The sequence below is a fragment of the Subsaximicrobium wynnwilliamsii genome (assembly GCF_007997225.1).
Lineage (GTDB): Bacteria > Bacteroidota > Bacteroidia > Flavobacteriales > Flavobacteriaceae > Psychroserpens > Psychroserpens wynnwilliamsii.
Genome location: NZ_VORM01000008.1, coordinates 57,672 through 172,266 on the forward strand (window position 1 = coordinate 57,672; position 114,595 = coordinate 172,266).

The following is a 114,595-nucleotide window of genomic DNA, read 5'->3' on the forward strand; positions in this document are numbered from 1 at the left end:
AAATAGTTCAACAAGGATTCTTCATTATCGTAAATGCTCGATTGGCACCCACAATGCATCGCCAGTATGGCAATTACCATTATTAAAAAAAAGGCTTTATTTACCATCAAACTCTGTGTTTAAACCCTCTAAAACCTTTTCCGTTAAATCTGCTTTCTCGCTTGCATACATAATGCTCCCGCTACCACTGGCTCCAAAAATGATGTCATAATCGTTCCTCTTACCATACTCCTTAACATAGTCATTGATGTCATTGATAACGGTCTGTGTAGATTTTTTATCCGATTCATCTATCTGTTTTTGAATCGCCTGTTGGTAATTGTTAATCTGTTGTTGCTTATTACCTAAGAGCTCCTGTTTTAGTTCCAATTCTTTATCAGACATTTTGGAACGTTCCTTCTCGTAGAGTTTTAATTCAGTTTGCCAATTGGTCATCAAACTGTCTACATTGGCATTAAGCGTTTTTGCTGTAGCATCAAAATCAGCTCTTACCACTTTGGTTCTCTTATAGCCCTCCAACAACTTGTTGACATCTACATAGACCTGATTTGAATGGGAATTGAAATAAAAAAAAGATGAAATGCTCGTTATCAGCGCAAGGAGCGCTAAGGTTAAAGATATTTTATTCATAGACAATAGATAGGCGTTGATTAATTCAGTTCTGAGCCAAATCTATTTATAAAAGTTAAATATTTGCCAAAAAAGCACCTTACAGTTTGTAAGGCTTCACCTTAAAATATTAAAGGTCAAAAATTTGATTTTATGTCAATGATCAAATATATTTGATGAACTCAATCATTTTGTTAAAATATTAACATGAACTTTTAAACAAAATAGGCCATGTGCACTAAATTCTATTACAATAAACTCATGTAAACAGTCAATTATGTGATGCAGGGTTAACCCAAAAGCAATTATACGGTAAGGCTACGATTAATTTCATAAAATGTAAAACCGCATTAAATACCGTATAATAGCTAAGTTTTTCATGTTTTGGAAACTCGTGATCACAACACTACTAAAAATCAATATGCCCTCAAACAATACTAACCCCAAACTACTTGCCCAATGAAACTAACGCGTGTTTTACTTGTAGACGACCATCCTATTATTGTTGAAAGTTATCGCAACTCTATTAAAGCCTATGAGTTCCAAAATAAAGGCCACGAATTTACTGTAGATTCGGCGCTTGGCTGTGAATCTGCATTGGTATTAATTAATAAAAAAGAGTATGATATCGCTTTTTTGGACATTAGATTACCAGCCTCAAAAGATGGCAAATATAAATGTGGCGAAGATCTCGCCAAGTTAATTAAATCAAAACATGAAGCCACCAAGATCATTATTATTACAGGGCATTATGATGCCTTACTCTTAGGTAAATTGCTCCAAAACTTGAATCCTGATGGATTGCTATTTAAGGGCGATGTAGGTTCTCAGATGGTTTCTAACGCACTTACAAGTGTGTTGACCAACTACCCCTTTTACAGTCCCACGGTTTTAAATCTTTTGAGAAAAAAGATGTCAAGTGACATCGTGCTCAATAAAAATGATAAACTTTTACTCTATGAATTAGCGAAAGGTACCAAAACAAAAGATCTCATTAAATGCCTACCCCTATCAATAGGAGGTGTAGAAAGTCGAAAACGTTACTTAAAAGGCTTGTTCGAAACCAAAGGCAAGGACGATTCAGAGTTAATAATAGCAGCTAAAAAAAAGGGATTCATATAGCCCTTATATCAAAAACATTACAAATTGCAAGGTAACACCTTATGTTTTTTAAGGCTGAAATTTTAAAATTGATCTATAAAGATTGTTTATTTGAATAATTATGAAAAAACTACCCGCATATAACCTTCAAGAGATCTTAGTGGTTCTCGTCATCATTGGTATTCTATTGCTGTTGGCACTCCCCAACTTAATGCCTTTAATTAGCAAGGCCAAAAGTACAGAGGCACAATTGCAATTGAGCCATATTTATAATTCTCAAACCACCTACAGGTATATGTATTCAAAATACTCGATGGATTTAAGTGATATCGACTTTGAGGCGCCTAAGACGGTCAATAATAATGGAAGATCAAATTATGCCTATGAGATTTTGAGCGCTACAAATAACAGCTTCAAAGCAAGAGCGACAGCAATTACCGATTTTGATGGTGATGGCATTTTTAATGTTTGGGAAATTGATGAGAATGGCGCTCCCAAACAAATCGTAAAGGATTGACTTTGGCATTATTTATTAAAATAGTCTTGATTGCTAGTTTTACACTGGTTTTTTATCAAGACCTAAAAGAACGCAAAGTATTTTGGTTCTTATTTCCAATTATTGCGGTTTCCTCTGCATTTTTAATGTACTCTAACATGTTTGAAACGCTATTCCTTACAACTATAATCCTCAATGTTTCACTCATTATCTTGCTATTATTGACCGTATTTATTTACGCTAAGCTTAAACTTAAAACGGCACTGTCCAAAACTTTTGGATTAGGCGATGGGTTACTTTTTTTCGCATTGGCATTTACCTTTTCGAGTATTTCCTTTTTTATTTTATTTGTTTTTGGTCTTATATTTTCTTTGCTGCTACACTTGTTTTTCAAGTCAAGTTCTAAATTCGAGACCGTGCCTTTAGCGGGCTATTTAAGCTTTTTTTTTGCCTTAAGCTATTTGGCCAGTTGGTCAGGAATCCTAACAAATCTTTATACCGTTTAATATGACTGAGGATTTCCAAATACCGACAAATTTATTGCAACTTTTAAGCAGTGAACAGGCACATCACTATAGAATTGTACCCATAGAATCACACAACGGAACCATTGCGTTTAAATCTGATAAGGTTTCAGAAGGATTGCAGCAAGAGTTACGTGTTGTTTTAAATACGGACATCGAATTGATTGAGGACACATCAGAAAATATTCAAAATTATTTAAGTGTCAACTTCAGAAAAAGTAAAAATATTCAGTCTGAAAATTTACATTACTCGAGTGATTTTCTTGACAAATTATTAATGACCGCTAAAGATATTGGTAGTAGTGACATTCACTTTGAACCCTACGAGCACAAATGCCGCGTTCGATTTCGCATGGATGGTAAGCTAAAGGAGCAGTTCATAATTGCGCTCCATGAATATCCTGTCATCGTCAACAAACTCAAAATTCAGGCTGGACTCGATATTTCAGAAAAACGTCTTCCTCAGGACGGACGGATTACCGTAAAGACTGTAAAAAACGAATTTGACATCCGGGTCTCTTCCCTACCCACCCTGCATGGAGAAAAAATGGTATTGCGTATCTTGAGCAAGGATGCTACCCACATTGACCTAGATGCATTGGGTTTTACAGAATCGGAGCTTAGAACATATAAAGAAACCGTTAGAAAACCCAACGGCATCATTTTAATTTCTGGACCAACAGGTTCAGGAAAAACAACCACCTTATATGCCACTTTAAAACTACTGAATAACGACGACACTAATATCTTAACCATTGAAGATCCAATTGAATATACTTTGGAAGGCGTCAATCAAGTTCAGCTTAAGGAAAATATTGGATTGGATTTCTCAAGTACACTCAGAACATTCTTGCGGCAAGACCCAGACATCATTATGGTTGGAGAGATACGTGATGCCAAGACAGCAAACATGGCCATTCGTGCAGCTTTGACAGGCCATTTGGTGTTATCCACTATACACACAAATTCAGCTTGGGCAACCATTTCCAGATTGATTGATATGGGCATCCCTTCATTTTTAATTGCCAGCACCTTGAATGTTAGTGTGGCGCAACGTTTGGTTCGTAAACTATGCGTTCATTGCAAGCAGAAAAGTACCATTACCAAAGAACTTTTTCCGTCAAATTTTGAAATCCCAAAGCATTTAAAGTCACACTTTTTGGCCACTGGCTGCAATGCTTGCCACCATACGGGATATCAGGGACGAAAAGCAATTTATGAAATCATTCCAATTACCAAGATATTAGTTCAACATATAAAAGAAAATGACCTTGAGGTAGATTCGTATTTGGAAGAACATAATGTTTCAACTTTAAGGAGCAACGCCGTGAGTATGATTGAAGAAGGCATTACTTCCATCGATGAAGTTTATGCTCTATTGAGCGATTGATAACCAATGAGACAAAAAAACTGCTTTAGCAGCAATTGATGAAAAACATACTATACCTTTTATTTTTACTGAGTTTTAGCTTATTGTTTGGCCAAACAGGCCAATTCCCAAATGAGCAACAACGCATTGAAACCATAAAAAATCAACTGACTATTTTATCTACCGAAACATTGGGCTTGACCGAAAATGTCAAGACTGAAATAAGCGTGAATAATATAAGCTTGGCCAATTTTCTACTAGCTTTGTCTGACATTCATAAAGTGAATATCAACGTCGCTCCAGAATTGAGCCAGGTTACCATTGCCAATAATTTTTCAAATGTGACTGTGGCAGATCTTCTCATTTTTTTATGTAAGGAATATGATTTGACCATAGACTTTACCGGTAACATTCTTTCCATAAAAAAGTATGAACCAACCCCACCAAAGATTGAACAACGCATCATCCCCATTGCCTATGACCCTTCGAATAACACGATATCACTCGATGCAAAAGAAGACAAACTTTATGACGTATTTAAAAAAATCATGGATGAATCAGCGAAAAATATTGTGTTTTCCCCTGGTTTAGAAAATAGATTAATCACCGTCTATATAAATGATACTCCCTTTGAAACCGCAATGGACAACCTCGCTTTTGCGAACAACCTATATATGGAAAAATCAAAGGACGGTTTTTTTGTGTTTGAGGACAACACACCTACAGCGATATCATCAACAAACAACCCAAATACAGAGCTCACAAGCCAAAGACCAACGCGACGCAGAAACTCAAATTTCTTTTTTAAGATAAAAGTGCCTGAACAACAGCTTCTGGAAGTTGATTTTGTGAACACGCCTATCGCAGATATTATCAACGATATCGGTAATGAACTTAATATCGACATATTTACTGCCACGCCTTTGGATGAAGCAGGCACCGCAACATTCACGGCGAAATCCATTACGTTTGATGAACTTTTATCTCATCTATTTGAAGTGCAGTCCCAAACGATTTCAAACACTAATACCCAAAGCAATGAAAACCTAAACAACCTAAATCAAGCAAATTTTTCAAAACGTTTTACATTTAAAAAAGAAAACAATATTTATTTCTTCGGGACAGAGAATCAATTGAGCGTTCGTAAGGTGGCCATCATACATCTTCAACATCGTTCTGTGGAATTGTTGTCTGATCCAGCAGGCGGGGGCTCAAGTAGCAGGAGCGCAGGAAGAAACTTTAACTCGAATAATAACTTCAATAATTTTAACGGTATAAGCAATACCCCAATTGGTTCTTATTCCCAAAATCGGAATAGGGAACCAGTTAACACCAACAGTAATCAAAACTTCAATAATTTCAGTAATAAGGTAGAAGCCTTGATAAACATTCTTCCGAATGAAATCAAACAGGATTTGGATATTACAGTCGATTATGAGCTCAATAGTTTTTATGTGACTGGCCCAAGTACTAATGTCGAAAGATTTAAGGATTTTATCAATAGAATTGACAAACCTGTTCCCGTTATATTAATTGAAGTCATGTTGATTGAGGTCAACAACACCACTCTTGTTGAAGCAGGCGTTAGTTGGGGAATTGGAGCTGGACCTACGACTACTCAAGGTGGTATTTTCCCTGAAACTAATTTAACTTTAGGCGCTAAGACCATCAATAAAGTTATTGGAGGGTTTGACGGTTTTGGATCTTTCAACCTGGGGAAGGTCGTTCCCAACTTTTTCGCCACCATCAAGGCTATGGAAAGTAACGGAAATCTAAAAATCAGGTCAACCCCCAAACTTTCAACTTTAAATGGGCATAGGGCTACATTTTCCAACGGACAAACATCTTATTATGCTGTGACCCAGCAAGCTATTATTGGTTCAGATAATCCAGTGACTCAAACCGCCGTGAACTATGTGCCAATAGATGCTGAATTGGGTTTGACCATCAAGCCTTTGGTTTCTGGAGATGGTCAGGTTACTTTAGACATTTTTGTTGTGCAGTCTACATTTGGCGCTCGAATCTCACAAGATGCTCCGCCAGACATTAGTTCTCGTGAGTTCAGTTCGATTATAAGGGTAAAAGATCAGGATATTGTCGTGCTCGGCGGCCTTGAAGAGCAGATGAAGAACAATTCTGGGTCTGGAGTACCTTTTTTAGCGAGAATTCCAATTATCAAATGGCTATTCAGTAAACGAAAGCGAGAAGCAAAAAAAGCCAAATTGACCGTCTTGATTAAACCTACTATCATAAATTAATGCTTCAAAACATCTGGACATATCTCAAGTATGGAAATCGCTTCTGTGGCATGGAGCACACCTCCACTAATGGCAAAGACCAAATAAACTGCATCGTCTTAAAAAGGACTAAAAAGGAACTAGTTGTGGCTGACTTATGTCAAACTGATTCCTTTGAGGAAGTATCTAAAAAACTTTCCAGAAATCAACATGCCGTGCTAACAGTTAACAATGATCAGGTCTTATTTAAATCTATCAATAGCAATGAAAGCGAAGCCTCAAAATTAGTCTATAAGGCATTTCCCAATATTCAGATGGAAGCTTTTTATTATGAGGTCATTTCTGAGGGGTCGCAGCATTTTGTGTCTATTTGTCGAAAGACATTTTTGGATTCCTTAATTGACATCTACGCCAGGAACCATGTTTATGTTATCGATATCTCTATAGGAAACGCCATGATTTCCAACATAAAATCGTTTCTAAAAGTTGATACCGTTAGAACCTCAAACGCTATTATCGCAATTGAGAACAATGTGATAAAAAGCATCGAGAAGTCAGATACGGAAAATGAATTATATAATGTGAATGGTTTAGAAGTTTCAAATAAAGAGATCCTGTCATTGGCAGGCGCACTAAAACCTATATTAAATAGTGACACCAGTATCTCAAATTTCAATGATAAACGAAAGGCAATCTTGGCAGATTTTGGTCAAGTTCGATTTTTTAACCAGTTTTTTAAATTTTCAGGCCTGTTCCTACTTTCCATACTTTTGATTAACTTTTTTATTTTCAACCATTATTTCAATAAAGTAAATGAGCTAAAACAGATCTCCCAGATCAATCAATCAACCAAAGAACAAATTCTTGGACTTAATGAGACCGTTACCAAGAAACAAAAGACTGTCGATGACCTACTAAACGGAAACGCCTCACAGACATCATTTTACACTAATGTAGTTATGCAGAGTTTGCCAAATTCAATTCTGCTGTCTGAATTTAATTACCAGCCATTAAAAAAAAGAATAAAAGCAGATAAGGATATAGAGTTAGAGTATCATATTGTTCAACTCTCTGGCACTTCTACAAATAGCGATGTATTCTCTAAATGGATTGGAGAGATGGAGCAATTGGATTGGATAACCAGTATTGAAATACTAGAGTATGGTCTCAAAAATTCCACAAGCTCTAATTTTAAAATTAAAGCATTCATTGCACATGACTAAAAAGCAAAAAAATATGGCGTTGATTGCTGGTTTTATATTGGCGTTGATTCTGTGTTATCAATTGGCCATAAATAAAACCTTCGATCAAAAAAGAGAATTTACGAGTCTAAACAATGAAGCCGCTTTGCTTAAGAACGCTCCAAAGCAATTGTCATTGTTGAAATTAAAGCAACGGTATTATGACTCCATTTTGAATAAATATCAATTAGATGGCTCTTCCATTCAGAACAATTTATTATCATCAATCAATGACTTTTCCAATAGTAATGATCTCAAAGTAATCCATTTTTTAGAACCTCATATAATCAATAAAAATGATTTAGCAATTAAAACTTATGATTTCACTATTGAAGGTCCTTTCGATGCCATAAACCGACTCATTTATAAACTTGAACAGGAAACCAAGTTTGGCGAGGTTGTAAGTATACATTATGAAAAGAAAAAAAACTTTAGGAGTGGGAAATCTTATTTACAAGTTAGGGTCTTATTGAAAAGTTTTGGGTAAAAATTTCACATATTCCAATCGATTTATGGATCAAGATTCAGCAATCCTAAACAATGAATTAAATTACAGAACAGTAAAAGTCAAATCCTTTTTTAAAACAAGAAAAAATCGTAAAGGGTTATTGCTTTTGCTATCAAATACAAAAGACATAAGTTGAAACATAAACCAAGCCAAAAGCTTATGCCTATGTTGTACGCAAACCATAAAAAAGGCTTTCGATTTCTTCAAAGCCTTGTCTTTGCTATCGGGAACTGGTCTTGAACCAGTGACCCTCGGATTATGAGCCCAATAAATGGTTTGAAGTATATTATCCTGCAAAATAAGTACAAACCCTAATTCATTCCCTTTTCAGTTCATCCTTAGCATTCAAGGTTTTTTGTAAATCAATCATATCCTTACTCAGCTTCTCTTCCAATACACGTGCATAAATTTGAGTCGTCGCTACTTTTGTATGTCCTAATAATTTTGAGACTGTTTCAATGGGAACACCGTTGCTCAATGTTACAGTTGTCGCAAAAGTATGTCGAGCCATATGAAAAGTGAGGTTCTTTCTAATTCCCACAGCGCTTGCAATTTCTTTGAGATACAGATTTGTCTTTTCATTACTTAAAATTGGAAATAAGGTTTCTGAAATGAGTGCCATAGGATGATTCTCATATTTCTCCAATAGTAATTTGGCCTTGTCCAGTAAAGGCACTTTCACTTTTGTTTTGGTTTTTTGCCGATGGGTAATAATCCAATTATTGCCGTCCATGCCTTCTAAGATGTGTTTTGGTTTGAGGTTTTTAACATCCACATAGCTAATACCCGTATAGCAGCTGAAAAGAAATAAATCACGTACTCTTTCCAGACGCTCGATTGGAAAGTCGTAAGTTTCGAGATTGGAAAGCTCATTGGTTGTTAAGAAATCTCGTTCCTTTTTTTCAAAGGTCATTTTCCAGCGTATAAATGGATCTTTGTCCAACCATTCCAAATGATAAGCAAGGGTAACCATTTTGCGAAGCCTTTGGATGTGTTTCATTACCGTGTTATGGGTCATCTCCCTCTTATGTCCTTTTGGATAGTAAGCGTGGAGAAAACGTTCAAAATCACAGATGAACTTATAGTCCATTTGCTTCAGGAAGACGTCTGAAGTCTTCCTATCCGCTAACATGAATTTTTTGATATAGCCCTCAGTAACCACAAAATTTCTAATGGATCCTGCAGCGTGTGTGTTTTCTATTTTATTGCCGTGGTAATTAATTAGTTCAATCAAGGTTTTCGAACTTTCGTTATCGCCACAATAAGCAGATTTAATTTTCTGCGCTGTAATTAATTCGTTCTTGAACTTCAAGTCTTGGTAGATTTGAAAAAGACGAGTTCGAACTTCTTGAAAATACTGATTAATTTCTTTTGCCTCACTGGAGTTTCCTCGAAGTCTTTGACTTTTTGCATCCCATAAATCAAGAGGCAATCGTCTTTTTAGACTTAAACTAAGTCGTTTTTGGTTTACTGTGAGCCTTGCATAAACTAAAGCAATGTTGTTGTTTGCATTTTGAGCATCTGCCCAAAATCGAATTGAAAATGTTTTTGTAGTCCGCATAATAATCGTCTTTAAATGAAACAATGTTTTAAGACGAAAGTCAATCAATGCAAATGTAAGTTACATCATAAATGGTAGTTGAGCTACCATTTATAAAAATAGCTACCGTTTAGCTACCATATCAATGCAAAACATATCAAATTAAATGAACCCATAAAAACCTAAAAACCAAGCAAATCCTAAAATTTGCTTGGTTTTGATACCATCTGTAGATGGTAAAAGTGACCGCGAAGGGATTCAAACCCCCAACCCTCAGAGCCGAAATCTGATGCGCTATTCAGTTGCGCCACGCGGCCTTAATTAATGTTCAATGTTCAATGTTCAATGTTCAATGTTCAATGTTCAATGTTCAATGTTCAATGTTCAATGTTCAATGTTCAAAAATATTCTTTTTAGATTCAATTTCCCTGTGTCGATGAAAAACTTATAAATTATTCTTGACAATTTGAGAATCCAATTCCAATTATGATAATTTGCTTTTTACGATCGTACTTATGGTCTTGCCATCTGCTTTTCCAGCCAATTCCTGGCTTACCATGCCCATGACCTTGCCCATATCTTTCATACCAGATGCACCCACTTTGGCTATGGTGGCTTCAACAACGTTCTCAATTTCTGCTTCACTCAATTGTGCCGGCAAAAACTGACTGATGATTTCGGCTTGTGCCAATTCTGGGGCTGCTAAATCATTTCGGTTTTGATCGCTGTAAATTGTGGCGCTGTCTTTACGCTGCTTTACCAATTTAGATAAGATCTTGATCTCTTGCTCCTCGGTAATCTCTTCTTTTGTGCCTGTTTCGGTTTGGGCCAAAAGCAATTCCGACTTGACAGCTCGCAAAGCTGCCAATGCGGTTTGATCTTTTGCTTTCATCGCTGCCTTAATCGCAGTCATCACGTCTTCCTGTAAACCCATGGTCTTTTAATTTTGAACTGCGAAGGTAGTAAAAATTGTTTCCTTTTTTAAGTTCGATTTTCGTCAATTTCAAAGAAAAACCCGAAACCTTGAAATCAAAGTTTCGGGACCTTCCAATGGATTAGATTTGCTATTAATCTACATTGTCGTGAAGAAAAGAGTTATTGCTCCTCAATTGCACGTCGTCATTATCATCGGTACCTATTGATGTTCTTGAGGCAGATGTTTCTGAAGATGGACGCGAATTCTCAATGTTCACACCTTTTCTCTTATAAGCTGGCTCGCGCTCAATCTCATCGATCTTGGCATTGCTGAATTTGTAATTAAACTCCTTCATATTGCGTCTTCGCTCATCGGCGCGTTCTTTCAACAAGTCTGAAATAGGACTGGTCATGGGATCCACTTCTGGCGTTTGCTCTGTCGCTAAAGCTTCTGGTTGTATGGTTTTTTTCTCAAAAACAACATCTTCCTCTACCTCTGGCTTCTCCTTTGTTTTACTTGCATTTTTACTTGCATTGATGGACGACTCATAGGTCGTGAAATCATCGAGAGCATAACGCTTCTCACCAGTTTCATTCGCTTCAGTCACTGGAATAATCTCAACATGCTCGTTAACCTTGATGTCATTTACGTCATCTTCAAGACCATAAACTTTAGGTTTTTCAGTTTCTGAAGCCTTAGGTTCCTCGACTTTATTTCTTTTATCTGGCAAAGGCATATCGAACATTAAGGTAACCTGCTCTTCTTCCTTGGTGTCTACAATTTTAGTGGGCTCTATCTTTGCCGGTGTAATCACAAAATCCTCTTCTTTAAATTTGTGGTCCAGTACTTCGTCATGAACCACACTGATATTTTTAATGATATCGGTGGTCTTAACAAATTGGGGGTCTGCGGATCTATTCGATTTAGGCGAATCTGGAACCACATCGTCGATAAGTTTGTGCACAACCACATCTGGCTTTTTAGGCGCTTCTTCTGAAACTGTATTGGCTGGATTAATGTTTCTTTTTTGTCTCAAAAAAGGAGTTTCCTCTTTTTCATCTTCAAGCGCATGCACCACTTTAACGGCTTCGGTATTTGAGATCTCATTTTGCTGATCAATATCAAAACCTGTAGCAATTATGGTTACCGAAATAGATTCCTGCAAAGACTCATCTTCCCCTACACCCATAATAATGTTGGCGCCATGGCCTGCCTGGTTTTGAATGTGATCGTTGATCTCCCCAATTTCATCAATGGTAATTTCCTGCGCGCCAGACACGATGAGCAACAATACGTTTTTAGCGCCAGTAATCTTATTATCATTTAAAAGTGGTGAATCCAATGCCTTCATGATGGCTTCTTGCGCTCTGGTTTTACCAGAAGCTGTTGCAGATCCCATAATCGCAGTCCCGCTATTGCTTAACACCGTTTTAGCATCGCGTAAATCAATGTTTTGCGTGTAGTGATGGGTAATCACTTCGGCAATACCTCTGGAAGCAGTTGCCAAAACCTCATCTGCTTTTGAGAATCCTGCCTTAAAACCAAGGTTACCATAAACCTCACGTAGCTTATTGTTGTTGATAACAACCAAAGAATCCACATGAGAACGTAACGTCTCTATCCCCTTCTGGGCTTGTTCATTTCTTGTTTTGCCTTCAAACTGAAAAGGCATGGTTACAATCCCAACCGTCAAAATATCCAATTCCTTGGCTAATTTTGCAATTACTGGAGCAGCACCTGTACCAGTGCCACCACCCATACCCGCAGTGATAAACACCATTTTGGTGTTGGTATCCATCATGCGCTTCAAGTCTTCCAAACTCTCTATGGCAGCCTGTTCGCCTACTTCTGGATTGGCACCTGCGCCCAATCCCTCCGTTAGATTAACCCCCAATTGGATTTTGTTTGGCACACCACTACTGTGCAAAGCTTGCGAATCTGTATTACAGATCACAAAATCAACGCCTTTAATGCCTTGTAAAAACATGTGGTTGATGGCGTTGCTTCCGCCGCCTCCTACGCCAATAACCTTGATGACGTTGGATTGGTTCTTGGGTAAATCGAATGCTATATTCCCGATATCATTGTTATTGCTCATAGATATTGAATTTAATATTTATATTTTTTTTGAATTGCGAATCGCAATCCAAAATTTCTGATTTTAATATTTTATTTTTTATGCAATTTTCAAATTGCGCGCCGTACGGACAAGTCGCGACTTGTCCGTACTACGCAATGATTCGCAATGATTGCGCATCCATGCGCATCATCCAGCATCATTCTGCATCATCCCGCATCATTCCGCATTATCCAAAAAATCCTTGACCCGCTCGGTGAGCTTATCCAAAAAGGATTTCCGCTCTCTTTTTTGCACTGGTGCCACATCTTCTTCCAGTTCCAACGGCACTTCATCTTTTAACTCTTCTTCAGAAGCCGCATCTATTTCCTCTTGCTTCTCTATACGCTTGCGCTCTTGACGCTTTAGGCCATCCATGACCAAGCCTACTGCTGTGGCATACAAGGGGCTCGCAATTTCATCGTCACTATCACCTGCCATGTGCTCATTGGGGAAACCGATTCTGGTATCCATACCTGTAATGTATTCTACCAATTGCTTTAGGTGTTTGAGTTGGCTTCCGCCACCTGTAAGCACGATCCCAGCTATTAGTTTCTTCTTTTGTTCCTCGTGGCCATAATTCTTTATTTCAACATAGACCTGCTCAATAATCTCCACGACCCGCGCGTGGATGATTTTAGACAAATTCTTCAGCGTGATCTCTTTAGGCTCACGACCTCGCAAACCAGGAATGGAAACAATTTCATTGTCCTTATTTTCGCCTGGCCAAGCCGAGCCAAACTTGATCTTCAATAATTCTGCCTGTTTTTCAATGATGGAACAGCCTTCCTTGATGTCTTCAGTAACCACATTTCCGCCGAAAGGAATCACCGCGGTATGACGAATGATCCCGTCTTTAAAAACTGCCAAATCGGTAGTGCCACCACCAATATCTATCAAGGCCACACCAGCTTCTTTTTCTTCTTGACTCAATACGGCATTGGCCGATGCTAAAGGTTCTAGTGTGATATTTTCCAATTCCAAACCAGAACTTTTGACGCAACGCCCCACATTTCTTATGGACGACACTTGCCCAACGACCACATGGAAATTAGCTTCCAAACGACCGCCGTACATCCCAATGGGTTCCTTGATTTCTGCCTGCCCGTCAATTTTGAACTCTTGTGGCAAGACATGAATGATCTCCTCGCCGGGAAGCATGACCAACTTATGAACTTGATTGATCAACCTATCAATATCGGCCTCATCAATTACGGTTTCTGGGTTTGGTCTTGTTATATAATCACTATGCTGCAAACTGCGAATGTGCTGGCCTGCGATACCCACTGTGATTCTTTCAATTTTTATACCTGCTTCGGCCTCTGCTTCTTGCGCTGCTTGCTGGATGGACTGAATGGTTTGCGTAATGTTATTGACCACACCCCTGTGCACACCCAGACTTTTGGCTTTACCAATCCCTAAAATTTCGGCTTTGCCATACTCATTCTTCCTCCCAATCATCACAACTATTTTTGTGGTGCCGAGATCCAGTCCAACTGAAATTTTATTATCCTCCATTGCTTACTTTTTGGTGCAAATCACTTGCTTGTCAAATTTTAAGTTTATCAGACTGTATGCGTCCAACATGCTATCTTTCATCGCTTTTTTATAAAACGCTTTAAGATTATTTATCTTTTTGTCCATAAGGTTGGTTCGCCCTAAATGAATCGTAAAATCATGCCCCCTAAACTTCAAGTCTATGGTGCCATTTTGGTTTTGATGGATTTCCACGACATTCCTGGTCAAAAATGCATCTGACTGCACTTTCATGGCAACCTCATAAACAGCGGACAATTTATTTTTCTCAATAAAACCCGTCACCAATGGCACGCGAGCTGTATAGTTTGAAGATAAAGGCATATAATTGCCTTCATCATCGATGTAGTAGGAAGCATTTGTACTGATACGAGCAATAGGTTTTTTTTGCTCTATCTCAGCGGTAATCAAGCCATCAACATTCATAAACACTTGTGCATTCTTGATCATCTCGTTAGAATTTAGGGCAACTTCTAACAAGTTCAAATCTATAATTTCTTTGGGCGTATTTGCCACACTGGCGTTATTTACTATTAACAATTTACTAACAGTGGTATGCGTCACAAAAAGATTATCATCTCCAATAAATTTTATTTCTGGGTCACTCACTTTCCTAGCCGAATTGCGTTCATAAGAGAAAGCGCACAGAAACACCACCAAAAGCAATAATGCCCCAACCTTTATGTAGTTATAATTAATGCGCATGGCTCAAAGCTGTTTTAATGGATTTCACTTCCTCGCCAATATCTCCTGCGCCAAGGGTTAGAATAACGCTTGCTTCGGAAGACTTTACGACCTCAATCAACTGGGATTTCTCAATCAATGATTTGTTTTCATTATCAATTTTATCCAACAGGTATTGTGAATTCACGCCTTCTATTGGCAATTCTCTGGCTGGGTAGATTTCTAAAAGCGCGATGTCATCAAATTGGGATAGGCTTTTCGCAAACTCATCGGCAAAATCACGGGTTCTACTGTATAAATGCGGTTGAAAAATGACCAACACCTTTTGCCCTGGATACATTTCCCTTACCGCTTGATGTACGGCATTGATTTCTTCAGGATGATGTGCATAATCGTCGATATAAACCAAGGTATCGGTCTTGATTTGGTATGAAAATCGACGTTTAACCCCTTTGTAAGACAATAAAGCCCCGGCGAGCTGCTGGTGAGGGATGCCATATTCTATAGACATCGCCAGGGCAATTAATGCATTAGACAAGTTATGTCTTCCAGGTAGGTTAAATTTGAAATCTTTAAGCAGCGCATTTGGTGTTTTCACATCAAATAGATAGCTACCATTTTCTATTTTTATATTTTTTACTGAATAATCTGAATCGTCCTCAATCCCATAAGTGATGCCCTGTATTGGCAACCCGTTCTTTATAAAGAGTTTCCCATTAGGCTTGACTTTTTCTGAAAATGCCACAAACGATTTTTGTAATTCTGAAGCATCGCCATAAATATCCAGGTGATCGGCATCCATGGAAGTGATGCAGGCAAAATCTGGGGAAAGCGTTAAAAAGGAGCGATCAAATTCATCGGCTTCCACAACACTTACTTTGGTGCCACTGCTAATAAAGTTTGAATTGTAATTTTCACTGATGCCGCCTAAAAAGGCAGTGACTTCCACCCCACATTGGTAGAGTAAATGCCCCAAGATACTGGTGGTGGTGGTTTTTCCGTGGGTGCCTGCCACCGCAAGACAGAAGCTTTGCTTGGTGATTTCGCCCAATACCACAGAACGCTTCATCAAGTGAAAGCCTTCGTCTTTGAAATAATTGAATTGCTTATGATGCTTCGGAATGGCGGGCGTATACACCACCAAGGTGTTCTCTTCATTCAAAAAGCTCGTGTCAACACTAGATATGTCATCCTCGAAATTCACGGAAACACCCAAGTCCACCAGTGCTGTAATAACATCGCTATTGGTCTTGTCATAACCCGCAACTTTTAAATCTTTTGCCACAAAATAGCGCGCCAGAGCAGACATACCTATGCCACCGATGCCGATGAAATAGATATGGGAAGCCCATCCCTCCCCAAGGGGAAGGACTTGCTTATTGTTGTCTATTTTGTTTTCGCTATTCTTCATAATCTATTAGTTTCTTCCGTTTGGGAAGACGGCAGATGGTTCCCTAATAATTTTTCGACCACATCTGCAATATCATTTGTGGCATTTGCCAAAGCCAATTTTTTTATATTTTTTGATAAGTGTTGTCTTCTTTCCGAAGAAGCAATCACTTCAGAAAACTGGGCTTTAAAATTGGCATCTAGCTCAGATTCCTTAATCATGATGGCTGCATCTTTACTGGCAATTGCCATCGCGTTCTTGCTTTGGTGGTCTTCGGCTACATTTGGCGACGGGATAAAAATCACGGGTTTCCCAACAACACACAACTCTGAAACCGAACTTGCGCCAGCTCTCGAAATAATCACATCGGCCGCGGCATAAGCCAAATCCATTCTGTTTAGAAAAGGAAAAACCTCCACGTGCTCCAAGGCATTGTGCTTTTTATACTCCTCGTAATAGAGCTTGCCGCATTGCCAGATCATTTGGATATTGTTGGTCTCTAAAAAGACCAGTTCGTTTTCAATCAATTGGTTGATGCGCCTTGATCCCAAGCTTCCGCCCAAAACCAATAGAATCTGTTTGTTGGGCTTTAGCGTAAAAGCATCCTTGGCATCGGCTGTTTTTTCAGCTAAATCCAAAAGGTCCTTACGTATCGGATTTCCCGTAAGCACTAGCTTTTCCTTCGGAAAAAATCGCTCAAGACCTTCATAAGCGACACATATTTTATCTACTTTTTTACCCAATAGTTTATTGGTAATGCCCGGAAACGAATTTTGTTCCTGTATCAAACTCGGCACCTTTTTGGCTGTCGCCATTTGCAATAAGGGTCCGCTAGCGAAACCGCCAGTACCAATGGCAACATCTGGTTTAAATGCTTTAATAATCTGTCTCGAACGCCATAAGCTCGAAATCAATTTGAATGGAAACGCAAGGTTTCTCAACGTCAGTTTTCGCTGAATCCCCGATATCCACAGGCCTTCAATCTCATAGCCTGCCTGCGGTACTTTCTCCATTTCCATACGGTCTTTCGCGCCCACAAACAGAAACTTCGCATTGGGAAAACGCGATTTCAGCTCATCGGCAATAGCGATGGCAGGATAGATATGACCTCCTGTGCCGCCTCCGGAGAGGATGATTCTATATGGATGTTGCTTACTGATAATTTTAGATTTTAGATTTTAGATTACGCATTGTTTTTATTGATGCCACTACAATAGATAGCAACTCATTTGCTTCAGCCCATAGCCCCTTTTGTCCTACGGACATTTCCCCAAAGGGGAAAATATTTTCTATTTTAAAACTTCCAATATATAATATCAAACTTTTTACTTTCACAAAGCTTCACTCAAAACAGCCAATGGGTTATCGTCAAAGCTTTCCGCCTCCTTATCTTTATCTGCTTCACGTTTGGCACTCACACTTAAAACAATGCCAATGGCGAGGCAGGTCATCCAAATGGAGGTACCACCACTACTTATCAATGGCAGGGTTTGGCCAGTCACTGGAAACAATTCTACCGCAACAGCCATATTGATCAAGGCCTGAAATACAATGGGTAAACCAACGCCCAAAACCAATAACTTTCCAAAAACGGTATCCGATTTTTGGGACACAATCACAATCCTAAAGAGCAGCCAACAATACATAGCCAATAAGATGAGACCGCCAACGAGCCCATACTCCTCAATGATAATTGCGAAAATGAAATCGGAAGACGATTGTGGCAAAAAGTTCTTTTGCTGACTCTTGCCTGGCCCGCGCCCAAAGATATCTCCTGAGGCAATCGCAATTTTGGCTTTCTCAATTTGGTAGTCGGCTTCCGTATCCACACCATTTGAGAAATTCTCAATTCGGCTCATCCAAGTATCAATACGGTTATCAATAGCCCCCGGAAACGCCTTCGCCACCAAGACAAACAAAGCCAAACTCAAAATGCCAATACCAATGATCACTGCTAAATACCGTAAGGGATACCCCCCTATAAAGGCTAAAATCATGACCATCAAAAACATGATTGCCGTTGTTGAAAAATTTGCCGGCAAAATCAAGATTAACGTAAAGAACACAGGCGCCCATAAAGGCAACAAGGTTTCAGTAAAGGTCACTTCCCGGTCTTGGATTTTAGACAAATAACGCGCTACATACACCATGAGCACCACCGCTGCCAAGGTGGAGGTTTGAAAAGACATCCCTACGAAAGGGATTTGAATCCATCTACTGGCATTGGCACCGTCAATTGTAGTGCCTTGAAGCATTGTCACCACTAAAAGCACCAACACAATGGGCACCATAATCATAGACAAGCCCCTGAAATAGCGATATGGCACTTTATGCACACCATAGATGATTGCGAACCCCAAGAACAAATGCATAAAATGCTTGACAAAAAAAGTAAAGGTATTATCTGAGCCACCCACGTAGGCCAAATTACTGGCGGCACTGTACACAGGTAGAAACGAGAAGATCGCCAGCAATGCTGCAATCGCCCAAATCAATCGATCTCCTTTTATATTTCTGAATATTTGCCCCATTGTCCTACGCACATTTAATTCTAAATGTCCATTTAATTTATTGGTTTATTGAATACTTCGTTTTGTTCTAATTTGTTAGCGTATGCTCCTTCCCTTTGGGAGTCACGATAGCTATAGGGAGGTATGGGCTCTTTACAAATTCCTTACCGCATCCTTAAATTGACGCCCTCTATCTTCATAATTCTCAAACAGGTCGAAGCTTGCACAGGCTGGCGATAACAATACGCTGTCTCCGCTTTCAGCAATTTTGTAGGCTATTTTTACCGCTTCGCTCATGAATTGCGTTTCCACAATGGTATCTACCATATTGCCGAAATTCTCCATGAGTTTCTGGTTGTCTACGCCCAAACAAATGATCGCTTTTACCTTTTCATTCACAAACTGAAACAACTCTTGGTAATTATTGCCTTTATCTTGCCCACCAACGATCCATACGGTTGGGCCATCCATACTATCAAGAGCGTAATACGTTGCATTGACGTTTGTTGCCTTAGAGTCGTTGATATACTGTACTTTATTGATTTTAAGCACGTTTTCCAAACGATGTTCAACACCCTGAAAATTCTCAAGGCTCTCTCTAATGGTTTGCTTTCTTATTTTGAGCAAATGCGCCACCGTTGACGCAGCCATTGCATTTTTAATATTGTGTTTCCCTTCTAAGGCTAAATTTGCTGCTGACATAGTTATTTGATTATTATCTACTGTTATAATTATAGTGTTATTGTTATCTAAAAACGCTCCGTTCTCAATGGTCTTCTTCAATGAAAACGGGATCAATGTGGACTGAACCGGATGTGCTTCCAACCATGTTGTGATGACCTCATCATCGGCATCATAAATAAGATAGTCCTCTGCGGTTTGGTTCTCTGCAATCCTGAATTTTGAGGCGATATAATTTTCAAATTGATAGTCATATCGATCCAAATGATCTGGGGTAATATTGAGCAAAACGGCTATGTGTGGCTTAAATGACTCTATATCGTCCAACTGAAAACTGCTAATCTCCAACACGTAATTTGGATAATCCTTATCCAAAATCTGTTTGGCAAAACTCTCCCCAATATTACCCGCCAAACCCACTTCCAACTCTTGTTTTAAGAGGTGGTGTGTGAGACTTGCGGTTGTTGTTTTTCCGTTACTACCCGTTATGCCCACCAAAATTGCATTGGTGAATCGTGAGGCAAATTCAATTTCTGAAATGACCGGAATACCTTTGGCTCTGATTTGTTTCACCAAATCGGCCTTATCTGGAATCCCAGGGCTTTTCATGATCAAATTGGCATTCAGAATTTTTTCTTCGGAATGTTTGCCTTCCTCAAATTCAATCTCATGTTGTATAAGAACTTGCTTATATTTTTCTTTGATGCTGCCTTTATCTGAAACAAAAACTTCGTAACCATTGGCCTTGGCTAAAAGCGCGGTGCCGATACCGCTTTCTCCTGCGCCTAGAATCCCTAAATAAAAGCCCATTCCTAAATCCTTCCCCAAGGGGGACGGACTTTTCACTCTGCCGGGATTTATTGAGCTGCTCATGTTTTCAATACTGTTCGATGACATTAAAATGCCAGTTTTACTTTAGTTTCTATTTTCTTTCAGACCTACAAGGTCTTTGAGACCTTGCAGGTCGCGTTCAATTTCAATTTTAGCTTACCTTAGTTTGAGCGTCACTATGGAAATGATGGCGAGAAAAATGCCAACAATCCAAAATCGTGTGACGATCTTACTTTCGTGATATCCCGATTTCTGATAATGGTGGTGCAAAGGCGACATTTTGAAAATGCGCCTGCCTTCGCCATATTTTCTTCGGGTATATTTAAACCAGCTCACTTGGAAAATTACCGAGAGCGATTCTGCGAAAAATATTCCGCAGAGCACTGGGATCAATAATTCCTTCCGCACCGCGATGGCAATGACCGCAATAATCCCACCTATGGTCAAGCTCCCAGTGTCACCCATAAAAACTTGGGCTGGATACGTGTTATACCATAAAAAGCCAATTAGCGCGCCTACAAACGCCGCGATGAAAACCACGAGTTCGCCTAGCCTAGGTATGAACATGACATTGAGATAATCAGACAGCATGATGTTACCCGATACAAAGGCAAAAATTGCCAGTGCAAACACAATAATTGCGCTGCTTCCCGCTGCCAAACCATCAATCCCATCGGTTAAATTGGCACCGTTGGATACTGCGGTTACAATAAATATCACAATTGGTATAAAAATCAACCAGGCGTAATCCTCATAATCATCACCCAGCCAAATCAATAATTTGGCATAATCAAATTCGTTATCCTTGACGAAAGGAATGGTGGTTTTCATAGACCCCGATTCTTCACCGTAAAACTCTTGGGATGAATCTTGGCCAATCGCTTCAATAGAATTTTCAGTATTTACTTTCTCATATTTTACGGTAACTCCTGGATGAAAATACATGACCGCTCCAACAAAAATACCCAAACCCACTTGGCCCAGTACTTTGAATTTTCCGCTTAAGCCCTCTTTATCTTTCTTAAACACTTTGATGTAATCGTCAATAAAGCCAATCATTCCCATCCAAATAGTGGTCACGATAAGCATAATGACATAAATATTATCCAAACGTGAAAGCAATAAAACTGGCACTAAGGTTCCCAAAATAATGATGATCCCACCCATAGTTGGGGTACCTGCTTTTTCTACCTGGCCTGCCAAACCTAAGTCTCTAACCGTTTCGCCCACTTGTTGTTTTTGCAAGTAGTTGATGATTTTCTTTCCGAAGATTGTAGAAAACAACAAAGAGAATAAAATAGCCAGAGCAGCACGAAAAGTGGTGTATTGAAACACTCCTGTGCCAGGCAAATCAAATTGTTGATCTAAATATTCGAATAAGTAATACAGCATATTTTAGATGTTGTTTGTTCCCTAAATCCCCTAAGGGGACTTTTATTTAGGTGTTCTTTATTGCTTATTTAAAAACTATTTCTTTTCATTTTATATGGATTAAAACTGCGACTGAAACTGTAAACTTTCATTTCTCCATTTGTTTTAAAAATTCGGTCACAAGTTTATAATCATCAAAATCAAAGCGTTCACCTTTAATTTCCTGATAGGTCTCATGGCCTTTGCCCGCAATCAATATGATGTCTTTGGAATTCGCCATTTGGCAAGCGGTTTTTATGGCTTGTTTGCGATCTGTAATGGAAATTATTTTTTTAAAATTTTGAGGCTCCACGCCTTTTTCAATCGCTTCGATTATGGTTTCTGGCACTTCATTTCTGGGATTGTCACTTGTAAAAATCACTTTGGTACTCAAAGCGGAAGCGATCTGCCCCATTGTAGGACGTTTGGTCTTATCCCGATTACCACCACAACCTACCACCGTTATCAATTCCTCATTTTTGGTGCGGATACTATTGATGGTTTCCAACACGTTCTTAAGCGCATCTGGCGTATGGGCATAATCTACAATGGCAGTGATTCTTCCTTCAGAAATAACATATTGAAAACGCCCACTAACCGATTCCAACTCACTAATCAATCTCAGGATTTCTACTTTTTCCAGTCCCAATAGGTCCGCCACACCGTAAATTGCTGTGATATTATAAGCGTTAAAGCTTCCTATGAGTTTAGACCACAATTCGTTGTCGTTCAGTTTAAGCAATAAGCCGCTAAATTCATTTTCCAACACTTGCGCTTTATAATCGGCATAAGTTTTTAAGGCATAAGTATAGGTTTTGGCCTGGGTGTTTTGCAGCATGACCAATCCGTTTTTATCGTCGATATTAACTAAGGCAAAAGCCTGTTTTGGTAAATGGTCAAAGAAGGATTTCTTGACATCACGATACTCAGCAAAACTGCTGTGATAATCCAAATGATCGTGCGACAGATTGGTAAATACGCCACCTTCAAATTGCAAACCGAAGGTCCTGTTTTGATGGATGCCGTGTGAACTGACTTCCATAAAACAAAACTCAACGCCCTCATCATTCATCAATTTGAGATACTTATTGATGGTCAAGGAATCTGGCGTGGTATGCGTGGCCTTGTACTCCTTATTGTCGACCATGACCCGAACCGTAGACAAAAGCCCAACCTTAAAGCCTGCTTTTTTGAATAAATCGTAAAGTAAAGTCGTAACTGTTGTTTTTCCGTTGGTACCGGTGACACCTATCAATTTTAAGTTTTCCGAAGGATTTCCATAAAAATTAGCTGCCATAAACGCCAAGGCCTTGCTTGTACTTTCCACCTCAATGTAAGTGATGCCATCTGCCAATTCTAAGGGAAGCGTTTCGCAAACCACGGCTTTCGCCCCATTTTTGATGGCCACCTCCACAAAATCATGACCATCTACAGTAGTGCCTTTGATAGCCACAAATACATCGTTGTCTTTGATGTTGCGCGAATCAAAATCGATATTATTGACGTCAATACTAGTGCTGCCAGTAACCGCATTGATGGTGACCTTGTACAATATGTCTTTGAGTTGTGCCATTAACTATTGAGTATGATGATTTGATTACGTTCTACTTTCACGCCCTTATTTATAGATTGGGATTTGACTTTGCCAACCCCCTGCATCTTCACTTTCAAGCCCATGTTCTCTAACAAAGCCAGCGCATCCATGGTTGGTAACCCAACTACATTTGGCATGATGGTTTTATAGGTTTGGGCTGTGGTGTAATAGGATTGGAATTCTTTTTCGACGTCTGAATTAGCGATTTCCAAAGTTTCTAGATCATATATCAAAGGCGTGTCTGTGAATATTTTTTGGGCGATGCGTTTAAATACAGGTCCGGAAACATCGGCGCCATAAAATCCTTTTTTGATGCTCGGTCTATGAATAACCACGATGCAGGAATACTTTGGGTTTTCCGCAGGAAAATAACCTGCAAAAGAAGACACGTATCGCTTGTTATCTTTCCAATCTTTCATCCAATATTCAGTCTGGGCGGTTCCTGTTTTTCCTGCCATTGAAAAGTTTTCAGAATACAATTTAGACCCTGTCCCCCTTTCAACCGTGTTTTTTAAAATCTCACGAATCACATTTAAGGTATTGTCAGAACAAATCTTAGGATTGATAACTTCCTTTTCGAATACCTTTATGTATTTATCAAATTCCTTAACCGATTTAATAAACCTCGGTTTCACCAATTCCCCATCGTTGGCAATCGCATTGTAAAAAGCGAGTACCTGCAAAGGTGTCATCCTCAAATTGTAACCATAGGCCATGGAAGGCAAAGCGTTTTTACTCCATAGTTTGTCTCCTGGTTCTGGAATTACCGGCTTGCCTTCGCCAATAATGGCCACTCCTAATTTTTTATCGAGATGCCATTCCTTAAAACGGTCGATCAATTTATTTGGGTCTTTGGAGTAATTATCATCAATGATTGTCGCCAAGCCAATATTAGAAGACACCTCCAAGGCACGTGCTGCGGAAATCTTTCCGTAGCCACCATGATGGGAGTCGTAGATATTTCTTTTGTAGAAGCGTTTGACGCCATTTTTGGTATCTACAATGGTTGAAGAATCAATAACCTTATCTTCAAGCGCCGCCATTAAAGCCATTACCTTAAAGGTTGAGCCAGGCTCATGGCTTTCTCCCACCGCATAATTAAGACGTTCATAGTAGTTTCCGTTTTCATTACGCCCCAGATTTGAAATGGCTTTGATCTCGCCAGTCTTTACATCCATGACGATGGCACAGCCATGTTCTGCTTCGTAATATTCCAATTGCCCCAAAAGTGAGTGGTGCGCGATATCCTGAATGTTGACGTCAATGGTTGTATACACATCGTAACCATCTTTAGGTTCGACTTGGTCATAATCTACGATGGGTTTCCATTGGCCATTGCCAATTTTTTGGCTGAGCCGTTTGCCATTGACACCGCTTAAATATTTTACGCCGAAAGCACCATCAATTCCAGGTCGGGTCACGTTGCCATCTTCATCGGTACGTTCGTAACCAATGGTGCGCTCTGCAACGCCACCCATGGGATGTTCCCGTCTGGTGGTTTGCTCAACGATAAGCCCTCCTTTAATGGCTCCCAATTCTAACATCGGAAAATTGCGCAGCCTTATATAATTGGAGTAGCTTATGTTTCGTGCCAATAAGAAATAGCGGTTTTTATTGTTCCGTGCTTTTTTGATGCTATTTTGGTGGTAACTGGAACTTCTTCCTGTATATTTTGCCAACGAATCGCCCAGAGGTTTTATCAAGGCGTTAAAGGTTTTCTGACTGGGCTGAATGGCATCCAACCGAATGTCATATTTAGGGATCGACGTTGCCAAGAGGCTACCGTCGGCCGAATACACATTGCCTCTATTTGCCGGAATTTCAATGTTCTTAACGATACGACCCTCTGCCAGCTCCCGATATTTATCGCCGTGCACAAATTGAATCGTACAAAGTTTAAACACCACAGCAAGCGCAAAGACAAAGAGGATGCCTGCGACAAAATACAATCGGTTTAATATGTTCTTTTCGGTTATAGCCACTTCTTTAATCGGGTATACTTGATTTAACTTTTATTTTTCTAGGCGGAATTTCGGAAATCACAATCCCATCTTCGGCCACTTTCTCAATGATTGAAGATTCCATTTTTAATCGCATCAATTTGGAACGACCATCCACAAATGCGGAACGCAACTCCTTAACCTCATTTTTCATCTTCGCAATCTCATATACTTTTTGATCGGCGCTGTGCGAACTCGCAATCATGACTATCGCCAACACAGAAATAAAGATGATGACGCGCCAGTTTTTAAAGGCGTCGTCGCTTACCAAAAATTTACCTCTCAATATGCTGTATATGTTATTTCTCATGTTGTTTACTGCGAAAGCAGGAATCTTTTGTTATTTGTAACACATTTGTCTTTGCCACGAACTTGCCTGCCGACTGGTAGGCACAGGTATTTGTGTTTAATCCTGTACTGCTAATTTGAAAACCCCAACTCCTATAGTTTCTTTGCGATGCGTAATTTGGCGCTTCGGGCCCTGCTGTTTGCTGCTATTTCGGCTTTGCTTGGGACTATCAAGCCGCCTACTTTTTTAAGCGGAACTTCAAAATTGCCGAAGACATCCCGTTCTGGCTCGCCTTCAAACAAACCGTTTCTTATAAAGCGCTTTACCAAGCGGTCTTCCAAAGAGTGGTATGAAATCATGCTCAATCGTCCGCCTTTGACCAGTATGTCTGGTGTTTGTTGTAAAAATTCCTTGAGCGCCTCAATTTCCTGGTTAACCTCAATGCGAATGGCTTGATAGATTTGCGCCAAGACCTTATTTTCTTTTTGATGATTCAAAAAACTGCTCAAAGCCGCTTTGAACTGCTCGCTGGTTTTGAGTTCCCCATTTTTTCGTTCAGCTACAATGGCACTGGCCATTGCTGGCGCCTGCCTGAGCTCTCCATATTGGGCCAGCACGTCTTTCAAACGTTCTTCACTATAATGATTGACCACGTTAAAGGCCGAAATTTTATCAGCTTGATTCATGCGCATGTCCAAATCGGCTTCAAAGCGGGTTGAGAATCCGCGTGCTGCGACATCAAATTGGTGTGAGGACACTCCAAAATCTGCCAAAACCCCATGAACTTCCTTGACGCCATAAAAGCGCAAAAAGCGCTTGACAAACCGAAAATTCTCATTGATCAATGTGAAACGCTCATCATCGATTGTATTTGAAAGCGCATCTTTATCTTGATCAAAGGCATAGAGTTTGCCCTTAGAGCCCAATCGTTTTAAAATTTCCTTACTATGCCCACCGCCTCCAAAAGTGACATCAACATAGACTCCGTCGGGCTTAATAGTTAAGCCATCCACAGTTTCCTCAAGTAATACGGGGTTATGATAATTCATCGTCATCGTCTTGTCCCATCACTTCTTCCGCTAAATCAGCAAAATCGCCGGTAGCGTCATCGATGGCTTGTTCATATTTATCCTTGTCCCAAATCTCTATGATATTTATGGCAGAGGAAATCACGATTTCCTTGGAGATGCCAGAGAATGCCACCAAATCTTTAGGAATAAGCAAACGTCCTGCAGCATCTATCTCCACCATCTTCAGCCCAGCAGTAAATCTTCGGATGAAATCGTTGTTTTTTTTCTTGAAACGATTCAGCTTATTCATTTTCTGCATTAGCACATCCCATTCGCTCATTGGGTACAACTCCAAACAGGATTGAAAGACGGCACGTTTCAACACAAAACCATTTTGCAAGGCAGGCAGCAACTGCTTTTTGATGGCAGCAGGCAGCATGAGCCTTCCTTTGGCATCCACTTTGCACTCGTATGTTCCTATTAATGGGTTCAAACTGATGGTTTTACTATTAGTAACGATTGAGTTTCAAATATATTGAAAATTTTACCACTATTTACCACTCTCCTCCACATTTGTTAACAAATTACCCTTTTCCTGACTTAATTTGAGCCATTTTTTCAGAAGTCATTTTCACAAAAACCTAAAAATCAAGCTTCTAAAAAAAATTAAAAGCCGCCCATTTTGATTGTTAACATCTTGGTTATACTATTTAGTTGCTTTAGAACTTTTATAGCAGATTTTTAATGGAAATACCTATATTTGTTTTCGACGAAAATCATCAACAATTAATGGCACACCGTTTAAAAAAGGAACGAGATTACAGTTACATTGAAGTGGGAGAAGGTAAGCCAATCGTTGTGCTTCACGGACTTATGGGAGGTTTGAGCAACTTTGATGCTGTGACCAATTATTTTAGCAGTAGGGGTTATAAAGTGCTCATCCCAGAACTTCCTATCTACGGCATGTCACTTTTAAAAACCAATGTGAAAAGTTTCGCCAAATACTTGCGTGACTTTATCGAACACAAAGGCTTGGAAGACGTGATTTTACTTGGTAATTCCCTTGGAGGCCATATTGGCCTTTACCATACTAAACTCTACCCAGAAAAGGTTAAAGCACTCATCATTACTGGAAGTTCAGGACTATATGAAAGTGCCATGGGTGGCGGTTATACCAAACGTGGCGATTATGAAGTCATTAAGAAAAAAGCCCAAGATGTGTTTTACGATCCAAAAGTGGCCACCAAAGCCATTGTGGACGAGGTTTATGAAACCGTAAACGACCGCAACAAACTTATCAAGACTTTGGCCATTGCCAAGAGTGCGATTCGCCACAACATGGCAAAGGACTTACCAAATATGGACTTACCCGTTTGTATTATTTGGGGTAGAAATGACACGGTCACACCTCCTGAGGTTGCGGTTGAGTTTGATGAACTTTTGCCGGATTCTGAACTGTATTGGATCGATAAATGCGGTCACGCTGCGATGATGGAACATCCAGACGAATTCAATACCATTTTGAGTGGATGGTTTGAGAAACGGAAACTCTAAAAGTAGAACTAAGACCGCTTCGCTTCTAGAATTAAGAATCAAGACGTTCTCATAAATCATAATTTTAGGAACAAAAAGTAATGACTATTTTAGTTGCTGTCAAAACATTAGTTTAAAACCGGAGTTCGATATCTGAAGACATCCCAATTGAAATGCACTGCATTTATTAGAATATGATTTTTTTCTGAAACGCTTTTCCAACGAAAAAAAAAAAATAGTCCAATCAGATTTCCACTTGCGTGGCAGCTATTATGGTTACAGACATTGCAGAATTTTAAATTTTTTCGTACTATTTACTAAGAGATTCGTAAATTGATAATTTAGTATCTTGCGGGCAAGATCTGTGCTATTGGAAATAATACAGACAATAATAAGGCCCGCCAAAAATATCTATATAATCGCTGGATGTAACGGGGCAGGAAAAACAACTGCTTCTTACACTATTTTACCGGAAATAATTAATTGTAAGGAGTTTGTAAATGCTGATGAAATAGCTAAAGGTCTCTCGCCGTTTCAACCCGAAACTTTTGCTTTTGAAACGACACTATCGACAAAAAGCTACAAGAATAAAATTTTGAAGGCTAAACAACAAGGTTACATGGTCACGCTGCTTTTCTTTTGGCTTAATAATATAGATTTAGCCAAAGAGCGAGTAAAAACTAGGGTTTTTGAGGGTGGCCACAATATTCCTGAAAAGATTATTGAACGTCGTTATTTAAGAGGTATTCACAATCTCTTCGATATTTACCTACCATTAATGCATGCTGCATTGGTTTTTGACAACTCCTTTGGAAAGCATGAGTTAATTGCGCATAAAATGACGGAAGATGATCTCATTATTTATGACCAAGATAAGTTTCAACAGCTAAAACGAATCCATGACAACAAAAGATAAACAAATAGAATTTAAAGATAAGATTTTGAAAGGCCTGGATAAGGTTTATGATAGACTTATCGAATTCAAAAAAGAAAAAAATAGCGAGCTTGTTTTAATGAGAGGAACTAAAATTGTAAAAATAAAACCGAAATAATTGGCAAGTTGAGCCAATAGCGAAAAAAATGATCGAAAATAGATTTTCGCTTTGAAAGGTATGTTGAAATGATTAAATAATCGCAAAAGCATTCTTTGACGCGTTTCCTCCATTACAATCACTTAAAACTTCTTTCTCGAAGAAATTAAAACTTACCGCTTTTGCGGAATTTGACAATGATTATAAAAACTGCTGAATTTTTAATGAGTAACTCTGATGTGGATAAATGTCCGAAAAATCAGATTCCTGAATACGCCTTTATTGGCCGAAGCAACGTGGGCAAATCTTCGCTCATCAACATGATTACCAATCATAAAAATTTGGCAAAGACCTCTGGCAGACCAGGAAAAACACAGTTGATCAATCATTTCTTGATCAACAAGGAATGGTTTTTAGTGGATTTACCAGGTTACGGTTACGCTCGGGTTTCGAAAACGGCTAAGCAGAAGTTTCAGAGCTTCATAACCGATTATTTTGAGAAACGACAACAGCTCATTTCCGCGTTTGTCTTGATTGATATTCGCCACACGCCGCAGCCAATCGATTTGGAATTCATGGAATATATGGGGGTTAGCGGGATCCCGTTCTCCATCATTTTTACCAAAGCCGATAAATTGAAACCCATGGCCATAGAGCGCAATGTAAACGCTTACACAGAGGAATTGCTAAAAACCTGGGAAGAAACACCAAATTATTTCGTGACCTCCTCTTCAAAAAACATAGGGCGTGACGCTGTTTTGGAGTTTATTGCTGCAACAAATACCGAAATTGAATCCATGCGTTGAAGTTTCCAGTTCACGGTTTAAAATCTAGTTGGTTCAATGAAATTTTCGTTTACCATCTTTTGATCTTGAGAAATCAGTACACTCGGGGCAAGCCCACAAGGTATGGTTTGAAAGATGTTCTTTGTTTTTCGAGGCACGCCTTGGGGAATAAAACCCTCTGGAGGGGTTCCCGAATTCAATGTCTGTTTTTTTTAATCAAAAACGCTCGACATGACCAACATTCTGGCTACCCCTTCACATCCAAAGCATCTCTAAGCGCATTGCCAATCAACATAAAGGCCATGACCAAAAGCATGATGCAAAAACCGGGGATCAAAGCCAAATAGGGCTTGCCCAGAATAATATAATTATAATGATCCTTGATCATCGCGCCCCAACTGGCCATAGGTGGCTGTGCGCCAATGCCCAAAAAACTAAGTCCGCTTTCTATCAAGATAGCGGCTGCAAAATTGGCTGCCGAAATCACAATGATAGGCGCCATGATATTGGGTAAGATGTGTTTGGTAATGATTCTATAATTATCATAGCCCAAGGCCCGAGCTGCAGTCACGTATTGCATCTCTTTGGCACTAATGATCTGCCCTCTTACCACACGTGCGACCTCAACCCACATGGTCAAACCCACCGCAATGAACACTTGCCAAAAGCCCTTGCCCAAAGCCAAGGTAATGGCTATGACCAATAATAAGGTTGGGATGGACCAGGTCACATTGATGATCCACATGATGATGGCGTCTATTTTTCCACCGAAATAACCTGCGAGACTGCCCATAAATATCCCAATGACCAAGGATATAAAAACCGCCACAAAACCAATAAAAAAGGAGATGCGCGACCCAATCAAAACCCTACTCAGCAAATCTCTTCCGTATTTATCAGTACCAAAAAGAAAGGTTTTTTCTGAAATATACTTTTCGTAATCTTGCTTCGGAAAAACCTGCAAATCCAACGATTTCTCACTGCCTTGGAGTCCGTCGGCCGCATATTCCGTGTAAACCAATTGATTTTCTTGAATGCTGTATTTTGAAATGGGCACTTCGGTATCCGCAGTTTTTATTCCGAAAAATACTTTTGAGAACCAATCTTGATTGGCATTCATTTCCGAAGGAATCTTCAGCATTGTCACTTTAAACCCCGGGCGTTCAGAATGAATAGCTAAATGCATTTGATTGGCAAATTGCGAATCGTCTGGCGCCAACACATAAGCAAAGATGGAAATACCGCCAATAGCCACGATCAACCAAAAACTTAAAACGCCCCAAAAATTCTTTTTGAATTTTTGGAGCGCTAATTGTGATAATGAGCTACTGGTATTGGCCATTCTAGTTTTTTACCGCGTTCGCCACATTATTCTTGATTTTGTAATTGCTATTGATATCGTTTAGCACATTGATAGCTTCTTCCATATAAACATCACTACTTAAACTGCTGTGCCAGCGATCACGCTTTTCCTTAAGAATTGAATCTTGAATCATCAATTCATTTTCATAGGGTAAGGATTTAAAGGTAAGATTTGTATTATAGTCTGAAATTTGCTCAAATCGCTTAGACTCCTCTTCATTTACGTCCATTTCTGAGCTGTAGGTGTAATAATTCAAGGAGTAGATTTCCCGATCTCGAATTTTCTTGACCCATTGCGCATTGGCATCAATAAGTTTGAGCTGTTCGTTATTTTTCATGCGCTCTTTACTCTTGGCTATGGTGCTATCATAATCGTAATAATTTTCCCATGGCTGAAAAGTAACTGCATCTATTTTATCCCATGGCAAGGGATTTTCCTGATCTTTCTCGCCTATGTTGATGTAGCTGTAACGGTCTGGAACAACGACATCACTTTTAACGCCTTCCAATTGGGTTGAACCGCCATTGATACGGTAGAATTTTTGGGTTGTGAATTTCAATGCTCCCATATCGCCATTGTCATTTTGTTTTACCATTCGGTTTAAATCCAGTACGTTTTGCACGGTTCCTTTTCCGTAGGTTTGCTTGCTACCAATAATAATGGCACGTTTATAATCTTGCATGGCAGCTGCTAAAATCTCTGAAGCAGAGGCCGACAGCTCATTAACCAAAATTACCAGTGGCCCTTCCCAAACAATGGATTTATCCTTGTCATTCAAAACCTCTTTGGGCTCTCCTGCCGTTTTTACCTGCACTATTGGCCCTTCCTCGATAAACAAGCCACCCATATCCACAACGGTTTGCAAAGAACCGCCGCCATTATTTCTCAAATCGAGCACTATGCCTTCAACACCAGCCTGTTTCAATCTTTCAATTTCCTGTTTGATATCTGACGCTGCATTTCGCTTCTTGTAATCATCGAAATCAACATAAAATTTAGGCAAGTTGATCACACCAAAGGTTCTATTATCTTTATCAACAGTGGATGACTTGGCATAGGTTTCTTCAAGCTCCACTACATCTCGGGTAATGGTAATGTCTTCAATAGTGCCGTCCACACGTTTTAAGGTAAGCATTACAACGGTACCTTTTGGGCCCTTTATAAATTTAATGGCATCTTCCAAACGCATGCCAACAATGTTTACCGATTCGGCTTCATTCTCTTGTTTAACCTTCATGATTTGATCACCCACTTCAAGCTCATTGTCTCTCCAAGCAGGGCCACCACTAATGATTTCGGTTACCGTGATGGCATCCATTTTTTTCTGAAGTCTGGCACCAATGCCTTCAAAGTTTCCAGACATGGCGACGTCAAAACGGTCTTTATCCTCTGGTGCGAAATAATAGGTATGTGGATCAAATTCTTCAACGATGGCATTGATGTATACGCCAAACCAATCTTTTCGTTGACGATCATCAATAAAATCGTAGAGCTCATCCAAAGAGCGCTCGGTGGTTTCCCTAGCTTCCTTTTCATACTCTGCATCTGATTTTCTCTCTTCGGAAGACGTCTCAGCAAGCGTATTGTCCATAGATTCTTCTATAGCGCCATTGAGGTCATTCTGGGTTTGCTGATTTTGTTTTTTAGTCGCAGCGTTTTTGCCTTGGGACAACAAGTCGTCATAATTGGCAATGGTAGAAAACTTGAGCTGCTGCCTCCATCGATTAGTCATTTCCTTTTTAGAACTCACATAGCTCAACTTCTCATAGTCTGTAGAAAAGTCCTCATCCATTGAAAAATCAAACGGGCGCGATAATACGTCTTTGTAAATCGCCTTTGATTCTTCGATACGCTTCAATAAACGCTCATGGGTTATATTGAAAAAGGATACATCGTAATCATTGATCTGGTCGTCGATTTTATCTTTATACGCATCAAATTCCTTGATGTCTGAAGCATAGAAATACCTCTTAAAGGGGTCTAATTGCTTCAAATAATCATTGTACACGTTTTTGGAAAAATCGTCGTTGATATCTTGCGGACTGAAATGCCCCTGTTCTAAGACATACTTTATAAGCTGGATCAATAGCTTATCCTTATTGGGATCCTGAAACTTTTTAGTTGTGAAACTGCATGAAGCAAATGCCAATAACAGTCCCACGAGCAAAAGCTTATAATTCCTCTTCATCATATTTTTCATAGTTTTCAAAGATAACGTTGTTTTGGCTCAAAATGGAGATAGCACAAAAAACGTTTGGGGTTTAATTTCTACTAAAGTAAAAGAAAAAACCATGCCAATAAAATCGCGCGCCTATAAATTTTTGTTAAACCCTTATTTATAGGAAATCCGAAGCTGTTTACCTACTTTTGTAAGCACTAAAATATTGATTTATGTCCAAGAAACCGCTTATACTTGTCATTAATGATGACGGCATTACCGCCCCAGGAATACGAACTTTAATCAAGGTCATGAACAGTATTGGCGACGTTGTTGTTGTGGCGCCCGATGGCCCTCAAAGCGGCATGGGCCATGCGATTACTGTCAACTCCACCCTATTCATTGAAAAAATCACTGTAGATGATGGCCCTCAACAAGAATACAGTTGTTCTGGTACTCCAGCCGATTGCGTGAAATTGGCCATTCGTGAGATATTGGACCGTAAACCAGATATATGCGTGTCTGGCATCAATCACGGCTCCAATGCCTCGATCAATGTGATTTACTCAGGCACCATGAGTGCTGCTTTAGAAGCTGGTATTGAAGGGATTCCCGCCATTGGCTTTTCACTTTGCAACTACAATTGGAACGCTAATTTTGAAGCCTGCAAGGCCGCAGTAAAAACCATTACCGAACAGGTGCTCAAAAATGGTTTGAATGAAGGTGTTGTGCTCAATGTAAACATCCCTAATCTCGAAGAAAAAGACCTGAAAGGCATTAAAGTGTGCAGACAAGCCCGCGCCAATTGGGAAGAGGAATTTGACAAACGCCAGACCCCTTTTGGCAAGGATTATTACTGGCTTACGGGCAAATTTGTAAATCTTGATAAAGGCGAAGATACCGATCAGTGGGCTTTGGATCATGGCTATGTTTCCGTTGTTCCTGTTCAATTTGATTTGACTGCGCACTCGAGTATTCAGCAGCTGAATTCTTGGGAATTGAATGGGAAATGAGGTTGAAGTTGAAGTTGAATTTGAAGTTGAATTTGAATTTGAACTTGAACTTGAACTTGAAAAAAGAATATAGAGGCTAGAGACTAGAATCTAGATGCTTTTGGATTTATAAGAACGTTTTTCAACTCGAATATGAAGTCTGTGGAAGTGTTTATTCTGAAGGATTAGTTCTTGACATCATGATTGATTTTGAATTTAAAAAAAAGAACATAGAGACTAGAGACTAGAGTATAGATGCTTATGGATCAATAAAAGCCTTTTTTCTTTTAACTGAAAAATAAAGACTCTTAAAGTATTTATTCTGAAGGATTCGCACTTGACAACATTATTGAATTTGAACTTGAAAAAAGAATATAGAGGCTAGAGACTAGAATCTAGATGCTTTTGGATTTATAAGAACGTTTTTCAACTCGAATATGAAGTCTGTGGAAGTGTTTATTCTGAAGGATTAGTTCTTGACATCATGATTGAATTTGAATTTGAAAAAAGAATATAGAGACTAGAGGCTAGAGGCTAGAGGCTAGAATATAGATGCTTATGGATCAATAAAAGCCTTTTTTCTCTTAACTGAAAAATAAAGACTATTGAAGTATTTATTCTGAAGGATTCGCACTTAACATCATTATTGAATTTGAACTTGAAAAAAGAATATAGAGACTAGAGGCTAGAATCTAGATGCTTTTGGATTTATAAGAACGTTTTTTCAACTCGAATATGAAGTCTGTGGAAGTGTTTATTCTGAAGGATTAGTTCTTGACATCATGATTGAATTTGAATTTGAAAAAAGAATATAGAGGCTAGGGACTAGAAGCTAGAGGCTAGAGGCTAGAGGCTAGAATATAGAATATAGATGCTTATGGATCAATAAAAGCCTTTTTCTTTTAATTGAAAAATAAAGACTCTTAAAGTATTTATTCTGAAGGATTCGCACTTAACATCATTATTGAATTTGAACTTGAAAAAAGAATATAGAGACTAGAGGCTAGAATCTAGATGCTTTTGGATTTATAAGAACGTTTTTCAACTCGAATATGAAGTCTGTGGAAGTGTTTATTCTGAAGGATTAGTTCTTGACATCATGATTGATTTTGAATTTGAATTTGAATTTGAAAAAAAATATAGAGGCTAGAGACTAGAATCTAGATGCTTTTGGATTTATAAGAACGTTTTTCAACTCGAATATGAAGTCTGTGGAATTGCTTATTCTGAAGGATTAGTTCTTAACATCATGATTGAACTTGAATTTGAAAAAAGAACATAGAGAGGCTAGAGACTAGAACATAGAGGCTTTTGCATTAATAAGAACGTCTTAGTATCAATTGAAATATGAAGTCTTTGGAAGTGTTTTATTCTAAAGCGAAAATAGGGACTATCACCGGTTGACCGCTTAGTAGTGACCTAAGACAACGAAAATGAAACCACAACTCGAATCCTGAACCTTGAATTTTGAACCTTGAACTTCAAACCTTGAATAACAACAACAACAACAACGACGCATGAAATACTACCTTATCGCTGGCGAGGCCTCTGGAGATTTACATGGATCCAATTTAATGAAGGCATTACAACAAGAAGATGTGAATGCCGAATTTAGATTTTGGGGTGGTGATTTGATGGCATCGGTTGGCGGTACATTGGTGACGCACTATAAGGAACGCTCATTCATGGGTTTTGCCGAAGTGCTGTTCAACCTGCGTGCGATTTTGGGTTTTATCAAATTCTGCAAACAGGATATCCAAAACTATCATCCAGATGTGATTGTGTTTATAGATAATTCCGGATTCAACCTGCGCATTGCCAAGTGGGCAAAACAGCGGCATTACAGAACCCATTACTACATTTCGCCACAAGTTTGGGCATCTCGCGCCAGCAGGGTTACAGCCATCAAACGTGACATTGATGCCATGCATGTGATTCTTCCGTTTGAGAAGGCGTTCTATGAAAAATATGATTATGAGGTCAATTTTGTTGGTCATCCGCTCATCGATGCCATTGCCAACAGAACCCAAATTGGCGAACATGCCTTCAGAAAAAAATATGGTCTCAACGACAAACCCATCATCGCTTTATTGCCAGGAAGCAGAAAACAGGAAATCACCAAGATGCTGGGTGTGATGTTGAGCGTGGTCAATGATTTTAGGGATTACCAATTCGTGATTGCTGGTGCGCCAAGTCAGGATTATGAATTTTACAAACCCTTTATCAAGGAAAACAAGGTCTCCTATATCCCCAATAAAACCTATGATTTATTGAGCGTATCATTTGCAGCCTTGGTAACCTCGGGCACCGCAACTTTAGAGACTGCCTTGTTTAAAGTGCCTCAAGTGGTTTGCTACAAAGCCAATGCCATATCCTATCAAATAGCCAAACGCATCATTACCTTAAAATACATCTCATTGGTCAACTTGATCATGGATCGTGAAGTGGTTACCGAATTGATACAAAGCGATCTCAACAGCGAAGGTCTTAAGAAGGAACTACGTAAAATTTTAGACGATGAAGAGCGTGATCGCTTATTCCTGGAGTATTATGAATTGGAGAAAAAACTCGGCGGAAAAGGTGCCAGTGCAAAAGCAGCAAAATTTATATTTGACGATGCTAAATCTTCTACCTAAATGTAGCAGATTGGTGGTGTTGCCAGCTTTTTTGGCAAGCAATTTATACCAAACTGTTGAAAACCCTGTTAATTAAAATAAGACATACTGCGCAATGCGTTAATGAAACCTGTATTTTTAGAAAAAATTTCCCCCCGAATGAGATTATTTGCCTTTATACTATTACTCTGTTTTTGTTTGAGCAGCTGTAAATCCAAAAGCAACGTGGTGACAAAGAAACACCGCAGCACAAAAACGGTAGCCAATAACCGCACTTCGCCATCTGCCGATACACCAAAAAACATCGCAAACATCATCGATTACGCCAAGACTTTTGAGGGCACCCGCTATAAATATGGCGGCACCACCAAAAGAGGCATGGATTGCTCGGGTTTGATCTATACCACATTTCAAAAGGAAAACATCTACATGCCACGAACAACGGACGGTCTCTCCAAAGAAGGCGATTGGGTAGATGTCAATGATGTCAAAGAAGGAGACCTCTTATTTTTTGCGACCAGCAAAAACAGCAGAAGCGTAAACCATGTAGGCATTGTTACGGCAACACGACCCGGTTTTGTTGAATTCATCCATTCTTCTAGCAGCAGAGGCGTTATGAGATCAACACTGTCTGAACGCTATTGGTATTTGGCTTATGTGCAGGCGAGACGGGTTCTATGACGCTTAGAACCTAACCACTACGCTACCAGGAATTAGAACCAAGATTTGAGTGTGACTTAAAGACAGGCTTTGGTCTTTTTCTATTTTTATTCCAGATTGGATATTCCCTTTAGCATTGAGCAAGCGTTCAAATCCTAACTATAAGATGGACGCTTAGAAAAGCGCAATTTATTCAAGAACCAAAATTTCTCAGGGACAAACAGATTTCTACGTTTTGAACCTTTATTTTCAGTACTTTAGACTTATGAAGTTACTGAATTTTACCATCATAAAACTCACAGTTTGCCTAGTCTTGGGCATTTTGTTGGCGGAATTCTTAAAAATTTCCGTTGCCACTTCACTGTATCTTGCAGCAAGTTTGATGCTTGGTGTTGGCATTTTATATGTTTTAGGAAGGTTTCAGAATCGTTCTAAGGTCTGGTTTGGAGCACTCGTATTACTGGCAACGATTAGTTTGGGTATATTGAGCTACAATCTTCATAACCAATCAAATTTCGAGGCGCATTATGGTCGGTTTATTTCCGAAGACCCTTCAGCAGAACACGCCTTGCAACTGAAGATTAGGCAACGTTTAAAACCCAGTGTTTATCACGACAAATATGTGGCAACTGTTCTAAAAGTAGGCCGCAATGACACCAAGGGAAAAATCTTGGTGAATATTGAGAAAGATACGCTTAGCCTGAGACTCAAGGTTGACGACGTGTTGCTAGTGTCTTCAGGGTTTACACCCTTGACCAGCCCATTGAATCCCAACCAATTTGATTACAAAGATTTTCTTCGGAAGCAATACATCGACCATCAACTTTTTACGGAAGCCGCTCATATCCTACCCATTTCCTCAAAACGAAACACAATTTACGGCTATGCTGCTGCCATTAGATTGCACATCAACCAAAGCCTGAAAACTTATGATTTCTCGCCAGAGGTGCTCGCCATCATCAATGCACTCATCCTTGGGCAGCGACAAGACATGAGTAAGGCTATTTATGACAGTTATACCAATGCAGGAGCCATACACATTTTGGCAGTTTCTGGCTTGCATGTGGGTTTGATCTTACTGTTGCTTAGCATCGCGTTGAAGCCCTTGGAGCACCTAAAACATGGAAGGCTCATCAAAGCCATCTTCATCGTGATGCTATTGTGGAGCTTTGCAGTTATCGCAGGACTTTCGGCTTCGGTAACCAGAGCAGTAACCATGTTTAGTATCGTGGCGATTGCGATGCATTGGAAACGGCCTACCAACATCTACAATACCCTGGCAATCTCCATGTTTTTATTGTTGCTGTTTAAGCCCACGTTTCTGTTCGATGTTGGTTTCCAGCTTAGCTATACTGCAGTTTTCGCAATCGTTAGCATTCAGCCTTTAGTGTACAGGCTTTGGCGTCCTAAATGGAAAGTGCTGGATTATCCGTGGCAAATCTTTACAGTAACACTTGCCGCCCAACTTGGGGTGGCACCTTTGAGTATGTATTATTTCCATCAATTTCCCAGTTTGTTCTTTATTTCGAACTTGGCCATCATTCCGTTTTTGGGATTTATACTCGGGTTTGGAATACTAGTGATTATTCTGGCAAGCTTAAAATTCCTTCCGCAGTTTTTAGCCGAATTTTATGGGGGAGTTATTGACCTGATGAATTTCATCGTGGCTTGGGTATCTAAACAAGAAGCCTTTCTGTTTAAAAACGTTCCATTTGATGGGTTGCAAGTAGTCGCCTGTTACGCACTGCTCATCTGTTTGGTCATTTGGTATAGAGCCCCAAAATTCAAGACCTTGTCTTTTGCATTGGTTGCCATAGTGGTGCTTCAAATGTCTTGGCTTTATACCAAATACCATCATTCAGAAAATAGCTTGATCGTTTTTCACAAAAGCAGACATACCCTATTGGGTATAAAAACAGGGTCCCAATTTTCCATAGCACAGGAGTTTGATTCTACAACACTCGCAAAAGATCACATCATCGAAAATTTCAAAGTTGGCAATTTCATCAAGTCCAGTACTCGGGATTCGGTTAAAAATGTGTATGCCTTCCGAAGTCGGCATCTTTTAGTTGTAGATAGTACGGGCATTTATGGGGTCCAGAGATTTAAGCCCGATTATGTCCTGTTGCGCAATTCGCCGCGTATCAATCTAAACCGTCTTATAGATTCTATACAGCCAAAAATGATCATTGCCGATGGCAGCAACTATAAATCCTATGTGGCCAGATGGAAAGCGACCTGCACCCAACAGAAACTTCCCATCCACATAACCAGTGAACAGGGTGCATTTGTGTTGAAGTGATGTTTTGGAAGGTGTCTAGGAATTAATACTTAAGACTAGAAAATAGAGCCTAGAGCCTAGACTGATTTTCTAAAATCATAAGTCACGTAGCTAAAGCCTCATTTCAAGTTTGAATAGAAAAGCAGTCTTGGGAATTCATATTGTAAACAAGCAACCCATTAACCACTCCTCAAACTAGTAAGAAAAAGGAGTTCTAGAAACCAAAGCGTATATCAGTTCGTGAATTCTGGTGTAAATGCTTTATAGTAGGTATTAAAATCTTCTTGGGTGGTCAAATTCTTATGAGCATCACTACTGAACATTTTGAGATAAAGCTCAATCTGTTGCGGTTTTTGATACCCCTTGATAGGTGCGATCACTTCTCCTTTTTCGTCCATATACACAATGGTTGGATAGGCCGACACTTTAAAATGACGCGCTAATTTATGAACGCTATTTCGCCTGTTCTTCAGTTCTTCCTTATAGTTGGCATTATCAAAAGTTTGGCCTTTGTAAGTCACCACATCGTTGCCTTCTGCATTGAACTTTACCGCGTAGAAATTCTCGTTGACATACTTCGCAACATCCTTGTTTTGAAAAGTGTTTTTATCAAGCATTTTACATGGGCCACACCAGTTGGTATAGACATCCATCATGATTTTTTTGGGCTTCTTTTTTTGAGCTTCCAGCGCCTCTTCAAAGCTCATCCAATTGATTTCCTGTGCGACTGCAGTGATTGAGGTCATCAATGCCACTGCTATAAATAATATCCGTTTGTTCATGTGTTGATTCATTTCAAAAGTCGTTCCGAAACTACAAAAAATGCACCTAAATTGGCGCATTTTGAACTATTTTAACGGTTTTATAAGATTAACGCACGCCGTGCATTAGTTTTTTGAGCAGTGGATTCAATAACATAGAGATGATGCCTACTCCAATAGGAATCAAGGTGAATATTAAAAAGAAGATACCTAGAGAATACTCTGCAGATATTTTGTCAATCATTCCACCCATGGTATTCGCTGCTTTTTGACCAACGGCAATTGCCAGGTACCAAACGCCAAACATAAAACCAATCATTCTCGCTGGAACCAGTTTACTAAGATATGACAGTCCTAAAGGAGACAAACACAATTCGCCCATCGTATGGAGCAGATAAGCGAGAATCAAGAATATCATACTTACAGAGGCAGTCTTCGCACCTGGAGGTATATCGGCCGCCCCGAAGGACAAAATACCAAAACCAAGCCCCAACAATACCAAACCAATCCCATATTTCATGGCTGCACTTGGATTGTATTTACTTTCCCACCACCTTGAAAATATAGGTGCTAAGGTGATTATAAAGAACGAATTTAGAATTCCAAACCAAGTCGCATCCACAATCATTTCTGTTTGACTAAACTTGTCATATAAGCGGAAGATCACCAATCCCCATACCCCCAAAAATGCAATTGCCAACACAATATTTGAAGCACCAATTTTCGTGAATGTTTTTTTAAATATTAGAGTTATCACATAAGTTATGATGATCAAAGGGATCGTCGTTAACAATGCATCAATTATTTTAAATATGATTGCTGAATTCCCCTCTAGACTCCTGTCTGTATAATCATTGGCGAACAAGGTCATAGATCCTAAGGATTGCTCAAAGAAGGCGAAGAAAAAAACCGTAAAAAGCGCAAATATGGTTACTGCAATAAGTCGATCACGAACGATGGGGAGATAGCGCGCAATACGCGTTATCAATAAAACAAGGAACAGCGCTAACGCGGCAAGCACTACGATATTTGTGCCGCTCATTCCCCACAATTCAAAGGGCATTAACGATTTGGCATATATGGTCTCTAAAGGATCGTTAAAAAGATAGAGCAGGCCACCTACTGAAGAAAGTATGATCAAAACATAATCAAACAGTGTAAAGGGATTAAGCTTTATCTCGGTCTCTAATTCTTCTTCCACGTTTTCTGAATCGGCATCGCTCGTATTTACAGCTATAACCACATCTTTCTTCCTAGCTGGTTTATCGCCTATTTTTCCGAAGATTTTATGGGCCAGCATAAATTGGAGCATTCCCAATAACATAAAAATGCCAGCTAAGCCGAAGCCCCAATGCCAACCATAGTTTTCGGCTAGATAACCACAGAGCATCATTCCGAAGAACGCACCTGCATTAACACCCATATAAAAAATAGTGTAAGCACCATCTTTTTTGGATTCTCGGGTCTTATACATTTCAGAAATGATAGATGTTATATTGGGTTTAAAGAAACCTGTTCCAATCACCAATAAAGCAAGACCTATATAAAAGGTAAGCGTGGTATCAAATGCCATTGCCGCGTGGCCCAAGGTCATTATCAAACACCCAATGATCACCGCAATACGGTACCCTGTAATTTTATCGGCAATCCAACCACCAACAATTGGAGTTAGATATAACAGGGAGGCATAAGTACCTATCAATGAGAGTGCATGTTCACGAGGCCAATCCCATCCAGGATTATCGCTTAATAAAGGGGCGGTTAGAAATAGAATTAAGAGGATTCGCATTCCATAAAAGGAAAATCGCTCCCACATCTCGGTAAAAAAAAGGATAAAAAGTCCAACGGGATGTCCTAAAACTGTGTCTTTAAATAAATTTTCAATATCCGTTTTCATAAATACTCAAAATTACTTGTTCAAATCAGGGTTTCCCAGTTCATAAGGCTCTTGCTCCATGATCTCATGTTCATTGTCTTCAGCGCCGTGGGTTAATTTCTTGAGCTTTTTAAGAAACAGGAGAACTAGTAATCCGAAGGCAACCGTAAAAACCGTCAACCACATAAAGGTGGCGAATTCCTGTTCGCTCTGTTCTTCCTCTAAAACAAACGACACTCCATAATCCTTACCATCACCTTTATTCTCTAAAATCTGTGCCTTATCTCCATCTTTCTCAAATATTAATCTCGCGTGGTATGGCTCTGAAGCTGTCACATTATTCTCTCTGAGCGTTGCCAATAATTCTGAAGTACTGCTTTCTTCTCCCTGTTCGAGCTCAAAGAGCTCATTTAAGGTTTCACCGTTACCCACGCGTTTGTACATCACTTTGCCATTCTCTGGATATACAGTCGCCCTAATCTCAAAATTCTTGTCTTGATTAATCGGGAAATCATTTATTTCAACAACTTTATTTTGCTCATTCTTAATTTCAATATCGGTTTTAGATAAGTATGGCATTACCTCCTCCTTGCTAACAACCATAGTTCCTGAAAAAGATTCCAATTGTGCCGATTCGCCTATTTTTCCGGCCAAGAGGTTACCAAATCCAGTTGCTGCGAAATAAACGCCCATCATAATGGAGGCATATTTCAAAGGCGCTAACTTAGTAATAAATGACAATGCTACCGGAGAGGTGCATAATTCACCAATGGTATGAAATAGGTATGCTAAGAAAATCCAGTACATTGCTGCTTTACCAAAAACTTCGGCACTGGCTTCTTGAGATGCGAACATCATAAATACATAGCCCAGACCCATGATAATGGTACCCACTGCCATTTTAAAAAGTGAGGAAGATTCTCTCCCACTCTTTTTCCACCAGATCCAAAAACCACCTACAATGGTACCAAAGATGATGATATACCCTGCGTTCAAGGACTGAAATACCGCTGCTGGAATCTCTTCCATCCAGCTCAAACCGGTGGTACGATCTACCTTGGCATCGGTATAAAGGTTCATCAAACCACCAGCTTGCTCAAAGGCACCCCAAAAAACGACAACGATTAAAAAGGAAATCAACAAAACAATGACCCGATCTTTTTCTACTTTGTTCAACGGTCGTTTTGATGCAGCCTTTTCAGCTTCGGAAGCGGATTCGCCACCAGTATATTCTCCAATACCTTTTAGAAATTTCTGTCCCCAAATAAAAACGATTTGACCAAAGAGCATTCCTATACCTGCAAGACCAAATCCGTAATGCCATCCATAATAATATGCTACCAGACCAACGCTTATACTAGCCAAAAATGCACCTACGTTAATACCAATATAAAATATAGTAAACCCGCTATCCCTTCTAATATCACCATCCTGATATAGTCCACCAACCATTGTAGAAATATTCGGCTTTAAACCACCAACCCCTAAGATAATCAAGATCAAACCTGTAAAAAAGGCCCAGTCTTGGGGAATCGCTAAAATGCCGTGACCACAGCATAATAATAGACCGCCGAGCATTACCGTTTTTTTCTGGCCCAAAAACTTATCTGCAATCCATCCGCCAGGAATCGACGCCACATAGACCAACATGGTATACCAACCATAAAGCCAAAGTGCATCTTTATTGGACCATCCCAAGCCTGGATCTATAGCAGTTGCCGATGCAACTATGTAAAGCACCAAGATCCCCCGCATTCCGTAGTAGGAAAATCGCTCCCACATTTCAGTAAAAAATAGTATGAATAAGCCTACGGGATGTCCAAATAACTCCTTGCGCTGAATTGGTTTTACTGCAGTTGACATGTGTATAAAATTAGTTTAGTGTTAAATATCGTTGTGAATAACGCGTGCGTTTACTGTTCTTTATAGGCTTCTGGTCTTGCCTCTCCTAGTGTTTTGTCAATAAAATTGGTCATTTTTTTGTACAAGTGCAATCTTGTATTGCCACCATAAATCCCATGGTTGCGATCTGGATAGAGCATCCATTCAAAATCTTTATTGGCCTGAATCAAGGCTTCTACCAATCGCATGGTGTTTTGAACATGTACATTGTCATCGCCAGTGCCATGCACCAGCAAAAAGTCGCCTTCAAGACCATCTACAAAGTTAATTGGTGAGTTATCGTCATATCCACTTGCATTTTCTTGAGGCGTGGTCATGTAGCGTTCGGTATAAATGGTATCGTAAAACCTCCAACTGGTCACCGGCGCTACCGCAATGGCCATGCTAAATGTATCGTTCCCTTTAAATAAGGCGGCACTGCTCAAATAGCCGCCAAAGCTCCAGCCCCAAATGCCCATATGGTCTGCATCGATAAACTCAAGTTGACCCAATTTCTTAGCTGCTGCAATTTGATCTTCCAATTCATATTTACCCAATTCATTTTGGGTTACTTTTTTGAAATCGGCACCTTTAAATCCAGTCCCACGACCATCTATACAGGCCACGATGTAACCTTTTTGAGCCAAAAGCTCATACCAATAATCATTGGCACTGTTCCAACTGTTTGAGACTTCTTGAGATCCAGGTCCAGAATATTGATACATAAATAAAGGATAGGTCTTAGTTTCGTCAAAATCGCTAGGCTTGATCATCCACATGTTCAAATCATTACCGTTAATGGAGATCGTGCTAAACTCTTTAGAGGAGATATTGAAACCCTTCAACTTCTGCTGTAAAGCCTCATTATTTTTGATTGGTTTAATAACCTTGCCTGTCTTGGCATTATTCAAGGTATATTCTGGCGCTACGGTGGCGCTGGAATAACTATTGATGAAATAGGAGAAATCGGCACTGAAATCGGCCGAATTGGTACCCGTCTTTTCACTCAGTTTTTGCTTATTCTTGCCATTCAATCCAATGGCATACACGGCTCTATTGATGCTACCATCTTCGGTGGATTGGTAAAAAATGCGTTTGGATTTTTCGTCATACCCATAATAATCAGTCACTTCCCAATTGCCTGAAGTGACTTGGTTGATGAGCGTTCCAGTTTTATCGTAGTGGTAAATGTGGTTGTAACCGTCCTTTTCGCTGGTCCAAATAAAGCTATTATCCTTTAAAAAGGTTAGATTGAAGGTGACGTCTATGTAAGCCTTATCGGTTTCCGCTAGCACCAAATCGCCTTTTAAGGTTTCCGCATCAATAAACCAGACATCCAATTCATTTTGATGGCGGTTGGTGTATTGGGCGCTCAAAACATTGGGTTCATTGGTCCACTTGATTCTTGGGATGTAAAAATCGGAATAGGTTTTATCTAAACTGACTTCTTTGGTACTTGCCGATTCCAAATCGTAAATATGCAGCGAAACTAAGCTGTTTGCTTCGCCTGCCTTGGGATATTTGAATACCTGCTGCGTTTGGTAGAGCTCCTGCCCATAAACATCCATGGAAAATTCTGGGACATCAGTTTCATCAAAACGGATGAACGCAATTTTGTTGCTGGCAGCATTCCACTCAAAGGCTCTTACAAAGGAAAATTCTTCCTCATAAACCCAATCGGTAACGCCATTGATGATTTCATTCTTTTTGCCGTCTTTGGTGATCTGGTTGGTCTGCCCAGTGGTCAAATCCTTGACATAAATATCATTATTGAGACCGTATGCCAGTTTTGTCCCATCTGGAGAAAAAGTGGGTTCTTGTATTTTTTCTTCGGAAACTAAAGTTGTTTGGTTGGTTTTACTATTGAAAATATAGTATTTTCCTAAGGTGGAACGTCTGTAGATGGATTCCACATCGGTTGCCAAAAGCACCATGCTTTCATCCTCACTAAAGGTGTAGCTCGAAAAATAGCCAATCGAATCAATGTTGGCAGAGTTAACCAATGTTTTTTGCTTGGTCAAAGTTTTGTAATCGTAAATGTCAATTTGTGAGGTGCCATTTGAAAAGTCGAGCACCGAATATTGCTGGCCATCATTCATAGAGTGCAGTCCCCCCATGCGTTCGGTTCTAAAGCTACCAGTCCAAATATCTTCTAGTGTAATTTCCTTTTTTTGTGCTGAGGCTAAAGTGCTTACCAATAAAAAAAGGACGGTGCAGGATTTCAATAATTTCATAAAGATAATTTTTCGCTAAAATATTGTCAAGTTTACTAAAAATAAAGCAAAAAACCCTAAATAATGGCAGTTAAATCCGCTTTAAAATGCGCACACCTCTTTAATATTACAGAGAATAGTATCTTTGCTTTTTTAACAATGAAGAGCGATTAAGACCTAAGACACTACCTGTTTGACAGGTAGGCATTATTAGCTTGACAAGATCGCAAAAGCTGAACTGGATTTCTATAAAACAAACAGATTGGATTTTTGCATCGAAACCATTTATTAAATAACAGCGCATGAGCAAAACCATTAGTGGATTTTCAAAATTATCGAAAACCGAAAAGATCGATTGGCTTACGTCCACCTATTTTTCCAACCCTGAACAAGCAAAGTATGTATTAGAGCAATATGCCAATAACGATCAAAAGCTACAGCAATTGCACGATGAGTTCATTGAGAATACCATTTCCAATTATTATTTGCCTTTTGGCGTTGCGCCAAATTTTGACATCAATGGTAAAACCTACGCCATCCCTATGGCAATAGAAGAAAGCTCGGTGGTTGCCGCGGCCAGTAAGGCTGCCAAGTTTTGGCAATCGCGTGGCGGATTCAAAGCCACAGTACTTTCCACCGAAAAAATTGGACAGGTCCATTTTATGTTTCAAGGCGACAAAGACCGGCTTCAAGTTTTTTTCGAACAAATCAAGCCCAAATTGATCGATGCCACCAAAGCACTTACCAAGAACATGGAGCAACGTGGTGGCGGTATTTTAGACATTGAACTTCGGGACAAGACCGAAGCCATTGCCAATTACTTTCAGCTTCACGCGACCTTTGAGACTTTGGACGCGATGGGCGCCAATTTTATCAATTCCTGTTTAGAGCAATTTGCCAAAACCTTGAAAGAAGAAGCTGAACATTATGAGGCTTTTTCTACGGAAGAACGCCAGCTTCAAATCATCATGTCCATTTTATCCAATTATGTGCCACAGTGTATCGTTAGGGCTGAAGTGAGCTGCAAGGTGGAGGAACTCAGTGACAATAAAACCATTGCTGCGGAAGACTTTGCGGAAAAATTCATACAAGCCGTCCGTATCGCCGAAGTGGAGCCTTATCGCGCAGTAACGCACAACAAAGGCATCATGAACGGTGTTGATGCCGTGGTCTTGGCCACCGGAAATGATTTTAGAGCAGTGGAAGCAGGCGTACACGCCTATGCCGCTAGAACAGGAAGCTACAGCAGTTTATCACATGCCAAGGTTGAGCATGGTGTTTTTACATTTTGGATGGACCTGCCCCTAGCGCTCGGCACCGTTGGCGGACTCACAAAACTGCATCCTTTGGTAAAGGTCGCTTTGGAAATGTTGGGAAATCCTTCCGCCAAGGAATTGATGCAAATTGTTGCAGTTGCTGGTTTAGCGCAAAATTTTGCGGCCTTACGTTCTTTGACTACCACTGGCATTCAAGAAGGCCATATGAAAATGCATTTGATGAACATGTTGAACCAATATGAAGCCACTTCCGAAGAAAAATCAAAACTGATTGAATATTTCAAGACCCATGTGGTGTCCAATGCTTCTGTGGAGGAAGCGGTTGCTGGGTTGAGAAGATAGATGAACTTGAAATTGAAATTGAAATTGAAATTGAAATTGAAGCTGAACTGAAGATGAAGATGAAGATGAAGACGAAGACGAAGACGAAGACGAAGACGAAGATGAACTTGAACTTGAAATTGAAATTGAACTGAAGATGAAGATGAAGACGAAGATGAAGATGAAGATGAATTGAAATTGAAATTGAAATTGAAGATGAACTGAAGATGAAGATGAAGACGAAGATGATCCCGATAGCTATCGGGAGAACTTGAAATTGAAATTGAAGCTGGACTGAAGATGAAGACGAAGATGAAGATGAAGATGAAGATGAAGATGAAGATGAAATTGAACTGAAGATGAGGATGAAGATGAAGATGAAGATGAATTAAAACTTGAATATTGAACTTTGAACTTTGAACTCGAAACTTTAAACCCGGAACCTTGAACCAAGTACCCGAAACCTATCGAAGTCACGGCAAATTATTGCTCACAGGGGAGTACGTTGTGCTTGATGCTGCCATTTCGTTGGCGGTACCTACAACATTCGGACAGACGCTAAACGTGAGACCAATTGCCGAAAGCAGATTACTCTGGAAAAGTTTTGATGAGCAAAAGCAGGTTTGGTTTGAAGCTTCTTTTGAATTTCATGAAAACAGCCTCAAATTAGCTTCAACTTCCAATGAAACTATTTCAAACAGGCTATTGCAAATCCTATTGACGGCAAAGCATCTCAATCCAGATTTTTTAGATTCAAAATCTGGATTTAGCGTTGAAACACATCTTGAATTTCCGAGCAACTGGGGATTGGGTTCCTCCTCCACCTTAATCAATTCGATTGCGCGTTGGGCCGATGTTGACGCCTATAAATTATTGGAAGACACTTTTGGCGGCAGTGGGTATGACATTGCTTGTGCCAATGCCGGCAGTAGTTTAACCTATCAATTGAATTCCAAAATGGGACGCAAGATAAGCCTGGTGGATTTTAATCCAACGTTCAAGTCGCAGCTGTATTTTGTGCACCTCAACCAAAAGCAAAATAGTAGAGAAGGAATTGCGCAATATCGCAACAACACTTCAGACAAAACAGCTTCGATCGAACGCATCAATGCCATTACCCGTGAGATGGTTGGCTGTAAAACCCTGAATCACTTTCAAAAGTTGATGGAGGAGCATGAGCAAATCATTTCAGATTTGATAAAAATGCCTCCTGTTAAGGAACGTTTGTTCGCCGATTTTAATGGCGCCATCAAAAGTTTGGGCGCCTGGGGTGGCGATTTCGTGATGGTCGCTTCGGAAACTGATCCAAGCGCTTATTTTAAGTCTAATGGATACCACACAATGCTACGCTATTCTGAAATGGTAACGATAGATGGTAGACGGTAGAGGGTAGACTGAAGACCGGAGACTGGAGACTGAAGACCGGAGACTGGAGACTGGAGACTGAAGACTGGAGACCGGAGACCGGAGACTAGAGACTGAAGACTGAAGACTGGAAACTGGAAACTGGAAACTGGAAACTGGAAACTGGAAACTAAAACTAAAAAAGCCCCGCAAATCGCGAGGCTTTTCTTTATCTAAACACAGATTTTTAGTAGAATCTTGCTCGGTTATCATCAATTTCAGCAGTTTCCTTTAAGGCATTGTACACTTTGGATTGTGCTGCGTTTGCTCTGGTTCTGCTCAATCTGTTGGCGACACCTTGGTAGTTCTCCAATTCTGAAGTCGGCTCGATTTTAAGAACCGAAACCACATACACACCGCTATTACCATCAATCAATCCAGAAGTTTCACCCTCTTTCAATCCAAAGGCAACACCTACCACTTTAGGTTCCAAACCTGCACCAGCCAAGGTTGGATTTTTCATGTTAACCGCAGAGGCTGTATTGGTTTTAGCACTTGGTGTTTTTGCAACCTCTTCAAGTGTGGTTCCTGAGATTTTCTCACGAATCATTTTTGCTTTCTTTCCTTTTCTTATTTCAGATAAGGCTGAAGCTGAAGCGTTTTCAGGATTCATTAAACCTTTTTTGGTTTTGTTGGTCACTTGAACTACTGCATAACCACCACCAGGGATGGAAAAACGCTTGTAATCCCCTACGCTAGTACCTTCTTCAAAAGCCCAACGTACAATTGGCCTTTGACTGCCTAAGCCTGGAATGTTTTCATCCAATACCTTGATACCATTTACGGGTTTAATCGCCATGTCACGTTCTTTTGCTGCGTCTTGTAAATCGGCTTCTTGCAAGGCCATTTCAAACTTGGAGGCCTCTGTAAAAACATTGTCAATGGTCTCTGTTGATGGCTCAACCTTTTTAGCGATGGTTGCTGTTTTCACTGCTCTAGATTCTCCCTTTTGACCTAAGATCTCAATCACATGGAAACCAAACTGCGTTTGCACCACATCAATATCTCCGGTTTTATTTTGGAACTCAAAGTCACTAAACGGCTTTACCATTTGCGTACTTGGGTGATAATCGTATTCGCCGCCATTTTCAACACTGCCTTGATCTGATGACAACGCGGTTACCAATTCTGGAAATTTTGAAGGATACGCTTTAACAACCGTCAAAACGCTGTCTGCAGTGGCTTTGGCCTGTGCTTCAGATCTGGTCACATCTGGACCTGCACTACTCGCTCCTATAAAAGGTATTAAGATATGACGTACTTTAGCGGAATCTGGCATTTGCTTTTCTGCAACAATTTTGGTAAGTTTCATCATCCCATCATCCTTGTAAGGCCCATAGACATCGCCTACATTAAGTTTATAGAGCGTATCTGCAACCACGTCTGGCAAACCAGATTTTTTAATAAAACTATCTGTATATTTTTCTTCAGAATTTGCGGTAAAATTGACGTAATTCTCAATATTGGAGTCCTCAACCTTCGCAAATGCCTGGATGGTATCATTTTTACCATTTTCAAAAAGCACTTTGCCGTTAGAATACATATCAAATTCAGAACTTAAATTTTTCTCATCCTCCAAACTTGGTTCTTCATTGAATTGTACAAACGCGATATCGCGAGATGCTTCAACTTCGTATTTCTTTTTGTTCTTTTCAATGTAATCCTTGATATCAGATTTAGAAACCGCTACCAAACTGTCATTGATAGAACTGTAAGGCACTTGTACATACTTAAGGTTTCTATTTGAGTTTTCTAGATTGTGTTCTATTTCTGCTTCATTCAGGGTTGCATTCACACCCGCCTTGACCATATTGTAATAAGAGCGTTCTTGCGCACCAATGGCAATATTGGTTTCATTGTTTACCCAATCGTTATAAGTGATTCTAAAGTTACCCAAAATAGAAGGCTCTGGAGCTATGGCTTTTAAATTAGCGACAAACTCATTCAATTTGTTTTCATCAAACAAACCTGCTTCATTTTGAAATTCTGGATAGCTGGTGAAATTCTGTTTAAGCAAATCCCGCATTTCATCCTCTTCAACGCTCATCCCCAATTCATCAAATTGTGTGCTCATCACTGCGCGACGCACTTCTTGATCGTAAACACGGTTCATAACCTGAGTTGAAGTTGCCTGTGGCCCCATTTGTTGTTGGAGACTCTCCACTTGCCCCATAAATTGGTTACGATCTATTTTATTGCCATTTACGGTTGCCACAACATCTTGTGAATCGCCAAACAGCGCATCACTATTTCTGAACAAATCAGTAAGTACAAATGAAAATAACGCTAATGCGATGATTAAAATCAAAAACAATGAACGTTGTCTAATCTTATTTAAAACTGCCATTTTTATGTATTATTTATCATGTAATAAGTGGGCGAAAATACCATTTTCTATCAAATTATGAAAGGAGATTGTCTTTTTTATTAGCTATAATAAATTCTATTGAAAATACTGACAAATAAAGACTTGCTTCTTGTGGATTTGTTGCGTTGTTCGATGTGGATGTGTTGGAATTAAGGTTAGAGGTCTGCCTTATTGAAAAAGCCATCACAGAACATATCATTAAACTGAGGCAAAAAACCAAATAGCCCAATCCTCATAAACGAAGTCGCTACTTTTTGAACTTCAAATTCGCAAGCCAAAACCTTGAACATTGAACCTTGAATTTATAACCCGAAACCACTCAGTCTTCCCCAATAACCTGCAGCTCCAGCAAATCTATTTTAGTGGAGGACACCTCTAAAATCTTAAATTTATAGGTGGCCATGATCACTGTATCGTTAACCTGTGGAATCCCTTCCGTCGCGTGAACTATAAGGCCGCCGAGGGTTTCATAATTTTCGCTTTCCGGCAAATTAAGTTTATAGGTCTCATTGATATAGTCAACTTCCAATCGTGCTGAAAACTTAAAATGATGTACGCCCAATTTCTCCTCGATCAATGCCACACTATCGTGCTCATCCTCAATTTCGCCAAAAAGTTCCTCCACGATATCTTCAATGGTCATAATCCCTGCGGTACCGCCATATTCATCTATGACCACTGCCATACTTTTTCGCTTTTTGGTAAGGATACTCAGCACGTCCTTGACCAGCATCGTTGCTGGCACAAACACCACTGGCATAGTAATGGCCTTGAGTGATTTTGGTTTTTTAAAAAGTTCAAAAGAATGCACGTAGCCCAAGATATCATCAATATTTTCCTTATAAACCAGTATTTTAGACAGGCCAGACTCGATGAACAAGTTGCTGATGGTCTTAAGGGACTCACTCACTTCTACCGCAACGATCTCGGTACGTGGCACCATCACTTCACGCGCCTTTACTTCGGAAAATTCAAGCGCATTTTGAAAAATCTGGATCTCACTATCCACCTCATCGTGCTCTTCAACCGATTCCATTTGCTCGCTAATGTAGTTTCCCAGCTCAATCTTCGTCATGGCGAGCTGCACGTTATCGCCTTCAGTTTTGAAGAAACGTCTTAAGATGCTATTTGAAATCCACATGATGAATGAGGACATAAACCAAAACAAGAGATAAAACAGGTACGCTGGGAATGCGAAGATCTTTAAGAAGGAATTCGCATAGATCTGGAAAAACACCTTCGGAAGGAATTCTGCGGTAATCAAAATTACTATGGTAGATATGATGGTTTGACTCAGCAGGCTAAAATCGTAAAGTAGGTAATGCACCATTGGATATTGTGAAGGCAGCATCGATTGGAACCAGGCTACAAGCACATCTCCCATTAAAAAACCGTAGATGACCAGTGCAATATTGTTACCAATAAGCATGGTGGCAATAAATTTTGAGGGCTTTGCGGTGAGCTTCGTAAGAATACTGGCCAAAAAATCACCCTGTTTTTTTTCGATCTCTATATGGATCTTGTTGGAGGAAATATAGGCGATCTCCATTCCGGAGAAAAACGCCGAAAGCAACAACATTAAAATGATGATCAATATGCTAAGATCCATACTTAGGAATCTTTTCTGTTTTCAAACTTTTTCTTGAAACGCCTTCTGAAGAAAAACATAAAAATGGCCAACCCTGCAAAAATAAAGGAAATGATGGCCCTGCTACCATCTGATCCCAAACTATAGAATCCATCAACAATGAAGAGAATGGCAAAAATTAAATAAACGTATTGAAAAAAATTTAGGAGTTTCATTTATGGCTCTAATAATTAAGGTACAAAGATAAAGATGTTTTAACAACTGAAGCGCCCGTATCAATCTTTTACGATCATATCGCCTCTGCCTTCTAAAATTGTGTAGTTCTTGAACTTGGTATCGCTATCAAAAATATCGCCATGGCCACTGTTGGAAGTCGCCGATTTCAAACTCACAGGCAGGTTGCTGAACAGCCATTCCTGTTTTTGGTCGTAATACATTTGCTCGGCAAATAGACTGTCTTTTTGTGGGGTAATCAAGATAACGTTGCCTTGCATGTCGATAAGATCGGTCTCGCCATAGACGATGGCATAATCTGCCAAAACCACATTTTTCTGACCTTTCTCATCAAAGAGCGATAAGACTACCCCTTCAGGAAACTCTTGAAAAGCAAATTCACGATTAGAATAATCCAACATTTTAGGACTTTTCAAATTGGCAATCAAGCGGCCAATGGAATCTTCAGCTTCAGTATATTTCAAATTGATATTCTTGGCAACACCTATGGGCTGATTTTGAAGCACACCAATTTGCTGCACCTCCTTAAAGTTGTTTTTGCATGAAAAAAGCATAGTCACAACAAATGTTGTGACTATGCAAGTATTAAAATATAAACAAGATTTCTTCATTGAAATAAAAGGTACTAGTGATATTAGTCCACTTTAGGAACCACGACACTTCCGCCGATCCAGCACCCGATATTGATGGTTGAGCCACCATTACCTTTGGTAAAGATCTCACTTCTGGTTGGCGCATTGGCCTCGTAAGATGCAGCCGCTTGACTTGAGTTCGATCTCAAGTTGGGATCAACTTGACCTGCTTTTCTAGCCTCTTGTGCTGCATACCAGAACACCGCTCTCTTATTGAAGTTGTCGTCACCACAGCTGTTTGCGCTTTTGGCATACATGCTTGCAATGTGCAAGTGAGGCGTCCCATCTGATGGGTTAAGTTCTAAAGCGTCTCTATAATAGTTTCTTGCCGTACTATAGTCGCCTCTATTTTTAAAGCCAGCCGCGATTCTCTTGGCCAACCTCGCTTTTTTGAACTTATCGGTCTGCAAATCAAAAGACTGTCTCACATATTGATCTGCTTCCTTGATTTTTCCTTGCTCACGCAATATTGTGGATACAAAATATTTAGTATCTGCGGAAGGATCAACTTCGTCATATTTTTTGACCAATTCAATGTACAATGGATCTTCAGTACACTCTTTGTTGTACATTCTGCTCACTGCACGCTTCAACCAAACCGCATCATTATACTTTTCCTCATATTGTTTTTTATACAATGGGATCAAGTTCTCGCAATTTGCCAATTGGCCTAAATAGCTATCCAAGCTACCAGAGATCTTTCCGTTGGCCTCCAATTTATCCAAATAGTATTTTTTGTAGAGCGCTTCTTTATCTTTCAAAGCTGTACCAGCTTCCTCTTTTTCAATTAATTCATTGACAGACTTGGTATAGCCTTCATTTAAATTCTCCAATTGCTCAGAGACATCATCGTATTTATCAAATACTTGTTGCAATTCAATTTCCTTAGCTTTGAAAAGATCCACCGTTTTAGTGAAATACACATATAAGCCCTTAGTGCTTGTGAAATTCTTTAAATCTTGTTTGAAGGCATTGTCAAACGCGTTATACACATCCATATCGCTCTTATTGAGGAGCTCTTGGTTATCATAAAGCAAGATACCAATTCCTTCAAGCACTTCTCCCTTAGCGTATTTGCTTGGGAAATGCTCTCCAGCTTCATTTAAAAGTGCAATATAATCTTCAATAAACGCCTCTTTCTCAGCACCTGATGAGTTATCTATTTTATGATTTAGAACTTTCTCACCAAATTTATAAATGATAAGATTAAACTTAGGGCATTCCTTTCTTACAGACATGAATGGTTCATATGCCTGATCATATTTTTTATTCTTAACGTAGTCGTTCATTAATGTTAAGTTCAACATGCAGTTTTCATTTTGTTGCGCAAAACTAAAGTTGGTCGCCATCAACAAAGCTGCAATGATTACTGTTATTTTTGTCTTCATCTTGTTTCTATTTATGTTAGTTATATTTACGTTAGTTATATTTACGTTTTTCAAACCATCTGTCATTCAACGACAAACTAATTTGCAAGTTAAAGAAGTTCTCCTGGATCAAATTTAGATCTTTGGTGCCTCTTCTGCCAATCTCTGCCCCGAGATTAGTATTAGAGAATATCCCTCCCACTGGCAACCCTACTCCAAAAGATATGCCAAACTCGTTAATGCTTTGCTCATTGATCTCCAAACCTGTGTTCTCATAATGCACACCAGCCCTATAGGTCACTCGTTTCCAATAGCTTGAGAATGAATTGTAGTCTGGAACAAAAAAACCACCAAGTGCAACACTTGAGGCATTTACAAAATTAGCATTATTTATTGAAACTATTGGGTTCGCAAATTCACTTGTGTTCTGTCTTGAATATTCCAATCCTGCAAACCAATTTCTTGGCGCACCTATACCCGCACCTATAGAGAATCGGGATGGCAAGGTTAAATCGGTCTCTTCCAAACCAAGACTTGCCAGATCGGCGTCAAAACCATTGACCAAAAATTCTTGACCAGCAGTATTTACAGAAATGGTAGAAAAGGCTCTTTGGTTTTTGGAAGTGATATTGCTTTTTGGTGAGTAAGTCAAGCCAGCTTGCATTTCCAACTTTTCATTGATCATGGTTTTATAAGTCAAACCAAGATTGAAATTGATGCCACTTAAATCGGATCTGTTATTCTCTCTGGTTTGGTATTGTACCAGTCTACCCTCGCCATCATATACAAATTCGATTGCGCTGTTTTGTATGTTTCCGAAGTTATAATTGACGTCAATACCAGCACTCAACTTATCGGTTATGCGATAACCCAAACCTAGAAATGCCCTGTTGACGCCCCCTTCTCCTTTATAACGGTTGCGCAATGCACTATCATCAAAATCCTCTAGTTTATAACCTACCGAAGTGTAGGGCACCAGTCCAAAACCGACTCCAAAATCTCCCAAAGGCAATGAAAGCGCCATATAATCAAAAGTGGTCGTGCTTACCTTTGCCTCGCCAGAGTTGGCTTTCAAGTTGATACTGCTTTGGCTTCCAGCGATGGAGAATTTCACGGGTCTGGCCTCGTTATTCCAGATTTTAAGATTTGGCCCTACGTAGGCTGCCGGGTTTTTCAGGTTGACATGAATGCTATCTGTATAGATGCTAAGACCACCCATACTCCTGTTTTCTACCGTACCCTTAAATTTTAAACTTCCAATTCCGTAGAAGGAATATGGAGACGCAGTTCCTTCTTGAGCGTGTGTTTGCACGGCGTAACAGGCAATTAAAACTATTACAAGTTTTCTTATCATTAGTTTGTATTATATTCTAAAATAAAATTCAAACCTTCGAGAAGAAAATTTGAAGTGGCAAATATGCCATTTTTTAATTGGTTTGACAAAAATTCGGCATCACCACCTGTTAAAATAACTGTTAAATCTGAATAATTATTATGGTAATCGTTGAGGATACCATCAATTTCCATTGAAATCCCATTCACTACGCCAGAATGTATTGCGCTATTGGTCGCATTACCTATGAGTGCCACTGGTCTGGTGGTTGGCAGTAAAGGTAATTTGGCAGTGTGGTTATGAAGTGATTCATAACGCAATCTAATGCCCGGGGAAATGGCGCCACCCAGATATTGGTTTTGGGCATTGATGAAATCATAGGTAATACAGGTGCCTGCATCTATAATCAATACATTTTTATTCGGAAATTTAAAAACAGAGGCACTTACCAAAGCGATACGATCCACACCCAAGCTGTGGGGTGTTTTATATAAATTGGTAAATGGAAAATTTAGATCTTGCGAAAGCTCTAAGGCGGTAAGTCTAGCTTTTACAAGCGCGACTTGAGATGCTGCAAGCTTCCCTACGGAAGCAATGATCGCCTTCTTGAGCGCCGGATAGGCTTTTAAAGTCGCCTCCAGCTCAAACTCAAACTCCTTGAGTAATATAGCTTGTTGGAAAAGCAGCGCATTTTGACTGAAAACGGCCAGCTTAACGCGGGTATTACCAACATCGATAATTAAATTCATAGTGTTTGACAAAGTGCTAAATCTACAAAACGATGCTTTAGGTTAGGTTGTACCTTAACCAAATTATAACATTGTATCATGAATTCAAGCCAGTTAGGGGCGCGCTGGGTAAACATTCCTAAATTTTTTAAAGTTTCTTTTTGCGAATCTCAAAAATGCGTATATATTTGCAGTCTCGTTTTAAACGACTGGTGCCTTAGCTCAGTTGGTAGAGCAAAGGACTGAAAATCCTTGTGTCCCTGGTTCGATTCCTGGAGGCACCACCAGAAAAGCCCGATCTATTTTAGATCGGGTTTTTTGGTTATGTCAAGTCATGCCCGGGTTCCCTCCGAAACTTCGGAGTTGAAGGCGGTAGCATCAATCTCAATATTTCAAGGCAATCTTTTTTAAATTGGCTTCAGTATTTTTGTAAATTGTTGGGGCTATAAAAATTGAAGACGATTAAAAGACAATGAACATACTTTATCTCCACGGATTGAACAGTAGCCTAAGCCCCGAAAAAAGGAAGGCTTTAGAACGCTACGGAAACGTAGAAGCCCCAACCATTGATTATGAAAATAATCCCGATAGTATCAGTAGCTTGTTCGATCAATTTGAAGATGCCAACATAGACTTGGTCATTGGCAGTAGTATGGGTGGTTTCGCAGGCTATTATCTATCTAAATTATTTCAATTGCCCGCTTTATTATTTAATCCAGCATTGGCTAATAGAAGCGTGTTTCAAAATATACCTAACGCACCAGAAACCAATGCCAATAGCATTCATTTAGTACTAGGCTCAAAAGACTCTGTTGTCATAACAGAAGACACTTTAGACTTTTTAGCTAATTTATTAATGCAACCACAAAATTACAGCATCCAGATTCGACCTGAATTGGAACATCGGATACCAGTTGAAATTTTTGAAGAGGAAGTCAGCTCGTTATTTGAGCGTCTGCCTCCAGGTCATTTGAAACCGAAAAGACTCTTCTTAGACGACATTAGAACCGTCAACATGGTTTATGACACTACCTTTGAACCCGAGTTTGACATCGTGAGAACTTATGATGCCTTTGTAGACTATATCAAAAAAAACGGTCTCCCCGATTTTATTAGTTTCGATAACGATCTTGGCCTTGGCACAGATGGAAAAGTGGCACCCGACGGATTAGCTGCAGCCAAATGGCTGGTTTATGAATCTGGACTCGACTTAAGAAACCTACACTATAAGGTGCATTCTGCAAACCCTGTTGCCGCGCAACAAATACGCGGACTCTTGGGGAATTATATCCGGTTTTTGAATCAACGGAATACGTCCTAATTATAGGTTCCGCCAGCCCTACCCTTTCAACCCAAAACACAAATTAAGCATCTTATAAACTTTAGGATGCTTCCGTTTCATAAGTTTTGGTCTTTCAAAAAAATATTCGGAAGCAACTGCAAAAAATTCGGCTTGCGAGGTACCGCCATAAGCGCGAATGTCTGATTGGTTGTTGTTGATGGCCTCCATTTCATCGTGTATCATTTTCAACCAAGGTATGGTGTACACGTTTTGCAGCAATACTTCTGGGACCCCATCTACGCGATCGTCCATTTTATCAATGAGATGAGCAAACTCATGAATAGCGGTATTCCGTTTGTCCCTGGAGTTTCTAAACCCGTGATGCAAGGCTATTTTGGAGATGATCATCTGTCTTTCCAGGCGACCGCTGCCAACAACACCGGAGATTCGTCGCTCTTTGCTGGAATCGGAAAATTGGTAATCTTCATTGAAATTATCGGGATAGATCAAGATGCCCGACAAATTTTTATAATGCCATTCCTTAAACCCAAAAACGGGAATAACGGCACTTGCGGCCAAGAGGATGCGATCCAAGTCGGTTACTTCCAAATCAACGCCATCCACATACACCTCACTCAAAAACTGCATGGTTCGCTTTTGAAAACGGGTTTGTTCCTTTGGCTGCAAAGCTTTATAAAAAGCAACCTCCTCCATCATTAATCCATGCCAATGTCCTGGGAAAGGCTCCGCTTTTCTATCTCGCATCTTATAAAAGCTGTAGCCCACAAAAACCACCAAAAGAATAAAAATAAGTATATAAACCACCATAACGAATCTTGTTTATTTGCAATTCCTAAGTTAAGTTTTTCTTGATTAATTTCGGCTTAGGCAAAAAAAAATACCATAACAGTAAAATCTACTTGGGAGATCTCCAAAGTGGCATATTCTAAACTAACTGCTTCCGCTAGGTAGCTTCAAATGAAAACAAAAAAAAGCCCAATCTTACGATTGAGCTTTTATTTTATTGTTTAAAGATGTTTTACGCTTTTGGCATAACAACGGTATCTATAATATGAACCACACCATTAGATGCTTGTACATCTGTAGCGATGATGGTAGACTTATTTCCAGAAGCGTCAGTTAAGATTACAGATTCTCCACTTAAAGTAGCTGTTAGCTCACCACCATTGGCAGTTTTAACAACATATTTTCCATCAGAATCGTTGATTGCAGCTATTAAAGTATTAGCGTCAACCTTACTTGGAACAACGTGATACGTCAAAATTCCTTTCAACTGCTCTTTATTCTCAGGCTTCAAAAGTGTTTCCACTGTTCCTGCTGGTAATTTATCAAAAGCAGCATTGTTGGGAGCAAATACAGTATAATCACCTGGCTCAGATAACATCGTTGCCAAATCTGCAGCTTTAACAGCAGCAACTAAAGTAGAAAGACTTTCTGTAGCCATTGCTTTCGAAGCAATACTATTTTCTTGAGCTTCTCTCATTGCTTCTTCTTGCATTGCAGTCTCATTATCTGCATTCTCTTGATCCATTTTTTCTTGTTCCATCTTAGCTGCTGCCTCTTCTTCTGCTTTGCCGTCTTTACAAGCGGTCATAAATACTAAGGTCAAGCACATCACTGATGTAAAAATTCTTTTCATTGTAAGTTTCATAATTTGTTTTAGTGTTTATTGGTTTATAGACTAATATACGAAGGTAATCTGCTTTAAGTTTTCCAATGCAATGATTTAGTATAAATTTAACAATTTATTTGCAAATTCTTAAATCCAAATCAAAATCTGGCTAAAATCAGACTTTGGAATGGATGCCCTGCTAATACTGCACAAGAAACAATTTGCGTTAACAATCTAAGCAATTAAAGCAATTATACTACTTTTATACCCTTATTTTTACAGCTTGGAAAACACAGAAACCGATATTGATGAAACAAAGACCAAAAACGTGCGAAGTTACCGTTGGTTGAGACGCATCCTTCGCGTTCTTCTTGGGATTCTTGTTTTTTTGTTTTTGATGGTATTATTTGTGAGAAGCCCGTGGGGACAAGGGATCATCGTAGACAAGGTCGTGAATTTTGTCTCCGATAAAACGAACACTAAAGTGGCTATTGATCGCTTATTCATCACTTTTGATGGCGATGTGCAGCTTGACGGTCTTTATTTGGAAGACACCAAAGGCGATACACTCATTTATTCTAAATCGCTCGAAGCCAACATCCCTCTTTGGGCAACGATCAATGGCGAAGCTGTTGGCGTTGAAGCACTGGATTGGGAGGGTTTGCGCGCCAATATCATTAGGAAGGATTCGGTAAATGGCTATAATTTTCAATTTTTGATCGATGCTTTTGTTGCTGCCGATACCACCTCGGTTGCCACAGATACCACCTCGACCCCTCTCAATTTGATCCTTAAAAACCTGAACCTTAAGGACATCGACATTGTTTTTAATGATGCGGTTATAGGCATTGCATCCAAATATAAGATTGGCGAACTCAAGGCAGGTATGGAAACTATTGATTTGGAACAGATGATCTTCAATGCTTCGGAATTGGAACTGACCAATGCCAACATCCAATTTATCCAGAATCCTGCGGTTACTGATACCACATCAACCGATGTCCCACTGCCAAAACTATCTGCGGAAAGCCTTAAGCTCCAAAATGTCAAGGCGTATTATCAATCAAAACCCAACCAAGTGATCGCCGATTTGGACATAGGTCAGTTTTATACTGAAATCCCTCAGATCAACCTGGCAAACAGCGAATTCATTTTAGACCAGATCCTGCTGAAGGATTCCAAGATCCTCTTCCATACTGAGACCGAAACGAAACTTGCCGATAAAAAACCGAAGCCAGAAAACCAAAGCAAAACAGAAGGCTCAAAAGCTTTTGAATGGCCTGCCATAGAAGTGAGTGTCGCCGATATCGATTTTGAGAATAATAAGCTTACCTATTTGGTGGGTGATGCCAGGCCTGTTTCTGGGGAATTCAACCCCAATGCGGTTGCTATTGAAGATTTAAGTCTTCAGGCAAAAGACCTCTATTTAAGAGACGAAGCGGCTGGATTGGAGCTGAATCAATTTGATTTCAAGGAATTTTCCGGATTCAACCTGAAGCAACTCGCGTTTAAGTTCGAATTGACGAACCAGCAATTGCATTTTGAGGATTTAAAGTTTCAGCTTAACGATAATAGCATCCAAGGCTACGTAGAACTCAATTACAGCTCGATTTCCAAATTAATGCAACAGCCAGAAAACACAAAAGTGCAGCTTAACCTGCCATCCTTCAGCTTGTCCTTAAAGGAACTTTTCAAGTTTCAACCTTCCTTAGAAGAAAACGAATACCTAAAAACGCTCAGCAAAAAACAAATACGTGGCAACATCAATGCTGCGGGCACCTTGGCCGCCATCAATTTCCCTAACATCAACATCAATTGGGGTAAAAACACAAAAATCTCAGCTTCCGGAAAGGTCTTCAACCCAACCAATCCTAAAAAATTAGCCTTTGATATTCCGCAGTTTTCCGCAGAAACAACGCGCGAAACCGCTCAATTATTTCTGAATGAACAGGACATGGGCATCACCTTCCCCAAAAACGTACGTTTAGCAGGAACTGCCAAAGGCAATTTGGAAGACCTTTCTGCGGAAGCAAAATTGACCACCACACAAGGCGTTGCCACAATTGGAGGCGATTTTAAAAACGCAGCAAACATCGCCTTTGATCTCAATTTGACCATCGATGATTATAAGGTCAACGAACTGCTCAACAATCCGCAATTTGGTGCGCTCACTTTAAATGTCAAGGCTGAAGGCAGCGGAAAAACCATAAACACCTTAGATGCCACTTTAGATGCGAACATCACGTCTTTCCAGCTCAAGGGGTATGCCATCAACGACCTCAACATCAACGGTAAGCTCAAAAACGGACAAGGGCATGTGCGTTCTAATTATAAGGACGACAACCTCAACGCCAATTTAGATGCCTTAGTCGTTCTAGATTCCATCGCTCCTGAAGCCACTTTAGAATTGGATGTGGTTGGAGCCAACCTTCAAGCTTTAGGTCTTATGAATCGCGACGTTAGAGCTGGTCTTAAGCTGTATGCAGATTTCAAAGGCAATGCGAAAAATTACGACGTCTCGGCCATTATTGAAGACGGGGTTGTGGTGTACGACAACAAGTCTTATTTATTAGGGGCATTTGATGCGTTGGCGCATGTGACCCAAGACACCACCTCGGTTTCCATACGCAACAAGATGCTTGACTTAAAGTTAGAATCCAATACAGATCCGCAAACCTTCAGCAAAGCCTTGCAGTTGCATGTTTCTAGTTATTTCAGTAGAAAAACGAAACGACTTGACACCCTAAAAAACCCGGTCAATCTCAAGATTGAGGCCAAAATTGCCGAATCTCCCTTATTGAATGATGTCTTTTTAGTGAATGTAAAGGAATTGGACACCATTAATGTAGCTGTTGATTTCAATCAAAAGGCCAGAAAACTCAAAGCCAATATCACTGCGCCGCACATCAATTACAGCGGTAATAAATTAGACAGTTTGGTATTTGCTATGGATACTGATGAAGATAATTTCAAATTCGATTTTGGTTTCAAGAACCTCTCTGCCGGCCCCTTAGACATCCCGTCAACCAGAATTTCGGGCAACCAAACCAATAATGAGCTCTCATTGAATATCTCTGGCAGCAATAAAGGCACTCAGCTCATGAATGTCAATTCAAAGATTACAGGTAATTCCGAACGCTTGCGTTTTCATGTGAGTCCAGACAGTCTGATTCTGAATAAAAAAAAATGGACTATCCCAGAGGATAACGAGGTCATCATCACGCAAAGTAAGCTGGAGTTCAATGCGTTTGAGATTTCTAGAGACAACCAATCCATCAATATAACCAATAAGCTTGCTGGGATTGACAAGAATCACATCGCCATTGAATTCTCCAATTTCAACATCCAAGAGGTCTTCAATTATCTCAACCCAGACTCCCAATTGGCAAAAGGAGAACTCAATGGTAACTTTGTGATAGAAGCACCTTTCAAGGAAACTGGGATTGTTGCCGATTTGAATATCCAAGAATTCCAAGTCCTAAAAAGCGATTTGGGCACCTTGAGTTTGGATGCCAAATCCTTAGGAAATAATAGTTATGACTTTGAGGCCGATATGAAAGGTGGCGACGTTGACCTGGATCTAAAAGGAGATTATATAGCCAGTACGGGTGGTGGCAATCTGGATCTTGATCTCAAGATCAACAAATTTAAAATGGAAGCCCTCAACGATCTCTCCATGGGCGAGATCAAAAACGCCAGCGGTAATTTTTCCGGACAATTCAAGCTTACAGGAGAAACATCAGATTTGCAATACCAGGGCAGTCTCAACTTTAATGAGGCGAAATTCAATGTCGCGAAACTCAATACCGATTTTCTTCTGAAGGATGAAACGCTCAACATCGACAATGCCGGACTTTCGATGTCTAATTTCACTGTATTGGATGCCAATAATAATGCTTTGGTGGTCTCTGGAGAAATCGGGACAGAGCGCTTTATCAACCCCACGTTCAATCTGGATTTAAAAGCCACTAATTTTCAGGTATTAGATGCCACCAAGGAAGATAACGAGATGATCTATGGCAAGGCCGCTTTTGATGTCAACGCCAAATTGACCGGCGATTTGCAGCTTCCAAAACTAAATGCCAAACTCTCATTGAACTCCAGTACCGATGTAACCTATGTGTTGCCGTCTTCTGTTGCTAATGTAGAAACGCGGGATGGCGTTGTTGTTTTTGTGAACCGTGAAAACCCAGATGCAATTCTTACCCAAACCAAAGAAGAAACTGCCACCGTAAGGGGATTTGATGTAAGCGCACTTATCAAGATCAACAAAAATGCTACAGCCACCATTATTATTGATGAGGATACAGGTGACAATTTCAAAATCAAGGGCGAAGGCGATCTCAATCTCACCATGAGCCCGAACGGACGCATTAATTTAACTGGTGCGTATGAAATTTCAGATGGGCATTATGAGTTGACGCTTTATAACTTAGTAAACCGGAAATTCAATATTGCACCTGGAAGCAGGGTTACCTGGTCTGGCGACCCGTTTGATGCCAAACTGGATGTGCGGGCGATTTACAATATAGAAACCTCGGCCTCGCCACTTATGGCTGCAGGGATTTCTGGGTCTGATGCCACCGTGAAGAGCAAATTCCGTCAAGTGCTTCCTTTTAATGTCTATCTCAATATTGATGGCGACTTGATGCAACCAAAAATTTCATTTCAATTAGACATGCCAGAGGAAGAACAAGGCGCCGTAGGCGGCCAGGTTTATAGCCGAGTGCAGCAAGTGAATCAACAGGAGAGCGAGCTCAATCAACAAGTATTCTCATTGTTGGTGCTCAATAAATTCTACCCCAACTCGGGCAGTGACGGCAGCTCGGGAGGTTTCGCAAATGTGGCGAGAGACAATCTCAACGATGCCGTATCAGATCAATTGAACACTTTTTCAGATCAGGTTTTGGGCAGTTCGGGGATTGATTTGGATTTTGGTCTAGACAGCTATACCGATTATCAAGGCGAGTCCCCAACCCAGCGTACCCAATTGGATGTCGCTGCCCAAAAGAAATTATTTGACGATCGCTTGATTGTTCGCGTGGGAAGCCAACTAGACATTCAAGGCAGCGGTGCGCCAGGTGAGCAAGCACCGCTTGTTGGCAACGTGAGTTTAGAGTATTTATTGACCGAAAATGGACGCTACCGACTCAAAGGTTTCAGAAAAAGTGAATTTGAGAATGTCATTGACGGACAAACCATTGTAAGTGGTATTGCGTTGATCTTTACCCAAGAATTCAACCAATTCAAAGACCTTTGGGATGCCATGTTGCGCTCACAAAGCAAAAAGGATGAGGCTGAAGCTGAACAGGCCAAGCAAGAGATTGAAAAAAAACAGGAGGCCACGGAAAAAAGTATGGAAAATAAAAAAAATTAAGATTTGAATAATACCATAAAATATAGCATCATACTTTTTTGCTTCGGAATGGGTTTGTACTCCTGTAGTGTCAAAAAATTCATTCCAGAAGGCCAACGTCTTTACACAGGCGCCACAATAGAAATTGAGGCAGATTCTTCCATCACAGAGGTAGACGAACTCAAGGAACGATTACAAACCGTACTGCGACCAGAACCAAATTCCAAATTTCTTGGGATGCAACCTGGTTTGTATTTTTATTACAAGGCGCAACGTAAAAAACCGGGTTTCATCAACCGTTTCCTCAATAAAAAAATTGGCGAGGAACCTGTGTACCAAATCGATGTAGCACCTCTTGAAGTTGAGGATGTCTTACTAAACCGATTGGAAAATAGCGGATTTTTTTACAGTGCCTCTTCATCCTCTTTTACTGAAGATTCTCTAGAAGCGTCTTTGACCTATCGTTTGAAAGTGCCCAAACCTTACAAGATGGCAAATTTCAAGCTAGATTCCATGCCAAGTCCAATTTATAAGGATGTGCAAGAGTTGACCGCCAATACGCCCTTAAGAGAAACTAATCGGTTTAGCCTCAATAACATGAAATTGGAGCGTGAACGTATTGAACAAGGACTAAAATCAAGAGGCTACTATAATTTCAATCCGGATTTTTTCATTTTTGAAGCCGATACCAATCAATATAACAATAAGCAATTTGATTTGTTCATGAAGCTCAAAGCTGAAGTGCCAAAGAAATCATTGGTGCCTTATCAAATCAAACAGATCAACGTCTATCCAAATTACGATTTAAACGATTCAACCCAAATCGAAGTCAACCGTTTCAAGAGTAAAAACTTTTATCAAGACACTTTATTCTTCAAACCAAAGTATCTCAATAAATACATCACACTTGAGGAAGGTCAATATTTCAATCCGAAAACCTCCAAAAACACTGCCAGACGCCTATCCACCATTGGTGCCTACAAATTTGTGAATGTGCAGTACAAGGAGATCGACTCCTCCATGACCGATAGTTTGGGTGCTTTGGAAGCCAATATATATTTGTCGCCTTTAACTAAACGGGCGCTGCGTGCCGAATTACAAGCGGTTACCAAATCCAATGGTTTTACAGGGCCTAACTTAGCGCTTACCTATAGTAACCGAAATTTGTTTCAAGGCGGTGAGACCATGAACATAAGCACCACTGTTGGTTATGAAACACAAATTGCGAGCGGCGACAACAGAGGTTTGAGCAGTTTGGAACTGGGTCTTAAAGGCGAACTGATTTTTCCACGAGTGATCTCACCATTTAACATTGGTGACGATTTCTTTGAATACTCCATACCAAAGACCAAAACGAGTTTGGGCCTAAAGTATCTAAATCGCAGTCAATTATATACCCTGCTTTCTGGTAGCGCACTTTTTGGCTACCTCTGGGATGCCAATAAATATGTGACCTATGAGCTTAACCCCATTTCGATAAATTACACAAGCCTTAGCAATACCACGCCAGAATTTCAAACGATTTTAGATGAAAATCCATTTTTACAGCGCAGCTTTGATCAACAATTCATATCAGGACTTACGCTATCTTTTACTTATAATGGCATGGTCGATGCCAACGATCCCAATCAGTTTTATGTGAATTCAACCTTGGATGTGGCTGGAAATTCCATCAGTCTCTTGGGCAAAGAAAATAGCGAGACTGGGGTCAAGGAGTTTTTGGGCTTGGAATACGCGCAATATGCCAAAGCCGATGTCGATTTAAGATTTCATCTCAACTTCGGCAAAGACAGGCAGCAAACCTTGGCCACACGATTATTTGCTGGTTATGGTCTCCCCTATGGAAATTCTGACGTTGTTCCCTTTGTGAAACAATATTTTTCTGGAGGCCCATATAGTGTTAGGGCTTTTAGAAACCGTTCCCTTGGCCCTGGTGTCTATAATGAAGATAATGACACTGGCAACAACGGTGGATTCTTTGACCGTACCGGAAACATTCGTTTGGAAGCCAACATAGAGTATCGCTTCCCAATCGTTTCCTTTTTTAAAGGAGCTGTTTTTGCAGATGCAGGTAACGTTTGGAACTCCGAGCCCAACCCTGCTTTCAATGGCTTAGATGAGTTTTCATCGAATTTCATCAATGAATTGGGCATGGGTGTTGGCTTCGGCTTACGTGTAGATGTACAAGGCTTTGTGATTCGATTTGATTTGGCAGCACCATTTCATGATCCATCGCTACCTAAAGGCGAACGATACGATTTTCAATATGATCAACCTGTATTCAATTTTGCAATTGGGTATCCGTTTTAGGGAATAAAGAATTGAGGACAATGAGTCATGAGCTTTGAGCTATGAGCTGTGAGCCTTGAGCTGTGAGCTTTGAGCTATGAGCCTTGAGCTGTGAGCTGTGGGTTGTGGGTTGTGGGTTGTGGGTTGTGGGTTAAGAAAAAAAAACAATAAAAAGAACAAAACTATGAGTAAAGATAAATTCATGCAAGAGGCTGTCAAAGCCGCATTAGAAGGAATGACCAAAAATGCGGGCGGCCCCTTTGGCTGTGTCATTGTCAAAGACGGTCAAATCGTGGGCAGGGGCTATAACAAAGTGACGTCCACCAACGATCCAACCGCCCACGGTGAAGTCATGGCCATACGGGATGCCTGTAAAAACCTGGATAGCTTTCAACTGGATGGCTGTGAACTCTACACCTCTTGCGAACCTTGCCCAATGTGCTTGGGCGCTATTTATTGGGCACGCGTTGAAAAAGTGTATTATGGCAGCACCCAGGTTGACGCCGCAAATATTGGGTTTGACGACCAATTTATTTACGATGAAATCCCTTTGCCTTATGCCGAACGTCGCATCCCATTCATCCAAGTGGCACACGAAATCGCCATGGAACCTTTTAATACTTGGCGTGCAAAGGAAGATAAGATTGACTATTAGCAGAGCTCAGCTTATTTTTAATTTTTTTATTACGGAATTCAAAAGTAGATGATTCGACCTAAGACGAAAGGACGTAGGACATAGGACGTAGGACGTAGGACGTAGGACGTAAAGTAAAAAATCTGATATCAAAATTGAAATCTTGCTCATTTCTCATCTTAGGCCCTGTCTTGAGTCATAAGTCATTTGGTCTTATTTCAATTTTCCCAAATTTCTGTAATCGAAAGTTCCAAGTTTCGACAAAAACCCTACCTTAGATTTTTTCGTAAACACTTTTAAGCACTAAACAATTATGCAAAAAACTTATTATGACCCAGCCGATTTAAGAAAATTTGGCAAGATTTCAGATTGGAATGAAGAATTGGGAAGCAAATTCTTTGAGTATTACAATGCCGTATTCAAAGAGGGAAAACTTAGCGAACGTGAAAAATCACTCATCGCACTTGCCGTAGCGCACACCGTGCAATGCCCATATTGCATCGATGCTTATACTGGCGACGGACTCAAACGCGGCATTACCAAAGAAGAGATGATGGAAGCCTTGCATGTTTCCGCAGCGATTCGTGGTGGTGCATCATTGGTGCATGGCGTGCAAATGATGAATAAAGTGAATAAATTGGAAATGTGAGCAGGCTGTTGATTTTGTGAAGCAAAATCTTACAGATCGCTCATCCCGACCTTTGTCGGGATCTTTTCAACTCAATTAGAATACATTAAATCAACAGATGATTAAATCCCTACATAAACGCGAAAGCGAATTAGCAAACTCTAATAGACAGGTCGAAATTTTATCAAATGGCATCTTCCAGAACGGGGAATTGCCCAAATTCAAGGATAAAATTGCCGAAACCGGTCAATTTCCATTAAAAGCAAAAAAACTTGAAATCCTGCAAATCAATGTGGGCTACATGTGCAACCAGGTTTGCGAGCACTGCCACGTCGATGCCGGTCCCGACCGTAAGGAAATCATGACCAGGGACACCATGAGACAATGTTTGGAAGTCATTAAAAACACCGGTGCGCACACCCTCGATTTAACTGGAGGCGCACCAGAAATGAACCCAGATTTTAGATGGTTTGTAGATGAAGCTTCTAAAGCAGGCATCAAAGATTTCATCGTGCGCTCTAATTTGACCATTATTAGGGCCAATAAAAAATATTACGATTTACCTGAATTTTTCAAACAGCACAACGTACACGTGATTTCCTCAATGCCACACTGGACTAAGGGAAAAACAGATAAGCAACGTGGCGATGGTGTTTTTGATAAATCCATAAAAGCCTTACAAGAACTCAACGCCATTGGCTACGGCATGCCAGATAACGATTTGCGACTGGACTTGGTCTATAATCCGTCGGGAGCCTATTTACCGGGCAACCAAGCCAGCATGGAGAAGGATTTCAAAAAAGGTTTGTCGGAAGAATTTAACATCCAATTTCACAACTTATTTGCCATTACCAATTTACCAATCGCACGATTTTTGGATTATTTGATTGCTTCGGAAAATTATGAGGATTATATGTACTCCTTAGTTGAAGCTTATAATCCGGCTGCGGTTAAAAGTGTGATGTGCACCAATACACTTTCCATTTCTTGGGATGGTTATTTGTACGATTGCGATTTCAACCAAATGCTCAATCTACCCGTTAATAGTAAGGTCAAGCATATTGCCGATTATAACGAAGAACTTTTGGATGGTAGAACCATCATGATTTCACAACATTGTTATGGCTGTACTGCTGGCGCGGGAAGCAGTTGCCAAGGGAGTGTGACCTGAGAGAAGTTGAAGTTGATCCCGATAGCTATCGGGAGAAGTTGAAGATGAAGATGAAGATGAAGATGAAGAGGAAGACGAAGATGAAGATGAAGACGAAGATGAAGATGAAGATGATGACGAAATAGAAATTGACCTGCAAGGTATTCCCGAGGCACGAGGGTTCCGGATGAAGATGAAGTTGAAGATGAAGATGATCCCGATAGCTATCGGGAGAAGTTGAAGACGAAAAGGAAAATGCACATTTGACCTGCAAGGTATTCCCGAGGCACGAGGGTTCCGGATGAAGTTGAAGTTGAAGTTGAAGATGAAGATGATCCCGATAGCTATCGGGAGAAGTTGAAGTTGAAAAATTCGTAGTAAAACAAAATTTGACCTGCAAGGTATTCACGAGGCTTCGGGGCTTCTAGGTATAAATCCGATTTAATATTAAACTAATAATTATAACAAAACCTACAAGGTTTTTAAAACCTTGCAGGTTGGTATAACACCATTGAATACCAACAACACCGCCATATTAATCTTTGCAAACTCCGCGCAGCAGGAGGCTTTTGCTAAACCCTTCGAGTCATCGGCCTTGTTGTTTGATGCACTCAATCGGGACATTCTCAAAAAAGTGGAGCGCACGGGTCTCCCTTATTATCATGTTTCTGAAAAAGAACAAATTGGTAATTCCTTTGCTCAACGTTTTACAAACGCCATCCAATCCATTTACACCAAAGGTTATGACAGGGTCATTACCGTGGGTAACGATACACCTCATTTAAATAGCGGCCAAATCCTCAAGGCTGCGCAACAACTTGAAACAAATGATATTGTTTTGGGACCATCTTTGGATGGTGGTTTTTATTTGATGGGATTGAAAAAATCACATTTCAACGCCAAAACCTTTCTCAAATTACCTTGGCAAACCGCAGGCTTATCCCAAAGTATGTATAGGCTCATCGCTGCGAATAAAACCAAGTTGTTTACGCTTGAAACACTTGTTGACATTGACAGTATTTCAGATGTCAACCGCATTCTTCAGAGTAAAAGACACATAAGTACTTTACTAAGGCAGTTACTTTTAGCTGTTTTTTCAGAAAAAAACACTTCTTTTTTTAGGTATCAGCTTTCTTTTCAGAATAGCTTTCTAAGCCTATACTACAACAAGGGCTCTCCTTTACCTCTATTTTCCTAATTTTTTCAAAAACATTATCAATCTTTTTAATCGAGAATACTATAAATGAAATATTTATATACTTTGACTATGCTCTGTATGGTAAGTATGAGCTTTGCCCAACAAGATTTTACCATTTCCGTCATTGATGCGGAAACCAACGCACCAGTTCCAAATATTGACATCAAATTGACCAATCAAGCACGAGGGATTTCTTTAACGCAGCAAACCAATGCACAAGGAAAAACGATATTTAGGTCCATCCCTACTCTCAATGGTTATCAAGTGTTTTTTGAGGGAAACAGCGATTTTGGCCCTAATTTTAGCGAAAAAATCGATGTACGTTCTAACCAAAATCCGAACGTACAATTACAATTAAATAAAAGTATTGGCAATTCCCAAGACCTCGAGGAGGTGCTCATTACCAATGTGTCTTCAGCAAAAATCAACCGTCGCGATGCCGAAGTTGCTTTTGAACTAACTGCGGAAGAAATCCAGGAAATCCCTGTAGAAGGTCGTGATATTACGCGTGTGCTCTACCGTTTACCAAACGTAACCCAAGCGACAGGTTTTTTCCCTGAAGCTGCCAACGTGAGTGTCAATGGTGGCAACTCCTTATTTACCTCCTACCTCATCGATGGCATGGATAACAACGAAAACTTTTTGGGTGGCCAGCGATTCGCAATTCCTTCTGGGTTTGTAAAGGATATTACGGTGTTTTCCAGTAATTATTCTGCGGAACAAGGCCTAACCAGCAACGGCATTATTGACGTAACCACAAAATCGGGCACTAATGAGACTACCGGCGAAGTCTTTTTTGTCACACGACCTGGTCCTTCCATTGATGGTACAAGCCAGTTCGCACAACGCGACCTTTCTGGCAACCAGGTAAAAGACGGATTCGCAAGATACCAAGCAGGTGTTGGCATTGGGGGTGCTTTGGTGCAGGATAAAACGTTTTACTATTTCAATTTTGAACATACCACAGACGTCAAGGATAATCTTTTGAACGTGCCACAGTTGGGTGTTTCCGAAACCGTGCAAGGCACAAATTATTTTGAGTATTTTTCAGCAAAAATCGATCAAATCTGGTCATCAAATTTCCGTAGTTCGTTACGGGCTAACGTTGGTTTTGTGGGTATTGAGCGCCAAGGCGGCGGACTTGATGGTGGCGTGCAATTTCAAACTGCTGGCAACAACCAAGAGCGAAACAGTATCAATATCGCTTTAAAGAATTCTTATAATCTCGGCGTGCTTTCCGCAGAAACCAACCTGCAGTACAGCAGATTCCGTTGGAATTATGCTGCGGCAAATAACCCAGATAATCCGCAAGTGGTGGTCTTGAGTCCTGCCGATGAAACCTTGGCTATTTTAGGGCATCCGGGTTATATTTTTGATGCTTTGGAAAACACGGTCCAGTTTCAACAGAAATTCAAATATTACGTCAAAAATCACACAATTAAGGCTGGTTTGAATTTTATAAGCAGCGACCATACGCTTTTTGGCGGCGGAAATCCCAATGGCAATTACACCGTAAGACTCAACCAAAACCAATTAGACAATCTTAGAACCAGTGGTTTGAGCGCCAATTTTGGTATCAATGATATCCCTAACGATGTGGAAGTAACCAATTACAATGTTGAATTGCGTCCCAAATCCTTCGGAAAAACCCACAATAACACCAGCATTTACGTTGAAGATTTATGGTCGGCAACCGAGCGTCTTAACCTAACTTTAGGTTTACGTTATGATTATGACAACCTTTCAAAAGGCGGAAGCGACGACGGTGACACAAACAATATCGCACCTCGTTTCAACTTTAATTACGAGCTTAATAATAAGAGTGTGATTAGAGGTGGCTACGGTTTGGCCTACGAAAAAATCAACTATGCCATTTACAGTGATGCGCTTCAGCAGAATACAACTTCGGCCGATTACAAAGCACAAATTCAAGCATTTATAGACCAAGGGATTTTACCAGCGGACACTAATATCGATGCAGTAACATTTGCTGGAAATATTTCGGCAAATTTAGGGAGCGTGCCTTATTTACAAGGACCTTCGGCTGAATCTTTGCAAGACCAACGTGAGGGTGCCTTTTCAAATGAACGTCGCATCCTGAACCCGAATGGGTATGACAACCCGTACTCCCACCAATTCTCCATTGGCTATCAATTGCAAGTAGAAGATGATAAATTATTCTTTGTGGATATGTACCATAATCGAGGCGAAAACCTACAGCGACTGCGAAATTTGAACGCTGCTGCGCAATTCCCCATCGGTGACGATTTTAGTCCCGATGATGTAAGAACACCCGCAGAGGCTGATGCTACAAGACCAATACCCATTGTAAATGGTGCAGGTATTATCAACGGACAAGCAGTATCGGGCGTGGCTAGAAATGTGGTGGTTTCTGAAACCGAAGGCAAATCAAGATATTTTGCGGCCAGTTTCAACTATCAAAAAACTCGAGGGACTGATGATTATGCCTACCGTCTCAATTATACCTTATCATCTTTAAAGAACGATACTGAGGATATCAATTTTCGTCCGCAAGATGGGAATAATTATGGTTCAGAATATGGCCCATCCATCAACGACCGTCGCCATAACATCAATGGGATTTTCAACTATTACCCATTTCAAGGCACCACGGTAACCATTGCGTCTTTATTGCAAAGCGGGCAACCCATCAATCGCATACCAGATGTGGCAATTTTTGGCACTACCGATTTAAATGGTGATGGCTCTGCTTTTGGCGATGCCTATCAAGGTAATAGTGACCGTTCGCCAGGTGAAGATAGAAACAGCGACCGTTTACCTTGGTCTTTCAATTTCGACCTTGGGATTCAGCATCAATTCACATTGACTGAAGGCACACGTTTGGAAATTCGCGCAGACGTTTTTAACGTCTTCAATGTTGAAAATTTGAGTGGCTACAGCAACAATGCCACACAAAGTAATCAAATACAGCCTGGACCTGCATCTTCTGGTGTGTTTATTCAACGTAATGCAGGACCACCAAGACAGTTCCAATTTGGAGCGCGTTACTTATTTTAGAATGCACATAGATCTGTCAGGCCCCGATAGCGATCGCGACTGACAGGTCTTAATTAACAGAAAAAGAAATCAATGTGTCAAGTTGAAATCATTTGAACATGAAAAAGTTTAATTTTAATAAAATGAAATATTTCATTACCTGCAGTTTAGTTCTACTTCTTTTTTCCTGCGGAAACGAGAAAAAGCAAGCACAAACAGATTACACGGAAGCGTCTTGGGAAACCATTACCAAAGACGCCAAAGGCCAAACCTTAACCATGATTATGTGGATTGGCGACTCCAAAATCAATGCCTATATGAAAGGTTTTGTAAAGCCCATGGTCAAAAAGAACTATGACATCAATTTAGAAATTGTTGGTGGTCAAGGCGGTCAAATCATACAAATGTTGATGACCGAGCTTCAGGCCAATGCCGAAACCAGTAATGTGGATATGTTATGGATTAATGGCGAAACCTTTTATCAATTACGACAATTGGATGGCCTTTACGGTCCTTGGACCTCAAAGTTGCCAAACTCAAAATACATCGATTTTAATAACCCCTTTATTGGGATGGATTTTCAACAGCCCATTGAAGGCTACGAGTTGCCTTGGGGCAATGTACAAATGGCCATGATTTATGATAGCGCCAAAGTGGAAAATCCACCCATGACCAGAGAAGGCTTATTGGCATTTGTCAAAGCCAATCCTGGTAAATTTACCTTTGACAACCAATTTACAGGCTTGACCTTTTTAAAGGCGCTTTTAATTGATATTGCCGGCGGCGATGACGTGCTTAAAGGCGATTTTGACGAAGCTAAATATCATAAGTACAGTCAAGAATTGTGGACCTATATCAATGAGCTGAAACCCTATCTATGGCGCCAAGGCGAGGTTTTTCCTGAGAGTGTGGCACAAATGCACCAATTATTTGCTAGTGGTGAGTTGTGGTTTAGTATGAGCAATAATGATGCGGAAGTGGATAGTAAAACTTCGGAAGGTTTATTCCCTGAAACCGCTCGGGCGTATGTGCCCGATTTCGGAACCATTCAAAATTCGCATTATTTGGGCATAACAAAATTGTCTGGAGTTAAACCTGCCGCCATGCTAGTCGCCAATTTTATGGTCTCTCCAGAAGCGCAGCTCGAAAAAATGAGACCTACAGTTTGGGGCGATGGGACGGTTTTGGATATGGAAACGCTTTCCGAAGACATGAAAGCAAAATTTCAAAATTTGCCTTCCAGAAAACGAGCGCCTAAACGCAGCGAGATTCAGCAAAAAGCACATTTGGAATTGGCACCAGAATATATGATTAGGTTATCGGAAGATTTTAGGAAAGAAATAATCGAAAAGTAGAAAAGAGAGAAAAGAAAAAAGACGGGAGACGGGAGACGGGAGACGGGAGACGGAAGACTGAAGACTGGAGACGGGAGACGGGAGACTGGAGACGGGAGACGGGAGACGGAAGACGGGAGACGGGAGACGGAAGACGGAAGACGGAAGACGGGAGACGGGAGACGGGAGACGGAAGACGGAAGACGGGAGACGGGAGACGGGAGACGGGAGACGGGAGACGGGAGACGGGAGACGGAAGACGGAAGACGGAAGACGGAAGACGGAAGACGGGAGACGGGAGACGGAAGACGGGAGACGGGAGACTGGAGACGGGAGACTGGAGACTGGAGACGGGAGACGGGAGACGGGAGACGGGAGACGGGAGACGGAAGACGGGAGACGGGAGACGGAAGACGGGAGACGGGAGACGGGAGACGGGAGACGGGAGATTGGAGACGGGAGACGGGAGACGGACAGTCTTTTGAGATTCGTGAAATCTAAGTAACATTAACCACGCATGTACTCCAGATAACAAAAAGAAACGTGCATTCGTGGCAAGAAAACTGAATTTGAAAAAACACCTCAATAGCAAAACTTTAGGACAGTTATTTTTTATAGCTGTGGTTACATTGCCAGTACTTTCGGGTTTGGTCTATGCGACGCTGTATAGCTTAGGGTTTGTAGGGGTTTTAAATAAAGGATTTACAACCGAAAACTGGGAAGCCATCTTTTTTGGCAGTCCGTTTTGGACCTCCATTCTCTTTAGTTTTTATGTAGCGGTAACCAGCATCGTATTGAGTTTGGTGTTTTCGTTGAGCATGGCCTTAAGCTGGAAAAAAGCACTTCAAAAAGGCGCATTGTCCACCGCCATGTATTTGCCATTATGCTTTCCTGGGACGGTCATGGCGTTTTTTATGTTTCAGCTGTTGTCAAAATCTGGATTCTTATCGCGTTTGGGTTTTACCGCAGGAATTTTAAGTGAATTGAACCAGTTTCCGGCGTTGATAAATGATGCCTATGGTATTGGTATCATCATCACTTCGGTCGTGTTGATTACGCCGTTTTTTGTGATTCTGTTCAGCAACATGTACCGCAGCGAAAACATTGCCAATTATAAGCAATTGGCATCCACTTTTGGTGCAACAAAACTGCAATTGCTTACCAAAGTGACCTTGCCCATTTTACTCAAAAAATCGTCGGTAACCATTTACCTATTCGTTATTTTTGTGATGGGGAGCTATGAGATTCCGCTGTTGCTGGGGCGCCAGAGTCCGCAAATGATTTCCGTAGCCATCTTACAGAAAATCCAACGCTTTAATTTATACGACATCCCCAAAGGTTTTGCGATGAGTATTTTATATGTGCTTATCATAATTTCCGTCCTTTTGCTCTTGTATTTTAGAAACCGGGATTTTTTTAAAACCGAGACCAACGCATGATAAAAAAATTGCTGCAATACGGGTTTATCGTATCCATCGGGTTTCCGGTGGCGTTTTTGCTGATGCTGTCTTTGGGCAGACGTTGGGCCTACCCAAACGTGTTGCCAGAGCAGATGAATTTTGCAAATTGGGAATTTTTGCAGCGCAGTGACTCCAAATTGTTCCAAGCCTTTTTTGTGTCGCTCGGCATTTCACTTTGTGTTGCGATTTTTACTACCAGTATTGGTTTTCTAATTTCAAAACTTATCGCCTATAGTAAAAACAGAAACTTTTATTTGGTGTTAGCTTATATTCCATATTTACTATCGCCCGTGATCATGGCGGTGATATTCCAATATTATTTTATCATCACGGGACTTACCGGCACTTTTCTAGGTGTCATCATCGCGCAGTTTTTAGTGGCGTTTCCTTTTGGGATTATCATTTACATCAATTTTTGGAACCCGCAGTTAAAATCCATCGAAGAATTGAGCTATACATTAGGCGGAAGCCGATGGCAAACCTTCAAAAAAGTACTATTACCCTTATCTAAAAACGCGATAATGCTCTGCTTTTTTCAGGTGTTTTTGATTTCTTGGTTCGAGTATGGCTTAACCAATCTCATCGGTTCTGGCAAAGTACGTACCTTGACTGTAAGTGTCTTCAATTTTGTAACCGAAGCCAACATTTTTTATGCCGCATTATCCTGTTGTTTGCTCATTTTACCACCAATGCTGTTGCTGTACATCAATAAACGCTTGATATTTTTTGTCGAAAAAACCAAAATCGAACCATGACCCACATTCTCAACATAAAAGACCTGTATAAGAACTTCGGAAAAGAGACGATACTGAAAAACATCAACTTGTCTTTAGAAAAGAATACCGTTTTGAGTCTTTTAGGCTCATCTGGAAGCGGAAAAACCACACTTCTCAAAATCATTGCAGGTTTGGAGTCTGAAGATAAAGGTGAGCTGTTGCTCAACGGAAAAAATCTGGCCAATAAAAAACCGCAGCAGCGGAATATCGTATATTTATACCAAGAGGCTTTATTATTCCCGCATTTGAATGCTTTTGAAAACATTGCCTTTGGTTTACGACTAAAAAAAGTGGATTCCAAAGTCATTATGGAAAAAGTAAACCACATGTTGGAACATCTAGACATGGCTAGACATGCCGAAAAGATGCCAAATCAGCTTTCTGGTGGGCAACGCCAACGCATTTCCTTTGGTCGTGCCATGGTCATTGAACCAGAATTGCTGTTGCTGGATGAACCTTTTGGAGCTTTAGATGCTATCACGCGCGGCAAAATGCAAGAACTGTTCAAGGATTTGGCACATAAGATGCATATTTCAGCATTGTTCGTTACCCACGATTTAAAAGAAGCCATCGTCATGGGCGACCAGATTGGGAAAATCCAAAAAGGCCAACTGCTGCAGTACGCAACTAAAAAAGAATTCTATAAAGATGAATTTTCTGGAGTACAAAAAGAAATTGACTTCTGGAAACAGATAAACAACAACTAAAATTATGATACAAGCTGCAGTAATTTCCAACGGATTGCAAGGCATCCACAGGTACTTCGTATCTAATGAAAAAGTCAATTACAGCGTTTTGGAAATTGAGGAAGACTTCAATCCCGACCTCACACCGTATGACCTTTTGGTCGTGCCCAACGGTTGCGACCATATTGCCATGGCAAAAATAAAGGATAAAGTAGCCTCTTTTCTAGAAGAAGGCAACGCGCTTTTTTGCTTTGATGGCTGGTTTACCAACTGGATTCCCGGTAACCAATGGGTTATGAGCAACGAGAAAAAAACCATCGATATTCGGTATAAGGTCAAGACCGACACTTACAATCTGTTTGAAGGTATTGACATCGATAAATTAATTTATAACCATAATATAAGTGGTTGGTGGGCTTGTGGCTACATTGACGCTTCAAAAAATGCCGATGTGATTGTTGAAGATACTTGGCAACGCCCAATCATTGTATTAGATGAAAAAACCACCAATGGTACCATTATTTTAACTGCGAGTGGCCCTTTGGGTGATAGTGGCGCCATCCCAACCGATGACGAATCGTCTTATTCCGTTTTAGGGCAATTGTACCAAAATATGTTAAGTTTAATCATAAAAAAGATAAACCATGAAACGAGCATGTTCTAAATTTTATTCATTTAAGAAAATGATTGATAGCGAACAGCCCCGATAGTTATCGGGCTGACCATCAAAAACAATAACAATATACACATGAAAAAGATAGGATTACTGTTTAATGGCGTTTGGAGCCATTATACCTTCGCAACCGCACCAAAATACAAGGATTTAATTGAGCTGATTTACATTCACGATTTTGATGAAACTTCGTTGGACAGATTGGAAGCACTCATGATCCCGTTTCAATCCAATCAAAATGCCATTGCCAAACGCAAAGACGTGATTTACGATTTTCTTGCAAAAGGCAAAAAAGTATTTATTGAAGGCGATTCGTCTATGGATTGGATTGAGGCCAAATGGGAAGACCGGCCTACCAATAATTACTGGTGGGTAGAAAACCCAAATAATCCGCCAATTAGCGACACCGATTTCACGCACCCCATTTATGAGGGTTTGACGCCAAGACAATCCTGCTGGCACACGCATGGCTCATACACGAGTATGCCTTCCCAAGCAAAAGCCATCCAAAAAAAGCCAGATGGCGAAATTATAAGTTGGGAAACCCAACAATATGGAGGCACACTTTTTGCGACCACATTAGACCCAATCGTGGAGCACGGCGTACAACAGATTACGCATTTGGATCATTATGTGGATAAGCTTATTTTTTGGCTTTCGGGCGATAAGGCGTCTGGGAGTTTTGATGTGCCTCGAGAAAATTATGGAATTGCCGTATCATGCTGAATGACAAAATCACAGCAGACTATTCCAAAATCGTAAGTTCGCATGAACTTGATGCCGAAGCGCAAAGAGCTAATGCGTGTCCTGCGATTTTTAATTCGATTAGACATCGCTATCCGACGTTTAAGGGTTGTATAGCGGAAGCTGATTTAGGCTTGGGTTGCGCGCTTCCGTTTGAGCATGCTAATTTGAAAGAAGGCGATTTGGTGGCCGATTTAGGTTGTGCTGCTGGCATAGACAGTTTTATTATGGCGGATTTGGCAGGAACTAAAAGCCAAGTTTTCGGATTTTATATCACACCATCACTCATAAAACGCGCAAATGCTATTAAAAATAACTTCGGAATTGAGCAGGTACAGTTTGCTACTGCCGATATTACTGAAATTCCGTTGGAAGATGATAGTGTTTCGGTTTGCACGAGTAATGGCGTTTTCAGTCTAATAAAAGATTTGGAAGCTGTTTTCAAGGAAATAAAGCGTATCCTGAGACCTGGAGGTGTATTTTGCTTATCGGATATTAATCGGAAAACAAATTTTTCCGAAGTAGACTATGCGCAAATAAAATCCTACACAGGCTGTTTGAATGGGATTCGCCATCAAAATAGCTACCTTGACCATATTAAAAATGCTGGGTTTTCTTCCGTAGAACTCATTGGAGAGCGGTTGGTAGAATTCCCCAATCATATTTCAAAAACACAAGGTGTTTACATTAGCACTTTTAAAATAACTTTATAATTTATGAATCAGAATTTCAATCACATACAATCTGTTTACTGGGTATTCACCCAACTTTGCAACGACGACTGCGACCATTGTTACAATGATTCTAGTCCGTTTGGAAAGCGCATCAGCAAAGACGATTGCATGGCGATTATCGATAATATGCCCGATAAAATTGACCGCATCATCTTAAGTGGTGGCGAGCCTATGGCAGATATCAAGTTGTTACATGCCATATTGGACAAAATTCAAGCCCGCTATAAAGGCGAGACCCAAATCATGTTGCAGACCAATGGCGATTTGATGAAACCTAAAAAGCTTCAGGTTTTAATTGATAAAGGTGTGACCAGGTTTGACATTGCCAGTATCGACCGCTACCATAAAAAAGCGGGCGGACGATTAATGGAGTTGGCCGATATTTTTGAAAGCTGCGGGGTTAACGGCACTGAAAAAGACCCTTTATTGGAAGGCGGTCATTATTTAACTGAAAACCCATTGAGTTGGGGCTATTGGGGCGCAAATGAAGACATGTGGCTCGGTGGCAATTGGGCACGTGGCAAAGCCTTGAAACACGATAATTGGTTGAAAGACCCAGACCATAATTTTTGTACCATACTTTCTGGCGCACGTAATTTTTTGGGTGGTCATGAAGATATTCCGCAGGAAATCAGCATTCAGCTTTGGCGTATCAATCCGTGTTGCCCTGGCACGCATTTCCCCATGGGCGACGCTCGGAAACAAAAAGTGGCCGACGTTTTAGAACGTGCTTCCAAAAGTGCAGTCTTTAAAATGCTCAACGATGGCGACCCTTTAAAAATGGGCGAAAGTTTGGGTGTTACTCAAGAAGAGGCTTCAGAAAAAAACCAGGAATTAAAAAACATCTGTCTCTATTGCGACCATTTTATGAAATGCCATAAAGATGAGATTTTTGATGAAAATGGCGTGAAACCTTCAGAACAACTGGTATGAAATTCTTAATACTCATGGGGGTTTTTAGCTTACCGTTTTTTAGCTTTGGGCAGAAGACCTTGGAAGAATTATTGAAAGTCCACAATAATAATGCGGTACCCTACATTAGCGTTCAAGAACTTGCGATGCCTAAAACGGAGGCTGTGATTTTGGATGCCCGCGAACCAGAAGAATATAAAGTAAGCCGTCTAAAAAATGCTGTTTTTGTGGGCTTCAATACATTTGATTTAGAAACAACAACCTCACAACTCTACAACAAACAACAACACATAGTCGTGTATTGTTCGCTAGGAATCAGGTCTGAAACCATTGCCGAAAAACTCAAAAAAGCAGGATACACAAACGTTTATAATCTCTATGGCGGTATTTTTGAATGGAAGAATGAAGATTTTCCTGTATATAATGCTGCGGAACAAGAAACGGATAGTGTGCATGCGTTTTCAAAAGTTTGGGGGAAGTGGCTGTTGAAAGGGGTTAAGGTTTATTGAAGGCGAAGATGAAGTTGAAGATGAAGATGAATTTGAACTTGAACTTGAACTTGAACTTGAAAATGAACTTGAACTTGAAAATTAAATAACTCGCTGGGGCGAGGAGTTGAAGATGACAATGAAGATGAAGATGAATTTGAACTTGAACTTGAACTTGAACTTGAACTTGAAAATGAAATAACTCGCAGGGGAGAGGAGTTGAAGATGACAATGAAGATGAAGATGAATTTGAACTTGAACTTGAAGATGAACTTGAATTTGAACTTGAACTTGAACTTGAAAATGAATTAGCTCGCAGACCTGCCTGCCGGCAAGCAGAGTTGAATTGAAGATGAAATTGAAAATGAATCAGCTAGCAGAATTGAAAACCGAAACTAAAACGAAAACTTCAGACTGAATACTGTGGACTGAAAACTGTGGACTGAATACTTAAAAATATGGGAATCCTATCTAACAACGACATCAAAAACGACCATGAGCTCATGGCGAATTTTCATTTTCCGACGTCTAAAAAAGCCTTGATTGTTTTTACACGTAATCCAGAATTGGGAAAATGCAAGACCCGTTTGGCAAAAAGTATTGGCGATGAATCGGCTTTAAAGGTTTATAAACATCTACTGCAACATACGGCTAATGTTGCTAAAAAAGTGAGTGCCGACCGTTTCGTTTTTTATTCGGAACACATCAATAACAGCGATATTTGGGATGAGGCGTTTTTCAGAAAAAAATTGCAGGAAGGGAATAACTTAGGCGAGAAAATGCACAACGCTTTTTCGTTATTGTTTGCTTCTGGCTATGAGAAAGTCTGCATTATTGGCAGCGATTTGCTCGATTTAGATGCTGAAATTATTGACGAAGCTCTAGAAACCTTAAACCATCACGATGTCGTGATTGGTCCTGCCGAAGATGGCGGCTACTACCTTTTGGCGATGAACGAAATGCAGCGCCCCGTCTTTGAAAATAAAGATTGGGGAACCGAAACCGTAAGAAACGCAACCCTCGAAAATCTGGCTGACAAAAAAGTCCATTTACTGAAAGCACTCAACGACATCGACACTTTTGACGACATGAAGCACTATGACGAACTCAAAAAATTCTATACTAATTAATAAGACTTCCGCTTTCTCGGAAGATGAATATGCAAAAATACATTACAGAAACCGCAGACTACCTCAAAAACAAAGGCTTTGATACGCCCGAAATCGGCATTATCCTTGGCACCGGACTGGGGCAACTCGTTAACGAACTCGAGATTCTAGAGGAAGTGAGCTACAACCACATCCCGAATTTCCCTACTGCCACGATAGAGTTTCATAAAGGCAAACTTATTTATGGCATCTTGGAAGGCAAGAAAGTCATCGTTATGCAAGGGCGTTTCCATATTTATGAAGGTTATTCGCTTCAAGATGTGACCTATCCGGTGCGTGTGATGAAAGCACTGGGCATTCACACTTTATTGGTTTCAAACGCTTCTGGAGCCATAAATCTCGATTTCAAAAAAGGCGAATTGATGCTCATTGATGACCACATCAATTTACAAGGCAGTTCGCCATTGGCTTTTAAAGGCGTAGAACAACTGGGCGAGCGTTTTGTGGACATGAGCGCACCTTACGATTTAGACATCAACGCGAAATTTAAAACCATTGCCAAAGCGCATAAGATCAAACTACACGAAGGCGTTTATGCTAGTGTCGTTGGCCCACAATTGGAAACCCGAGCTGAATATCGCATGCTCAAGATTATGGGCGCCGATGCGGTTGGCATGAGCACCGTACCAGAAATCATCGTGGCCAATCACCTTAATCTCAAAGCAGCTGCGGTTTCCGTATTGACCGATGAATGCGACCCAAACCATTTGAAACCCGTCAACATTACAGAAATCATTGCCATGGCAACTAAAGCCGAGCCAGATATGATTGTGTTGTTTAAGGAGTTGATTAAGAGTTTGTAAGACATAAAATCTCACAGTCACGAAAATTTTCGTGACTGTGAGATTTTTACCCAAAAACGATTTCTCAATTTATTACAAAGCCCATGTAGGTGTTTTCCACCAACATCTTTTCGCAGTTCTGAATGTAAGCTCCATAGTCGAAACCCTTCAAGTACTGAACACCTGAAAGGTTTATCAACCAATACCGACTCAACCCATTAAGATATCCCTGCTTTCGCAGGAAGTAAACATGGAAAAATATTTAGACATTATATTAAACTCCTATTCAGGGTACTGGCGTTATCTCAAAAACGAGCTTATCGACATTTACCACTGGGACAACTATTTTTATGGTCTTATTGGGCTATCGTTATTGGTCTGGGGATTGGAAATCCTATTTCCGTGGCGAAAAAACCAGCCTGTTTTTAGAAAAGATTTTTGGCTGGACACCTTCTACATGTTCTTCAATTTTTTTCTTCTGAATTTAATTGTGCTCATCGCACTATCAAATACCGCAGCCGAAATCTTCAATGATATTTTGGGTTTTTCAGGTTTGCATGTCTCCAATTTTGAGCTTTTTGATATTGATGTCTTACCGCGTTGGTTGGGTTTATTCATTTTCTTTCTAATTAGCGATTTTGTACAATGGAATACTCACCGCTTGCTGCACCGCGTGCCCATGCTCTGGAATTTTCATAAGGTGCATCACAGCGTCAAAGAAATGGGTTTTGCGGCGCACTTGCGCTACCATTGGATGGAACCTGTGGTTTACAACTCCTTACTTTACATCCCCATTGCGATTATTGGTGGTTTTGATGCTCAAGATGTAGCGATTGTTCATTTTTTCGCCATTGCGATTGGCCACCTCAACCATGCCAATCTCGGCTGGGATTATGGTAAATTAAAATACATTTTCAACAACCCGAAAATGCACATTTGGCACCATGCCAAGGAACTTCCAGAACACACAAAATACGGTGTCAACTACGGGATAACGCTGAGCACTTGGGATTATATATTCAGAACAGACCATATTCCGAGTGACGGTAGAGATATTGAATTAGGTTTTGATGAAGACGAAAACTTTCCGAAGGACTTTTTAAGACAGAGCATTTATCCGCTCAAAACCAAGGGCTAATGAATTTCGTAAGTACGACCAGAGAACTTAAAACAACCACATGAAAACCTTAATAACCTATGTTGCTATTTTCAGTATGGCCATTTGCACGACGAGCTGCAACCTCCTTACCGCCGCGGGCATGAGCAGTCAAGGCCAGCCCACGAAAAAAGTGCAGGGTGACTTATCCTCTTCCACATTAAATTCGGCAGTGAATGTTGACCACAGCGCTTTTGATAAATTGCTTAAAAAACACGTTAACAACAAAGGTTTTGTGGATTATAAAGGCTTCAGCAATGACCAAGCGCAATTAGAGGCTTACCTAAAAATGCTATCAGAATTAGACCCCAGCGATGCGTGGAGCGTTCAGGAATTGTTGGCTTATTACATCAATCTCTACAATGCTGCAACCGTTCAATTGATTTTGGAAAATTACCCAACCAAGAGCATCCAGGATATTGACAAGGCTTTTATCAAGGCTTTCGTGAAAATTGGCGATAGCGAGCTTTCTCTTGGAGGCATCGAAAATGGTGTGTTGCGAAAAATGAACGAACCAAGAATCCATTTCGCCATTAATTGTGCGGCCTATTCTTGTCCGAAATTGATGAATGAAGCTTATACTTCTGCAAAAATAAATGAGCAATTGGAAGCTGCAACCGTAGAATTTATCAACTCAGATAAAAACGATATTACAAAGACCAACCCAAAACTGTCCAAGATTTTTGACTTTTATACTTCAGATTTTAAGGTAGATGGCAAAAAAGACCTCATTGGATTTGTCAATCAATACAGCAAAACCAAGATTGACACCTCCACCGAATACACGTTTAAGGATTACGATTGGAGCTTGAACGAACAAAGGGATTGACGATTGACGATTGACGATTGACGATTGACGATTGACGATTTGGAATTTGGAATTTGGAATTTAAGTTATAAAATCTCTTATTGTTTTTTACATCACAAATTTTAAAACGCATATTTGCGCTGCTTTGAGAACGCTTTAGAAGTTTCGATTAGGAAACTTAGCTACTGAATGTTCTTGAACTGTTTTTTATGAATCATAAGATTTCCATCATCATACCCGTTTTAAACGAAGCTGAATCGATAGGCCAATTGATTCAGCATCTGCTGCACCATTCATCTTCAGATGAACAGGTTTTAGAAATAATTGTGGTAGATGGCGGAAGCTGTGATGGTTCGCTTGACATTGTGAACAGGTTTTCTTCGGAAGTGCACTCGTCCAATCTCAAACCTAAGCTAAGCGATAGCGACACGCTTGTTACCAAAAAAACCTCAAAGCCCAAGACCTGTTTATCCACCCAAATCAAATTGATCACTTCGGAAAAAGGCAGGGCAAAACAACTCAATCGTGGCGCAAAAGAAGCTCTTGGCAATATTCTTTATTTCTTGCATGCCGATTCATTCCCGCCAAAGGATTTTGACAGTTTAATAATTTCCGAAGTCAACAAAGGAAATTTAGCAGGCTGTTTTAGGATGCAGTTTGACAGTACCCATTGGTGGCTGCAACTTGCAAGTTCGTTTACGCAATTCCCTTGGCGCGCTTGTAGGGGTGGCGACCAAAGTCAGTTTATCACTCGTGCGCTTTTCGACAGTATTGGAGGCTATGACGAGAGCTATATCATCTACGAGGACAACATTCTCATCAACGAGCTTTACGCCAGAAAACAATTTACGGTTATCAACAAAAAACTGCGCAGTTCGGCACGCTTGTATCGCAAGCATGGGGTTTGGAAAGTGCAGTATCATTTTTTGAGAATCTATGTTAAAAAATGGTTTGGCGCTTCCGCGGAAGAACTTTTTGGATATTACAAGGAGCATTTGAGTTGACCTTGGATTAAAATTGAATCTATTTAATGATTTAAAAAAAACCTACAAGGTTGGAAAAACCTTGAAGCGGTTGGAACATTACCGCATCTCAACACTTTGAAGGTTGTTCATCCCGAACTGGAGAAACACTTTACACATCTGGAGGCAGACTAGCAGGTTAATTTTTATTCCTACCTTTTTCGTAAGGGTAAAGGCTTTGCACCGTGTCACTCTGAATAACTGTTTTAGAATCAATATCAATTGCCGATAAGGGTCCGGTAAATGCGGCACCAGTATCAACATTCCAAACGTTGAGCGCTTTCATGGGCTCGGTTTCGTTAAAATTTAAAGTTGGCGTGTGGCCAATGAAAATCTCATGGTAATGTTTGAGTCGGTTGGGATAATTAAAGGCGTTCTTCTGCACAAACCTATCGGCTACCAGCGCCATTTCCCAAAGCGTGCGATCAAAATAGAAGTTCTCTTCATAGGTTTCATGTGCCACACCGTGCATTGAGGTAAAGCCGGCGTGGATAAAGAGTCGATCTTGGTCATCGATATGGAATAATGGCATTGCTTCAAAAAATTTCAAATGTGCTTTTTTTTCCGATTTGGAAAAGTCCTTATAACTTGCTATCGTGCCCTTACCGCCGTGTTGTTGCCAAACGGCTGGCGCTTTTTCTTCTCGCAACCAATCTTCGCACCAGACGTCGTGATTGCCTTTGATGAAGATGCATTCTTGCCTTTTTGAAAATTCCATCAAATATTGAATCACTTGTGCAGATTCACTCCATCCATCCACATAATCGCCAAGAAAAATCAATTGGTCGTCTTCCTTTGAATCAATACGAGCCAAAAGCTGTTTCAAACCCTTAAGTCCGCCGTGAATGTCTCCTATGGCTAATGTACGTTTCATGTTTTTATGATTATTTGGTTCTTAAAATCGCTGTTCCTTTCTCTTTTTCTTCGGAAGCTGCTTCGCAGATGTTTAATGTAATCTTTCGTCTGTCGTGGTTTTCGTGTTTCTAAATTGCTGACTTCGGTTTTTTTTATAGCTGTTTGCCAAGTCGTAGCTATATCATAAACTTCTTCAAAAATAACGCGAATGTTTGGCTTTGCTAATGGTACTAATGCGAACAGCTTATTTATATCAAGGCTTTCATTAGGAACTTAATCCATCTGCTCACCTCGAAAACCTTTTTATCAATCAAAGGTTTAGGTTCGACATCCGGAGCAAATACCAGCACATCCATTACAACATTCCACTTGTTATTATGCCATTTTAGTTTTGTGTCATACGGACATGAAGATACAAAAATTCGTCTTGAATGCTTGGAAAAGGCTGCGACTCCGCTGGAGTCGGAAATGTAAAACGTTTGTGCTGCTACAAACCTGTGATGCCGCTGGCATCTTTTATTGGGTTGATCGTGATTTGAATTTAAAAAACATATCTAACGCAATTTCGGAATAAAATCGATTGGCTATAAGCCTTTGATGCTGGCATCAGTAGTCTTCTTGAAAACCAAAATAATCTGATTGTGAAAACAAAATAGTTGAATTATGGAATTCATCATTTACAATTTCTATAACGAGCCAAAAACTCATACCAAATCCTTAATTCCTACAACCTCAAACTAATGCCAAATCCCTAATCCCTCATTCCTCATTCCTCATTCCTACGGTCTCAAACTAATGCCCAATCCCTAATGCCTAATTCCTACCACCTACCTCCTAAAAAAAAAACTCAATCTCTATTTCCCATAAAACCTAGCAATCACTTCCTGCGCTGGCTTATTTTGTGGTGTAAACTGGTTATCGACATCGCCTCCTCTTTCATGATGGTCTTGGTGCCACTTCCACACAAAACCACCCGCAAACCAAGGTTCCGTCCAAAATTCTTCGAATAGCGCTTCTGTTGCGTTGGCTTGTCCTTCAAGGTTCAGGGTTTTGATATTATGGTCACTTTGCCAATGTTCATTACCCGCGAAATCCATGCTTCGGTAGCCGAACTCGGTAAATAGAATGGGTTTGTTTTTGTCTTCAGAAATTGATTTCAGCAGCGTCTTGTGCTTTTGCCAGCCCGCTCTACAATCGGCCACCGTGGGGGTTTTCATTTGGCTCACGGGAAAATAGGCATCCACACCAATATAATCCAAATCGTCCCAAAAAGGGGTTCGCCTGTACTCGTCCCAATTGGCGGCATAGGTCAGTTTTCCGTGGTAGATGGTTTTGATTTTTGCAATGAGTTGCTCCCAATATTCTGGCCGCTCAACAACAAAATTTTCAAGTTCGGTACCAATACAGAATACTTCAGCATGGATGTCTTTCGCTACATGGGCGTATTCCAGTATAAATTTAGTGTAAGCGGCCTCCAATAATTGCCAATCGGCTTCGGTGGTCATTTTTATATTACCCGTGAATTCGCCGCGCCATACCCAAATCTGTGGTTTAACCATAATTTTAATGTTGGCCTTTCTTAGGGTTTCAGCATATTGCTTCACACCAGCTTCGGTCTCGCCAAACCATTGTCTGTCGGTATTATAAATGATATCAGGATGTGCCAAATCCTTGATAAACCCGAAAGGCATGAGCGCTGCGTAGTTGGCGTTCAATGGTTGCAGCGCTTTGGTATGGGAGCTATCAATGGGGTGTCTTGAGGCGACAAAACTCACAGCATCAATTTTTTCTGTAGTTTCGATCTTCGCAAAACAGGCGGTTAATAGTAGGCAGCACACAAACCATTTGAAGTAAGTCATCTTAAAATTCCATTTGCATAAATATAATAGACAGAACTTCTTTAAGCTTCCTTTTTGTGAATATATTATAAAAGCAAACTCAGGTATGAAGGGTATGTCAAGACCTTGCTGTTACCGACCTAATTGTTTTAGTCATAAGTTTTCAGTCTTCAGTCTTCCATCTTCCGTCTTCCGTCTTCCGTCTTCCGTCTTCCGTCTTCCGTCTTCCGTCTTCCGTCCTCTAAAAAGTACGCCCTTTACTTTCAAGCCCATCTAGCAAAACTCACTGCTTATTCAAGTTCCAATTATAAGGATAATAAGAAATACTGCATTCTGGATTGATGTTTTCACTTCGGAATTGATTGATAAAGTCCAGCTCACTTCCGTTTTTTACAAAATCTTCCTTATACCACTTAAAAATTTCTGAAAGTTGTACCGCATCGGCTTCTACTTTGATAAACTCCGGGTTGTTAAGCGCCAATTTGGTTTGGGATTCTAATTGTGCTTCCAGATTCTTGGGTGTGTAGGCTTTATCAATCAATGGCGGACATCCAATAGCACCGCAAACCAGCACAAAATGAAAGCGTGGCTCATTGAATTGTGCCCTCAATTTTTGATTTTCGATGGCATTGAGCGTGAGATTTTCACCTGCTAAACGATAAGTGATCTTATCGAAAAAACCATCGGTGTCTAAGGGCGATTTTATTGGATAATTGTCGATGACCCCTTTAATGACGGCCAGATTATAAGCGTTGATCCAAAAGGCTTTGTAGGCGTTGGCGTTCGTTTTACTTACTGAAATCGCATCAGCCCTACTCATCAATTTGTTCAATGCAGAAGGCTTTTTAGCAATAGCATCGTAATCCACTTTACCCTCGGCAACATGGCTCTTAAAAAATTGGTCGGCTTCAGTAAAGAAATCGTTCAATGGTTGGGCCTTCGCCATTTGGAAACTCGCAAAAAGCAATAAAAAAAGCGTAGATAATTTCATAAGTTCTGTGTTTTAAATTTTCAGTACATCAAATAAATGTCAAACTGGGCTCGCATTAACGCATTAGCACTTTGCCTTCCGAAGCCATTACTTTCATTCCGCTTATTTAAATTCGATTTAAATTATTATCGCAATTAAGTTCTTACCTTTAAATGCGACTTACAAGCGACTACAATTAAAAGTTACCCGACTTCTAGGGCATTCAAAATGGAGCACATCGTTATTATTGGCAACGGGATTTCTGGCGTAACCACCGCACGGCATATCAGGAAACTATCCGATCATAAAATTACCATTATATCTGCAGAAACCGAGCATTTCTTTTCCCGTACCGCGCTCATGTACATTTATATGGGCCACATGACCTATACACATACGAAGCCTTACGAGGATTGGTTTTGGAAAAAGAATCGCATCGAACTCAAAAAGGCCTACGTTGAGCACATTGACACCGATGCCAAATCGCTAAAATTTGCCGATGGCGACACGATGACCTACGATAAATTGGTGGTAGCGACAGGAAGTAAAGTCAATAAATTTGGTTGGCCAGGACAGGATTTGAAAGGTGTGCAAGGTCTTTACAGCAAACAGGACGTGGATCAATTGGAAGCCGATGCACCTAATAATAAAGTTTGTAAACGTGCTGTCATCGTTGGTGGAGGCTTGATTGGCATTGAACTTGCCGAAATGCTCAACTCCCGCAACATCCCTGTTACCTTTCTCGTGCGCGAATCCAGCTTTTGGAACGGTGTTTTAGCGGAAGGCGAAAGCGAAATGCTCAACCGGCATATCAAAAACCATCATATCGATTTGCGATTATCCACCAACCTGAAAGCAATCAAAGCTGATGAAAACGGGCGGGTCAAGTCCGTTATCATAGAAGAAACCGGCGAAGAACTGGCTTGTGATTTGGTAGGGCTTACCGCTGGTGTTTCCCCAAATATTGAGATGATCAAAAACACGGGCATCAAAACCGATAAAGGTGTCATCGTCAACAAATATCTCGAAACCAATATCAAAGACGTTTATGCCCTTGGCGATTGCGCCGAACAGCAAGACCCTGCACACAACCGACCTCCCATTGAAGCCGTTTGGTACACAGGGCGCATGATGGGCGAGGTTTTGGCTCAAACGCTCTGTGGAAATAAGATGGCTTATAATCCTGGTCATTGGTTCAACTCGGCCAAATTTTTGGATATCGAATATCAAACCTATGGCTGGGTCTTCGGAAAAAAACGCAGACCTGATTATGAGCAGCATTTCCATTGGAAGCATGACGATGACACCAAATGCATCACCATTGCTTACCACAAGGAAAGTAGACAGTTTCTAGGCATCAATACCTTCGGAATACGAATGAAACAAGTGGTTTTTGACCAATGGCTAACCGAAAAACAAGATGTGGATCATGTAGTTTCACATCTCAAAAAGGCTAATTTTGATCCAGAGTTTTATGCGCATTATGAGAAGGACATTCAAAGCGCGTTTGAAGCGGTGTTGCAGCGGGTTTGAAAAGATGAAATCGATAAACAATAGTAACTAAAAACACACCTACAAGGTTTTAAAAACCTTGCAGGATTACAACTAAAACAAGACCTCACAGTCCCGATAGCTATCGGTATGGAAATCTGTGAGGTCTAAACCAAAAACCATGAACACACCAAACCCAAGCATGTCGCTTACCAAGCCAGAAGCTTTTGACCTCAGCACCAAGCAGCGCATTTATGTCGCGATGGGCATGATAGGCCTTATCATATTGGCACTTGCAGCATTTAATGTCACATTCCCATACCGTCCACTTGCATTGACCACGGCATTGGTACTTATTGCGCTTGGCGCCATTTTATTTGCCAATGATTTGTATCTCGGTAAAATGGAAGGCATCAAAAACGATGGCGTCATGTTCAAGTCCATTTCATCCCGGGGTATTTGGGCTTGGATTTCTGGCATTGCGTTTACCAGTTTTTACATTCTCTTATATTTTAGGGCGGAATGGTTAGGCCTTGCCAAGGAGGGTGCAGAAAACACTGGGCTTGTCGCTTTATTTGATCCCTTGAGCAAATTGTTAAACGGCAATCCTGCCAGCCAGTGGTTTGTTTATGGTACATTATACACCCTGGCCATTCTAGTTTTTGGATATAAATTCTTATTGAAATACCGCAACAATAGCTACCAACGTTTACGAACCTTCTCAGTGATGTTTTTTCAATTGAGTTTTGCATTTTTGATTCCTGAGTTCATGTCGCGCTTAAACTCAGAGTCTTTTAGTTTGCCTTATTACGATTTAAAAAATATATGGCCTCTCAATTATTATAATTTCGAGCAATACCGTGTCGACGATTTTATAAGCGCTGGCAACGCTGGCCTGGCACTTCTCATCTTTGGTTTACTTTCCATTTTTGTGATTACGCCTATTTTAACCTATAAATACGGTAAACGCTGGTACTGCTCTTGGGTATGTGGTTGTGGTGGCTTGGCCGAAACAGCGGGCGACTCGTTTAGACATTTGAGTGACAAACGCCAGTTCGCCTGGAAGATTGAGCGCTGGGTGGTGCATAGCGTCGTGGTTTTTGTGACCTTGATGACCACCGCGGTTGTATATTCCTATTTGGGCGAAGACAGTAGCACGTATTGGCTTACAAAATCGACTTTTTTGATTGGTGTTGGCAGTCTGCTCACTATAGTATTCGCGCTCGTGATGATTTTTAAACGTGAGCAATTGGCTAAAGATGCCCAATATGGCGCCATTGGCTATTTTGTGATTATCATGGTTTTAATTGGTTTGCATTACTTTAACGGTAGCGACTTGTTTTTATTTAGAGCGGAATCCCTGCGTCAATATTACGGTTTTCTAATCGGCGCCATCTTCTCGGGTGTGATTGGCACTGGGTTTTATCCCATTTTCGGAAACCGGGTTTGGTGCCGATTTGGTTGCCCAATGGCGGCAATTTTAGGATTTCAGCAACGTTTATTTTCAAAATTTAGAATTACCACCAATGGCGGCCAATGTATTTCCTGCGGCAACTGCTCCACCTATTGCGAGATGGGCATTGACGTAAGAGCTTACGCCCAAAAAGGCGAAAACATCGTGCGCTCCAGTTGTGTGGGTTGTGGGATTTGCGCTGCCGTGTGCCCAAGAGGGGTTTTGAAATTGGAAAATGATGGTTTGAAAGGGCGTATCAACTCCAATGATATTTTATTGGGCAATGATGTGAACTTGATGGATTTAGTTAATGAGAAATGAGTTTTAGTACCTGTTATCTGTTATCTGTTATCTGTTTTCGGTTTTCGGTTTTCGGTTTTCAGAAGTTCAAGGTTCAAATTTACAGTAACGAAAGCGTCTATACGTTTAGAGCATTTAGAAAACTCGAACTCAAACAGGATTTAACTACGGAAGCTTTCCGAAGAAAACAACACATCTGTTGCTCTTAACTTAAAGTAAAAATTGCATTAACATTACAAGATGTGATTTTTTGTATTTTTTCATTGTGGAAAAATTATCATATCAATATTGTCCGACAAAGACTTAAGACCCTGCCTACCGGCAGGCAGGCGCTTCGCTGCGAGACATAAGACCTGCCTGTCCGGCAGGCATAAGACTTGATTCGTAAACATTTGAGAATTAAGCCCATCTTAGGTTCAATGACGACGAATTTTCTGATAACGATATGAATCTGTTAGATTTTGTTATTGAAAAATTCGGAAATCAATCGGCAAAACAGCTTGTTAATTATACCCATCGTGAAAACTCACCGTGGCACAAAACAGCTATAGAACATTCCGTTTTAGGTTTATTAGATAATGAGGCGATTAACAACACTGAGTTAGTCATTGACAAGTCCAGTTTGATACAACACGACGCGCGCAAAAAGCTCGTTTACAACGACTTTGTTGAAGCGAATTGAAATGTTTAAAGAAAACCGCATAATTTACTTCGATCCTTTCTATTATAAAAATGGTAACACCGCAAAACCAAAATACGTTGTTGTTTTAAAAAATCAGGCCGACTTCACTATTTTAGCTGCTTTACCAACACGAACAGATTCAGTTCCAAAAAAAGAAGAAATTGCGAATGGCTGTATTGAACTTCCATTGATAAATCTCAACTGCTTTGTGTTTTCTAATGACATCATCATTACCGATTGCGGCAAGACCTTCGATTTCAAAACCCATATTTACGGACACCAAATAGAGAGCTATTAAGTTTCCTATTTAGAAGAAATTTATCCAATTGAGCATACAGATTATCTGATATGGGGCAAAATGAGAGCCGAACTATTTCAAGCGGTAATTGAATGTTTGAGTGATTCTAAGTCGGTTAAACGAAAGTATCTTAAAATCTTAAGAAACTAAGTGATTCAACATTCTTAAATTCATCAAGTCTTCAACACACTGAACAAGATTTCTAACATTCTAGAAGACCTATTTTCATCACGAGTGCAACAATCGTCTTCTCCATCAATTTGCAAGCTTTTTTATTTTTCTGGAAGACTGAAGGTTTTTTGATAGTCCTGAATTTTAAAATCAATCAGACTTATATGCCATGGGTTTTCTAAAGAAACTACGTAGGATTCCACCCCTAAAAAATTATCCAATCCCTAATCCATCGCAAATCAGCAGATGAAATAATAACCCAAATAACAGCTTTTCAGCCTTCAGCAAATGAATTGCCTCGATGCAAGCATACGAGGTGTCAAATTCCAAAAAAAAGGAAAAACGATTCAAGCATCTGGGAATTAAACCTTGTGAGATTAAAAAAGCCACAGATCGAAATCTGTGGCTTTTAGCAATTCACTTAAATAACACGCAATACATTTTATAGATTAGGCAATAATACCCTGTCAATCACATGCACAATACCGTTGGTGGTTTGCACATCGGGGATGAGCATGTTGGCTACTTCGCCTCCACTGCCTGCACCAGAAACGGTGATCGTTCCATTTTCAAAAGCACCCAAAGTCAATGCATCCCCACCTAAGGGCGTGATGCTGCCTTGATTCATTTCACAAGTGAATTTACCATTGTTGGCAACCACATGGTTCAATAAAACCGTTGTGACCACATCTACTGGCAATTGGCGAATATCAGCCGGCTCGTTAAAGGTCAAACCCAAAGCAGCCCCTAAATCAATAAAAGCTTGGTCTGAAGGCGCAAATACCGTAAACGACGGGCTGCCTTCCGAAGCAGAAAGCGCGCCTACCAAATTGGTATAGACCACCGCTTCTACTAAATAAGATAATTCTGGAGTTGTAAATACATTTGCACTTTGCAGGGCAATTGCCGACTGTACAATATCAACGCCGGTTGCAATCATCACTTTATCGATGGCATGCACCGTACCATTGCTGGCCATAATATCGGTTGCCAAAATTTTTGAACCATTGATATAAAGATCGCCATCTCGGGACACAAAACGTCTATCCACACCAATGGCGGAAGTTGAGGCAACGCCATCCATGATCGCATCACTTCTTAAATTTCCGTTAGAGACGTGGTACAATAAGGTATTGGTCAAAAAAGCTGGTTGCAACACACCCAAGGTGTTTTCATTTAATCCCAATCTGCCAAAAGCATCATTGGTTGGCGCAAAAACCGTATAATCTCCCGAGGGATCGTTTGGGTTGGAATTGCTGAGTGTCACTGCCACATTACCCAATACCGCAGCGGCTTCCAGGGTACTGAAATTTGGATTGGACACCGCAATGTTCGCTATGGAAGGCGCTTCGTCTTCATAACTGGAGTTGCTCTCACAAGCGTAAAGCAAGCTAATGGCAAGTACAGACATTAGTGCATATTTCAAAGTATATAAATTTTTCATAATCGTATAATTAATGGGTTTTGATTAAAATGAGTAAACGAGTCCGCCATAAAAACCTGTGGACTTTCCAAGGTTTCTACCAGCCACATAAGCATTAGCGCCAGCGGTAAGGCCAATGCCTCCATATAAAGGGGCATAGCCATTCACACCAACTCTGGTGTAATTGACACGGGTTGCAGGAAAAAAGCCAGTAAAGCCTTCGCCCAAAATATCAACGCCACTTTTATCTGACAATTGATTGGCCACAAACGCATCTACATAAAACTTAGACGCTGCGTAACCTATTTTCAATTCACTTATCAAGGCATGCGGTGCATTGTTGCCCTTAAAACTGTAACCTGCCTGCCCTGTAGCGAACACGCCAGAATTGTTCTTAAAGGTTGCAATCCCAAGCATGTTAAAGCTCGTGGCTTCATTGCCAATGGCGATGATGGACTGTAAACCCTCATCTGCCCTGTAATCACCCAAAGGGGTTTCAAAACCGGCAGCAGCAATGAGATCCAAGGTATTGTTACCCAGATTTGACTGAAGGAATCTGTATTTCGCATAGATTTTTAAATCCTGCACGCCTTTACGTTCATTTTCAAAACCATTATTGGTTAGAACGGCGTCGCTTGCATTGCCTTCAGACTTGATGTAAGGCAGGTTGAGCACAAGGTTGAAATTATCGCTGATTCCTATTTCGCCGTACAACGAAATGCTTGAAATGCTCACATCATTAAAGACGGGGACACCATCAATTTCTTCTGGCACTAAATAAACCTCATCATAAGATTCATTAGAATAGGATAAGACCAAAGCGCCTTCTCCTGCTTTTTTCATAAAGCCACTTACCGGGCTTTGGGCCAAGATTAGACCCGGGATCAACAAGCATAAACTTGCTAAGATTGTAATGTTGGTTTTCATAATTATCATTTTTAAATAAAATTGTTAGTGATGCCTTACCTACGGAAGAAGGTTCGACACGGTTTCAACACTCTTAAAAAAACCTGAACTCCCAAATACTCGTAACTATCCAAAACCATAAGTATTGAAACGCTTTGAAGCTGTTTCAAATCCTAACAATTTTCTAACTTCATCCTTATATTATGTATCTAAAATCTGCTTTTCTCCTCTTGGTTTTTTTTCGAATCGCTTCCGGTCAAAAAGACTATGTTCGCAATTATGACCCCAACGGCATACTCCAAGCGGAAGGCTGGATGCTTAATAATGAAAAAGTGGATTTCTGGACCTATTATCATAATAATGGCAGCATTGCCAAAAAAGGCAATTTCAACCATGGGAAAAAGCATGGGTATTGGTACTTTTATTCCGAAAATAAAATGCTACTGAAAGAAGGACGTTTTAAAAACGACAAAGCAAGCGATTGGTGGATTTTCTATTCGGAAAAAGGAACGCAGAAAGTTCAGTTTGAAAACGGAATGAAAGAAGGTTACGCCTTGGTTTATAGAGACAGCCGCCTAAGAAAAGCGGAACGTTACAGCTCCAATCAAAAGACGGGAGAATGGACCTCGTATTTCAGCTTTAAAAAAGACAATCCCAACCTAAAATTTTAATGAGCCCACGCATAAAAGTCATCATCCCAGCCTACAACGAAGCAAATTCCATTGCTTTGGTAATAAAAGACATTCCGCAATTTGTGGATGAGATCATTGTGGTTAGCAATAATTCCAACGACGCCACCGAGGTCAATGCCAAAAACGCGGGTGCCACGGTATTATCACAACCCTTAAGAGGCTATGGCAACGCCTGTTTGAAAGGCATGGATTACATTTCAAAAGCTTCAGATAAACCAGACATCGTGGTATTCCTAGATGGCGATTACAGTGATTACCCAGAGCAAATGACTAAAATTATCGCTCCAATTCTAGAAGATAATATCGATTTTGTAATTGGTGCTCGTGATAAGGCGTTGAGAGAAACGGGTTCAATGACCTTCCCGCAAATCTTTGGGAACTGGTTGGCGACCTCTTTGATGTCGCTTTTTTTCAATGCAAAGTTTAGTGATTTGGGTCCGTTTCGCGCCATTAAATATCACAAACTGCTGCAATTGCAAATGGAAGACAAAACTTATGGGTGGACCGTTGAGATGCAGCTCAAAGCCATAAGACAAAAATTATCATATACCGAAGTGCCAGTAAATTACAGAAACAGAATAGGCGTCTCAAAAGTTTCAGGAACCATAAAAGGTGCTATATTTGCAGGCGCAAAAATCCTAGGTTGGATTTTTAAATACAGCTTTAAAAAATGATTCTTGAAACAATAATTATTGTCATCTATTCTATTGCTATTGTACTGATTTTCATGTACTCACTAGCGCAATTGAATCTGCTCAATAACTATTTATCCTCCAAAAAAAAGCAGCAATCCTGTGAGACTTTTGATTTTGAAAACCCTGAGGAAGTCCCTCTCGTAACCATCCAGTTGCCGGTTTTCAACGAAATGTATGTGATGGAACGCCTCTTGGATAACATCGCACTACTCGATTATCCTAAAAATAAATTGGAAATCCAGGTTTTGGATGATTCTACAGATGAAACCGTCGCAACCACGAGAGCGCATGTAGCAGCCCTGAAAAAAACCGGACTGGACATACAACATATCACAAGAACTGATCGCAGTGGCTTTAAAGCTGGCGCACTCAAGGAAGGACTCAAAGTGGCCAAAGGCGAGTACATTGCCATTTTTGATGCCGATTTCCTTCCGAAGCAAAATTGGCTCAAAAGCACCATTCCGTTTTTTAAGGATGAGAAAATTGGTGTCGTGCAAACCCGTTGGGGCCATATCAACCGCAATTATTCACTGCTTACCAAAATTCAAGCTTTTGCACTTGATGCCCATTTTACCTTGGAACAAGTGGGGCGAAACAGTAAAGGCCATTTTATCAATTTTAATGGTACTGCTGGCGTATGGCGCAAAACCTGCATCCTCGATGCTGGCAATTGGGAAGGCGACACGCTTACTGAAGATTTGGATTTAAGCTACCGCGCCCAACTCAAAAACTGGAAATTCAAATATCTGGAAGATGTGGAAACGCCTGCAGAATTGCCGGTGGTAATTAGCGCGGCCCGTTCCCAACAATTTAGATGGAATAAAGGTGGGGCTGAGAATTTTAGGAAAATGCTGTGGAAGCTTGTCAAATCGGATAACATTTCAAATAAGACCAAAATCCACGGTTTATTGCATTTGCTGAATAGCACCATGTTTTTGAACGTCTTTATAGTTGCTGTTTTGAGCATCCCGATGTTATACATCAAGAATGAATACGAGCATTTACGCTTCTATTTCTATTTCATGAGCTTCTTCGTGACTAGCACCATCATCTTTTTTGTGTGTTATTGGTTCATGTACAAGCAGATTTATGGCAGCGGCTTCAAAAAATTCTTCAACTATATTGGCATGTTCTTTACCTTTTTTGCAATTGCGATGGGCTTTTCACTGCACAATTCGATTGCGGTATTAGAAGGTCATTCTGGCAAACGCAGTGAATTTGTGCGTACGCCAAAATTCAATATCAATTCCATAAAAGATTCTTGGAAGGGTAATAAATACCTGCGGAAAAAATTATCGATAAACGTCTTCATTGAAGGTGCTTTGATGCTTTATTTCGCATTCGGACTTTACAGCGCGTTTGTGGTTGGCGATAAAGGTGGTGATTTCGGACTGTTTCCATTCCATCTCATGTTGTTTTTGGGCTTTGGTTATGTGTTTTTCACATCGATCACCTCGAAGGTTTAGTTCCATATGGATGGGTTAGGACCATAGACCGTCCTGATAGGAATCGGGACTGCTAGAGTCTAGAATCTAGAGTTTAGAGTCTAGAACATAGAACATAGACTTGATTGTGACTCCTTGAGAAGCGGAGCAGTTGTTTTTTGAACTCCGTGATAATGGCATTTCAGTAATTAAAGCGTTGGCCAACCTCTAAACTTTCAAAAATTTGTTAGTTTCGAAGGATTGGACTTTAAAAAACCTGGCATTCAACCTAACACCGATGTTTAAGTACGACACTTTAAAACTTTATAAATTCCCCATACTCATCGCCTTGTCGAGTATGGCTTTTTATTTCAGTTTTGCTTACGATCTTGAGCGCAGCAACCACACTAAACTCCTCACGCTCTATGTAGGACTTTGGGTCGCTTTCTATTTTTTATTGAAGTTCGCCAAGCACAATCTCAAATTACTAACGCTTTTAGCCTTTCTATTTCGGGCGCTTTTTATTTTGGCGATTCCCAATTTGTCACAGGACTTTTACCGCTTTATTTGGGATGGTCGCATGATTCTGGCAGGTATCAATCCGTATCTCTTTACTCCAGAATCGGTAATGAACGCTTCCAACTTACCAATTGCGGAAGCTCAGCAACTTTACGATGGCATGGGCCAGTTGAGCGCGACGCATTTCAGCAACTATCCGCCACTAAACCAGTTGTGCTTTAGTATCGCCGCATTGTTTGCCGGCCACAGTATTTTAGGGTCTGTGGTGGTTTTAAGGCTGCTTATCATTGCTGCAGATTTTGGCACTTTATACTTCGGAAGAAAACTATTGCGAAAACTGAAGTTGCCCGAACATCATATTTTTTGGTACATTCTCAATCCGTTCATCATCATAGAACTCAGCGGAAACTTGCATTTTGAAGGGCTAATGGTATTCTTTTTGATCTGGAGTCTATACCTCTTGCATGCCGGAAAATGGCGGTGGGCGGCGGTTTTGTTTGCTTGTTCCATTTCTGTAAAATTGATACCGCTTTTATTCTTGCCTTTGTTTTATGGGTATTTTAGGAAACCAGAAAAAAGGGCGCAGCTTGAAAATCAGGTTGACAAGACCATACCGGTTTTGAAAATCCGTGCAATCTCACTAAAAAAACTAATTGCATTTTATGGTAGTGTTGGCGCTGTTACCTTGCTACTCTTCTCGCCATTTTTCTCTTGGGAATTTGTGCATAATTATTCTGAAACGGTGGCGCTCTGGTTCAACAATTTCGAGTTCAATGCTAGCCTTTATTATCTCGCTCGTCAGTTAGGCTTCTGGCTTAGTGGTTACAATGAAATCGCTGTTATCGGGAAAATCTTTGCTGTTTTAGTCTTTTTGTCTGTGATGAGTCTGGCTGCCTTACGAAGCAGAAAAGACACTAAGGTTTTGATTGGCCAAATGCTGTTTGCTTTTGCGATCTTTCTGTTTTTTAGCACCACGGTTCATCCTTGGTATTTGGCAACCTTATTGCTTTTGAGCGTGTTCACTACTTATAAGTTTCCTTTAATTTGGAGCGCTGTGGTCATGTTGAGTTATTTTGCCTACAGCACTGGCAGTGAATCTGGCAGTAGTGAAAATCTGTTGATCATTGCGATTGAATATATTGTGGTGTTTGGGGTTTTGATTTGGGAGCTGTTTTTCAAAAGAGTGAAAGAGGGCTTTAAATGAACTTGAACTTGATCCCGATAGCTATCGGGAGAAGTTGAATTTGAAAGAATACCGGAATAATGCGCTTCTGAATGGTTCCCGCAGATTGTGCGGATTTTCGCAGATGATTTATTTGCTGCTGAATGGTTCCCGCGGATTGCGCGGATCTTCGCAGATGTTTTATTTGCTTCTGAGTGGTTCCCGCAGATTGCGCGGATTTTCGCAGATGTTTTATTTGCTTCTGAATGGTTCCCGCGGATTGCGCGGATTTTCGCAGATGGTTTATTCGCTTCTGAGTGGTTCCCGCGGATTGCGCGGATTTTCGCAGATGGTTTATTCGCTTCTGAGTGGTTCCCGCAGATTGCGCGGATTTTCGCAGATGATTTATTTGCTGCTGAATGGTTCCCGCAGATTGCGCGGATCTTCGCAGATGATTTATTCGCTTCTGAATGGTTCCCGCGGATTAGGCGGATATTCGCAGATGGTTTATTCGCTTCTGAGTGGTTCCCGCAGATTGCGCGGATTTTCGCAGATGGTTTATTCGCTTCTGAGTGGTTCCCGCAGATTGCGCGGATCTTCGCAAATGTTTTATTTGCTTCTGAGTGGTTCCCGCAGATTGCGCAGATCTTCGCAGATGGTTTATTCGCTTCTGAATGGTTCCCGCGGATTGCGCGGATTTTTCGCAGATGTTTTGTTCGCTTCTGAATGGTTCCCGCGGATTGCGCGGATTTACGCAGATGTTTGTTTTAGGGATATAATGGCAGGCTTCCATTTTTATACAAAAAAAAGGCCAACTAAAAAGTTGACCTTCATACACTCCTATCTTTTGGAGATTAGTTTTGTTTCAAATTAACGATGCTGTAAGTTTCAGTTTCTTCGTCATAGCCATCTTCATCGGTAACAACTTCCGATTCGATGGTATAGGTTACCGTAAATTTTTTTCCCACCAAGGCTTCAGATTTCAAATCGAAATTTGACAGCAATTTGGCGTCGATATCCTGAAAGGTCATGGTGTACTCGTTATCATCGGTATCTGTTCCAATAAAATTATACCCATAATCTTCGTGACCGTCATAAGTGCCTTCAAAGGTCATCGTCTCTTGCGTGGCCGAACGCAATGAAGTTAAAGTAAAAAAGCACAGCACTAATAAGCTAACAATGGCAATTGATTTTGTTTTCATGTTGAGAAATTTTAATGTTGAATTGAACTCATTTGAGTCTGCTTTGAAACAAACCCATCGGAGGTTTGCCACTTCAAGTCCGATTTTGCTTTTAGTAATTTCATCGCAATGAATTACGTGTGGAATATCTTATTTACGTTTATACTCGTGTTTTAGATTAAGTGTAATGCATTTTTATAGATTTTTTAGAAGCTCGAGGCTAGGAGCTAGATGCTAGAAGGTAGAATCTAGAGGCTAGACTTGATTCTAACTTAATGATAGGCAAAATGAACTACCTGCAAGCTTATTGGCCCAACTTAGCAAGACTCTTGACTGAGACCTATCGGGACTCAAGAACCAGACAGGTCTGAAAAAACATCGTTTGGTATAAAAAAAGCCAACTTCTTAAAGTTGACTTATAATATTGTTCAGTAAAAGAAAGAACGAACTGAATGCTAACTAGTTTATTGGCAGGTATTAATCCTCATCCTCTTCAATCTCATCTTCGGGATCCATTTCTGGCTCCTGCACTGCTTCTGGATCGTCTGTATCGAAGGCTTCGTAGTCATCTTCATCATAATTCTCCATAGTCACTTCCAGTTTGGTACTTACCTTAACAAGGTATTTGGTATCTTTTGTAGTGACCTCAACAGCTTCAACGAGCTCATTATTGGCATTTTTGAAAGAGATGATCTGTTCATCGTCATAACCATCGGGATATTTTTCAACTAATAGAGCCAAAATTTCTGGCGTTAGTTTTTTGAAATCAACGATGACTCGTTTTAAATTGGCGTTTTTTGGCTTCATATTAAAAATGCTATTAAGGCTTCAAATATATTATTTATTCTGAAACTCTTATCACGTTATAAAAATCTTTTCTTCTGTCTTTCAAATTTTTTACTGCCCCGAAGTTATGCAACTCCCTCAAAAGGCTCAAATCGACATCGGCCACCAAGATCATCTCGGTATTTGTGGTTGCCTCGGCCTTGATGCCATTATTTGGGAACGAAAAATCACAGGGCGTAAACACTGCAGATTGCGCGTATTGGATGTCCATATTATTCACATTTGGCAAATTACCAACACTGCCTGCAATGGCAACATAACACTCATTTTCAATGGCACGCGCCTGTGCACAGATGCGCACTCGCGAATAGCCATTTTGGGTATCGGTCAAGAAGGGCACAAAAAGGATGTCCATGCCTTCATCTGCCAGCAATCTGGAAAGTTCTGGAAATTCAGAATCATAGCAAATCAGGATGCCTATTCTACCACAATCGGTATCAAAGGTTTGCAATTTACTCCCGTTTTGCATGCCCCAGACTTTTTCCTCATCTGGTGTGACGTGGATTTTCTCGTAGCGTTCCAAACTGCCATCCCTTCTGCAAAGATAACCAACGTTTAACAATTTATCGCCAACCAGTTCTGGCATACTGCCCGAAATGATGTTAATGTTATAGGAAATGGATAATTGCTGCAGTTTTTCAATGATGACCGCCGTGTATTTCGCCAGTTCCCTAATGGCTTCAGGCTCGTGCAAATGATTGTATTTGGCCATTAACGGCGCGTTGAAAAATTCTGGCAGCAAGGCAAAGTCCGATCGGTAGGCCGAGACACTGTCCACAAAATATTCCACCTGTTCCATTAAATCCTCAAGACCGCTGTAGCTACGCATTTGCCATTGGATCAAGCCCAAACGCACCACGGTTTTTACGGTAGTGGCTTTCTTGTTTTTCTTGGTATAATAAATATTATCCCATTCCATCAAGACCGCATATTCATTGGATTGGGTATCGCCTTCCAAATAACCTTTAATGATACGCACCGGATGGAAATCGTTCGAAATTTGAAAATTGAGCACCGGGTCGTGGATTTCCTTCCGCTTGACCTTTTCGATGTATTGCTTAGGCGTTAATTCATTCTTGAATTTGTGGTAGTTAGGCATCCTTCCGCCGAAAACAATACTCTTTAGGTTCAACTCCTCACAAAGTTCCTTGCGGTAATCGTACAAACGCCTTCCCAAGCGCAGGCCTCTAAACTCTGGCCTAATGAACACATCGATACCATATAGGGTATCGCCACGTGAGGTATGGGCCTTAAACTTGTCATCATCTGCAATATCGGCATAGGTGTGATCGTCTTCCAACATGGCAGAATCAACGATTAGCGACAAGGCGCAGCCCGCAATATTACCATCGATTTTTATAACGACCTGCCCTTTCGGGAAAATCGTGGTCAGGCGCTCTACGTGGTGTTTTTCCCAAAATGAATTGAGCATGCCATCGTAAGACTGCAAGGTCGCTGCTTTTAATTCCTTAAAATCATCAACATTGAGGTATTCTAATTCTATATTTTCAATTTTCTGTTCTTCCATAGGTTTTAGTACTAGGTACTAGGTATTTGGTATTAGGTAGTAGGTTGTAGGTAGTAGGTTGTAGGTTGTAGGTTGTAGGTTGTAGGTACTAGGTACTAGGTATTAGATATTAGAGGTTAATCTTCAATCTATAGCTAACTTTAGTTCTATTCGTTTAATTGACCTCTGCGGGGCCCTAAGGATGCATTAATACTTAATTCTAAGCATCTTAATTCTCATCTACATATCCAAAAGATACGCAAAAATCAAAGGTGCCACGATGGTGGCGTCACTTTCAATGATGAATTTTGGTGTGTCTATATCTAACTTGCCCCAAGTGATTTTTTCATTTGGCACAGCTCCAGAGTACGACCCATAACTGGTTGTGGAGTCACTGATTTGGCAGAAATAGCTCCAAAACGGTGTTTCTGGACGTTCCATATCTTGATAGAGCATTGGCACCACACAGATTGGGAAATCGCCAGCAATACCGCCTCCAATTTGGAAAAAGCCGATGCCATTTTTAGAGTTTTCAGTGTACCATTCTGCCAAAAAGGTCATGTACTCGATACCCGATTTCATGGTGCTTACTTTCAATTCTCCCTTGAGCACGTAGCTTGCAAAGATATTCCCCATGGTACTATCTTCCCAACCTGGGCAAATGATAGGCAGATTTTTTTCAGCAGCGGCGTACATCCATGAATCCTTAAGATCAATTTCATAGTGCTCCTCCAGAACGCCAGAAAGCAATAATTTGTACATGTATTCATGCGGAAGGTAACGTTCGCCTTTGGCTTCAGCATCCTGCCAGATTTTTACGATGTGTTTTTGGATTCTTCGGAAGGCTTCCTCCTCAGGAATACACGTATCGGTTACCCGGTTAAGGCCTTTTTCCAACAAATCCCATTCATCTTGGGGCGTTAGATCCCGGTAATTGGGAACCCGTTTGTAATGTGAATGCGCGACGAGGTTCATGATGTCTTCTTCTAGGTTGGCGCCTGTGCAGGAGATGATTTGTACTTTATCCTGGCGAATCATTTCGGCAAAAATCTTACCCAACTCTGCGGTACTCATGGCACCCGCAAGAGACACCAGCATTTTTGCGCCAGACTCCAACTGCGCCTCATAGCCCTTGGCAGCATCTACCAGAGCTGCTGCGTTGAAATGCAGATAATATTTTTCTATAAATTGTGAAATATGTCCTTTACTCATGGTCTTCTTCATTATTGAATTTGGAAATCTTATTGGTGTTTCCTTTGGATTCTTTAAAATTATTCTCGTAATCGTCGGCAGCGTTGTCGTTTAAAAACTTATAAGTTAACATTTTATAGTATAATTTTGCCGCAACAAAATCTGAAGACTTCTCTTCAGGATTAGGGCAAAGCTCCACAATATCAAAACCCACCACGTTTTTCTCTTCAAAAACCTGGCGAATAAAATCCAGTGTTTCGTACCAAAATAAACCTCCAGGCTCAGGCGTGCCTGTAGAAGGCATGATGGAAGGATCTAAAGCATCGAGATCAAAAGTGATGTACACATTATCTGTCATTTGGTCGATGGCAGAGTCCATCCAAGTCTCGTCCATAGCCATTTCATGGGCGAAGTAGGTTTTCTCCTCATCCATGACGGTGGTTTCCATCACGTCCATACTGCGAATGCCCACTTGGATTAAATTGGTGGTTTGGCTCGCTTCATAAACCGCACAGGCATGGTTGCATTTACTGCCATGATAGGTTTTTCTTAAATCGGCGTGCGCATCAATCTGCAACACGGTAAGATCATCAAAACATTCATTAAAGGCGCGAATGGTACCAATGGAAATGGAATGTTCGCCACCAAAGGTAGTGACAAATTTATTGCGCTTGATGTACTTTTTTACCGTTTTATGAACGGCATCCACAACAGCTTCCGCCGAGGTATTTTCGATAATGGCATCGGCCAGGAAAACGCCTTGCTTGTAGACTTCGGTCTTGGTCTCAATGTCATAGAGTTCCATGTTTTCCGAAGCATTCAAGAAAGCTTCAGGGCCTTTGTCGGCACCTTTTTGCCATGTACTAGTCCCATCATAAGGTACAGGAATGAGTACAATTTTAGAAGTGTCTAACTTAGAATACTGGTCTTCGATCCCAGCGTAGGTTTTAGTGTTCATTTTATAAAGGTGTTGTTTTAACGTACAAAAATTATTTTGGTGTTTCTTTAGCTTCCCCAGAAGCACCGCGGTTAACGGGTTGAAAAACCCTTCAGATGCAATCAAAATCAAAAGATGGCTTCAGCTTATTTCAAATGTACTATCGTTTCTATACGTGCCATATTCAAGTTTGAAGCCTTCATTTACTTCACTGCTTCAGTATTATAACCCAATATTTTAAGCAGATCCTCACTTTTTTGTTGTTCAGCAAAGACTTCTGTGGTGATGTTTCCGTCTTTATCCTTATTGATCAAGATGTGTTTTGGAGAGGGGATTAGGCAATGTTGCAAACCACCAAAGCCACCAATGGTTTCTTGATAAGCGCCCGTATTGAAAAAGCCGATATACAAGGGTTTCTCCTTATTATATTTGGGCAGGTAAATGGCGTTCATGTGTTGCTCACTGTTGTAATAATCATCACTGTCACAGGTTAATCCTCCCAAAAGCACACGCTCATACGAATCGTACCAGCGGTTGATTGGCAACATGATAAACCGTTTGTTGATGGCCCAGGTATCTGGCAGGGTTGTGATGAACGAGGAGTTGATCATGTTCCATTTTTCACGGTCATTTTGCTGTTTTTGATACAGCACTTCATAGATGGCACCACCACTTTCGCCGACGGTAAAGCTACCAAATTCAGTAAAAATATCTGGCACATCTACTTCCTCCATCTCACAAACCGCCTTGATTTGGTGAATGATCTCATCGACCATATACTGATAATCAAACTCATAGGCCAGTGAATTTTTAATTGGGAAGCCGCCGCCAATGTTCAAGCTATCCAAACTAGGACACACTTTCTTGAGGCTGGTGTACAATTTGAGACATTTGGCAAGTTCATTCCAATAATACGCATTGTCACGAATCCCGGTATTAATGAAAAAGTGAAGCATTTTAAGCTCTACCTGTTCATTATCCTGAATTTGATTTCTATAGAAAGGCACAATATTTTTATAACCAATTCCCAATCGCGAAGTATAGAATTCAAATTTTGGCTCCTCTTCTGAAGCAATACGGATCCCGACCTTGAATTTGCCCTTGATCTCTTCAGAAAGCAATTCAATTTCTTCCATATTATCAATGATGGGAATGGCGTTTTTATGCCCATTATTGATGAGCCTGGCGATATTGGTCACGTATTGGGCACGTTTAAAGCCATTGCTAATGACGTAAGTATCGTTAGTGATCTTGCCTTCCGACTTTAATTTCTCAACAATATCGATGTCAAAAGCGGAAGAGGTTTCAATATGAATGTCATTTTTGAGCGCTTCGTCCAAAACATGCTTAAAATGCGAGCTTTTGGTGCAGTAGCAATAGTTGTATTTACCCTCATAGCCATTGTCTTTTATGGCTTTTTCGAACCATTTTTTAGCCCGGTGGATGTTGTTTGAAATCTGCGGAAGGTAGGTGAACTTCAATGGCGCACCATAGTCTTCAACCAACTTCATTAAATCGATGCCATGAAACTCCAATGTTTTGTCTTCCAACTTGAATTCTTCCTGTGGAAAATCGAAGGTTTGGCTAATTAGGTCAATATATTTAGTATTCATCTAAAGGTTTTAAATTTAAAAGTACAAACTGAAATAGGCATTTGACTTAAAATAAGATTAATTTTTTAAAAATTCAAAATTATATAAAATACTGCATTTAACATAATGATTTTTTAGATATAAAAAACACAGGCATCCCAGACGCAATCAAGGGATTAGCAGCAGTGTGAACGGCATTTTTTTGAAGCTGTAAATGAACTGAAAATATTCTGAAAAAACCGAATTCCATCTTAATTTTTTGAGTGTCGCTGCCAGATCTAAAAATCGAATAACCCATTGATTTTTAAACCTATCCCCGCGTTTTTTTTGTGAGCGATTGATTTTACTACCCCAGCACTCTAATAATGGCCTTTATCCTAGCCATGGCACGCAGCTTTCTTAGCGGAATGTCTTTAGGCTCAAACTGTTCATTTTGTGAAAGCAATTTAATGTATTTCACACCCAACTCAGACTTTTGCACCTGATTGACGCTTATATATTCCTCATTGGCCAATGCAATGCTCAAGACATACAACTCGCCCCAAAAAATATCATCGGGGAAGTCTGTTATTTGCTTGTAAGCCACAATATCGCCAGTTTTAAGCAAAGGGCTCATGGCATTGCCGGTGATATAAAGTGCAGCATCGCAAGCTTGGATGTTGGGGATTTTAATGCTGTCTATGGGTTTGATGGCTGAAGCATTTGAAAGCAGATCGGCCAAAGCCTCTCCAGGCTCGAGGCGATAGAGCGGGATAGCAACTTCAGGTTTTTCGGTAGGTTTAGACGTTTTATAAGTTTGGTAGGGCTCATTGAGGGTTGATTCGGGCGAGATTGGGCCTGCTCCTGTTAAAAGCCATTCCGCATTGATTTTAGGATAGGTGGTCAATATATTCCCTATAGCATCAGAATTCAAAGGTCTGTTTTTTGCCGAGCCCTTAAAACTCGCATAACTCATGCCTATGGCCGCACAGAAATCCTGATACGACTGTTCATGGATTTTTGCGACATGCAAGGCGCGCTCCTTTATATTGGTAAACTTATAAGCCACGTCGATAGTTATTGGTCAATATATTATCTATATTTGATCTTGTACGTCGTCAAAAGTAATCAAAAAAAAGCGAGCCTTGGGGCTTGCCGATTTTGGCCTTGGGCGGCTTTTAAAACAGAATTATATGGCTATTATCACTTTAAATACAATGGTTCACAACAAAAAAGACTGCATTGCCATACGCTTTGAATATGACAATGCGCTGATTGCACTCATGAAAAAAATGTCTTTTGTGAAATGGAGCCGAACGAAACGCAGCTGGTATGCCGAGCACACCCAACGCAATCGCGATGCTCTTTTGCTTCATTTAAAAAATAGTGAACAGCAGGATCTCAAGATCGTTTCAAAACTTCAAAGCATCATTGCGAAGCCACCCGAAATCAAAGCTGCTCGCAGTTTATCAGCGCCTCAAAAGGAACTCCTCAATAATTTCTACAGCTATTTAAAGGGCAAGCGCTACAGCACGAGCACCATAAAAACCTACAGTGTCTATGTTGCTGATTTTATTGAATTCCAAAAGGAGAAGCCCTTAGCAGCTCTCAGCAATCGCGATGTGGAGCTTTTCATTGAAAGTGTGTTTATAAAGCGCAATTACAGCATTAGCACCCAGCGCCAGTTTATTAGTGCGATGAAACTCTTCACTGTTTTTGAACCCAGCACGCAGATTGAAAATTTAGAATTAACGCGGCCCAACAAGTCAAGATCCTTGCCCAGCGTGATTTCGCAGCAAGAGCTCATACGCTTGCTACAGCGCACCACAAATCTCAAGCACCGTGCTATTTTGGCACTCCTTTATTCTTGTGGTTTGCGCATAAGTGAATTATTGAATTTAAAATTGACCGACATTGACATTGAGCGGCGACAGCTATTTGTAAAAAACAGTAAAGGCCGCAAGGATCGCTACGTGGGTTTGGCTGAAAGTTTTTTACCTCTACTCTCCAATTATTTAATGAGTTACCGACCGAAGTATTATTTTGCTGAAGGCCAACGCGGCAAGGGTTACAGTGCTGAAAGCATAAGATCCTTTTTAAGACGCAACTGCAAGTTGGCTGGCATTTACAAGCACGTCACGCCACACACCTTGCGGCACAGCTACGCCACACATTTACTTGAAAACGGCGTTGACATAAGATACATCCAAACGCTGTTGGGTCACTCCAGACCGGAGACCACGATGATTTACACCCACGTAAGGCGCCAGGATTTAATGAAGATAAGCAACCCTTTGGATGTTGCTGTACAGCAGCTGCGCGATGCGGATAAAAACGAGGCAAACATTGGTTTATCCCGTGGAAATTACAATTAAACACATATATTTGTTGACATATAACTAGTTGTACAATATTTAAAACACTAACTATATGAATTACATTACAGTTGAATTAAAATATCCTCCAAAAAATAAAAGTTTACTTGGAGAAATTTCAAACCTTACGGTAGATGCAATATTAAAAGAACTTAAATCGTCAGCTTTAGAACAAAATAAAAATATCCAATGTGATATTCATAAAGACAACTCTAAAGGAACTATAATTATATCGTTAAATACTAATGACGACAAAAAAATAGAACTGACTAATTTTTGTTGTGACAAATTCAAGAATAAAGTTCGGTTATAGATTTTCCCTTGAATTGAATATCTATACCAACTGACTTTAAAATGTGCCTTTTATTGTACATATCATTAATTAAAGGACTTAACTCACTAATCTCGTTTAGTTTTAGTTCTGATAATTTAAACAAATCACTGAACGAAATTTCATCTGAAACATTATAAATATTTGACATAATAACTGAATTATAAAATTATAAAAAAACATTGTACAACACCGTATATAATACATTGCTACTAATCGCTTATCAAAAAGTTATAGCGATAATCGTTAGATGTTGCTAATTTATAAGGTTAATACTAATTCACGCAACGTATCATATACCTAACGTTGTACACAAGGCTGAAAAAACTCACGATAACGAATGAACGATAGAATTATAAATTGGAATCTTGACCCAGTAATTTTTTGGATAACAGAATCTTTTCCTTTGAAATATTATGGCTTGTTTTTTATGATTGGTATCCTTTTAGCATTTTATGTTGAGAAGCGTATTTACGCTAAAGAAAATATACCAATCGAAAATTTAGACAAGTTATTTATTTACGTTGTTGTTGGAATACTTTTAGGAGCAAGACTTGGACATTGTTTGTTTTATGACCCTTCATACTATTTTGCAAATCCACTCGAAATTTTACTACCAATTAAAAAAATTGGCGATTCTTATCAATTCATCGGATTTCAAGGATTGGCAAGTCACGGAGGAACAATTGGAGTGTTAATAGCAATCGGAATTTATTGTAAAAAGTATAAAACAAATTTTTTATCGGTTTTAGACAAAATTTCAATTGTTGCACCAATAGTTGCGGCCTTTATCAGATTTGGGAATTTTATGAACTCTGAAATTTATGGAAAACCAACAAATGGAAATTGGGGAGTAGTTTTTCAAAGAGATGATTTAATACCAAGACATCCAACTCAACTATATGAGGCATTTTCATATCTTTTAATATTTGGGATATTGGTGCTAATCTATAAGAAGAAAAAGGAAAAATCTAACGGACTGATTTTAGGATTAGCATTAGTATTGATATTTTTAGCAAGATTTATAATCGAGTTTTTTAAAGAAAATCAAGTCGATTTTGAAAGCGGAATGTTAATTAATATGGGACAAATTTTGAGCGTTCCTTTTATAATTATCGGACTGATTTTAATACTTGCGAGGAAAAAGCCCAGTGTACAACACAGTATATAAGCTATGGCTTGGTCTGTGCCTATTTGGAAAATTTATGGATTTCCAAAAGTTAGTTTATATTTGGAGAGGTTCGTGCTGAAACACGCCACAGCTCATATACATAAACGTTGTAAAAAATGGCGGAATTCACTCAGAACTAGACAATCGGAATTCAAAAAACTATTCCTTTCACGGTCGCGGAATTTTTATTTCGGATTTCTAATCCAGTCCCATAAATGAAAAACGGAATTACAAAATCAGAAAAGTTGGCGGTATCTTGAATTGATCAAATCCACTCTGAGTAAAATCGTATTGCGGAATTGCTCACTCATACGGAATTTCCCACTCGAACGGAATCAAGTAGTTCGCGGATTTTGGGAACGGCGGAACTCACTCAATCGCACTATCTCAGGGAAAACAACAACAAAACACAATAATTCCAGGCCACTTTTCACAACATCGCGTATAATTAATTGCTTGGCCTGTTCTTCTTCCGAAAATCCTCGTGGATTCGCTAGTTCGTTTTTATTTGCTAAATTTACTGCTTGAGACGCGCAACTAATCATACTCAAGAGCGTTGTAGTGCATAAAAACCAAACTTTATGGAGATAGGAAATAAAATGATAAAACTTAATTGGAAATTTAGAATTGTGTCAGCAATTTTAACTGGACTTTTATTTGTTGGAATTATGTGTCTGATGG

At 40.2% G+C, this 114,595-nt stretch carries 92 protein-coding genes, 2 tRNA genes and 1 pseudogene (1 of these 95 running past the window's edge); 51 read left to right on the plus strand and 44 right to left on the minus strand.

Annotated elements, in window-relative coordinates:
- Both ESY88_RS09055 and ESY88_RS09060 read right to left on the minus strand, forming a co-directional pair.
- A protein-coding gene (locus ESY88_RS09055) for a hypothetical protein (RefSeq protein ID WP_223270781.1) crosses the window boundary here: on the minus strand, positions 1-80 show its start. 514 nt of this gene lie to the left of the window's left edge; only the first 80 of its 594 coding nucleotides appear in the window; its start codon is at positions 78-80; its stop codon lies off the left edge, out of view.
- A gap of 16 nt (positions 81-96) precedes the next feature.
- Positions 97-630 carry an OmpH family outer membrane protein gene (locus tag ESY88_RS09060; RefSeq protein ID WP_147086342.1) on the minus strand — a complete coding sequence of 178 codons (534 nt, stop codon included), beginning with the start codon at positions 628-630 and terminating at the stop codon, positions 97-99.
- A 438-nt stretch (positions 631-1,068) separates the two neighbouring features.
- Here ESY88_RS09060 and ESY88_RS09065 point away from each other — a divergent pair, with 438 nt between their 5' ends.
- The 6 genes from ESY88_RS09065 (at position 1,069) to ESY88_RS09090 (ending at position 8,064) form a co-directional block, all read left to right on the plus strand.
- Positions 1,069-1,731: a response regulator gene (locus ESY88_RS09065; protein ID WP_147086341.1), complete on the plus strand. Its 663-nt coding sequence runs from the start codon at positions 1,069-1,071 to the stop codon at positions 1,729-1,731.
- A 100-nt stretch (positions 1,732-1,831) separates the two neighbouring features.
- Positions 1,832-2,227, plus strand: a complete 396-nt coding sequence (locus ESY88_RS09070) for a prepilin-type N-terminal cleavage/methylation domain-containing protein (protein ID WP_147086340.1) — start codon at positions 1,832-1,834, stop codon at positions 2,225-2,227.
- A 486-nt stretch (positions 2,228-2,713) separates the two neighbouring features.
- The gene (locus tag ESY88_RS09075; protein ID WP_147086339.1) at positions 2,714-4,120 is read left to right on the plus strand and encodes a GspE/PulE family protein; all 1,407 of its coding nucleotides are present in this window, start codon (positions 2,714-2,716) and stop codon (positions 4,118-4,120) included.
- 38 nt (positions 4,121-4,158) lie between these two features.
- Positions 4,159-6,357: a type II secretion system protein GspD gene (locus ESY88_RS09080; protein ID WP_147086338.1), complete on the plus strand. Its 2,199-nt coding sequence runs from the start codon at positions 4,159-4,161 to the stop codon at positions 6,355-6,357.
- Positions 6,357-7,559 (plus strand): hypothetical protein, encoded by a 1,203-nt coding sequence (locus tag ESY88_RS09085; RefSeq protein WP_147086337.1) that lies wholly within the window; start codon positions 6,357-6,359, stop codon positions 7,557-7,559. The genes ESY88_RS09080 and ESY88_RS09085 overlap by 1 nt, the downstream gene beginning before the upstream one ends.
- A complete protein-coding gene (locus ESY88_RS09090) occupies positions 7,552-8,064 on the plus strand; it encodes a hypothetical protein (protein ID WP_189702567.1) in 513 nt (170 codons plus the stop codon). Before ESY88_RS09085 ends, ESY88_RS09090 begins: the two co-directional genes overlap by 8 nt.
- Positions 8,065-8,401: 337 nt before the next feature.
- Here ESY88_RS09090 and ESY88_RS09095 read toward each other — a convergent pair whose 3' ends face one another.
- From ESY88_RS09095 to mraZ, 16 genes are all read right to left on the minus strand, one after another.
- On the minus strand, positions 8,402-9,646 hold the full coding sequence (locus tag ESY88_RS09095) for a site-specific integrase (RefSeq protein WP_147086336.1): 1,245 nt from the start codon (positions 9,644-9,646) through the stop codon (positions 8,402-8,404).
- Between the two features lie 222 nt (positions 9,647-9,868).
- Positions 9,869-9,942, minus strand: a tRNA-Arg gene (locus ESY88_RS09100).
- A gap of 167 nt (positions 9,943-10,109) precedes the next feature.
- Positions 10,110-10,559 (minus strand): GatB/YqeY domain-containing protein, encoded by a 450-nt coding sequence (locus tag ESY88_RS09105; protein ID WP_147086335.1) that lies wholly within the window; start codon positions 10,557-10,559, stop codon positions 10,110-10,112.
- 133 nt (positions 10,560-10,692) lie between these two features.
- Positions 10,693-12,639, minus strand: a complete 1,947-nt coding sequence (ftsZ, locus tag ESY88_RS09110; protein ID WP_147086334.1) for a cell division protein FtsZ — start codon at positions 12,637-12,639, stop codon at positions 10,693-10,695.
- Positions 12,640-12,837: 198 nt separating this feature from the next.
- Positions 12,838-14,175, minus strand: a complete 1,338-nt coding sequence (ftsA, locus tag ESY88_RS09115; protein ID WP_147086333.1) for a cell division protein FtsA — start codon at positions 14,173-14,175, stop codon at positions 12,838-12,840.
- Between the two features lie 3 nt (positions 14,176-14,178).
- On the minus strand, positions 14,179-14,898 hold the full coding sequence (locus ESY88_RS09120; protein WP_147086332.1) for a cell division protein FtsQ/DivIB: 720 nt from the start codon (positions 14,896-14,898) through the stop codon (positions 14,179-14,181).
- Positions 14,888-16,288 carry a UDP-N-acetylmuramate--L-alanine ligase gene (murC, locus tag ESY88_RS09125; RefSeq protein WP_147086331.1) on the minus strand — a complete coding sequence of 467 codons (1,401 nt, stop codon included), beginning with the start codon at positions 16,286-16,288 and terminating at the stop codon, positions 14,888-14,890. The genes ESY88_RS09120 and murC overlap by 11 nt, the downstream gene beginning before the upstream one ends.
- Positions 16,285-17,430: an undecaprenyldiphospho-muramoylpentapeptide beta-N-acetylglucosaminyltransferase gene (gene murG / locus ESY88_RS09130; RefSeq protein WP_394343950.1), complete on the minus strand. Its 1,146-nt coding sequence runs from the start codon at positions 17,428-17,430 to the stop codon at positions 16,285-16,287. Before murG ends, murC begins: the two co-directional genes overlap by 4 nt.
- A 168-nt stretch (positions 17,431-17,598) precedes the next feature.
- Complete coding sequence (locus ESY88_RS09135) at positions 17,599-18,798, minus strand: FtsW/RodA/SpoVE family cell cycle protein (protein WP_147086329.1); 1,200 nt, start codon at positions 18,796-18,798, stop codon at positions 17,599-17,601.
- 132 nt (positions 18,799-18,930) lie between these two features.
- Positions 18,931-20,268 carry a UDP-N-acetylmuramoyl-L-alanine--D-glutamate ligase gene (gene murD, locus ESY88_RS09140; RefSeq protein ID WP_147086387.1) on the minus strand — a complete coding sequence of 446 codons (1,338 nt, stop codon included), beginning with the start codon at positions 20,266-20,268 and terminating at the stop codon, positions 18,931-18,933.
- 177 nt (positions 20,269-20,445) lie between these two features.
- Entirely contained in the window at positions 20,446-21,681 is a 1,236-nt protein-coding gene (gene mraY / locus ESY88_RS09145) for a phospho-N-acetylmuramoyl-pentapeptide-transferase (protein ID WP_147086328.1), read from the minus strand.
- 127 nt (positions 21,682-21,808) lie between these two features.
- Positions 21,809-23,272 carry a UDP-N-acetylmuramoyl-L-alanyl-D-glutamate--2,6-diaminopimelate ligase gene (locus ESY88_RS09150; RefSeq protein WP_147086327.1) on the minus strand — a complete coding sequence of 488 codons (1,464 nt, stop codon included), beginning with the start codon at positions 23,270-23,272 and terminating at the stop codon, positions 21,809-21,811.
- Positions 23,272-25,275 carry a penicillin-binding protein gene (locus ESY88_RS09155; protein ID WP_147086326.1) on the minus strand — a complete coding sequence of 668 codons (2,004 nt, stop codon included), beginning with the start codon at positions 25,273-25,275 and terminating at the stop codon, positions 23,272-23,274. Before ESY88_RS09155 ends, ESY88_RS09150 begins: the two co-directional genes overlap by 1 nt.
- Positions 25,276-25,279: 4 nt before the next feature.
- The gene (locus ESY88_RS09160; protein ID WP_147086325.1) at positions 25,280-25,603 is read right to left on the minus strand and encodes an FtsL-like putative cell division protein; all 324 of its coding nucleotides are present in this window, start codon (positions 25,601-25,603) and stop codon (positions 25,280-25,282) included.
- A gap of 131 nt (positions 25,604-25,734) precedes the next feature.
- On the minus strand, positions 25,735-26,631 hold the full coding sequence (gene rsmH / locus ESY88_RS09165; RefSeq protein ID WP_147086324.1) for a 16S rRNA (cytosine(1402)-N(4))-methyltransferase RsmH: 897 nt from the start codon (positions 26,629-26,631) through the stop codon (positions 25,735-25,737).
- Positions 26,618-27,085, minus strand: coding sequence for a division/cell wall cluster transcriptional repressor MraZ (gene mraZ / locus ESY88_RS09170; RefSeq protein ID WP_147086323.1), 468 nt, complete (start codon positions 27,083-27,085; stop codon positions 26,618-26,620). Before mraZ ends, rsmH begins: the two co-directional genes overlap by 14 nt.
- Before the next feature lie 296 nt (positions 27,086-27,381).
- On the opposite strand from mraZ, the gene ESY88_RS09175 reads away from it, so the two are divergent.
- The 4 genes from ESY88_RS09175 (at position 27,382) to yihA (ending at position 29,962) form a co-directional block, all read left to right on the plus strand.
- Positions 27,382-28,146: an alpha/beta fold hydrolase gene (locus ESY88_RS09175; protein ID WP_147086322.1), complete on the plus strand. Its 765-nt coding sequence runs from the start codon at positions 27,382-27,384 to the stop codon at positions 28,144-28,146.
- 358 nt (positions 28,147-28,504) lie between these two features.
- Positions 28,505-29,041, plus strand: a complete 537-nt coding sequence (locus ESY88_RS09180) for a zeta toxin (RefSeq protein ID WP_394343951.1) — start codon at positions 28,505-28,507, stop codon at positions 29,039-29,041.
- Entirely contained in the window at positions 29,025-29,177 is a 153-nt protein-coding gene (locus ESY88_RS20990; RefSeq protein ID WP_189702568.1) for a hypothetical protein, read from the plus strand. The genes ESY88_RS09180 and ESY88_RS20990 overlap by 17 nt, the downstream gene beginning before the upstream one ends.
- A 176-nt stretch (positions 29,178-29,353) precedes the next feature.
- The gene (gene yihA / locus ESY88_RS09185; RefSeq protein ID WP_147086385.1) at positions 29,354-29,962 is read left to right on the plus strand and encodes a ribosome biogenesis GTP-binding protein YihA/YsxC; all 609 of its coding nucleotides are present in this window, start codon (positions 29,354-29,356) and stop codon (positions 29,960-29,962) included.
- Between the two features lie 226 nt (positions 29,963-30,188).
- On the opposite strand, the gene ESY88_RS09190 is transcribed toward yihA, so the two are convergent.
- Positions 30,189-31,283 carry an ABC transporter permease gene (locus ESY88_RS09190; RefSeq protein ID WP_147086321.1) on the minus strand — a complete coding sequence of 365 codons (1,095 nt, stop codon included), beginning with the start codon at positions 31,281-31,283 and terminating at the stop codon, positions 30,189-30,191.
- Position 31,284: 1 nt separating this feature from the next.
- Positions 31,285-33,492 carry a carboxy terminal-processing peptidase gene (locus ESY88_RS09195; protein ID WP_147086384.1) on the minus strand — a complete coding sequence of 736 codons (2,208 nt, stop codon included), beginning with the start codon at positions 33,490-33,492 and terminating at the stop codon, positions 31,285-31,287.
- Positions 33,493-33,695: 203 nt separating this feature from the next.
- Here ESY88_RS09195 and surE point away from each other — a divergent pair, with 203 nt between their 5' ends.
- The 4 genes from surE (at position 33,696) to ESY88_RS09215 (ending at position 40,031) form a co-directional block, all read left to right on the plus strand.
- Positions 33,696-34,475, plus strand: a complete 780-nt coding sequence (gene surE, locus ESY88_RS09200; RefSeq protein ID WP_147086320.1) for a 5'/3'-nucleotidase SurE — start codon at positions 33,696-33,698, stop codon at positions 34,473-34,475.
- Positions 34,476-35,971: 1,496 nt separating this feature from the next.
- Complete coding sequence (gene lpxB / locus ESY88_RS09205; protein WP_147086319.1) at positions 35,972-37,090, plus strand: lipid-A-disaccharide synthase; 1,119 nt, start codon at positions 35,972-35,974, stop codon at positions 37,088-37,090.
- Positions 37,091-37,228: 138 nt separating this feature from the next.
- Positions 37,229-37,750 (plus strand): C40 family peptidase, encoded by a 522-nt coding sequence (locus ESY88_RS09210; protein WP_147086318.1) that lies wholly within the window; start codon positions 37,229-37,231, stop codon positions 37,748-37,750.
- A 244-nt stretch (positions 37,751-37,994) separates the two neighbouring features.
- Positions 37,995-40,031 (plus strand): ComEC/Rec2 family competence protein, encoded by a 2,037-nt coding sequence (locus tag ESY88_RS09215; RefSeq protein ID WP_147086317.1) that lies wholly within the window; start codon positions 37,995-37,997, stop codon positions 40,029-40,031.
- A gap of 212 nt (positions 40,032-40,243) precedes the next feature.
- On the opposite strand, the gene ESY88_RS09220 is transcribed toward ESY88_RS09215, so the two are convergent.
- The 4 genes from ESY88_RS09220 to ESY88_RS09235 all read right to left on the minus strand — a co-directional run bounded on the left by ESY88_RS09220 (position 40,244) and on the right by ESY88_RS09235 (position 46,762).
- Positions 40,244-40,792 carry a thioredoxin family protein gene (locus ESY88_RS09220; protein ID WP_147086316.1) on the minus strand — a complete coding sequence of 183 codons (549 nt, stop codon included), beginning with the start codon at positions 40,790-40,792 and terminating at the stop codon, positions 40,244-40,246.
- Positions 40,793-40,880: 88 nt separating this feature from the next.
- Positions 40,881-42,668 (minus strand): peptide MFS transporter, encoded by a 1,788-nt coding sequence (locus ESY88_RS09225; protein WP_147086315.1) that lies wholly within the window; start codon positions 42,666-42,668, stop codon positions 40,881-40,883.
- Between the two features lie 12 nt (positions 42,669-42,680).
- The gene (locus ESY88_RS09230; RefSeq protein ID WP_147086314.1) at positions 42,681-44,510 is read right to left on the minus strand and encodes a peptide MFS transporter; all 1,830 of its coding nucleotides are present in this window, start codon (positions 44,508-44,510) and stop codon (positions 42,681-42,683) included.
- 50 nt (positions 44,511-44,560) lie between these two features.
- Positions 44,561-46,762, minus strand: a complete 2,202-nt coding sequence (locus ESY88_RS09235; RefSeq protein ID WP_147086313.1) for a S9 family peptidase — start codon at positions 46,760-46,762, stop codon at positions 44,561-44,563.
- Between the two features lie 281 nt (positions 46,763-47,043).
- Between ESY88_RS09235 and ESY88_RS09240 the strand changes: the two genes are divergently transcribed.
- The gene (locus ESY88_RS09240) at positions 47,044-48,360 is read left to right on the plus strand and encodes a hydroxymethylglutaryl-CoA reductase, degradative (protein WP_147086312.1); all 1,317 of its coding nucleotides are present in this window, start codon (positions 47,044-47,046) and stop codon (positions 48,358-48,360) included.
- A gap of 423 nt (positions 48,361-48,783) precedes the next feature.
- A complete protein-coding gene (locus tag ESY88_RS09255; RefSeq protein WP_147086311.1) occupies positions 48,784-49,725 on the plus strand; it encodes a GYDIA family GHMP kinase in 942 nt (313 codons plus the stop codon).
- A gap of 205 nt (positions 49,726-49,930) precedes the next feature.
- Here ESY88_RS09255 and ESY88_RS09260 read toward each other — a convergent pair whose 3' ends face one another.
- From ESY88_RS09260 to ESY88_RS09290, 6 genes are all read right to left on the minus strand, one after another.
- The gene (locus ESY88_RS09260) at positions 49,931-52,090 is read right to left on the minus strand and encodes a peptidylprolyl isomerase (protein ID WP_147086310.1); all 2,160 of its coding nucleotides are present in this window, start codon (positions 52,088-52,090) and stop codon (positions 49,931-49,933) included.
- 340 nt (positions 52,091-52,430) lie between these two features.
- Positions 52,431-53,720, minus strand: a complete 1,290-nt coding sequence (locus tag ESY88_RS09265) for a hemolysin family protein (protein ID WP_147086309.1) — start codon at positions 53,718-53,720, stop codon at positions 52,431-52,433.
- A gap of 254 nt (positions 53,721-53,974) precedes the next feature.
- Positions 53,975-54,544, minus strand: a complete 570-nt coding sequence (lptC, locus tag ESY88_RS09275) for an LPS export ABC transporter periplasmic protein LptC (protein WP_147086307.1) — start codon at positions 54,542-54,544, stop codon at positions 53,975-53,977.
- A 23-nt stretch (positions 54,545-54,567) separates the two neighbouring features.
- On the minus strand, positions 54,568-55,953 hold the full coding sequence (locus tag ESY88_RS09280; protein ID WP_147086306.1) for a tetratricopeptide repeat protein: 1,386 nt from the start codon (positions 55,951-55,953) through the stop codon (positions 54,568-54,570).
- A gap of 31 nt (positions 55,954-55,984) precedes the next feature.
- The gene (locus ESY88_RS09285) at positions 55,985-57,286 is read right to left on the minus strand and encodes a hypothetical protein (protein ID WP_147086305.1); all 1,302 of its coding nucleotides are present in this window, start codon (positions 57,284-57,286) and stop codon (positions 55,985-55,987) included.
- Positions 57,286-58,014: a type III pantothenate kinase gene (locus ESY88_RS09290; RefSeq protein ID WP_147086304.1), complete on the minus strand. Its 729-nt coding sequence runs from the start codon at positions 58,012-58,014 to the stop codon at positions 57,286-57,288. The genes ESY88_RS09285 and ESY88_RS09290 overlap by 1 nt, the downstream gene beginning before the upstream one ends.
- A gap of 190 nt (positions 58,015-58,204) precedes the next feature.
- Here ESY88_RS09290 and ESY88_RS09295 point away from each other — a divergent pair.
- Positions 58,205-58,280 (plus strand) — tRNA-Phe (locus ESY88_RS09295).
- A gap of 185 nt (positions 58,281-58,465) precedes the next feature.
- Positions 58,466-59,314 carry a YqiA/YcfP family alpha/beta fold hydrolase gene (locus ESY88_RS21820; protein ID WP_147086303.1) on the plus strand — a complete coding sequence of 283 codons (849 nt, stop codon included), beginning with the start codon at positions 58,466-58,468 and terminating at the stop codon, positions 59,312-59,314.
- 18 nt (positions 59,315-59,332) lie between these two features.
- On the opposite strand, the gene ESY88_RS09305 is transcribed toward ESY88_RS21820, so the two are convergent.
- Entirely contained in the window at positions 59,333-60,100 is a 768-nt protein-coding gene (locus ESY88_RS09305) for a M90 family metallopeptidase (protein ID WP_147086383.1), read from the minus strand.
- Between the two features lie 214 nt (positions 60,101-60,314).
- Positions 60,315-60,947, minus strand: coding sequence for a fasciclin domain-containing protein (locus ESY88_RS09310; protein WP_223270783.1), 633 nt, complete (start codon positions 60,945-60,947; stop codon positions 60,315-60,317).
- A gap of 244 nt (positions 60,948-61,191) precedes the next feature.
- Here ESY88_RS09310 and ESY88_RS09315 point away from each other — a divergent pair, with 244 nt between their 5' ends.
- The 21 genes from ESY88_RS09315 (at position 61,192) to ESY88_RS09430 (ending at position 87,907) form a co-directional block, all read left to right on the plus strand.
- Positions 61,192-66,285: a translocation/assembly module TamB domain-containing protein gene (locus ESY88_RS09315; protein ID WP_317128679.1), complete on the plus strand. Its 5,094-nt coding sequence runs from the start codon at positions 61,192-61,194 to the stop codon at positions 66,283-66,285.
- Between the two features lie 48 nt (positions 66,286-66,333).
- Positions 66,334-68,574 carry a translocation and assembly module lipoprotein TamL gene (gene tamL, locus ESY88_RS09320; protein WP_147086380.1) on the plus strand — a complete coding sequence of 747 codons (2,241 nt, stop codon included), beginning with the start codon at positions 66,334-66,336 and terminating at the stop codon, positions 68,572-68,574.
- Positions 68,575-68,737: 163 nt separating this feature from the next.
- The gene (locus tag ESY88_RS09325) at positions 68,738-69,208 is read left to right on the plus strand and encodes a nucleoside deaminase (protein WP_147086302.1); all 471 of its coding nucleotides are present in this window, start codon (positions 68,738-68,740) and stop codon (positions 69,206-69,208) included.
- A 292-nt stretch (positions 69,209-69,500) separates the two neighbouring features.
- Complete coding sequence (locus ESY88_RS09330; RefSeq protein WP_147086301.1) at positions 69,501-69,836, plus strand: arsenosugar biosynthesis-associated peroxidase-like protein; 336 nt, start codon at positions 69,501-69,503, stop codon at positions 69,834-69,836.
- 97 nt (positions 69,837-69,933) lie between these two features.
- Positions 69,934-70,986: an arsenosugar biosynthesis radical SAM (seleno)protein ArsS gene (arsS, locus tag ESY88_RS09335; RefSeq protein WP_147086300.1), complete on the plus strand. Its 1,053-nt coding sequence runs from the start codon at positions 69,934-69,936 to the stop codon at positions 70,984-70,986.
- A gap of 469 nt (positions 70,987-71,455) precedes the next feature.
- Positions 71,456-72,163 (plus strand): TIGR04282 family arsenosugar biosynthesis glycosyltransferase, encoded by a 708-nt coding sequence (locus ESY88_RS09345; protein ID WP_223270784.1) that lies wholly within the window; start codon positions 71,456-71,458, stop codon positions 72,161-72,163.
- A gap of 45 nt (positions 72,164-72,208) precedes the next feature.
- Positions 72,209-75,202 (plus strand): TonB-dependent receptor, encoded by a 2,994-nt coding sequence (locus tag ESY88_RS09350; RefSeq protein WP_147086299.1) that lies wholly within the window; start codon positions 72,209-72,211, stop codon positions 75,200-75,202.
- A 122-nt stretch (positions 75,203-75,324) separates the two neighbouring features.
- Complete coding sequence (locus ESY88_RS09355) at positions 75,325-76,536, plus strand: ABC transporter substrate-binding protein (protein ID WP_147086298.1); 1,212 nt, start codon at positions 75,325-75,327, stop codon at positions 76,534-76,536.
- A 530-nt stretch (positions 76,537-77,066) separates the two neighbouring features.
- On the plus strand, positions 77,067-77,954 hold the full coding sequence (locus tag ESY88_RS09365; protein ID WP_223270785.1) for an ABC transporter permease subunit: 888 nt from the start codon (positions 77,067-77,069) through the stop codon (positions 77,952-77,954).
- The gene (locus ESY88_RS09370) at positions 77,951-78,730 is read left to right on the plus strand and encodes an ABC transporter permease (RefSeq protein ID WP_147086297.1); all 780 of its coding nucleotides are present in this window, start codon (positions 77,951-77,953) and stop codon (positions 78,728-78,730) included. Before ESY88_RS09365 ends, ESY88_RS09370 begins: the two co-directional genes overlap by 4 nt.
- Positions 78,727-79,458, plus strand: a complete 732-nt coding sequence (locus tag ESY88_RS09375; protein WP_147086296.1) for an ABC transporter ATP-binding protein — start codon at positions 78,727-78,729, stop codon at positions 79,456-79,458. Before ESY88_RS09370 ends, ESY88_RS09375 begins: the two co-directional genes overlap by 4 nt.
- 4 nt (positions 79,459-79,462) lie before the next feature.
- Positions 79,463-80,101, plus strand: a complete 639-nt coding sequence (locus ESY88_RS09380; RefSeq protein ID WP_147086295.1) for a hypothetical protein — start codon at positions 79,463-79,465, stop codon at positions 80,099-80,101.
- Between the two features lie 84 nt (positions 80,102-80,185).
- On the plus strand, positions 80,186-80,836 hold the full coding sequence (locus ESY88_RS09385) for a hypothetical protein (RefSeq protein WP_147086294.1): 651 nt from the start codon (positions 80,186-80,188) through the stop codon (positions 80,834-80,836).
- Positions 80,830-81,567 (plus strand): methyltransferase domain-containing protein, encoded by a 738-nt coding sequence (locus tag ESY88_RS09390; RefSeq protein WP_147086293.1) that lies wholly within the window; start codon positions 80,830-80,832, stop codon positions 81,565-81,567. The genes ESY88_RS09385 and ESY88_RS09390 overlap by 7 nt, the downstream gene beginning before the upstream one ends.
- A gap of 3 nt (positions 81,568-81,570) precedes the next feature.
- On the plus strand, positions 81,571-82,521 hold the full coding sequence (locus tag ESY88_RS09395) for a radical SAM protein (protein WP_147086292.1): 951 nt from the start codon (positions 81,571-81,573) through the stop codon (positions 82,519-82,521).
- Positions 82,518-83,009: a rhodanese-like domain-containing protein gene (locus tag ESY88_RS09400; protein WP_147086291.1), complete on the plus strand. Its 492-nt coding sequence runs from the start codon at positions 82,518-82,520 to the stop codon at positions 83,007-83,009. The genes ESY88_RS09395 and ESY88_RS09400 overlap by 4 nt, the downstream gene beginning before the upstream one ends.
- 437 nt (positions 83,010-83,446) lie before the next feature.
- The gene (locus ESY88_RS09410; RefSeq protein ID WP_147086290.1) at positions 83,447-84,118 is read left to right on the plus strand and encodes a TIGR04282 family arsenosugar biosynthesis glycosyltransferase; all 672 of its coding nucleotides are present in this window, start codon (positions 83,447-83,449) and stop codon (positions 84,116-84,118) included.
- A gap of 29 nt (positions 84,119-84,147) precedes the next feature.
- A complete protein-coding gene (locus ESY88_RS09415; protein ID WP_147086289.1) occupies positions 84,148-84,960 on the plus strand; it encodes a purine-nucleoside phosphorylase in 813 nt (270 codons plus the stop codon).
- Between the two features lie 229 nt (positions 84,961-85,189).
- On the plus strand, positions 85,190-86,077 hold the full coding sequence (locus tag ESY88_RS09420) for a sterol desaturase family protein (RefSeq protein ID WP_147086288.1): 888 nt from the start codon (positions 85,190-85,192) through the stop codon (positions 86,075-86,077).
- A 40-nt stretch (positions 86,078-86,117) separates the two neighbouring features.
- Entirely contained in the window at positions 86,118-86,924 is an 807-nt protein-coding gene (locus tag ESY88_RS09425; protein WP_147086287.1) for a DUF547 domain-containing protein, read from the plus strand.
- A gap of 188 nt (positions 86,925-87,112) precedes the next feature.
- A complete protein-coding gene (locus tag ESY88_RS09430) occupies positions 87,113-87,907 on the plus strand; it encodes a TIGR04283 family arsenosugar biosynthesis glycosyltransferase (protein ID WP_147086286.1) in 795 nt (264 codons plus the stop codon).
- Positions 87,908-88,064: 157 nt separating this feature from the next.
- Here ESY88_RS09430 and ESY88_RS09435 read toward each other — a convergent pair whose 3' ends face one another.
- The 3 genes from ESY88_RS09435 to ESY88_RS09450 all read right to left on the minus strand — a co-directional run bounded on the left by ESY88_RS09435 (position 88,065) and on the right by ESY88_RS09450 (position 91,609).
- Positions 88,065-88,799, minus strand: coding sequence for a metallophosphoesterase family protein (locus ESY88_RS09435; protein WP_147086285.1), 735 nt, complete (start codon positions 88,797-88,799; stop codon positions 88,065-88,067).
- Between the two features lie 835 nt (positions 88,800-89,634).
- Positions 89,635-90,639, minus strand: coding sequence for a glycoside hydrolase family 113 (locus ESY88_RS09440; RefSeq protein ID WP_147086284.1), 1,005 nt, complete (start codon positions 90,637-90,639; stop codon positions 89,635-89,637).
- Between the two features lie 262 nt (positions 90,640-90,901).
- Positions 90,902-91,609 carry a DUF547 domain-containing protein gene (locus tag ESY88_RS09450; RefSeq protein WP_147086282.1) on the minus strand — a complete coding sequence of 236 codons (708 nt, stop codon included), beginning with the start codon at positions 91,607-91,609 and terminating at the stop codon, positions 90,902-90,904.
- 207 nt (positions 91,610-91,816) lie between these two features.
- Here ESY88_RS09450 and ESY88_RS09455 point away from each other — a divergent pair, with 207 nt between their 5' ends.
- The 4 genes and pseudogenes from ESY88_RS09455 (at position 91,817) to ESY88_RS09470 (ending at position 95,812) form a co-directional block, all read left to right on the plus strand.
- Positions 91,817-93,121, plus strand: a complete 1,305-nt coding sequence (locus ESY88_RS09455; protein WP_147086281.1) for an NAD(P)/FAD-dependent oxidoreductase — start codon at positions 91,817-91,819, stop codon at positions 93,119-93,121.
- 139 nt (positions 93,122-93,260) lie between these two features.
- Positions 93,261-94,853, plus strand: coding sequence for a 4Fe-4S binding protein (locus ESY88_RS09460; RefSeq protein ID WP_147086280.1), 1,593 nt, complete (start codon positions 93,261-93,263; stop codon positions 94,851-94,853).
- 412 nt (positions 94,854-95,265) lie between these two features.
- A pseudogene (locus ESY88_RS09465) lies at positions 95,266-95,514 on the plus strand (type II toxin-antitoxin system antitoxin SocA domain-containing protein); the annotation flags it as partial.
- A gap of 1 nt (position 95,515) precedes the next feature.
- On the plus strand, positions 95,516-95,812 hold the full coding sequence (locus ESY88_RS09470) for a hypothetical protein (protein ID WP_223270786.1): 297 nt from the start codon (positions 95,516-95,518) through the stop codon (positions 95,810-95,812).
- A gap of 613 nt (positions 95,813-96,425) precedes the next feature.
- Here the strand turns inward: ESY88_RS09470 and ESY88_RS09475 are convergent.
- Positions 96,426-97,427: a fasciclin domain-containing protein gene (locus ESY88_RS09475; protein WP_147086278.1), complete on the minus strand. Its 1,002-nt coding sequence runs from the start codon at positions 97,425-97,427 to the stop codon at positions 96,426-96,428.
- 24 nt (positions 97,428-97,451) lie between these two features.
- Positions 97,452-98,333, minus strand: a complete 882-nt coding sequence (locus ESY88_RS09480; RefSeq protein WP_147086277.1) for a hypothetical protein — start codon at positions 98,331-98,333, stop codon at positions 97,452-97,454.
- 182 nt (positions 98,334-98,515) lie between these two features.
- Here ESY88_RS09480 and ESY88_RS09485 point away from each other — a divergent pair, with 182 nt between their 5' ends.
- The 5 genes from ESY88_RS09485 (at position 98,516) to ESY88_RS09505 (ending at position 103,530) form a co-directional block, all read left to right on the plus strand.
- Positions 98,516-98,983 (plus strand): toxin-antitoxin system YwqK family antitoxin, encoded by a 468-nt coding sequence (locus tag ESY88_RS09485; protein ID WP_147086276.1) that lies wholly within the window; start codon positions 98,516-98,518, stop codon positions 98,981-98,983.
- Positions 98,983-99,678 (plus strand): glycosyltransferase family 2 protein, encoded by a 696-nt coding sequence (locus tag ESY88_RS09490; RefSeq protein ID WP_147086275.1) that lies wholly within the window; start codon positions 98,983-98,985, stop codon positions 99,676-99,678. The genes ESY88_RS09485 and ESY88_RS09490 overlap by 1 nt, the downstream gene beginning before the upstream one ends.
- Complete coding sequence (locus ESY88_RS09495) at positions 99,675-101,165, plus strand: cellulose synthase family protein (RefSeq protein WP_147086274.1); 1,491 nt, start codon at positions 99,675-99,677, stop codon at positions 101,163-101,165. Before ESY88_RS09490 ends, ESY88_RS09495 begins: the two co-directional genes overlap by 4 nt.
- Before the next feature lie 256 nt (positions 101,166-101,421).
- On the plus strand, positions 101,422-102,846 hold the full coding sequence (locus ESY88_RS09500; RefSeq protein ID WP_147086273.1) for a glycosyltransferase 87 family protein: 1,425 nt from the start codon (positions 101,422-101,424) through the stop codon (positions 102,844-102,846).
- Between the two features lie 87 nt (positions 102,847-102,933).
- Positions 102,934-103,530 carry a hypothetical protein gene (locus tag ESY88_RS09505; protein ID WP_147086272.1) on the plus strand — a complete coding sequence of 199 codons (597 nt, stop codon included), beginning with the start codon at positions 102,934-102,936 and terminating at the stop codon, positions 103,528-103,530.
- 128 nt (positions 103,531-103,658) lie between these two features.
- Here the strand turns inward: ESY88_RS09505 and ESY88_RS09510 are convergent, their stop codons facing one another.
- From ESY88_RS09510 to ESY88_RS09540, 7 genes are all read right to left on the minus strand, one after another.
- Entirely contained in the window at positions 103,659-104,006 is a 348-nt protein-coding gene (locus ESY88_RS09510; protein WP_147086271.1) for a hypothetical protein, read from the minus strand.
- A 456-nt stretch (positions 104,007-104,462) separates the two neighbouring features.
- Positions 104,463-104,792, minus strand: coding sequence for a hypothetical protein (locus tag ESY88_RS09515; RefSeq protein ID WP_147086270.1), 330 nt, complete (start codon positions 104,790-104,792; stop codon positions 104,463-104,465).
- 34 nt (positions 104,793-104,826) lie between these two features.
- Positions 104,827-106,359, minus strand: coding sequence for a carbon-nitrogen hydrolase family protein (locus ESY88_RS09520; RefSeq protein WP_147086269.1), 1,533 nt, complete (start codon positions 106,357-106,359; stop codon positions 104,827-104,829).
- Positions 106,360-106,578: 219 nt separating this feature from the next.
- Positions 106,579-107,550 carry a deoxyhypusine synthase family protein gene (locus ESY88_RS09525; protein WP_147086268.1) on the minus strand — a complete coding sequence of 324 codons (972 nt, stop codon included), beginning with the start codon at positions 107,548-107,550 and terminating at the stop codon, positions 106,579-106,581.
- On the minus strand, positions 107,543-108,487 hold the full coding sequence (gene speB / locus ESY88_RS09530; protein WP_147086267.1) for an agmatinase: 945 nt from the start codon (positions 108,485-108,487) through the stop codon (positions 107,543-107,545). Before speB ends, ESY88_RS09525 begins: the two co-directional genes overlap by 8 nt.
- 182 nt (positions 108,488-108,669) lie before the next feature.
- Positions 108,670-110,079, minus strand: coding sequence for a type III PLP-dependent enzyme domain-containing protein (locus ESY88_RS09535; RefSeq protein ID WP_147086266.1), 1,410 nt, complete (start codon positions 110,077-110,079; stop codon positions 108,670-108,672).
- Positions 110,080-110,404: 325 nt separating this feature from the next.
- Positions 110,405-111,106, minus strand: coding sequence for a S24 family peptidase (locus tag ESY88_RS09540; protein ID WP_147086265.1), 702 nt, complete (start codon positions 111,104-111,106; stop codon positions 110,405-110,407).
- Positions 111,107-111,230: 124 nt separating this feature from the next.
- Between ESY88_RS09540 and xerA the strand changes: the two genes are divergently transcribed.
- From xerA to lgt, 3 genes are all read left to right on the plus strand, one after another.
- Complete coding sequence (xerA, locus tag ESY88_RS09545; protein ID WP_147086264.1) at positions 111,231-112,412, plus strand: site-specific tyrosine recombinase/integron integrase; 1,182 nt, start codon at positions 111,231-111,233, stop codon at positions 112,410-112,412.
- Positions 112,413-112,467: 55 nt separating this feature from the next.
- Entirely contained in the window at positions 112,468-112,725 is a 258-nt protein-coding gene (locus tag ESY88_RS09550; protein ID WP_147089848.1) for a hypothetical protein, read from the plus strand.
- 358 nt (positions 112,726-113,083) lie between these two features.
- Positions 113,084-113,914, plus strand: a complete 831-nt coding sequence (lgt, locus tag ESY88_RS09555) for a prolipoprotein diacylglyceryl transferase (protein ID WP_006987059.1) — start codon at positions 113,084-113,086, stop codon at positions 113,912-113,914.
- The last annotated feature ends 681 nt before the right edge of the window (positions 113,915-114,595 follow it).

Excerpts from the sequence above, each read along its gene's own strand:
- ESY88_RS09060 (WP_147086342.1), bottom strand. The coding sequence starts at position 630 with ATGAATAAAATATCTTTAACCTTAGCGCTCCTTGCGCTGATAACGAGC.
- ESY88_RS09065 (WP_147086341.1), top strand. The coding sequence starts at position 1,069 with ATGAAACTAACGCGTGTTTTACTTGTAGACGACCATCCTATTATTGTT.
- ESY88_RS09070 (WP_147086340.1), top strand. The coding sequence starts at position 1,832 with ATGAAAAAACTACCCGCATATAACCTTCAAGAGATCTTAGTGGTTCTC.
- ESY88_RS09075 (WP_147086339.1), top strand. The coding sequence starts at position 2,714 with ATGACTGAGGATTTCCAAATACCGACAAATTTATTGCAACTTTTAAGC.
- ESY88_RS09080 (WP_147086338.1), top strand. The coding sequence starts at position 4,159 with ATGAAAAACATACTATACCTTTTATTTTTACTGAGTTTTAGCTTATTG.
- ESY88_RS09085 (WP_147086337.1), top strand. The coding sequence starts at position 6,357 with ATGCTTCAAAACATCTGGACATATCTCAAGTATGGAAATCGCTTCTGT.
- ESY88_RS09090 (WP_189702567.1), top strand. The coding sequence starts at position 7,552 with ATGACTAAAAAGCAAAAAAATATGGCGTTGATTGCTGGTTTTATATTG.
- ESY88_RS09095 (WP_147086336.1), bottom strand. The coding sequence starts at position 9,646 with ATGCGGACTACAAAAACATTTTCAATTCGATTTTGGGCAGATGCTCAA.
- ESY88_RS09105 (WP_147086335.1), bottom strand. The coding sequence starts at position 10,559 with ATGGGTTTACAGGAAGACGTGATGACTGCGATTAAGGCAGCGATGAAA.
- ftsZ (WP_147086334.1), bottom strand. The coding sequence starts at position 12,639 with ATGAGCAATAACAATGATATCGGGAATATAGCATTCGATTTACCCAAG.
- ftsA (WP_147086333.1), bottom strand. The coding sequence starts at position 14,175 with ATGGAGGATAATAAAATTTCAGTTGGACTGGATCTCGGCACCACAAAA.
- ESY88_RS09120 (WP_147086332.1), bottom strand. The coding sequence starts at position 14,898 with ATGCGCATTAATTATAACTACATAAAGGTTGGGGCATTATTGCTTTTG.
- murC (WP_147086331.1), bottom strand. The coding sequence starts at position 16,288 with ATGAAGAATAGCGAAAACAAAATAGACAACAATAAGCAAGTCCTTCCC.
- ESY88_RS09135 (WP_147086329.1), bottom strand. The coding sequence starts at position 18,798 with ATGGGGCAAATATTCAGAAATATAAAAGGAGATCGATTGATTTGGGCG.
- murD (WP_147086387.1), bottom strand. The coding sequence starts at position 20,268 with ATGGGCTTTTATTTAGGGATTCTAGGCGCAGGAGAAAGCGGTATCGGC.
- mraY (WP_147086328.1), bottom strand. The coding sequence starts at position 21,681 with ATGCTGTATTACTTATTCGAATATTTAGATCAACAATTTGATTTGCCT.
- ESY88_RS09150 (WP_147086327.1), bottom strand. The coding sequence starts at position 23,272 with ATGGCACAACTCAAAGACATATTGTACAAGGTCACCATCAATGCGGTT.
- ESY88_RS09160 (WP_147086325.1), bottom strand. The coding sequence starts at position 25,603 with ATGAGAAATAACATATACAGCATATTGAGAGGTAAATTTTTGGTAAGC.
- rsmH (WP_147086324.1), bottom strand. The coding sequence starts at position 26,631 with ATGAATTATCATAACCCCGTATTACTTGAGGAAACTGTGGATGGCTTA.
- ESY88_RS09175 (WP_147086322.1), top strand. The coding sequence starts at position 27,382 with ATGGCACACCGTTTAAAAAAGGAACGAGATTACAGTTACATTGAAGTG.
- ESY88_RS20990 (WP_189702568.1), top strand. The coding sequence starts at position 29,025 with ATGACAACAAAAGATAAACAAATAGAATTTAAAGATAAGATTTTGAAA.
- yihA (WP_147086385.1), top strand. The coding sequence starts at position 29,354 with ATGATTATAAAAACTGCTGAATTTTTAATGAGTAACTCTGATGTGGAT.
- ESY88_RS09190 (WP_147086321.1), bottom strand. The coding sequence starts at position 31,283 with ATGGCCAATACCAGTAGCTCATTATCACAATTAGCGCTCCAAAAATTC.
- ESY88_RS09195 (WP_147086384.1), bottom strand. The coding sequence starts at position 33,492 with ATGAAGAGGAATTATAAGCTTTTGCTCGTGGGACTGTTATTGGCATTT.
- surE (WP_147086320.1), top strand. The coding sequence starts at position 33,696 with ATGTCCAAGAAACCGCTTATACTTGTCATTAATGATGACGGCATTACC.
- lpxB (WP_147086319.1), top strand. The coding sequence starts at position 35,972 with ATGAAATACTACCTTATCGCTGGCGAGGCCTCTGGAGATTTACATGGA.
- ESY88_RS09210 (WP_147086318.1), top strand. The coding sequence starts at position 37,229 with ATGAGATTATTTGCCTTTATACTATTACTCTGTTTTTGTTTGAGCAGC.
- ESY88_RS09215 (WP_147086317.1), top strand. The coding sequence starts at position 37,995 with ATGAAGTTACTGAATTTTACCATCATAAAACTCACAGTTTGCCTAGTC.
- ESY88_RS09220 (WP_147086316.1), bottom strand. The coding sequence starts at position 40,792 with ATGAACAAACGGATATTATTTATAGCAGTGGCATTGATGACCTCAATC.
- ESY88_RS09225 (WP_147086315.1), bottom strand. The coding sequence starts at position 42,668 with ATGAAAACGGATATTGAAAATTTATTTAAAGACACAGTTTTAGGACAT.
- ESY88_RS09230 (WP_147086314.1), bottom strand. The coding sequence starts at position 44,510 with ATGTCAACTGCAGTAAAACCAATTCAGCGCAAGGAGTTATTTGGACAT.
- ESY88_RS09235 (WP_147086313.1), bottom strand. The coding sequence starts at position 46,762 with ATGAAATTATTGAAATCCTGCACCGTCCTTTTTTTATTGGTAAGCACT.
- ESY88_RS09240 (WP_147086312.1), top strand. The coding sequence starts at position 47,044 with ATGAGCAAAACCATTAGTGGATTTTCAAAATTATCGAAAACCGAAAAG.
- ESY88_RS09260 (WP_147086310.1), bottom strand. The coding sequence starts at position 52,090 with ATGGCAGTTTTAAATAAGATTAGACAACGTTCATTGTTTTTGATTTTA.
- ESY88_RS09265 (WP_147086309.1), bottom strand. The coding sequence starts at position 53,720 with ATGGATCTTAGCATATTGATCATCATTTTAATGTTGTTGCTTTCGGCG.
- lptC (WP_147086307.1), bottom strand. The coding sequence starts at position 54,544 with ATGAAGAAATCTTGTTTATATTTTAATACTTGCATAGTCACAACATTT.
- ESY88_RS09280 (WP_147086306.1), bottom strand. The coding sequence starts at position 55,953 with ATGAAGACAAAAATAACAGTAATCATTGCAGCTTTGTTGATGGCGACC.
- ESY88_RS09285 (WP_147086305.1), bottom strand. The coding sequence starts at position 57,286 with ATGATAAGAAAACTTGTAATAGTTTTAATTGCCTGTTACGCCGTGCAA.
- ESY88_RS09290 (WP_147086304.1), bottom strand. The coding sequence starts at position 58,014 with ATGAATTTAATTATCGATGTTGGTAATACCCGCGTTAAGCTGGCCGTT.
- ESY88_RS21820 (WP_147086303.1), top strand. The coding sequence starts at position 58,466 with ATGAACATACTTTATCTCCACGGATTGAACAGTAGCCTAAGCCCCGAA.
- ESY88_RS09310 (WP_223270783.1), bottom strand. The coding sequence starts at position 60,947 with ATGAAACTTACAATGAAAAGAATTTTTACATCAGTGATGTGCTTGACC.
- tamL (WP_147086380.1), top strand. The coding sequence starts at position 66,334 with ATGGGTTTGTACTCCTGTAGTGTCAAAAAATTCATTCCAGAAGGCCAA.
- ESY88_RS09325 (WP_147086302.1), top strand. The coding sequence starts at position 68,738 with ATGAGTAAAGATAAATTCATGCAAGAGGCTGTCAAAGCCGCATTAGAA.
- ESY88_RS09330 (WP_147086301.1), top strand. The coding sequence starts at position 69,501 with ATGCAAAAAACTTATTATGACCCAGCCGATTTAAGAAAATTTGGCAAG.
- arsS (WP_147086300.1), top strand. The coding sequence starts at position 69,934 with ATGATTAAATCCCTACATAAACGCGAAAGCGAATTAGCAAACTCTAAT.
- ESY88_RS09350 (WP_147086299.1), top strand. The coding sequence starts at position 72,209 with ATGAAATATTTATATACTTTGACTATGCTCTGTATGGTAAGTATGAGC.
- ESY88_RS09355 (WP_147086298.1), top strand. The coding sequence starts at position 75,325 with ATGAAATATTTCATTACCTGCAGTTTAGTTCTACTTCTTTTTTCCTGC.
- ESY88_RS09370 (WP_147086297.1), top strand. The coding sequence starts at position 77,951 with ATGATAAAAAAATTGCTGCAATACGGGTTTATCGTATCCATCGGGTTT.
- ESY88_RS09375 (WP_147086296.1), top strand. The coding sequence starts at position 78,727 with ATGACCCACATTCTCAACATAAAAGACCTGTATAAGAACTTCGGAAAA.
- ESY88_RS09380 (WP_147086295.1), top strand. The coding sequence starts at position 79,463 with ATGATACAAGCTGCAGTAATTTCCAACGGATTGCAAGGCATCCACAGG.
- ESY88_RS09385 (WP_147086294.1), top strand. The coding sequence starts at position 80,186 with ATGAAAAAGATAGGATTACTGTTTAATGGCGTTTGGAGCCATTATACC.
- ESY88_RS09390 (WP_147086293.1), top strand. The coding sequence starts at position 80,830 with ATGCTGAATGACAAAATCACAGCAGACTATTCCAAAATCGTAAGTTCG.
- ESY88_RS09395 (WP_147086292.1), top strand. The coding sequence starts at position 81,571 with ATGAATCAGAATTTCAATCACATACAATCTGTTTACTGGGTATTCACC.
- ESY88_RS09400 (WP_147086291.1), top strand. The coding sequence starts at position 82,518 with ATGAAATTCTTAATACTCATGGGGGTTTTTAGCTTACCGTTTTTTAGC.
- ESY88_RS09410 (WP_147086290.1), top strand. The coding sequence starts at position 83,447 with ATGGGAATCCTATCTAACAACGACATCAAAAACGACCATGAGCTCATG.
- ESY88_RS09415 (WP_147086289.1), top strand. The coding sequence starts at position 84,148 with ATGCAAAAATACATTACAGAAACCGCAGACTACCTCAAAAACAAAGGC.
- ESY88_RS09420 (WP_147086288.1), top strand. The coding sequence starts at position 85,190 with ATGGAAAAATATTTAGACATTATATTAAACTCCTATTCAGGGTACTGG.
- ESY88_RS09425 (WP_147086287.1), top strand. The coding sequence starts at position 86,118 with ATGAAAACCTTAATAACCTATGTTGCTATTTTCAGTATGGCCATTTGC.
- ESY88_RS09430 (WP_147086286.1), top strand. The coding sequence starts at position 87,113 with ATGAATCATAAGATTTCCATCATCATACCCGTTTTAAACGAAGCTGAA.
- ESY88_RS09435 (WP_147086285.1), bottom strand. The coding sequence starts at position 88,799 with ATGAAACGTACATTAGCCATAGGAGACATTCACGGCGGACTTAAGGGT.
- ESY88_RS09440 (WP_147086284.1), bottom strand. The coding sequence starts at position 90,639 with ATGACTTACTTCAAATGGTTTGTGTGCTGCCTACTATTAACCGCCTGT.
- ESY88_RS09450 (WP_147086282.1), bottom strand. The coding sequence starts at position 91,609 with ATGAAATTATCTACGCTTTTTTTATTGCTTTTTGCGAGTTTCCAAATG.
- ESY88_RS09455 (WP_147086281.1), top strand. The coding sequence starts at position 91,817 with ATGGAGCACATCGTTATTATTGGCAACGGGATTTCTGGCGTAACCACC.
- ESY88_RS09460 (WP_147086280.1), top strand. The coding sequence starts at position 93,261 with ATGAACACACCAAACCCAAGCATGTCGCTTACCAAGCCAGAAGCTTTT.
- ESY88_RS09470 (WP_223270786.1), top strand. The coding sequence starts at position 95,516 with ATGTTTAAAGAAAACCGCATAATTTACTTCGATCCTTTCTATTATAAA.
- ESY88_RS09475 (WP_147086278.1), bottom strand. The coding sequence starts at position 97,427 with ATGAAAAATTTATATACTTTGAAATATGCACTAATGTCTGTACTTGCC.
- ESY88_RS09480 (WP_147086277.1), bottom strand. The coding sequence starts at position 98,333 with ATGAAAACCAACATTACAATCTTAGCAAGTTTATGCTTGTTGATCCCG.
- ESY88_RS09485 (WP_147086276.1), top strand. The coding sequence starts at position 98,516 with ATGTATCTAAAATCTGCTTTTCTCCTCTTGGTTTTTTTTCGAATCGCT.
- ESY88_RS09490 (WP_147086275.1), top strand. The coding sequence starts at position 98,983 with ATGAGCCCACGCATAAAAGTCATCATCCCAGCCTACAACGAAGCAAAT.
- ESY88_RS09495 (WP_147086274.1), top strand. The coding sequence starts at position 99,675 with ATGATTCTTGAAACAATAATTATTGTCATCTATTCTATTGCTATTGTA.
- ESY88_RS09500 (WP_147086273.1), top strand. The coding sequence starts at position 101,422 with ATGTTTAAGTACGACACTTTAAAACTTTATAAATTCCCCATACTCATC.
- ESY88_RS09510 (WP_147086271.1), bottom strand. The coding sequence starts at position 104,006 with ATGAAAACAAAATCAATTGCCATTGTTAGCTTATTAGTGCTGTGCTTT.
- ESY88_RS09515 (WP_147086270.1), bottom strand. The coding sequence starts at position 104,792 with ATGAAGCCAAAAAACGCCAATTTAAAACGAGTCATCGTTGATTTCAAA.
- ESY88_RS09520 (WP_147086269.1), bottom strand. The coding sequence starts at position 106,359 with ATGGAAGAACAGAAAATTGAAAATATAGAATTAGAATACCTCAATGTT.
- ESY88_RS09525 (WP_147086268.1), bottom strand. The coding sequence starts at position 107,550 with ATGAGTAAAGGACATATTTCACAATTTATAGAAAAATATTATCTGCAT.
- speB (WP_147086267.1), bottom strand. The coding sequence starts at position 108,487 with ATGAACACTAAAACCTACGCTGGGATCGAAGACCAGTATTCTAAGTTA.
- ESY88_RS09535 (WP_147086266.1), bottom strand. The coding sequence starts at position 110,079 with ATGAATACTAAATATATTGACCTAATTAGCCAAACCTTCGATTTTCCA.
- xerA (WP_147086264.1), top strand. The coding sequence starts at position 111,231 with ATGGCTATTATCACTTTAAATACAATGGTTCACAACAAAAAAGACTGC.
- ESY88_RS09550 (WP_147089848.1), top strand. The coding sequence starts at position 112,468 with ATGAATTACATTACAGTTGAATTAAAATATCCTCCAAAAAATAAAAGT.
- lgt (WP_006987059.1), top strand. The coding sequence starts at position 113,084 with ATGAACGATAGAATTATAAATTGGAATCTTGACCCAGTAATTTTTTGG.